General features: G+C 68.4%; 103 protein-coding genes and 4 pseudogenes (1 of these 107 only partly in view). 52 read left to right on the forward strand and 55 right to left on the reverse strand.

The window, feature by feature from the left end; genetic code table 11:
• The first annotated feature begins 57 nt into the window (after positions 1-57).
• From Q2K19_RS31175 to Q2K19_RS31200, 6 genes are all read left to right on the forward strand, one after another.
• Positions 58-816, forward strand: a complete 759-nt coding sequence (locus Q2K19_RS31175; protein WP_302765859.1) for a DUF899 family protein — start codon at positions 58-60, stop codon at positions 814-816.
• Positions 817-1,026: 210 nt separating this feature from the next.
• Positions 1,027-1,458: a DUF5134 domain-containing protein gene (locus Q2K19_RS31180; RefSeq protein ID WP_302765861.1), complete on the forward strand. Its 432-nt coding sequence runs from the start codon at positions 1,027-1,029 to the stop codon at positions 1,456-1,458.
• 68 nt (positions 1,459-1,526) lie between these two features.
• A complete protein-coding gene (locus Q2K19_RS31185) occupies positions 1,527-2,030 on the forward strand; it encodes a DinB family protein (protein WP_302765862.1) in 504 nt (167 codons plus the stop codon).
• Between the two features lie 407 nt (positions 2,031-2,437).
• A complete protein-coding gene (locus Q2K19_RS31190; protein WP_302765874.1) occupies positions 2,438-2,839 on the forward strand; it encodes a hypothetical protein in 402 nt (133 codons plus the stop codon).
• 165 nt (positions 2,840-3,004) lie between these two features.
• The gene (locus tag Q2K19_RS31195; protein WP_302765876.1) at positions 3,005-3,907 is read left to right on the forward strand and encodes a hypothetical protein; all 903 of its coding nucleotides are present in this window, start codon (positions 3,005-3,007) and stop codon (positions 3,905-3,907) included.
• A gap of 145 nt (positions 3,908-4,052) precedes the next feature.
• Positions 4,053-4,436: a hypothetical protein gene (locus Q2K19_RS31200; RefSeq protein WP_302765877.1), complete on the forward strand. Its 384-nt coding sequence runs from the start codon at positions 4,053-4,055 to the stop codon at positions 4,434-4,436.
• A gap of 151 nt (positions 4,437-4,587) precedes the next feature.
• Here Q2K19_RS31200 and Q2K19_RS31205 read toward each other — a convergent pair whose 3' ends face one another.
• The 7 genes and pseudogenes from Q2K19_RS31205 to Q2K19_RS33590 form a co-directional block, all read right to left on the reverse strand.
• Complete coding sequence (locus Q2K19_RS31205; protein ID WP_302765878.1) at positions 4,588-5,115, reverse strand: hypothetical protein; 528 nt, start codon at positions 5,113-5,115, stop codon at positions 4,588-4,590.
• A gap of 321 nt (positions 5,116-5,436) precedes the next feature.
• Positions 5,437-5,946 carry a hypothetical protein gene (locus Q2K19_RS31210; protein ID WP_302765880.1) on the reverse strand — a complete coding sequence of 170 codons (510 nt, stop codon included), beginning with the start codon at positions 5,944-5,946 and terminating at the stop codon, positions 5,437-5,439.
• 472 nt (positions 5,947-6,418) lie between these two features.
• On the reverse strand, positions 6,419-6,766 hold the full coding sequence (locus tag Q2K19_RS31215) for a hypothetical protein (RefSeq protein WP_302765882.1): 348 nt from the start codon (positions 6,764-6,766) through the stop codon (positions 6,419-6,421).
• Between the two features lie 70 nt (positions 6,767-6,836).
• A pseudogene (locus Q2K19_RS31220) lies at positions 6,837-7,208 on the reverse strand (maleylpyruvate isomerase N-terminal domain-containing protein); the annotation flags it as partial.
• Positions 7,209-7,257: 49 nt separating this feature from the next.
• Positions 7,258-8,541, reverse strand: a complete 1,284-nt coding sequence (locus tag Q2K19_RS31225) for an IS4 family transposase (RefSeq protein ID WP_302765883.1) — start codon at positions 8,539-8,541, stop codon at positions 7,258-7,260.
• Between the two features lie 555 nt (positions 8,542-9,096).
• On the reverse strand, positions 9,097-9,489 hold the full coding sequence (locus Q2K19_RS31230; protein ID WP_302765884.1) for a hypothetical protein: 393 nt from the start codon (positions 9,487-9,489) through the stop codon (positions 9,097-9,099).
• Positions 9,490-9,641: 152 nt separating this feature from the next.
• Positions 9,642-9,998, reverse strand: a pseudogene (locus tag Q2K19_RS33590) (IS481 family transposase); the annotation flags it as partial.
• Between the two features lie 36 nt (positions 9,999-10,034).
• On the opposite strand from Q2K19_RS33590, the gene Q2K19_RS31235 reads away from it, so the two are divergent.
• Positions 10,035-10,820: an IS110 family transposase gene (locus tag Q2K19_RS31235; RefSeq protein ID WP_302765885.1), complete on the forward strand. Its 786-nt coding sequence runs from the start codon at positions 10,035-10,037 to the stop codon at positions 10,818-10,820.
• Here Q2K19_RS31235 and Q2K19_RS31240 read toward each other — a convergent pair.
• The 10 genes from Q2K19_RS31240 to Q2K19_RS31285 all read right to left on the reverse strand — a co-directional run bounded on the left by Q2K19_RS31240 (position 10,797) and on the right by Q2K19_RS31285 (position 22,462).
• On the reverse strand, positions 10,797-11,768 hold the full coding sequence (locus Q2K19_RS31240) for a phosphotransferase enzyme family protein (RefSeq protein WP_302765886.1): 972 nt from the start codon (positions 11,766-11,768) through the stop codon (positions 10,797-10,799). The two genes, Q2K19_RS31235 and Q2K19_RS31240, sit on opposite strands and share 24 nt — an antisense overlap.
• A gap of 92 nt (positions 11,769-11,860) precedes the next feature.
• On the reverse strand, positions 11,861-12,091 hold the full coding sequence (locus tag Q2K19_RS31245) for an IS3 family transposase (protein ID WP_446839734.1): 231 nt from the start codon (positions 12,089-12,091) through the stop codon (positions 11,861-11,863).
• Between the two features lie 131 nt (positions 12,092-12,222).
• A complete protein-coding gene (locus tag Q2K19_RS31250) occupies positions 12,223-13,218 on the reverse strand; it encodes an LLM class flavin-dependent oxidoreductase (protein WP_302765887.1) in 996 nt (331 codons plus the stop codon).
• The gene (locus tag Q2K19_RS31255) at positions 13,218-15,650 is read right to left on the reverse strand and encodes a DUF885 family protein (protein ID WP_302765888.1); all 2,433 of its coding nucleotides are present in this window, start codon (positions 15,648-15,650) and stop codon (positions 13,218-13,220) included. The genes Q2K19_RS31250 and Q2K19_RS31255 overlap by 1 nt, the downstream gene beginning before the upstream one ends.
• Positions 15,651-15,678: 28 nt before the next feature.
• The gene (locus Q2K19_RS31260) at positions 15,679-16,680 is read right to left on the reverse strand and encodes an oligopeptide/dipeptide ABC transporter ATP-binding protein (RefSeq protein WP_302765889.1); all 1,002 of its coding nucleotides are present in this window, start codon (positions 16,678-16,680) and stop codon (positions 15,679-15,681) included.
• Positions 16,677-17,651 (reverse strand): ABC transporter ATP-binding protein, encoded by a 975-nt coding sequence (locus Q2K19_RS31265; protein ID WP_302765890.1) that lies wholly within the window; start codon positions 17,649-17,651, stop codon positions 16,677-16,679. The genes Q2K19_RS31260 and Q2K19_RS31265 overlap by 4 nt, the downstream gene beginning before the upstream one ends.
• Position 17,652: 1 nt before the next feature.
• Positions 17,653-18,540, reverse strand: a complete 888-nt coding sequence (locus tag Q2K19_RS31270; RefSeq protein WP_302765891.1) for an ABC transporter permease — start codon at positions 18,538-18,540, stop codon at positions 17,653-17,655.
• Positions 18,537-19,622: an ABC transporter permease gene (locus Q2K19_RS31275; RefSeq protein ID WP_446839733.1), complete on the reverse strand. Its 1,086-nt coding sequence runs from the start codon at positions 19,620-19,622 to the stop codon at positions 18,537-18,539. Before Q2K19_RS31275 ends, Q2K19_RS31270 begins: the two co-directional genes overlap by 4 nt.
• On the reverse strand, positions 19,609-21,189 hold the full coding sequence (locus Q2K19_RS31280; RefSeq protein ID WP_302765893.1) for an ABC transporter substrate-binding protein: 1,581 nt from the start codon (positions 21,187-21,189) through the stop codon (positions 19,609-19,611). Before Q2K19_RS31280 ends, Q2K19_RS31275 begins: the two co-directional genes overlap by 14 nt.
• Positions 21,190-21,316: 127 nt before the next feature.
• A complete protein-coding gene (locus tag Q2K19_RS31285; RefSeq protein ID WP_302772856.1) occupies positions 21,317-22,462 on the reverse strand; it encodes a LacI family DNA-binding transcriptional regulator in 1,146 nt (381 codons plus the stop codon).
• Between the two features lie 54 nt (positions 22,463-22,516).
• Here Q2K19_RS31285 and Q2K19_RS31290 point away from each other — a divergent pair, with 54 nt between their 5' ends.
• On the forward strand, positions 22,517-23,776 hold the full coding sequence (locus Q2K19_RS31290; protein ID WP_302765895.1) for an amidohydrolase family protein: 1,260 nt from the start codon (positions 22,517-22,519) through the stop codon (positions 23,774-23,776).
• 208 nt (positions 23,777-23,984) lie between these two features.
• Here Q2K19_RS31290 and Q2K19_RS31295 read toward each other — a convergent pair whose 3' ends face one another.
• From Q2K19_RS31295 to Q2K19_RS31305, 3 genes are read right to left on the reverse strand one after another with little or no spacing between them, the layout of a single operon-like run.
• Positions 23,985-24,986 carry an LLM class flavin-dependent oxidoreductase gene (locus tag Q2K19_RS31295; RefSeq protein WP_302765896.1) on the reverse strand — a complete coding sequence of 334 codons (1,002 nt, stop codon included), beginning with the start codon at positions 24,984-24,986 and terminating at the stop codon, positions 23,985-23,987.
• 19 nt (positions 24,987-25,005) lie between these two features.
• Positions 25,006-25,350, reverse strand: a complete 345-nt coding sequence (locus Q2K19_RS31300) for a TIGR04076 family protein (RefSeq protein ID WP_302765898.1) — start codon at positions 25,348-25,350, stop codon at positions 25,006-25,008.
• 28 nt (positions 25,351-25,378) lie between these two features.
• On the reverse strand, positions 25,379-25,915 hold the full coding sequence (locus tag Q2K19_RS31305; protein WP_302765899.1) for a cupin domain-containing protein: 537 nt from the start codon (positions 25,913-25,915) through the stop codon (positions 25,379-25,381).
• A gap of 330 nt (positions 25,916-26,245) precedes the next feature.
• Between Q2K19_RS31305 and Q2K19_RS33455 the strand changes: the two are divergent.
• A pseudogene (locus Q2K19_RS33455) lies at positions 26,246-26,593 on the forward strand (enolase C-terminal domain-like protein); the annotation flags it as partial.
• An 87-nt stretch (positions 26,594-26,680) separates the two neighbouring features.
• On the opposite strand, the gene Q2K19_RS31315 reads toward Q2K19_RS33455, so the two are convergent.
• Positions 26,681-27,961, reverse strand: a complete 1,281-nt coding sequence (locus Q2K19_RS31315) for an MFS transporter (protein ID WP_302765902.1) — start codon at positions 27,959-27,961, stop codon at positions 26,681-26,683.
• A gap of 126 nt (positions 27,962-28,087) precedes the next feature.
• Between Q2K19_RS31315 and Q2K19_RS33460 the strand changes: the two genes are divergently transcribed.
• The gene (locus tag Q2K19_RS33460) at positions 28,088-28,318 is read left to right on the forward strand and encodes a tyrosine-type recombinase/integrase (RefSeq protein WP_368046119.1); all 231 of its coding nucleotides are present in this window, start codon (positions 28,088-28,090) and stop codon (positions 28,316-28,318) included.
• Positions 28,319-28,495: 177 nt separating this feature from the next.
• On the opposite strand, the gene Q2K19_RS31320 is transcribed toward Q2K19_RS33460, so the two are convergent.
• Together Q2K19_RS31320 and Q2K19_RS31325 are read right to left on the reverse strand one after the other, a co-directional pair.
• Positions 28,496-29,359: an ABC transporter ATP-binding protein gene (locus Q2K19_RS31320; RefSeq protein ID WP_302765904.1), complete on the reverse strand. Its 864-nt coding sequence runs from the start codon at positions 29,357-29,359 to the stop codon at positions 28,496-28,498.
• 143 nt (positions 29,360-29,502) lie between these two features.
• Positions 29,503-31,020, reverse strand: a complete 1,518-nt coding sequence (locus tag Q2K19_RS31325) for an MFS transporter (RefSeq protein WP_302765905.1) — start codon at positions 31,018-31,020, stop codon at positions 29,503-29,505.
• Positions 31,021-31,238: 218 nt separating this feature from the next.
• Between Q2K19_RS31325 and Q2K19_RS31330 the strand changes: the two genes are divergently transcribed.
• Both Q2K19_RS31330 and Q2K19_RS31335 read left to right on the forward strand, forming a co-directional pair.
• Positions 31,239-31,436 carry a heavy-metal-associated domain-containing protein gene (locus Q2K19_RS31330; RefSeq protein ID WP_302765906.1) on the forward strand — a complete coding sequence of 66 codons (198 nt, stop codon included), beginning with the start codon at positions 31,239-31,241 and terminating at the stop codon, positions 31,434-31,436.
• Between the two features lie 32 nt (positions 31,437-31,468).
• Positions 31,469-31,636, forward strand: coding sequence for an FAD-dependent oxidoreductase (locus tag Q2K19_RS31335; RefSeq protein ID WP_302765908.1), 168 nt, complete (start codon positions 31,469-31,471; stop codon positions 31,634-31,636).
• Positions 31,637-31,865: 229 nt separating this feature from the next.
• Here Q2K19_RS31335 and Q2K19_RS31340 read toward each other — a convergent pair whose 3' ends face one another.
• Positions 31,866-32,840 carry a GlxA family transcriptional regulator gene (locus tag Q2K19_RS31340; protein WP_302765909.1) on the reverse strand — a complete coding sequence of 325 codons (975 nt, stop codon included), beginning with the start codon at positions 32,838-32,840 and terminating at the stop codon, positions 31,866-31,868.
• Positions 32,841-33,152: 312 nt separating this feature from the next.
• Here Q2K19_RS31340 and Q2K19_RS31345 point away from each other — a divergent pair, with 312 nt between their 5' ends.
• Both Q2K19_RS31345 and Q2K19_RS31350 read left to right on the forward strand, forming a co-directional pair.
• On the forward strand, positions 33,153-33,791 hold the full coding sequence (locus Q2K19_RS31345; protein WP_302765910.1) for an HD domain-containing protein: 639 nt from the start codon (positions 33,153-33,155) through the stop codon (positions 33,789-33,791).
• Between the two features lie 69 nt (positions 33,792-33,860).
• The gene (locus Q2K19_RS31350; protein ID WP_302765911.1) at positions 33,861-34,799 is read left to right on the forward strand and encodes an NADP-dependent oxidoreductase; all 939 of its coding nucleotides are present in this window, start codon (positions 33,861-33,863) and stop codon (positions 34,797-34,799) included.
• A 255-nt stretch (positions 34,800-35,054) separates the two neighbouring features.
• Here Q2K19_RS31350 and Q2K19_RS31355 read toward each other — a convergent pair whose 3' ends face one another.
• Complete coding sequence (locus tag Q2K19_RS31355; protein WP_302765912.1) at positions 35,055-35,342, reverse strand: hypothetical protein; 288 nt, start codon at positions 35,340-35,342, stop codon at positions 35,055-35,057.
• A gap of 705 nt (positions 35,343-36,047) precedes the next feature.
• Between Q2K19_RS31355 and Q2K19_RS31360 the strand changes: the two genes are divergently transcribed.
• Both Q2K19_RS31360 and Q2K19_RS31365 read left to right on the forward strand, forming a co-directional pair.
• Complete coding sequence (locus Q2K19_RS31360; protein ID WP_302765913.1) at positions 36,048-36,551, forward strand: RNA polymerase sigma factor; 504 nt, start codon at positions 36,048-36,050, stop codon at positions 36,549-36,551.
• Between the two features lie 14 nt (positions 36,552-36,565).
• A complete protein-coding gene (locus tag Q2K19_RS31365) occupies positions 36,566-37,324 on the forward strand; it encodes a hypothetical protein (RefSeq protein ID WP_302765914.1) in 759 nt (252 codons plus the stop codon).
• Positions 37,325-37,522: 198 nt separating this feature from the next.
• On the opposite strand, the gene Q2K19_RS31370 is transcribed toward Q2K19_RS31365, so the two are convergent.
• Positions 37,523-38,431 carry a septum formation family protein gene (locus Q2K19_RS31370; protein WP_302765915.1) on the reverse strand — a complete coding sequence of 303 codons (909 nt, stop codon included), beginning with the start codon at positions 38,429-38,431 and terminating at the stop codon, positions 37,523-37,525.
• Between the two features lie 757 nt (positions 38,432-39,188).
• On the opposite strand from Q2K19_RS31370, the gene Q2K19_RS31375 reads away from it, so the two are divergent.
• Positions 39,189-39,908, forward strand: a complete 720-nt coding sequence (locus Q2K19_RS31375) for a DUF6745 domain-containing protein (RefSeq protein WP_302765916.1) — start codon at positions 39,189-39,191, stop codon at positions 39,906-39,908.
• A 228-nt stretch (positions 39,909-40,136) separates the two neighbouring features.
• Here the strand turns inward: Q2K19_RS31375 and Q2K19_RS31380 are convergent, their stop codons facing one another.
• A complete protein-coding gene (locus Q2K19_RS31380) occupies positions 40,137-40,811 on the reverse strand; it encodes an HNH endonuclease family protein (RefSeq protein WP_302765917.1) in 675 nt (224 codons plus the stop codon).
• 265 nt (positions 40,812-41,076) lie between these two features.
• On the opposite strand from Q2K19_RS31380, the gene Q2K19_RS31385 reads away from it, so the two are divergent.
• From Q2K19_RS31385 to Q2K19_RS31395, 3 genes are all read left to right on the forward strand, one after another.
• Positions 41,077-42,024, forward strand: a complete 948-nt coding sequence (locus Q2K19_RS31385) for an endonuclease/exonuclease/phosphatase family protein (RefSeq protein WP_302765918.1) — start codon at positions 41,077-41,079, stop codon at positions 42,022-42,024.
• 729 nt (positions 42,025-42,753) lie between these two features.
• Positions 42,754-43,623 carry a hypothetical protein gene (locus tag Q2K19_RS31390; RefSeq protein ID WP_302765919.1) on the forward strand — a complete coding sequence of 290 codons (870 nt, stop codon included), beginning with the start codon at positions 42,754-42,756 and terminating at the stop codon, positions 43,621-43,623.
• Between the two features lie 119 nt (positions 43,624-43,742).
• Positions 43,743-44,534, forward strand: a complete 792-nt coding sequence (locus Q2K19_RS31395) for a hypothetical protein (RefSeq protein ID WP_302765920.1) — start codon at positions 43,743-43,745, stop codon at positions 44,532-44,534.
• 35 nt (positions 44,535-44,569) lie between these two features.
• Here the strand turns inward: Q2K19_RS31395 and Q2K19_RS31400 are convergent, their stop codons facing one another.
• Positions 44,570-45,349: a transposase family protein gene (locus tag Q2K19_RS31400; protein WP_302765922.1), complete on the reverse strand. Its 780-nt coding sequence runs from the start codon at positions 45,347-45,349 to the stop codon at positions 44,570-44,572.
• Positions 45,350-45,668: 319 nt separating this feature from the next.
• Positions 45,669-46,739, reverse strand: a complete 1,071-nt coding sequence (locus Q2K19_RS31405; RefSeq protein WP_302765923.1) for an ATP-dependent DNA ligase — start codon at positions 46,737-46,739, stop codon at positions 45,669-45,671.
• A 528-nt stretch (positions 46,740-47,267) separates the two neighbouring features.
• Between Q2K19_RS31405 and Q2K19_RS31410 the strand changes: the two genes are divergently transcribed.
• The 3 genes from Q2K19_RS31410 (at position 47,268) to Q2K19_RS31420 (ending at position 49,965) form a co-directional block, all read left to right on the forward strand.
• On the forward strand, positions 47,268-47,465 hold the full coding sequence (locus Q2K19_RS31410; RefSeq protein ID WP_302765924.1) for a hypothetical protein: 198 nt from the start codon (positions 47,268-47,270) through the stop codon (positions 47,463-47,465).
• Positions 47,466-48,184: 719 nt separating this feature from the next.
• Positions 48,185-49,633 carry a group II intron reverse transcriptase/maturase gene (ltrA, locus tag Q2K19_RS31415; protein ID WP_302765925.1) on the forward strand — a complete coding sequence of 483 codons (1,449 nt, stop codon included), beginning with the start codon at positions 48,185-48,187 and terminating at the stop codon, positions 49,631-49,633.
• 131 nt (positions 49,634-49,764) lie between these two features.
• Positions 49,765-49,965, forward strand: a complete 201-nt coding sequence (locus Q2K19_RS31420; protein ID WP_302765926.1) for a hypothetical protein — start codon at positions 49,765-49,767, stop codon at positions 49,963-49,965.
• A gap of 152 nt (positions 49,966-50,117) precedes the next feature.
• Here the strand turns inward: Q2K19_RS31420 and Q2K19_RS31425 are convergent, their stop codons facing one another.
• The 8 genes from Q2K19_RS31425 to Q2K19_RS31460 form a co-directional block, all read right to left on the reverse strand.
• Positions 50,118-51,383 (reverse strand): NAD(P)/FAD-dependent oxidoreductase, encoded by a 1,266-nt coding sequence (locus Q2K19_RS31425; protein ID WP_302765928.1) that lies wholly within the window; start codon positions 51,381-51,383, stop codon positions 50,118-50,120.
• On the reverse strand, positions 51,380-52,840 hold the full coding sequence (locus tag Q2K19_RS31430; RefSeq protein ID WP_302765930.1) for an NAD(P)/FAD-dependent oxidoreductase: 1,461 nt from the start codon (positions 52,838-52,840) through the stop codon (positions 51,380-51,382). Before Q2K19_RS31430 ends, Q2K19_RS31425 begins: the two co-directional genes overlap by 4 nt.
• Positions 52,837-54,258 (reverse strand): FGGY family carbohydrate kinase, encoded by a 1,422-nt coding sequence (locus tag Q2K19_RS31435; RefSeq protein WP_302765931.1) that lies wholly within the window; start codon positions 54,256-54,258, stop codon positions 52,837-52,839. The genes Q2K19_RS31430 and Q2K19_RS31435 overlap by 4 nt, the downstream gene beginning before the upstream one ends.
• Positions 54,255-55,097 carry a DeoR/GlpR family DNA-binding transcription regulator gene (locus Q2K19_RS31440; protein WP_302765933.1) on the reverse strand — a complete coding sequence of 281 codons (843 nt, stop codon included), beginning with the start codon at positions 55,095-55,097 and terminating at the stop codon, positions 54,255-54,257. The genes Q2K19_RS31435 and Q2K19_RS31440 overlap by 4 nt, the downstream gene beginning before the upstream one ends.
• A 65-nt stretch (positions 55,098-55,162) precedes the next feature.
• Positions 55,163-56,191, reverse strand: a complete 1,029-nt coding sequence (locus Q2K19_RS31445) for an ABC transporter permease (RefSeq protein WP_302765935.1) — start codon at positions 56,189-56,191, stop codon at positions 55,163-55,165.
• Positions 56,192-56,226: 35 nt separating this feature from the next.
• Positions 56,227-57,720 (reverse strand): sugar ABC transporter ATP-binding protein, encoded by a 1,494-nt coding sequence (locus Q2K19_RS31450; RefSeq protein WP_302765937.1) that lies wholly within the window; start codon positions 57,718-57,720, stop codon positions 56,227-56,229.
• A gap of 55 nt (positions 57,721-57,775) precedes the next feature.
• Positions 57,776-58,792 (reverse strand): sugar ABC transporter substrate-binding protein, encoded by a 1,017-nt coding sequence (locus Q2K19_RS31455; protein ID WP_302765938.1) that lies wholly within the window; start codon positions 58,790-58,792, stop codon positions 57,776-57,778.
• Positions 58,793-58,842: 50 nt separating this feature from the next.
• Positions 58,843-60,675 (reverse strand): N,N-dimethylformamidase beta subunit family domain-containing protein, encoded by a 1,833-nt coding sequence (locus Q2K19_RS31460; protein WP_302765939.1) that lies wholly within the window; start codon positions 60,673-60,675, stop codon positions 58,843-58,845.
• 1,091 nt (positions 60,676-61,766) lie between these two features.
• Between Q2K19_RS31460 and Q2K19_RS31465 the strand changes: the two genes are divergently transcribed.
• The gene (locus Q2K19_RS31465; RefSeq protein WP_302765941.1) at positions 61,767-62,819 is read left to right on the forward strand and encodes a hypothetical protein; all 1,053 of its coding nucleotides are present in this window, start codon (positions 61,767-61,769) and stop codon (positions 62,817-62,819) included.
• A 444-nt stretch (positions 62,820-63,263) separates the two neighbouring features.
• Here the strand turns inward: Q2K19_RS31465 and Q2K19_RS31470 are convergent, their stop codons facing one another.
• Complete coding sequence (locus tag Q2K19_RS31470) at positions 63,264-63,836, reverse strand: ImmA/IrrE family metallo-endopeptidase (protein ID WP_302765942.1); 573 nt, start codon at positions 63,834-63,836, stop codon at positions 63,264-63,266.
• A 21-nt stretch (positions 63,837-63,857) separates the two neighbouring features.
• On the reverse strand, positions 63,858-64,328 hold the full coding sequence (locus Q2K19_RS31475; protein WP_302765943.1) for a RodZ family helix-turn-helix domain-containing protein: 471 nt from the start codon (positions 64,326-64,328) through the stop codon (positions 63,858-63,860).
• A gap of 246 nt (positions 64,329-64,574) precedes the next feature.
• Here Q2K19_RS31475 and Q2K19_RS31480 point away from each other — a divergent pair, with 246 nt between their 5' ends.
• From Q2K19_RS31480 to Q2K19_RS31500, 5 genes are read left to right on the forward strand one after another with little or no spacing between them, the layout of a single operon-like run.
• Entirely contained in the window at positions 64,575-65,486 is a 912-nt protein-coding gene (locus Q2K19_RS31480; RefSeq protein ID WP_302765944.1) for an AAA family ATPase, read from the forward strand.
• A complete protein-coding gene (locus Q2K19_RS31485) occupies positions 65,486-65,956 on the forward strand; it encodes a hypothetical protein (RefSeq protein WP_302765945.1) in 471 nt (156 codons plus the stop codon). Before Q2K19_RS31480 ends, Q2K19_RS31485 begins: the two co-directional genes overlap by 1 nt.
• Entirely contained in the window at positions 65,953-66,474 is a 522-nt protein-coding gene (locus Q2K19_RS31490; RefSeq protein WP_302765947.1) for a hypothetical protein, read from the forward strand. Before Q2K19_RS31485 ends, Q2K19_RS31490 begins: the two co-directional genes overlap by 4 nt.
• Positions 66,471-67,367: a CBASS oligonucleotide cyclase gene (locus tag Q2K19_RS31495; RefSeq protein WP_302765949.1), complete on the forward strand. Its 897-nt coding sequence runs from the start codon at positions 66,471-66,473 to the stop codon at positions 67,365-67,367. The genes Q2K19_RS31490 and Q2K19_RS31495 overlap by 4 nt, the downstream gene beginning before the upstream one ends.
• A 23-nt stretch (positions 67,368-67,390) precedes the next feature.
• Positions 67,391-68,302, forward strand: a complete 912-nt coding sequence (locus Q2K19_RS31500; protein ID WP_302765950.1) for an S-4TM family putative pore-forming effector — start codon at positions 67,391-67,393, stop codon at positions 68,300-68,302.
• A 282-nt stretch (positions 68,303-68,584) separates the two neighbouring features.
• Here Q2K19_RS31500 and Q2K19_RS31505 read toward each other — a convergent pair whose 3' ends face one another.
• Complete coding sequence (locus Q2K19_RS31505) at positions 68,585-68,821, reverse strand: hypothetical protein (RefSeq protein WP_302765952.1); 237 nt, start codon at positions 68,819-68,821, stop codon at positions 68,585-68,587.
• Between the two features lie 500 nt (positions 68,822-69,321).
• Here Q2K19_RS31505 and Q2K19_RS31510 point away from each other — a divergent pair, with 500 nt between their 5' ends.
• The 3 genes from Q2K19_RS31510 (at position 69,322) to Q2K19_RS31520 (ending at position 71,367) form a co-directional block, all read left to right on the forward strand.
• Positions 69,322-70,164, forward strand: a complete 843-nt coding sequence (locus tag Q2K19_RS31510) for a helix-turn-helix domain-containing protein (protein WP_302772858.1) — start codon at positions 69,322-69,324, stop codon at positions 70,162-70,164.
• 43 nt (positions 70,165-70,207) lie between these two features.
• Positions 70,208-70,987 (forward strand): transposase family protein, encoded by a 780-nt coding sequence (locus Q2K19_RS31515; RefSeq protein ID WP_302765922.1) that lies wholly within the window; start codon positions 70,208-70,210, stop codon positions 70,985-70,987.
• A gap of 185 nt (positions 70,988-71,172) precedes the next feature.
• Entirely contained in the window at positions 71,173-71,367 is a 195-nt protein-coding gene (locus Q2K19_RS31520) for a DUF397 domain-containing protein (RefSeq protein ID WP_302765953.1), read from the forward strand.
• 155 nt (positions 71,368-71,522) lie between these two features.
• Here the strand turns inward: Q2K19_RS31520 and Q2K19_RS31525 are convergent, their stop codons facing one another.
• The 14 genes from Q2K19_RS31525 to Q2K19_RS31590 form a co-directional block, all read right to left on the reverse strand.
• Positions 71,523-74,375: a class I SAM-dependent DNA methyltransferase gene (locus Q2K19_RS31525; protein WP_302765954.1), complete on the reverse strand. Its 2,853-nt coding sequence runs from the start codon at positions 74,373-74,375 to the stop codon at positions 71,523-71,525.
• Entirely contained in the window at positions 74,372-77,683 is a 3,312-nt protein-coding gene (locus tag Q2K19_RS31530; protein ID WP_302765956.1) for a helicase-related protein, read from the reverse strand. The genes Q2K19_RS31525 and Q2K19_RS31530 overlap by 4 nt, the downstream gene beginning before the upstream one ends.
• Before the next feature lie 262 nt (positions 77,684-77,945).
• A complete protein-coding gene (locus Q2K19_RS31535) occupies positions 77,946-78,908 on the reverse strand; it encodes a restriction endonuclease (RefSeq protein ID WP_302765958.1) in 963 nt (320 codons plus the stop codon).
• Between the two features lie 242 nt (positions 78,909-79,150).
• Positions 79,151-79,609: a hypothetical protein gene (locus Q2K19_RS31540; protein WP_302765960.1), complete on the reverse strand. Its 459-nt coding sequence runs from the start codon at positions 79,607-79,609 to the stop codon at positions 79,151-79,153.
• 280 nt (positions 79,610-79,889) lie between these two features.
• A complete protein-coding gene (locus tag Q2K19_RS31545; RefSeq protein ID WP_302765962.1) occupies positions 79,890-80,354 on the reverse strand; it encodes a hypothetical protein in 465 nt (154 codons plus the stop codon).
• Positions 80,355-80,381: 27 nt separating this feature from the next.
• Positions 80,382-81,449: an IS110 family RNA-guided transposase gene (locus Q2K19_RS31550; RefSeq protein ID WP_446839779.1), complete on the reverse strand. Its 1,068-nt coding sequence runs from the start codon at positions 81,447-81,449 to the stop codon at positions 80,382-80,384.
• Between the two features lie 1,251 nt (positions 81,450-82,700).
• Entirely contained in the window at positions 82,701-83,996 is a 1,296-nt protein-coding gene (locus Q2K19_RS31555; protein WP_302765964.1) for a hypothetical protein, read from the reverse strand.
• Complete coding sequence (locus tag Q2K19_RS31560; protein WP_302765967.1) at positions 83,993-84,685, reverse strand: GGDEF domain-containing protein; 693 nt, start codon at positions 84,683-84,685, stop codon at positions 83,993-83,995. The genes Q2K19_RS31555 and Q2K19_RS31560 overlap by 4 nt, the downstream gene beginning before the upstream one ends.
• A gap of 695 nt (positions 84,686-85,380) precedes the next feature.
• Complete coding sequence (locus Q2K19_RS31565) at positions 85,381-85,833, reverse strand: hypothetical protein (RefSeq protein ID WP_302765969.1); 453 nt, start codon at positions 85,831-85,833, stop codon at positions 85,381-85,383.
• A gap of 31 nt (positions 85,834-85,864) precedes the next feature.
• Positions 85,865-86,941 carry a DUF4192 domain-containing protein gene (locus tag Q2K19_RS31570; RefSeq protein WP_302765971.1) on the reverse strand — a complete coding sequence of 359 codons (1,077 nt, stop codon included), beginning with the start codon at positions 86,939-86,941 and terminating at the stop codon, positions 85,865-85,867.
• Positions 86,942-87,015: 74 nt separating this feature from the next.
• Positions 87,016-87,186: a hypothetical protein gene (locus Q2K19_RS31575; protein ID WP_302765973.1), complete on the reverse strand. Its 171-nt coding sequence runs from the start codon at positions 87,184-87,186 to the stop codon at positions 87,016-87,018.
• Positions 87,187-87,201: 15 nt separating this feature from the next.
• Positions 87,202-88,203 (reverse strand): hypothetical protein, encoded by a 1,002-nt coding sequence (locus Q2K19_RS31580; RefSeq protein ID WP_302765974.1) that lies wholly within the window; start codon positions 88,201-88,203, stop codon positions 87,202-87,204.
• Between the two features lie 507 nt (positions 88,204-88,710).
• A complete protein-coding gene (locus tag Q2K19_RS31585) occupies positions 88,711-89,586 on the reverse strand; it encodes a TRM11 family SAM-dependent methyltransferase (protein WP_302765976.1) in 876 nt (291 codons plus the stop codon).
• A complete protein-coding gene (locus Q2K19_RS31590) occupies positions 89,579-90,307 on the reverse strand; it encodes a hypothetical protein (protein WP_302765977.1) in 729 nt (242 codons plus the stop codon). The genes Q2K19_RS31585 and Q2K19_RS31590 overlap by 8 nt, the downstream gene beginning before the upstream one ends.
• Positions 90,308-90,437: 130 nt before the next feature.
• Here Q2K19_RS31590 and Q2K19_RS31595 point away from each other — a divergent pair, with 130 nt between their 5' ends.
• The 9 genes from Q2K19_RS31595 (at position 90,438) to Q2K19_RS31635 (ending at position 101,161) form a co-directional block, all read left to right on the forward strand.
• Positions 90,438-91,214, forward strand: a complete 777-nt coding sequence (locus Q2K19_RS31595; RefSeq protein WP_302765979.1) for a hypothetical protein — start codon at positions 90,438-90,440, stop codon at positions 91,212-91,214.
• Positions 91,215-91,571: 357 nt separating this feature from the next.
• Complete coding sequence (shbA, locus tag Q2K19_RS31600) at positions 91,572-92,150, forward strand: RNA polymerase sigma factor ShbA (RefSeq protein ID WP_302765980.1); 579 nt, start codon at positions 91,572-91,574, stop codon at positions 92,148-92,150.
• 425 nt (positions 92,151-92,575) lie between these two features.
• Positions 92,576-92,731 carry a hypothetical protein gene (locus Q2K19_RS31605; RefSeq protein ID WP_302765982.1) on the forward strand — a complete coding sequence of 52 codons (156 nt, stop codon included), beginning with the start codon at positions 92,576-92,578 and terminating at the stop codon, positions 92,729-92,731.
• 616 nt (positions 92,732-93,347) lie between these two features.
• Entirely contained in the window at positions 93,348-95,114 is a 1,767-nt protein-coding gene (locus Q2K19_RS31610) for a sialidase family protein (RefSeq protein ID WP_302765984.1), read from the forward strand.
• On the forward strand, positions 95,111-95,581 hold the full coding sequence (locus Q2K19_RS31615; protein ID WP_302765986.1) for a hypothetical protein: 471 nt from the start codon (positions 95,111-95,113) through the stop codon (positions 95,579-95,581). The genes Q2K19_RS31610 and Q2K19_RS31615 overlap by 4 nt, the downstream gene beginning before the upstream one ends.
• Positions 95,582-95,803: 222 nt before the next feature.
• Complete coding sequence (locus Q2K19_RS31620) at positions 95,804-95,926, forward strand: hypothetical protein (RefSeq protein WP_302765988.1); 123 nt, start codon at positions 95,804-95,806, stop codon at positions 95,924-95,926.
• A 281-nt stretch (positions 95,927-96,207) separates the two neighbouring features.
• Entirely contained in the window at positions 96,208-96,717 is a 510-nt protein-coding gene (locus Q2K19_RS31625) for a hypothetical protein (RefSeq protein ID WP_302765990.1), read from the forward strand.
• A gap of 1 nt (position 96,718) precedes the next feature.
• Positions 96,719-97,420 (forward strand): peptidoglycan-binding domain-containing protein, encoded by a 702-nt coding sequence (locus Q2K19_RS31630; RefSeq protein ID WP_302765991.1) that lies wholly within the window; start codon positions 96,719-96,721, stop codon positions 97,418-97,420.
• 678 nt (positions 97,421-98,098) lie between these two features.
• Positions 98,099-101,161 (forward strand): glycosyltransferase family protein, encoded by a 3,063-nt coding sequence (locus Q2K19_RS31635; RefSeq protein ID WP_302765992.1) that lies wholly within the window; start codon positions 98,099-98,101, stop codon positions 101,159-101,161.
• 158 nt (positions 101,162-101,319) lie between these two features.
• Here the strand turns inward: Q2K19_RS31635 and Q2K19_RS31640 are convergent, their stop codons facing one another.
• Positions 101,320-102,960, reverse strand: coding sequence for a RecQ family ATP-dependent DNA helicase (locus Q2K19_RS31640; RefSeq protein WP_302765994.1), 1,641 nt, complete (start codon positions 102,958-102,960; stop codon positions 101,320-101,322).
• 517 nt (positions 102,961-103,477) lie between these two features.
• On the opposite strand from Q2K19_RS31640, the pseudogene Q2K19_RS31645 reads away from it, so the two are divergent.
• The 11 genes and pseudogenes from Q2K19_RS31645 to Q2K19_RS31695 all read left to right on the forward strand — a co-directional run.
• Positions 103,478-103,618: pseudogene (locus Q2K19_RS31645) on the forward strand (IS701 family transposase); the annotation flags it as partial.
• A 307-nt stretch (positions 103,619-103,925) separates the two neighbouring features.
• Complete coding sequence (locus Q2K19_RS31650) at positions 103,926-104,222, forward strand: pilin (protein ID WP_302765997.1); 297 nt, start codon at positions 103,926-103,928, stop codon at positions 104,220-104,222.
• A gap of 10 nt (positions 104,223-104,232) precedes the next feature.
• Complete coding sequence (locus Q2K19_RS31655; protein WP_302765999.1) at positions 104,233-105,150, forward strand: conjugal transfer protein TrbL family protein; 918 nt, start codon at positions 104,233-104,235, stop codon at positions 105,148-105,150.
• Positions 105,147-106,040, forward strand: coding sequence for a PrgI family protein (locus tag Q2K19_RS31660; RefSeq protein WP_302766001.1), 894 nt, complete (start codon positions 105,147-105,149; stop codon positions 106,038-106,040). Before Q2K19_RS31655 ends, Q2K19_RS31660 begins: the two co-directional genes overlap by 4 nt.
• A 44-nt stretch (positions 106,041-106,084) precedes the next feature.
• A complete protein-coding gene (locus Q2K19_RS31665) occupies positions 106,085-107,788 on the forward strand; it encodes a VirB4 family type IV secretion system protein (protein ID WP_302772860.1) in 1,704 nt (567 codons plus the stop codon).
• A complete protein-coding gene (locus Q2K19_RS31670; RefSeq protein WP_302766002.1) occupies positions 107,788-110,253 on the forward strand; it encodes a type IV secretory system conjugative DNA transfer family protein in 2,466 nt (821 codons plus the stop codon). The genes Q2K19_RS31665 and Q2K19_RS31670 overlap by 1 nt, the downstream gene beginning before the upstream one ends.
• A gap of 204 nt (positions 110,254-110,457) precedes the next feature.
• Positions 110,458-111,309 (forward strand): replication-relaxation family protein, encoded by an 852-nt coding sequence (locus Q2K19_RS31675; RefSeq protein WP_302766004.1) that lies wholly within the window; start codon positions 110,458-110,460, stop codon positions 111,307-111,309.
• 308 nt (positions 111,310-111,617) lie between these two features.
• Positions 111,618-112,307 (forward strand): hypothetical protein, encoded by a 690-nt coding sequence (locus Q2K19_RS31680; protein ID WP_302766005.1) that lies wholly within the window; start codon positions 111,618-111,620, stop codon positions 112,305-112,307.
• A 95-nt stretch (positions 112,308-112,402) separates the two neighbouring features.
• On the forward strand, positions 112,403-113,134 hold the full coding sequence (locus Q2K19_RS31685; RefSeq protein ID WP_302766006.1) for a hypothetical protein: 732 nt from the start codon (positions 112,403-112,405) through the stop codon (positions 113,132-113,134).
• 223 nt (positions 113,135-113,357) lie between these two features.
• Positions 113,358-114,572 carry a helix-turn-helix domain-containing protein gene (locus Q2K19_RS31690; protein ID WP_302766008.1) on the forward strand — a complete coding sequence of 405 codons (1,215 nt, stop codon included), beginning with the start codon at positions 113,358-113,360 and terminating at the stop codon, positions 114,570-114,572.
• A 73-nt stretch (positions 114,573-114,645) separates the two neighbouring features.
• Positions 114,646-115,343 carry the 5' portion of a DUF932 domain-containing protein gene (locus Q2K19_RS31695; protein ID WP_302766009.1) on the forward strand. It continues 292 nt past the right edge of the window, so only the first 698 of its 990 coding nucleotides appear in the window; the start codon lies at positions 114,646-114,648; the stop codon falls past the right edge of the window.

The following is a 115,343-nucleotide window of genomic DNA, read 5'->3' on the forward strand; positions in this document are numbered from 1 at the left end:
TTGCTCAATCCTAGCAGCTACTATTACGCTCATAGCGACCACCTTGGGGAGGAAGCCATGACCACGCCACCGGCGCCCACACTCACCGACCGCGAGACCTGGCAGAAGCAGCTCGACGAGCTCCGGCTCCGCGAGAAGGCACACACCCGTGAGGGCGACGCCATCGCCGCGGCCCGCCGGCGGCTGCCGATGGTCGAGGTCGACCCGACCACCCGTCTGGTCGGCGCCGACGGCCCGGTGCCCCTGCTCGACGCCTTCGAGGGCAGGACCCAGCTGTTCGCGTCGTACCACATGTGGCACACGGGCAGGCCGGCCGCCGACCAGTGCGAGGGCTGCACGTTCTTCACCGGCCAGGTGCTCGAGCTGTCCTACCTGCACTCGCGCGACGTCACGTTTGCGGTCTTCTGCCAGGGGCCGTTCGAGGAGAGCTCGCGCTACCGCGACTTCATGGGCTGGCAGGCCCCCTGGTATTCGGTGCCCGCGGAGTCGCTCGACTCCCTCGTCGCCGGGCGGGCGTTCGGGATGAAGGCGTGCTACCTGCGCCAGGGCGACCGGGTGTTCGAGACCTACTGGACCACCGGGCGGGGCGTCGAGGCGATGGCGCCGTCATACGGCCTGCTCGACATGACCGTCCACGGCCGCCAGGAGGACTGGGAGGACTCGCCGGAAGGCTGGCCGCAGCGCTTCCGGACCGACGGCGACCAGTTCCGGCTCGACGGCCGGCCCACCTCACAGTGGTCGCGCCTCGCCGCCGGCCGTGACGACAACCTGGGCGCCACCGGTCCCGCCGGCAGCGCGCACCATTGCTGCCACTGAAGTTTGGCGCCTGCCGGATGCTCCGCCACCGTTCGTGGGGCCGATGATCGACATTGCCCCCCTCCGATGGCTGCTGACAGTGGCGTTCGGAGGGGCAGCCGCCTTTCACCTGCTCCGGTGCCTGCGCCCACCCGCCGCGTGGCCCTCTCCGGTGGCGGAGCATCGACTCTCCGAGATGTCACACCTGGTCATGGGCCTATCGATGTCGCGATGATCTGGCCGTGGGGCGCGGCGGTCCCGGCAGCAGCCTGGATTGTCATTTTCATGATGTCGACGGGGTGGTTCCTGGTGCGGGCGGTGCGGACGCCGCGACGTCGTACGGTCCCGGTGTTCTTCGCCACCGCGACAGGGACGATGGTGTGGATGGGTGCCTCGACATTGGGGCACGCCTCCGCCGGCGGTCACGGCGGCATGGACATGGCCGGGATGGGTCATGCGCCGGCCGGGAGTGCCGGATGGGTCGGTGCGCTGCTCGGGGGCTACCTGGTACTAGCCGCACTCTGGTGGGTCGGCCGCGGAATGCGCATCAGTGGACTGTCCCCGGCGACGACGGACGCGGTGGCCTGTCCGCTGGACTGGTCGGCACTGTGCCATGGCGTGATGAGCGCGGGTATGGGCATCGCCCTGCTCGCGATGGCGTAACGATGGGCGCCAGGCGGGATGCTCGTCGCCGGGTGAACTTCGGTTGAGATCAACAGGACGGTTTAGAGATGACGGTGGCAGTCGACGTCGAGATCACCGCGTTGATGCAGTGCCTCCAGAGGCAGCGAAACCACGTGCTGGGTGCCGTGGAAGGGCTGAGCGATGAGGCGCTGCGGCGCCCCGTGCTGCCCTCGGGGTGGAGCTGCCTGGGGATGGTGCAGCACCTCGCGCTGTCGGTGGAGCGTTTGTGGTTCCGCGCTGTTGTGGCCGGCGACCCGGAGGTCATCGACCTGGTCGGCAGCCAAGATAGCCCATGGCAGGTAGCTCCGGGACTACCCGCCGGCGATGTCCTTGACTGCTATCGCCATGAGGCTTCCTTGGCGGATGCCGTCATCGCCGCCTCATCTGCCGATGCCGACTTGGCCTGGTGGCCCTTTCCCGAGGGTGAATGGCGCCTGCACAATCTTCGGGATGTCCTGCTCCATGTGATCACTGAGACCGCCTGCCACGCCGGACACCTCGACGCGGTTCGCGAGCTCATCGACGGGCAACAGTGGCTGGTGAACACCTAACCAGTAGCCCTGGCTCCGTGCGTCGACTCCCGTGCGGCCACCCTGGTTGCGCCAATCCGATCCCCCATGTCAGACCTGGCGACCACTGTGACGGCCAACCGGATCTGCCGCGATCAGCGCGCGGAGGTGTCGCAGATCAGTTGGCGGACGAGTGGCGGGCATCAGTCGACGGAGGACACACCGGCTGCCGGCGATGCCGGGCTCCACTTGATCCGTTACACATCGACTTCACTTGAAGGGTGACAGTTGGCCGGCTCTCTCCGGGCTCGGCTGTCACGGTACGTAACTGGCGTGTCGCCTATCGCTGGGGCATGCCGATCCTCGACGCCGGTCAAGACGCGCGATCAGCGGCAGATCCGGATGCCGGCTCGGTCCATTGACTGGTCACCGATGGGAGGATCGGCGGTGTGATTGAACTGCCTAAGGGATCTTGGTGGGACTGGGACGTGCTGCACTTCGACGGCTCCCAGCTTTGTTTGGCCGCAGGAAACGACCTGACCTACCACCACGGTCTCGAGGTGGTCTTCACCGACGTCGCATACCTGGCTTGCCCGACCCGGTTCTGGGATCCTCGGTTCCGAGAACCCACCCTCGACGAGCGCGCGCTGGTGCGCCGGCATGTCGGTGAAGAATCACCAGTGGTCGTTGCCTTCGACGTCGATGCACCTACCGGGGGTGATCTTCCTTCCTGTCTGGTCGCAGCAGAGTCGGTTGAGGTGGTACACGGCCTGGTCTACCGCTACTGGCGTGACGACCTTGCTGCTGGAGAACGAATGGCTCCGCACGTGCGGCCGCCGGAGCCATCGTGAGGTCCGCACTTTGCCGGAGCCGCGGCTGCTACTGACAGCGACAGCCAGCGCGAGGAAGAGCGCGCACGATCGGCGGCATGTGCGTGCGCCGTCGTCGCAAGACACACGCCCCCGGGGCGGAGGCTCCGCTGCCCAGATCGGGAAGCCGCTCCCTAAGCTTGATCGGTGCACCGGGTCAATCTGTACGCCGCCGTGGGAGGCCTTGGACTGGTCGTCACCGGCCGCACCATGCCTGATCTCCGGCTTGAGGTTGCATCTGGCGGGCGCATGTTACTGCGCCAACAGAGCCGCCTGGTCCTTCTCGGGAAGGTGCAGCGCTCGAACTATGGCGTGCATGTGTTCCGGACCGGGGATTACCTCTCGCCGCTTCCCCCACTGCGCGCCGACCATGCGCGCCAGGTCACTCCGCCCGGCGGCGCGGCCTGGTTCGACCGATGGGCACATCAATTCGCCTCCTGGCTGGATGACGCCGACGCCGGGCCGTTGCACAACGGGTTCTGGATCCTCCGGCCCCGCAGACTGCCGTCGTACTGCCTGCGAGGCGACCTCACCACTGACTATCCCGACTCTTACCTCGACTGGTTCGAGGGGTGGAACGGCGTGCTGCCCCTGCGTCAGCTACCCGATGCCGATGCGGCCCGCGTTAAGGCCTACCGCCGACAGGCCCGCGAGCAAGTGCTTCCGCCGATCCTGCTGTGGTCCGTGACTGGCTTCGACGGCTACGTGCTGATTGACGGACACTGCCGTCTGGCCGCAGCCCTCGCCGAAGGTATCGAACCATCCGTCCTGGTCCTGGCCATCGGCACGGACCCCGAGATCGGCCACGATTTGCTCCGGCAAGCCGCTGCCCACGTCGAGCAGCTGAACCGAGTGAACGAGCAGGCTGCGCGGGGCCGCGCCGACGCGCTACGGGCGGCAGACGCCCTCACACGCCGGTTTGCCAACGCGTGCGCTGACCTTCCTCAAGAGGGAAGGACGCGGGCATGGCCCATCCGAGGCGGCGTGCGCACCTGGGAACAGCAGGCCGCAAACGTGGCGCACGCGTGGGTGGCGAAGTTGAAGGAGTAGCGCCGCTCGGCGCTCGCTCTGCGGCAGAAGAGGATGCGCGACGAGTACGGGGCTAGCGTGATTGAATCGTGCGCTGTATCGGCGGGAGTAAAAGGAAACTCGGTGGCTCATGATGGACGAGTTGGATGAGACGTGGAGGTGGGCCGTGTTGGAAGATCTCGCCGTCATCTGGAACCGTGCCGCCGACTACGGGACTGACGGTGAAGCGCCTGAAGGAACTCCGCTAGGGATTGCGCACCTTTCCTTCCTGCTACGTGTCTACAACTCGGCCATGGGCGGCGGCTTGGGCTTCGCCGTGGAGGTCAACGAACCTTTCCGCCTGAGACGAGCGATCGACGCGATGCGCTACTTCCGCCTGTCCGAGCTTGCTGACCTCCTGGCTGACGTCTTGAACCATGAGTCGGATGTCGAATACGCCGGATCGCGGGAACGTCAGTTCTATGACCTTCTCGGCTCGGCGGATGAGAATCTGGATAAGGCGTTCAGAGCCAAAGCGGCCGAGGCTCCAAGCGACTTCGGTCTTCGATAAAGCTCGCCGGGCTCAGGCCGAGTGTTATGTGATCTGTGCACTCATCTCGGCACGACAGGGCGACGCCGATCGGCCGCTCGGCGGACTGAGAGTGCACGTTGTGGCCGGGCTTCGTTGTCGAGCGGTCGCGATAGGAAGGTGGCGTGAGGTATCAGTCGCCAGAGTACCCACAGAAGTGGATGTGGTCGGGCTGACCGTCACGGTAGCTGATCACATACGTGCCGAACCAGCGCTCCCGCAAACCCCCACCGGCCTTTATCCACTCCTGGACGGGGTCTGACTGTGGCGTCGTGCTACCGAAGGCCTCGATCAGCTCTTCACTCGTCAGCGGGGACACCGTCGCGAAGTCGGGGCGATCAGACACTCCGTTGATCATGTCAATGATCGAATGTGTCCCGGAGTGCGGTTGCGCGGCAAAGAGGGTGTCCGGGTCGACGGGCACCGGCCGGCGTTTGCGTTCCCGCCAGTCCTCGACGATCGCGTCGTTGAAGCCGTCGTCGTCGTTGCGCGGATCCAACCGCGCCCGAAACTCCTCCTCCGTCAACTCCAGGTCGGAGTCGCCCTCGGCAGACTCCCGGTAGTACTCGCCGCGGTCGTATACCTCTTGGCGCAGCTGTCGGAGCGCAGCGCCCACGTCCTGCTGGTAGTCCGCTGTGTAGCGCCACGCCGAAGCGCCCATTGATGTTCCCTTCCTCAACCGATCCGTCGGACGGCATCATGGCATGGGCAAGCGGCACTTCGCGGGTCCGGGCATCGGCGCCGGCTGGCTGTAGTCATCCACTGATTCTGATGAAATCCTTCCAGCGGCAACCTCATGCACTCATCTCGGCAGATCCGGTCGTCTCGGACGCGCTGTCAGGGGCAGATCAGTGCGCCGTGGCGGGACATGAGCCGCCGATCGAGTGGATGGTTGCTCAACGGTGGTCGATGCTGACCTCTCGGAGAGGAGCGCAGATCAATCCCTTACGCCGACCGTCGAGGTCCGATATCGGCCGGCTGGTCAGGCTGGCGGATCGTCTCGAAAGAGATGCTCTTTCACACCTCGGCCGCCCCAGCGGGTCGCAACGAGTTCGGGACGAGGGCGGGTCGGCTTGGGCACCCAGCCGTGTTGTCTAGTGTCGGGTGCAGGGCTGTCCCAGTCGGCGATCAGCGCAAAAGGATCCGCGGCGCGATCAGGCTCATCGTCACACGGCTCCCGGACGACCATCGCTGGGTAAAAGCGCGTCTCCTGAGCCACCCTGCAGTCATCCGTCCGGGAGGCGACCAAGGCGCCGCAGCCTTCGCAGGCCACACACGGGTTCCACCCCACCACGGACCAGCAGCCCGTGTGAACAAGGTTGTGGACGAAGCGTGTCCCGCGTACGTCGCCGGGTGAGAGGACGAAGGTGCCGATGACCTGATCACGGCCATACGCGGCCTCGTCGATCGCATAGGTGCCGGGGTCGAGAAGCGGCGGGTTCACGTGATGGCAATCCAGGAGCGACCAGTGCAGCCCCTCCGGCAGCTCCACCAACCGGACCGGGACGCTCAGCGTGTTCCCGCAGCTCGCACACCGAAAGCCCTCCACTGCGGCATTGTGACATTCGGGCCAGGCGAAAGCATCCGAGAATATGAGGGGGCAGGCGTTGCGTGACAGGCCATCTCGAAGTGCTCGCCTTCCTGAATGCACTCATCTCGGCAAAGTCGGACCTCCACAGATGCGTTACGGATTGCGTTCAGTTGATCCGTTACGCCTCCGGCTAGACGATCACGGCACCGTGCGCACGATCGTCCTGTGAGTTCAGGCTTGGATGCGGCTGCGGATGTCCCGGGCGAGGGCTGCGTGGCTGTCGTCGTCGACCCGTAGGACGCCGTTCTCAGCCATCACCGCGTGGAACTGCTGCGACTTCACGCCTGCCCCGGCCGCTCTGGCGCGTGTGCGCGGGGATGGGCAGGACAGCGTCGCTGTGAACCTGCACGGGAGCGTGCCAGCTGGGATGCCGTTACACGGACGGGTCCCAGGCTACGAGCTGATCGAAGATACGACGGTCGCCTTCGAAATTCAGGGAATCCAACGGTATGCGGCCGTAGAAGAACAGGACCAGGTCACTGGCCGTGCCCCGGGCGGAGGCGTCGGCCGTGTTCGAGTCCTCGCCGGCAGCGGGAGCGCCGAGGCGGGCGGCCTGTGCGCCGTCGTGGGACAGCCGAAGGCGCCAGGAGTGGCCCTCGGTGGCGTGGTAATCGACGACGGCGGGTTCGTGTGGCCAGGCGACCGCCGTCGCGCAGAGGGTGAACTGGCAGTCGTCGAAACCGTCGAGGGCGATCTCCTCCGGTATTCGGCTGCGGGGCACCCCCGGTGAGCTGGACGTCGTAGGTGTGCACCGCGATCTCGTGGAGCTGGCGCCGCGCCCAGGCTCCGGAGGTCTGCGGTGACGGCGAGTCCCACCACCATGTCCAGCAACCGCGACCCGGGCCGGCCTCGCGCAGCGCGCTCGCTAGTTGCTCGATGGACTCGGTGCACCAGGCCAGTAGAGCCTCGCGCTCCCGAGGTGCACCCGTGGCGCCTCCCCATGCGGACTCCTCCGGCGGAGCGTCCGCGGGCCCTGCGGTGACGATGGCGGCTGCTTTGCGGCGGCCCATGCCCACGTGTTGCACGTGATCGAACAGCGTCCGCTCGGGATGGGTCGGCATCTGAACGTCGAGGCTGGGTGCTGCGGCGACCGCGGCGCGAAAGGCGGTCGACCGTTCGTCAATGAGCCGCAGCTGATCAGGGAACGTCAAAATCTTTTGCACTCCGGCGTTCTAGCACCAACGCCGTTCAGTTAGGGCGGTGGTTGGTTGGTCAAGGTTCGTTGGTGATGACGTCGATGCTGGTGGTGGCCTTGTAGGTGCGGCGATCGATGTTCGGTCCGCGGGCCTGGTACTTGGAGTTCGAGCGTTTGATCATGCGGGTCTTGGTGCGGATGCGACGTTCGGGCAGCAGGTCGGCCAGGACACGTTCGCCGATGACACCGACCAGGTCGATGACGGTATCGGCGATGACGCCGGCGGCGTGGACGACCTGGTCGCGGGCGGCGTTGAGGGCGGTGGTGAAACTGGCCCGGTCCGGGTCGAGGCCGGGCCGGCTGTCGGTGGCGTCGACCATGGCGGTCCGCAGCACCTGGTAGACGATTAGCAGGGCGTGGATCTCCTGGTCGACGCCGTCGGGGGTGCGGGCACGCAGGACCCGGCCGCCGAGGATGGTGGACTTGAGTTCCAGGTAGGCGGTCTCGATCTCCCATCGCTGGTGGTAGAGGGCGACGAGGTCGGCGGCTGGGTAGCGACGCGGGTCGAGCAGAGTGGTGATGAGCCGGTAGTCGCCGGTGTGGTGGCCGGCGGTGGTGGTGATGCTGATCCGGGCCTCGATCACGCGGACGTGCTGGCCGCCGATGACCGACAGCCAGGAACCGTCGCGGTAGCGGCGGATCAGCGGGAGCCCGCGGCCGGTCTTGCAGCGGATCAGCAGGTCCGCTCCGGTCGCGGTGAATGTGGCGATCAGGTCGGCGGCGGCGTAGTTGCGGTCGGCCAGTAGCAGCATCCCGGCGCGTAGGCTGCGGGCGAGCTGCCGTGCCTGGACCGTCTCGCCGGTGGTGCTCGGGTCGAACACGGCGTCGATGACCGATCGGGTGCCGCAGGCCAACAGGGCGCTCAGCCGCAGTGTCGGGTAGCCGGAGCCGCCGTTGTTACACCGGTGTTTGACGTAGCGGCGCAGGTTGGCCGTCGAGTCCGCTACGGCGATCACGGTGCCGTCGATGACGACCGGCAGCAGGCCCCGCCACCACACGGTGGCGACGGCACCGGTGGCCGCTGGGCCTCGTAGCAGGTCGAACAAGGCCCGCAGTGGTGCTGAGCCGAGTCGTTGCCGGGCCTGGCGTAACGCGCTGCCGCTGGGGTCCGGTATCGGCAGCCCGCGCAGGCCGGCGACGAGTTTCGCCCACACCTGCCGGTAGCCGAGGTCGGCGAACAGACAGCCGGCCAGCAGCAGGTACACCACCACCCGGGCCGGCAACAGACGGACCCGTCGCTGCGTACGCCGGGTGGTGGCCAGCACCTCATCGACCATCTCGAACGGCACGAGGCGGGTCAACTCACCGAGATGACCCGCCGCGAACGGTCCGGCAGCTACCGTGACCGTCCGTGTTATGGCAATCTGATCCACCGAGCGGGGTTCCTGGTTCGGGTTGTCTTGGAGTGACAAACCTTGATACCGGAACCCCGCCTCTCACTTCCTGATCAACACACCCCTTGACCAGCCCCGCCCACGCCTAACTGAACGGCGTTGGTTCTAGCACTGTGCTCCGACAATCGGACAGCGGTTTCCACAGCCGACGCGGCGGGCGCAAACGCGCAGACGAAGCAAGGCCCTCCGCTCACCCGACGCGCCTACTGCTCAAAGTCGAACGCGACCTTCGCTGGCTGGTTCCCCATGCGAGGAGAGTGTCGCGCATCAAGTGAAGCCACGACGCAACCCATCAAGCGGAGTACGACAGCCGGCTGCCTGCGATGTCGGGTCTCAGGACCTCCGTGACAGATCAGTCTCTGGACGTGGGTGACACGTCCGGCTAGACGATCATCAGTTGGGCAGTGGACAACGGGGTTTGCTGTAGCGGCCGGTCGGTTCAGGCTCTGCCTCGTACGGGCATTAGCAGGTCGATCCGGTCGTGGCGGCGGTAGTACTCGATGCTGGGGCGAGTGTCGTCTCGGTCTCCCGAGCGCCGCAAGGTTCAAAGGTCGGGGTGAGCAGGGCATAAGCGGCGGGTTGGGGACCACGCACGGTTGCGCTCAAGTATTGGCCTCCTGGAACGACGCCTGATTGCAGGCCAAGTTGGTCAGGGTCGTCGCCAACTCGGACCTGCACGCAGCAGCGGTAGATGCCGGAGTCGTCGAACACGCCGAGGAATTTGCGCCCCCGCAGCGACCCGAGCACGGTCTCCAGGTGGTCCCAGGCTCGCCCGATATCGTCGGACCCGTCTTTGGTGGCGACGAACATGACCGGCGTCTCGGTGCGCTCGACTCGCCTGAGCGGTAGTTCCATCTGCGGCCTTCCTCCGGCGTGCGGTCCGTATTGCATAGAAGCTACTCAAGGCCTCTGACACGGCGTGTCCCGCGAATCAGATTCCTGTGGTCCGGCCGCCGCTTCCACGCCGTGGAGGTTCCGGCTTGCGGACCTTGAACCTGGCGATGGCCTTGGATGCGTTGACCGGCGATCACGAGGGCTCCTCGGCAGCTGACGCGGCGTTCCACCCGCAGAGGCTCGGACGCCGGGGTGGGTGGTGGTCCGGCGGGGCGGGCGTCGCGGATGCCGACGATCTCGGCTGGTGACAGGGGGTTGGGCAGGCTGCGGAGCAGGACGCCGTCAGCGGTGATCTGCATGAGGCCGCGGTCGAGTCGGACCGTGACGCGTCTGCCGGCGAAGTGGTAGCCGACGGGGTGTTGTCGGCCGGCGAGGCTAACCAGGCCGGTGGCGTTGACGAGCCGGTCGACCTCGATCGGGGCACCGGGTTGGATGACACCGGTGGTGATCGGTGGTAGTCCGGCGGCGCGGGCCGCTTCGACACGGGCCGGGACGGCTACGCGGCAATGAGAAAGTACGCCAAGCGGTGGCCGCACCGGGTCTGGGCGATCGAGGGCTGCCAGGGCATCGGCCGGCACATCGCCAACCGGTTGCTGACCGATGGCGAGCAGGTCGTGGATGTGCCGCCGAAGTTGTCCGTCCGGGCGCGGGTGTTCGCCGCCGGGCAGGGCCGCAAGACCGACGCCACCGACGCGCACTCCGTCGCGCTGGTCGGCACCCGGATGCCGGGGCTGCGCCCGGTGGTCAACGACGAACAGCTCGCCCTGTTGCGGATTCTGGTCGACCGGCGCCGCTCTTTGGGCGAGGACCACACCCGCATAGTCTCCCAGCTGCACCAGTTGCTGCTGGAACTGATCCCCGGTGGAGCGAAGAAGAGCCTGTCCGCCGCCCAGGCCAAGGCACTGCTGGCCACGGTCAGACCCCGTGACGCGGTCGGCAAGGCTCGACGCCGGGTCGCCGCCGAGCTCATCAGTGACCTCGAACGGGTCTACCAACGCACCAAGCAAGCCGACAAGGAACTGACCGAACTGATCGCGGCGACCGGCACCACACTGATGGACCTGCACGGCATCGGACCGTTCGGCGCCGCCCGGCTGCTGGTCGAGGTCGGTGACATCACCCGGTTCCCCAACCGGGCCTACTTCGCCTCCTGGAACGGCACCGCGCCCATCGACGCTCATCCGGCGAACAGGTACGCCACCGGCTCTCCCGCGCTGGCAACCGGCAGATCAACCGCCGCGGCCGACGCGGACCCTTGCGCGGACAGTTCAGATCTCCGGCGGCTGCCCTGACGGCGTGGCGCCTCCGCACACCGCAGCCAAGAGGGTTTCGAGCAGCTCGCGGGTGTGCGGCTCGTCAAGAACCTCACTGATCCAGGCGGCGGAATCGGCGCGCTCCGGAGAGCGCACGTTTGGCATCAGCCAGTCGGTGGCGGCGACCTCGGTGATGTGCCCGAGTTGCGCGATGAGCATCGAGAATTGGCCGCGCCGATTCACCGCCGCCGGTCCCGCGGCCTCCCGGTAGGCGTCGATCAGGGCGCGGGCACGGCCCGGATCGGCGCGGGCAAACTCGAAGAGGACACACCCCAGCTCCTGGCTCGGATCAGCCGGCCCGCTGTTCTCCCAGTCGATGACGCACACTCCGCCGTCCGCGGTCGGCAGGACGTTGTCGGCCCACAGGTCGCGGTGGCAGGTCCGCAGCATCTCGGGCGGCTCGATCCAGGACTCCAATGCGACCAGCTCATCACGCAGATCGGCCAACTGGCCAGCGAACGGCGCCCCCGCTTCCACAAGCTGCGGGACCAGTTGGTCCCAGCGATCGGCGCCGACCGGTTCGTGATACCACGGGTCCAACGGCCCGGGCTCAGTGACCGGTACGCGGTGAATGGCGGCCACGACCGCGCCCACCAGCCCCGGGTCGAGACAGAGGTCGGGGGCCTTCACGTCGACCCACTCGTACATCCTGACCTGTCTGCCTCCAACGGTGGCGAACACGCCTCCCTCCGTAGTGCGCCGCACCTGCGGCGTCGGTACGCCGGCGGTGTAGGCCGCTTCCTGGAACGCCGTCGCCAACCGCACCTCGCCCTCACCGGACTGGTGGAACGGCACCTTCACCGCCCAGCTGCCATCTGCCGTCTCCAGCCGCCACACGACGCCTTGCCTGCCCCGCGCGACCGGCCCGTCCGACAGCCTCGCGGCCCCGCCAAGAGCGAAGCGTCGCGCGAGGTCCACGGCATCCACCAGACCACTCCAGCACACCTACGCGCAGCAGGACCAGCAGGCAGATACGGATTGAGCTTCCCCCGGTTTCCCGGACTGCTCTTGTGTGTTGATCAGGCCGCGGCTGCGGCCGGGGTGTGTTGTCGTTCGTAGTCGATCGGGGACAGGTTGCCAAGGCTTGAGTGGCGTCGGCGCGAGGTGTACCACGCCTCGATCCACTCGAAGATGGCGTTGGCCAACTCCTGGCGGGTTGCCCAGGGCTGACGGTCGAGCAGTTCGAGCTGCATCGAGCCGAAGAACGACTCGACCAGCGAATTGTCGTAGCAGTCGCCGATGGAGCCCATGGAGCCGAGCAGCCCTGCCGACCGTAGCCGCTGCCCGAAGGCCCAAGACGTGCTTGCGCCGATCCCCTGAAGCCGCCCGTAGTCTAAACCGCAGTCTGCAAGATCGTGGGCAGCGGCCAGAGACGGACACCTCAGGTACCTGATGCCAGGGTCGGCAACACCTGAGTCCCCAGCACGTCCACTGCTTCCCGCACGTCTGGGCCCAGCGGGGGCCCGAACGACAGGTGCGTGGCGCCCAACGCCCGCACGGACTGGCAGCGCTGAATGACTGTCGCCACGCTGCCCGTGATGCCCAGTGCCAGCATCCTCTCGTCGACGAGCCGTGCGGCGGCGTCGAGGCCTTCACGCTCAAGGGCGCTCGTGACCGGGCCGAAGTCCTCGACCGCGAGGCCGGCCCGGGCGAGCAGGTACGGCGCGAAGGACGGTCCGTAATAGGCGATCTTGGCAGCCAGCGCGAGCCGCGCCGCGTCGGCGTTGTCCGCGACCGACACCCAGAAACACGCCGGAATGTCGATGTCGGACGGTGCCCGACCGGACTCCTGCACCCCACACATCACCTGAGCGCGCGCCTCGGTGAAATGCTCCGGCGGGTACAGCAGCGGTAGCACCCCGTCGGCCAGCCGGCCCGCCATCTGCAGCATCTTCGGGCTCATCCCGCCGACGTAGACCGGCACCCGGTCGGCCAGCGGAAAGCGCAGTTGCGACAGTGGGCCGAACCAGTCCGGCAGCTTGCCGTCCACGTCGCCGGCGCCGAGCAGGGCTCGGGCGACTCGGACGGTTTCCGCCGTCTTCGCCAGCGGCCTCGGTCGTTCGAGCCCTGCCCAGGCGAGGAACTCGGCCGACCCGGCCGCGACGCCGAGCAGGAACCGGCCGCCCGTGGCCTCCTGCATGGTCGCCGCCATCATGACGATCTCGGAGACATGCGCGGAGTACGGATTCATGATCCCCACTCCGAGCTTGAGTCGTTCCGTCTTCGCGGCGAGTACCCCGAGCAGCACCGGCGCGGAGCGAAGGAACAGGTCGTTGGACACCCACAGCTGGTCGAAGCCGTACCGCTCGGCACGCTGCGCGAGGTCCACGAGGGTGGCGACGTCGAGGTCGTTGTTCACCCGGAGCGAGTACTTCATCAGGCCGCAGCCTCCGCGTCGACCTCGACCTCGACGAGGAAGTCCGGCCCGATCAGTGAGCCCACGACGTACGTGCTGTTCGCCGGTGCCACGTCTCCCAGCACCTCCGCGTGGGCACGGGCCGCCGCCCGCCAGTCAGCGCCGGGCGCGAGCAGCAGGCGCGTGCGCAGCACTGAGGTCCGCGCGCCGCCGAGCTTCTCCACCGCTGCCACTGCCCGGTGCAGGCACTCAACGGTCTGGGCATACGTGTCGCCGGGGTGCAGCGCCGACCCGTCCGGGCCGTGCGCGGTGGTACCGCTGACCGCGATGCTGTTTCCCTGCCGGGCGGCGCGGGAGTATCCGGCGGATTCCTCCCAGCCCGTGCCGTCGCGGAACCGGGGGCCGGGCACGGGTGCGCCGGTTGCGGCTGGGGATGCCGTGCCCGGCTCGGGCGTGGTGCCCTGAGCGGGATCGGTGTACTCCTCGATCCGGACCACGCGACCGTTCCGCACGCCGACGCGCATCATGGCGTCGACGGCCAGCTCGGCGCCGGTGCTCCGCTCGCGGCCACGGAACACGCAGCGCTGGACGTATCCGTCCGGCACAACGTCGATGCGCACGTCGACGGCGTGGAAGCCCTCGTAGTGTTCCGCGATCCGGCGAACGGCGTCCAGGCTCTCCGCCTTGTCACGCCCGACGCCGTCGTAGTTGTGCCACACCCGCACGTCGTCGGCGTAGAACTCGTCGACCCGGTCCACGTCACCGGTGGTGATGGCGGCGAGAAGGTCTTCCGCGAGGCGCTGCGTGTCGACGCTGGCTTCCGCCAGCGCGTCGGCCCGGGCGAGATCCCCGGCGTCGTTCAACATCTGCAGCCGCTGGACCGCGATCGGCAGGTTGCCGTCGGCCCACAGGGCGTCGTGGAACGCCCGCAGGTCGAACGCCTCTCGCCCCCGCCGCGCCGCGTCCGCCAGCAGACGCAGCACCTGCGCCTTGCCGACCTGGTACGACAGGCCCTGCCCGGGCGTGGCCGCGAAGAAGGCGGCCTCCTGCCGGGCGGTGTCGAGATCCACGGGCACGAGGTCCCGAAGCATCGCGGCGGCCCCGTCGATGTCGATCTCCCCGAGCGCCAGCTTGGCGTCCACCTGCACCCGGATCGCCCGCAGTCGCATGAAGTTGTAGAGGATGGCGCGGGTCAGCGGTGCGTCCTCGAACAGGCCGGCCTGCAGCACCATCTCCTCGTTGTAATACGCGATCCCCTCGTTGGGCACCGAGTCGTAGAACTGCCGGTGGGCCGGGTCGGGGTGCCGCCACGTCAGCGTGAGCTGCTGGTAGTGCACGCCCTCGTGGACGATCCCGGCTCTGGGGTCGGCCGCGTTCGCGCGGTAGAAGTACGGCAGGTCGGGTCCCGGCTGCGGCACGTAGTGGACGCCGTCGCGGTCGAGCCGGTGCTCGTCGGTGAGGTCATTGGCCATGCCGAGCCAGTGCAGCGGCGCCAGGTACTCGGGCAACGGCAGGTTGCGGTAGTGCCCCAAGGTGGCCGGCTGCGAGAGCAGGTTGCGGTCCTCGTAGAAGGCACGTACCTGCAGCTCGGCTGCCCGTTGCGACTCGGACTGCTCCTGGGCGCTCGTAGGCGGGGCCGGCCACTGCGGCGCACCGGAGCGGGCCCGTTCGAACAGCTCGAACGCCTCGGCCCGTTCCCGCTCCTGCGCCGCCAGCGCGAGGATCTCCTCGGTCGTGTACGGCAGCAGGGCGACGCGGTGGAGGAAGAATCCGAAGCCCTCCCGACCGACCGGCTGGTGCGGGGAGAGCGTTGGCAGCTGGTCCGTCAGCCAGGACCGCCACGCCGCGAGCGCCTGCGCCGCCTCGGCGGCAGCCGACACGGCGGCCTCGCGCCATTCCGCGCTCAGCAGCGGCGCCAGCCGGTCGATGGCGGTACGAAGCTGGTGCGGCGCATCGGCGCTGTCCCCGAGCGCGAGTTCGGCGAACTCGCGGACGCCGGTGTCGGTCAGGTTGTCCCGCGCGGTGTCCAGGGTGGCGGGGATCCGCCGGAGCCGCTCGACCACGTCGGCGCTGCGCGCGACGTCGAACGGGTCCGGCGGCAGCAGCGCGTCGAAGATGTGGCCGATGGTCTGGTCGAGGTAGAACCAGGGGTCGCGCTGCCAGCTGCGGAGGATCTCCAGCTCCCAGCGCACCCGGGCCGTCGCCGATGCGAGCAGCCGCCGCGGCACCTCCACCCGCGGATCGTCTGAGGGCGCGATGGCGCTGCGCCGACGCTCGATGTCGGCCACGAACCGGAGGTCATCGGCCACCGTCGCGGCGTCCCACGCCGGGTGCCACCCGGTGGGCCGGACGACCCGCGGGATGTCGTCGCGGGTACGTGGTGCGCGAGCCAGCCGCCAGGTCCAGAACTGCTCCGTCAGACCGGCCAGAACCGATGTCGCGTCCGTGCTCACGCCCTGTCCTCCCCTACCCGGGTCACCGTTACTTCTGCCCCGGCGACGCCGCCGGCTCCAGGTCATCGAGCGGGCGCGCCAGTTGACCGGCCTGCTGCAGCACGCACGCCACCGCCCGATCCCCCTGCAGGACCGCGAGCGGCGGGTCGTGCCGCACGCACTCCGGTCGGGCGAGGGGGCAGCGCGGGTGGAATCGGCAGCCGGCCGGCGGACGCGCCGGGTCGGGCACGTCGCCCGGCAGCTCGACCGGCAGCACGCCGGCGCCGTCCGCGCGCGGGACGGCGGAGATCAGCGCCCGGGTGTACGGGTGCGCCGGCGCGGACCAGATCTGCTGGGTGGGCCCGATCTCGACCACGCGGCCGAGATACATGACCGCGGTGCGGTCGGCGATCTGCCGCACCACGGACAGGTCATGCGAGATGAACACCATGCCCATGTCGAGTTCGCGAACGAGCGCGACCAACAGGTTGGCCACAGAGGCCTGGGCAGATGCGTCCAGCGCGCTGATCGGCTCGTCGGCGATGATGCAGCTCGGGTCTGTGGCCAGCGCCCGGGCGATGGCGATGCGCTGGCGCTGGCCGCCGCTGAATTCGTGCGGGTAGCGGCCGGCCGCGTCCGCCGCCAGCCCGACGCGCTCCAGGAGCTCGCCGGCCCGGCGTATCGTCTCGGCGCGGGCGACGCCGCCGAGGATGTACCCGTCGGCGATCTGCTCGCCGACCCGCCGTCGCGGGTTCAGCGACGCATAGGGGTCCTGGAACACCATCTGCAGCCCGCGCAGGTGCCGGGGGCGCCGGCGCCGCCCGAGTGGGGCGACCGCGTGCCCGCTGAAGCGGATGTCCCCGGCGGCGGCGGGCAGCAGTCCCACGACCGCGCGACCGAGCGTGGACTTGCCGCACCCGGACTCACCGACCAGGCCGAGGATTTCGCCGCGGTCCAGACGCAGGTCGACCCCGTCGACGGCCCGTACCGTCGGACCGCCGCGCCGGTGGTACTCGACCGCGAGTCCGGTCGCTTCCAGCAGCGCGCTCACGCGGCACCTCCGAACGGATCGGGTGGGCAAGCCGACGCGTGTGCCTCGCCGACGAGGACCGGCACCGGGCGGTCGGTCCGGCAACTCGGGAGCGCGAACGCGCAGCGGGGATGGAACGGGCAGCCCTCGGGTACCCGGCCCAGCGGCGGGGGGCTGCCCGGGATGGGTCGCAGCGCCGCCGCCCCGCCCTCCGGATGCGGAAGCGCGTCGAGCAGCCCTCGCGTGTACGGATGCCGGGGTTGGTTCAGCACGTCCTGCCGCAGGCCGACCTCGGCCAGCCGGCCGCCGTACATGACGCAGATCCGGTCGGTGACGGCGGACATCACGCCGAGGTCGTGGGTGATCACCATGACGGCGAGGTCCTGCTCCCGGCGGAGCCGGTCGAGCAGTCGCAGGATGCCTGCCTGCACGGTGACGTCGAGCGCGGTGGTGGGCTCGTCGGCCAGCAGCAGGCGTGGCTGGCAGGCCAGCGCCACCGCGATGGCGATGCGCTGGCGCATGCCGCCGGAGAACTGGGCGGGATGGGCCGACAACGCCCGCTCCGGATCGGGGATCCGTACCGTGGTGAGCAGATCGACGGCCCGGGTGCGCGCTTCGGATCTGCCGCTTCCGAGATGGTGGCGCATGTGTTCGGTCAGCTGCGTCTCGACGGTGAGCATCGGATGCAAGCTGGTCGACGGGTCCTGCGACACCATGGCGATGTGCCGCCCGCGCACAGCGCGGAGCTGTCTGGCGGACATCGACAGCAGGTCCCGCCCGTCGAACACGGCGCGGCCGCTGGTGCGGGCGGCGTGCGGAAGCAGGCCGAGCAGCGCCATGGCGGTCATGGTCTTACCACTGCCGCTCTCGCCTGCGAGGCCGAAGATCTCGCCGGCGTCGACGTGGAACGAGACGCTGTCGACGGCTTTCTGCGGCCCGCGGCGGGTGGCGAGCCAGACGGTGAGGTTCTCGATCTCGAGGAGTGCGCCCATGTCAGTCCCTGATGGCGCGCGCGGTGCGCGGGTCAAGGGCGTCACGCAGGGTGTCGCCGACGAAGTTGAACGCGAGGACGACGGTGAGGATGGCGAGGCCGGGGAACAGCCCGATCCACCACCGGTCGAAGTTGGTGGCGCCGGCGGCGACCATGGCGCCCCACTCGGCCGCGGGCGGCTGGGCGCCGAGGCCGAGGAAGGACAGGCCGGACAGCAGCAGGACGGCGTTGCCGACGTCGAGCGCGGCCATCACGAGCACCGGCCCGGCGATGTTGGGTCGCAGGTCGACGAGCATGGTCCGCAGCGCGGACGAGCCGAGCAGCCGGCTGGCGGCCACGTACTCCGAGTTGCGGGCGGACAGCACGAGGCCCCGCACCAGGCGGGCGTACGAGGGCCAGGACACCACGACGACCGCGAGGACGGCGTTGCGCAGCTGCGGCCCGAGCGCCGCGGCCACCGCCATCGCCAGGATGATGCCGGGGAAGGCGAAGACCAGGTCGGTCAGGCGCATCAGGGCGCTGTCGACCCACCCACCGAAGAAGCCGGCGATCGTACCGACGATGGCCCCGAGCACCATGGCGAGCACGACCAGCAGGCAGGCCAGGGGCAGCGAGATGCGCGAGCCGTAGATGACCCGGCTGAACACGTCGCGACCGAGTTCGTCGGTGCCGAAGAGGTGCTGTCCGGAGGGGGCCTGCAGCTTCGGGGCGAGTTGCTCGAGGGGTCCGTGGGGCGCCAGCAGCGGGGCGAACACGGCGATGAGCACCCACAGCACGACGAGCGCGGCGCCGACGAGCGCGAGCGGCTGGCGCCATGGCGATCGGACGGCGGCACGGTCACGGCGCTTGCTGACGGGCAGATCCACCAGTGCGGGGTCGGTGACGGTCATGTCAGCCGGATCCTCGGGTCGATGACCCCGTAGAGGAGGTCGACGAGCAGGTTCATGACGATGTAGACGGCCGCGACGACGACGCTGACGCCCATGATGGCCGGCAGGTCGAGGTTGACGGCGCTGCGGTACGCGTACTGGCCCAGGCCGGGCCAGGAGAAGATGTTCTCCACCAGCACGGCCCCGGACAGCAGGCTGCCGAACGCGACCCCGGCCACGGTGATGATGGCGACCAGCGCAGGGCGCAGTACGTGGCGCAGGATGACCATCCGCTCGGGCAGGCCCTTGGCCCGGGCCGCGCGCACGTAGTCGTTGCCGAGGATCTCCAGCATCGACGCGCGGGTGAAGCGCATGAGCATGCCGACCGTGTACACCGCGAGCACGAGCGACGGAAGCACGAGATGGCGTACCGCCGATGACCACACGTCCCACTGGCCGGCGAGGGCTGCGTCGAGGGTGTAGAAGCCACTGACGTGGGGTGGCGCGGCCATGCCGGGGTCGAGCCGTCCGCCGCCGGGCAGCAGGCCGAACTTGAAGAAGAGCAGATAGAACGCCACGAGCGCGACCCAGAAGGTCGGCATCGACACGCCGCCGAGGCTCACCACCCGGAGCACCTGATCGGGCCAGCGGTCGCGGGTGACCGCCGCGACGATGCCGAACGCGACGCCGACCAGCAGCGACAGCACGATCGCGAAGAGTGCGAGTTCGATGGTCGCGGGCACGTACTCGGCGAGGTCCTGGGCCACCGCCCGGTGGCTCTGCTGGGATTCGCCGAGGTTTCCGTGCAGCACGTTGTTGAGGTAGGTCAGGTACTGCACCGGCAGGGGCTTGTCCAAGCCGTACTTGGTGCGGAACGCCTCGACAGCGGCGGGGTCGCCGATGGCGCGCTGGCCGAGGTTCGCCGTCGCCGGATCGCCGGGCACCAGCTGGGTCAGGATGAACGAGACCAGCGTGATGCCGACGCACAGCAGCGCGGCGGCGCCGATCCGACGGGCGAGGAACCGCAGCAGGCCCCGTCCGGAGCGGGCCGGCCGTTGCCGGCCCGCTCCGGCGGGCGCCGCGCTCTGCTCAGTCAAGCTCACGGATGTTGACCAGCCAGACGGCGTTGGACTGAAGGTTCTTTACCGACTTTGCGCCGACGAGGATCTGCGCCGACTGAATCAGCGGCATGATCGGCCCCGACTTGTTCATCGACTGCTGTATCTGCACGTACAGCGGTGCGCGCTGGTCGTCCTGGACGGTCGTCGCGGCCTGCTGACCCAGCGCCTCCAGCTGCGGGTCAGCGCCCTTGGCCCAGCCGGCGCGCAGGCCGACGAGCTGACCGGGCAGGAAGTTGAGGTAGTCGCTCGGGTCGGGGTAGTCCGGACCCCACTGCCACAGCCCCATCTCCTCCTTGCCGCCGCGGTAGGTGTCCAGAGCGGCCTGCACCGAGGCCGGCGCCAAGTTCACCGTGATGCCGACCTCCTTGAGGTTGGCCTGCACCCGGGCGGCGAGGTCGCCGAAGTTGAGTCCGTTCACCTGGACGTCACTCGGGTAGCTGAGCTTCACGGTGGGGTTCGACAGACCGGACGCGGCGAGCGCCGCCTTGGCCCGGTCCACGTCGCGGGTGACCGCGTCGCCACTCGACAGGGACCCGAGGAACATCGACGGCACGACACCCGGCGCCTGGACGGCCCCCTCACCGGCGAGGTCGATCAGGCCCTTGTAGTCGATGCCGTACCGGACGGCCTCCTGGAACTTCGGGTTGCTCGTGGTCTTGGAAATCGCGGGGTTGTTGTTGGTGAACGTGAAGAACACGTTGGGCGAGGCGCCGCTGACGACCTGTAGCTGGTCGAGGCCCTTCGCCTGGTCCGGCGAGAGGTCGACCGCAACCTGCGACTCACCCTTGACGACGTTGAGCCGCTGCACGTTGGCCTGCACGTTGCGGATGACGACCTTGGCGTACTTCGGCTTCTGGCCCCAGTACTTCTCGTTCGCGGTCAGCACCACCTGCGTGGTGGTGCTGTAGCTGTCCAGGACGTACGGCCCGCTGCCCTGCGACTTGGAGTTGAGGAAGGCCTCCGCGGTGTCGGACTTGTCCGCGCCGGCAGCGTCGCTACCGCCGTTCTGCTTGACCACCTTGGAGTTGAGGATCCCCAGCGCCGGGTTCGGCACGATGAACGGCACCGCCGCGTTGGGCTTGTCGCTGGTGATCACCACGGTTGTCGCGTCCGGGGCGGTGACCGTGAGGCCGTCCATGAGGAACGACGGGTTGCCCTTGAGGTTCTTCACTCGGTTGAGGGAGAAGACGACGTCGGCCGAGGTGACCGGGGAGCCGTCGGAGAACTTCGCGTCGGTGCGGAGCTTGAACGTGTACGTCTTGCCGTCCGTGGACGGGCTGTAGGACTGGGCGAGGGCCGGGACCGGCTTCTTCACATCGCTGCCCTTGAAGGTCAGCAGCGTGTCGTAGATTGCCTGGTGGATCAGCAAGCCGGTCGGCTCGAACGTGCGGCCGGGGTCGGCGGTCTTGAGTTGGAACGCGTTGTCGATGACGAGCGTGCCGCCACCCTGCTGGCTGCTCGACGAGGACGTCGAGCCGCCGCCGCAGGCCGCGAGCGAGCCCACCAGCGCCAGGGCGGCCACGAGCGCCCCGGCAGACCGGATCTTCATGCGGGCCTCCAAAGGGCCGGAAACAGAAGGATTGCCGGGCGGACGTCCGGACCGCCGTGAGCAAACGTTTCCACAACTTGCGCCATGGCGAGAGTCGATGTCAAGAGCCCTCTCGCCAACCGGGAGGTCACGATTCGGCGACAGCGCACGAGTCGCGGACGACCAACTGGGCGCCGACGCGGTACTCAGTCCACATGGCCCCATCGGCGCCGGGTTTCGCGGCGATCCGTTCGAGCAGGATGTTCACCGCGAGCTCACCCATCCGGGCGGCGTTGTTGTTCATCACCGTGATCGCCGGGTCCCACCACCGCAGCAGATCGGCGTCCTCGTAGCAGAGCACGCTCAGGTCGTCGGGAATCCGTACCCTGCGCTCACGCAGCGTCGGCAGCAGCCCGAAGGCCGATTCGTGATTGGTCACCAGCACGGCGGTCGGCCGCCGTCGCGCGGGAAGGGCGATCAGCCGCGCGACCGCCTGGACACCCGAGGCCGGCTCCAGCGGCCCCTGAAAGATCAGCTCGTCGCGGCAGGGCACGCCGGCCTCGTCCATGGCGAGCCGGTAACCGGCGAGTCGCTCGTAGCCCGACGTCACGGCCGACGGGCCAGCCACCAGGGCGATTCGGCGATGGGACAGGCCCAGTAGGTACCGGGTGGCCTCCCGGGCACCCTCGAGGTCGGCTCCCAGCACGCAGTCGCCGGCGGGCTGCCGGGGCTGCCGGGCGAGGTGGACCGTGGGGATGCCGGTGGCCCGTAACTGCTCGACGGCGGTGGCATCAGATCCCACGACGATGACGCCGTCGACGTTGTGGTCGCGCAGCGTCTCCACGTACGCCCGTTCCTCCTCGACGTCGCCTCCCGTGATGCACAGGACCAGGTGGTACCCGGACAGCTTGAGCCGGTTGTGCACGACCTCGGCGATGGCATGGAACGACGCGTTCACGAGGTTCGTGACGACCAACCCGATCAGCCGGGAGTGACTCGTGCGCAGACCGCGGGCGAGCGCGTTGGGACGGTAGCCGAGGTCCTCCGCCACCCGGCGGACCCGCTGCCGGGTGGCGTCGCTGACCCGCCCTGACCCGGACAGCGCCCGGGAGGCCGTGCTGAGGGAGACCCCACTCACCGCCGCGACCTGGCGAAGGTCCACCACCACGCCGTCCTCTCCCGGCACCACACCATGATCCCACGGCTGTGGCGCGCCTCGATGGCGCTGGCTATGCTGCTTCCGCGCCCGCTGCGCAAACGTTGCCACAATTTGCGCCGCAAGGCGAATGTGCACGGGGTTCAAGCGCTCACACGAGGTGGACGGCGCCGAGGGGCGGAGGGTCAGGGCATGAATCGCGGATCGTCGGGCTCCGTCGTACTCGTGAACTGCACGGTGGTCGATGGTCGGGTGGCCGACGGGACAGCGCCGCTGAGCGACGCGGCAGTCTGGATCGAGGGCGAGCGCATCGCCGCAGTGGGCCCGGCCTCGGACGTGGTCCCGATGGCGCGGAGCGCTGGTGACGTGGAACAGATCGACCTGGCGGGCGGGTACCTCACCCCCGGGTTGGTGAACATGCACACCCACCTGTCGCTGTCCCTGCCTGGCAGCGGCGGCGGCGAGGTGAAGAGCATGAACGCCCACGAGCTGGCCCTGTACATGGCCGATGGAGCCCGGCGAACCCTGCTCAGCGGGGTGACGACGGTCCGCTGCGTCGCCGAGAAGGACCATGCGGACTTCGCGCTACGCAGCGCGATCCGGGCGGGGCGGGTGGCCGGACCACGCATCTTCACCGCCGGCCGAGCCCTCGTCTGCACCGGCGGTCACGGCCACGAGTGCGGTGATACGCTCGAATGCGACGGTGCGGACGAGTTCCGCCGTGGGGTGCGCAGCCAGATCAAGGCCGGAGCCGACCTGATCAAAGTGATGATCTCCGGGGGCATCGCCGGCGAGCACGAGGCAATCCACACGCCACAGCTGTTCGCCGACGAGATGGCTGCTGTGATCGAGACGGCGCACGCCTGGGGGCGGCGGGTCACCGCGCACGCCGGACCGGCATCGGTCATCGCCGAAGCGGTCCGGCTCGGCTTGGACTGTGTGGAACACGGTTACCAACTGACCCCCGAGGTGGCCGCCGACATGGCGGAGCGGGGCACCGCCCTGGTGCCCACGCTGCTGGTCACCCGGTGCAAGGAGTTCTTCGACGACCTGGGCGTCCCGGACTGGATGCAGCGCCGGTCCCTCGATGCCGGCCCGCGCCACCTGGAGAGCTACGCCACCGCGGTGAAGGCCGGGGTGGAGGTGCTACTCGGCAGCGACATGCCTCCGTTCTGGAACTTCGAGGGCACCAGCGCCTCAGTCCGGGAGCTCGAGTACATGTCCGAGGGCGGCATCGGCCCGGCCCGCGCCCTCTACGCCGGCACCCTCGGTCCGGCCCGCTGGCTGGGCGCCGAGGCCGACCTCGGCGCCGTCGAGCCCGGTCGGTTCGCCGACCTGATCGCCATGGACGCCGACCCGTCGCAAGACACCTCGGCATTCCGTGGAGTGCGCTGGATCATGAAGGGCGGCCGGGTCGTTCGCGACGACCTCGCCGGATGGAGCGCATGGTGACCGCGGACTGGTTTGGGCAGCTAGGCTCGGTCGGGGCGGGGCTGACACGCCGACCCAAGTCCGCCTCTTCGAATCGATGGCCGCAATGCAGCGGCATCCGACAACATGCGATCACCATGCCGCGATCGATCGGTGAGCCATAGGCAGACGTCGAGAACCCGGTGTTCGCGTCAGGATGTGATGCCGCCGCGAACTGCGGTGGCGGCAGCTACCGGCGGAGCATAGGCAGCACCGCACCACCGAGCAGGTCCACTCCACGTTGGTCCTCGAGTCCGTGCGGGGTGCCGAACTCGACCCTGCGCACCCCGGCGTCGATGAGAGCCTGCGCCTGGGCGGCCACCTGCTCCGGCGTACCGGAGACGGCGAACAGGTCGAGCACATCGTCCGGCACAAGGCGACCAGCCGCCTCGTGCTGACCGGCGTCGACGAGGGCTCTGACCCGGTCCAACAGGTCGCTCGGGAGCTCCACCGTGGGGTCCAGGTCGGCGACGACGGCAAGGTACATCGCGACCTCGGTGCGCGCCCTGGCTCGGGCGGCCGGGCCGTCACTGTCGACGACGGTGACCGCGCCGAACACGATCCCGACATCGTCGACGCGGCGGCCGGCCCGCTCGGTGCCGACTCGCACCCGGTCGCGGATGACGGAGACCATGGCGGGGTTGGCGCTCCCACCGACCTTGATCTCGTCGGCGATCCGGCCGGCGAGCGCGGCACCCTTCGGGCCCCAGGCACCGATCAGCAACGGCGGATCAGGGCGGTGCACCAGGTAGCGCAGGGCGGTGTCCGGGGCGAGCCGGAACACCTGGCCGTCGAAGCCGCTGGTGTCACCGCGCAGCAGCCGGTAGACGACCTGCGCCGCCTCATGCAGCACCGTCAGCGGCCGGGGCTGCTCCAGGCCGACGGCACCCAGCCAGGTGCCCCGGGCCAGCCCGAGGTACGCACGGCCGTGCGACGCCAGGTCGAGCGCGGCCACCTGGCCGGCGATCTCGTACGGAGCCATCGAGTACGGGTTCAGGCAGGCCGCGCCGAGCCGCACGCGCTCGGTGGCGGCGGCCATCTCCAGCAGGGGGAAGATGGGCGGTTGATACATCAGGTCACTGAACACGGTCAGCACGTCGAAGCCGGCCTGCTCCGCATTACGCGCCAACCGCCCATAGTCCCCCGCCCGCTTGTCGCTCTGCAGGCCCAGACCGAACTCCACCGCGCTCACATGTCTCCTAGCTTCGCTCTCAGGTCAGGTCAGCCGAGTTCATCCGGCGTCGGCAGGTGCGCTCCACCCGCATGATCAACCGCTCCTCCGGATCGGGGCAGGCGAACAGCGAGTCCTGGGCCAGCCAGTCCCCGGCCGCCAGGTCCCGCTGTTTCGCCGCAAGAAACGGCAGCACCGACGCCAGTGCGTACACGCAGAAGTGCCGGCCCTCGGGCAGCCGGAGGTGGGCGCTGTTGGCGAGCTCGAACCAGTCGCCGACCTGCATCCCGCACACCGAGCGGCCCTCGATCCGCTCCACAAGGACTCGCAGGTCGTAGAGCTCCATGTCGCCGCCGGCCCCGGTGTCCGGCTGGTTCTCGGTCATGCCGCTTCCCTTTCCGCAGCGCCGACGGTCACGGCGTCGGCGGGTTGATGGCCAGCACGATCTCGGTGGACGTGTCCGACGTGTTGCGGTACCGGTGTGGCTGGTTGGAGTCGAGGGTGACGCTCTCGCCGGCGACGACGGTGTACGTCGCCCGGTCGACCTCGACGGTCAGCGTGCCCGAGACCACGTACGCGCACTCCACGGACGGATGGCTCCACAGCTCCTGGCTGGAAACCTCCCCGGGGGCGAGGATCGCGTGCAGCACCTCGAGCTGGCCGTTACCCGGGGTGAGCCGCTCGTACCGGATCTGCCCGTTGGGTGCGCCGAGGCTCATCCGCTCCCCCGGCCGGCTGATCCAGACCGACGGCGCGGCGGGGTCCGCGAACAGCGACGCGACCGACTCGCCGAAAACCGTGGCGAGCCGGCGCAGGGTCGCCAAGCTCGGCTCGGTGACGCCACGCTCGATCTGGCTGAGCAGCGTCGGCGACACTCCCGCCTCGCCGGCCAGGGTGCGCAGGCTCAGGCCACGGGCGGTGCGCAACTCGTGCAGTCGGTCCCCGATCACCTGGCACCCCCTCCCCCGTCTCGCAGCCGATACATGCAGCCTCACTGCATAGCTGGCACTGGACGATAGGGACGTGCGACGTGGACGTCAACCAGTCACGGCTCGGGACTCACGGGTCTTGACGGGCGACACCAGTAGGCCTAGCGTCGCGACTCATCGTGCAGTAACGCTGCACAGGCGGGTGACGGCGGCCGTACCGCCGCTCGGACTTGCAGGAGAGCCATGGCATCGCTCGATCCCCCCGAGCAGGCCCCGGCGCCTCGATCCATGGTCCACCGGTAGGGATGGCCCGGCGGGTGATCCGCGACCTGGAGCCATATCGGCCGATGTTTGTCGAGGAGCCGGTCCTCCCCGAGTACCTGCACGGCTCCGCGACGTTGTCGAGTCGACCACGGTTCCCATCGCTGCGGCGAGCGGCTGCACAGCCGAGCCGACTTCCTGCCCGCGCTCCAGAGCGGAATCGCAGTCGCGCAGCCCGACCTGGCCCACTGCGGCGGCATCTCGGAAGGCCGGCGGATCGCGTCCCTCGCCGAGGTGTAAGACGTGCTGATGGCCCCACACTGCCCCCTCGGGCCAATCGCGCTCGCCGCATCGCGCCAGGTGGCCTTCGCGGCCCCGAACCTGCTCATCCACGAACAGAGCCTGGACATGCACTACAACACGAACGCCGACCTGCTCGACTACCTGGTAGACCCCAACGTCTTCCGCTTCCCCGACGGCCACTGCCTGCGTCCGACCCAGACGGCGGCGTCGCTGGGAGACGGTTCACCGAGCGGGGACGCTGTCCCGTACGGCGGAGTGCGGGTGCGGGTCCGGTGCTGCTGGCTCCGTGCGCAGCCACAATCTCGCTGCGCACGCCGCTACCACGATCATGGCGATACCTGTGCCGGTCAGTGTCTGGCGGGCTCCCAGGGCTGCGGTGAGAGGGCCGCCCAGCGCCGCCCCGATAGGCGCGGCTGTTAGGAGAATGGCTGCGCGTAGGGCGAGGACGGTGGTCAGCAGGGCCGCAGGAGTGACGTTCTGGAACAGGCTAAAGCTCAGGGCGCTGTACGGGCCGTAGATCACACCGCCTACGGCGAAACCAACCAGGGAGAACGCGGCGGGTGCGTGAAATGCGAAGGGCAGCATGGCAAGACCGTGGCCAGCGATGACGCACAGCAGGACCGGCCACAATGGCAATTCCCGCACGGCGCCGACGGCCATTGCACCGACGGCCGCACCTACGCCGAAGGCTGCCCAGTACAGTCCGAGCACATCCGCTCCGGCGTGGAGAGTCTCGCTGATAAACAGCGGCAATGCGACCTCGATCGGTCCGTAGGCCAGGTTGAAAAGCCAGGTCATCGTGAGAAGGCCGAGCAGTTCGGGACGGGCGCGTAGAACGCCTAGCCCATCACCGAGCCGGACCTCGGCAGCCGGGATAACTGGGTTCTGCTCGTTCGGCTCAGCCAAGCGCCCGGCCTGTACCGCTAGCCAGGCGAAGGACAAAGCATCCAGACCTATTATCCAGGCCGGGGCGACCGCTACGGTCAGGATTCCGGCGAGCGCTGGGCCAACGATCGTGGAAACCCAGGCGCTCGTGCTGAGCAGAGCGTTGGCGGCGAGCCGCCGGTCGCCGGGGAGAAGCTGGGCAACCAAGGCGTACTTCGCGCTGCCGCCCCAAGCGTGCAGCAGGGACGATCCCGCGAGAAGGGCGATGTACAGGGCGGGGTGCAGTCTGCCGATCGCCCAGGTGACGGGAATGCAGCCCAGGAATGCCGCGCGTGTCCAGGCGTCCGTCTGGATCAAGCGCTGTGTGGGGAGCCGACGCAGCCATCGGCCCAGTAGCAATGCACCGGCGGCCCCCGGCAGGATGTAGGCGGCGACCGCGGCTCCGATGAGCGGGCCCGACGCGCCGGGCGGGGCGATCTGCAACGCCAGCCATGCCACTGCTACAACGCTCATCCCATCTCCGAGGTCCGACACCGCGAGCGCGGGCAGTAGTCGCCGGAACGGGCGGCAGGCGAAGAGAGACCTGTAGCCGCGAGGCTGCGGGCGTGCTGAAATCATGCGGTGACCCAAGCAGTTCAACTGGGCTTGAAGTCAATGAGGTGTTGGACTCCCGGCGCCGTGCCTGGCCGCGCTCCGACAGCACAAGCTCATGCAAGAGGCGGAGCGGAAGACCATGGGCGACAGATGGCAAGACTTCGGCCTGGTCTTCACCACCAGCCTCGGTACACCGATCGAGCCCGCATCCTCAACAGGCACTTCGTCCGGCTCCTGGACCATGCCGGGCTCCGCCGAGTCCGGTTCCATGATCTACGCCACTCGTGCGCGACGTTGCTCTACGAGCAGGGCGAACCGATCGAGAAGATCCAGGACGTGCTGGGGCAGCTCCCCGACCATCACGAAGCTGATCTACGTTGAGGTGACCCGGCAGGCCCAGCGGCCGACCACAGACAAGCTGGGTTATCTGTTCGAGGGCCTGACAGTGAGGATGTAGGGGTGGGGTCACAGAAAGGGGGTCAGGGCCGGTCTGAACGACCGGCCCTGAAGGTGTTACTCCTGGTGCGCCGCCAGGGACTCGAACCCCGAACCCGCGGATTAAGAGAAGAGCGTGGATGCCGGGTCAGAGGACCGGGTGCCTGGTCGCACCGTCGGGGCGTGTCGGCTGCTGTCGTTCGTGGCGGACCCGCTTGGCTGTACCGCTGGCCGTACAGCCAAGCACCGTCGACCTTCTGATCCGTAGATTCCCAAGACCATGTCTAGGCCGTCCGGTCCCGTCCGCCTGGTCCTGGTCCTCGGCCGCTCGACAACTCGATCGGTTCCGGTCCGTCCGGTCCAGTCCGCCCCACTGGCTCCCACGGGTGGCTCCCACACTGTCAGCTTGGGAATCGCACAAGATCGGACCGACCTGCGGGGTGGCCGCTGTTCGGTTCGGTCCTGGATGGCCTGACCTGGCCCCCGGTGACACCCGCTTGTGGCCCGTCGGCGGCCCGGCAGCTTCGACTGTCGGTGGAGGCAGCGACTCAGCATCGCGACGAGCTCGGCCAGCCAGGCTGGATCAGGTCGCTTACCGGTAAGGGTGAACGGCAGCGCGATGTTCTCTGCGGCGGTCAGCGACGGGATGAGGTTGAACGCCTGGAACACGAAGCCGAGCCGCGCGCGGCGCAGCAGCGTGCGGTCGCGCTCGGACAGTCCGGTGAGGTCGGTGTCTCCGACGAACACCCGGCCGGAGTCGATCGTGTCCAGGCCGGCGAGGGCGTGCACCAGCGTCGACTTACCGGATCCGCTGGGTCCCATGACGGCGGTGAATTGGCCGGCCGGGATGGTGACGCTCGCCCCGTCGAGGGCGCGGACGGCGGCGTCGCCGCTGCCGTAGGTCTTCATGACATCGATCGCGCGCGCCGCGATCCGCGGCGTGGCCTCGGGGGCCGGACTGAGTAGTGCTTGGTCGAGTGTGGGCACGGGTTCTCCTCGGGACGGTTGCCGCGTCGGCGGCGAGGCGGGGATGGAAGGCGGCGGGCGGGCAGACGGCGCCCGGGGTCGCTGTGGCGGTGGGGTGGTCGGCCGGCGATTTCGTCAGGTTGTGTGCCGAAGTGGCGACGGGGTCAGTGGTGGCCGCCCTGGCCGTGGCCGTGTCCGTGACCGGCGGTGCCGGCCTGGGCGTTGCCGCCGGGCACCGCGAGCAGGGTCAGCACGAACAGGGCGGCGAGGATGCCGGCGGTGGCATGGAAGGCGCGGGCGTAGCCGGTGATGAGCCCGGCGTGGGTGGTCAGGTCGCCGGCGACGGCGGTGAGCGCGGCGACGCCGAGCGCGGCGCCGATCTCGTGGCCGGTCATCATCAGTCCGGAGGCGAGCCCCGAGCGGTCGGCGGGCACGTCGCTCATCGCGGCGATGGAGATGGCCACGAACATCGGGCCGACCCCGGCGCCGACGAGCAGGAAGCCGGGCAGCACGTCGGCGGCGTAGGAGGTGCCACCGGCGTTGGCGGCCAGCAGCAGCACGCCGCCGGTCATCACGACCAGGCCGCCGAGGATCAGGAGGCGGGCGCCGAGCCGGCCGATGAGCTTGGACGCCGCGGTGGCGGCGACGGTGATCGCGGCGGCCAGCGGCAGGAACTCCAGCCCTGCGATGACCGGGGAGGCGTCGATGATGGACTGCAGGTACAGCGAGGACAGGAAGATCGCGCCGACGACGACGCCGGTGACGCCGGCCATCACGGCCGAGGCGGAGACCAGCGACCGGATCCGCCAGGTCGACGGCGGCACCAGCGGGTTGCCGCTGCGGTACTCGAGGCGGGTGAAGGCGGCCAGCAACGCCGCGGCGGCGACGAGCGCGATCCAAGTGCGCGGCGCTGTCCAGCCGGCCGAGCGGGTGGCTTCGATGCCGAACACCAGCGACAGCAGCCCGCCCACCAGGGTCAGGGCGCCGGGCAGGTCGAGCCGGCGCAGCGCTCGCTGCTGCTGCACGCCGCGGGCGACCGTCCGGATGGTGGCGACCAGGACCGCAATGCCGATCGGCACATTGATGAAGAACACCGCGCGCCAGTCCAGGGCGCTGGTCAGCGCGCCGCCGAAGAGGACGCCGGCGGCGATGCCGGTGCTGCCGATCGCGCCCCAGACGCCGAGCGCGGTCTGCCGCTGTCGTCCGGCGTAGGTGGTCATGATGATCGACAGCGCGGCGGGGGTGAGCAGCGCGGCGCCGGCGCCCTGCGCGGCGCGGGCCGCGATGAGCGTCAGCGCCGTCTGGGCGAACCCGCTGACCAGGGAGGCGACGGTGAACAGGCCCACGCCGGCGAGGAACGCCCGCCGCCGGTCCAGCAGGTCGGCGATGCGCCCGCCGAGCAGCAGCAGGCCGCCGCTGAACAGCACGTAGGCGCTGATGGCCCACTGGTAGTCGGCGGCCGTCAGGTGCAGCCCGCGGCTGATGCTCGGTAGCGCGACGTTCACCACTGAGACGTCGAGGATGACCATGAACTGGGCGGCGATCATCAGCGCGAAGATGGTCCACGGCCGGCGCGGCTCGTCCCCGGCCGGGGCCGGCGGCTGGTGGCCGTGTGGGTGCGGCGGGTGGTGCGGGTGGGCCTGCGCCGCCGGGTGGGCGGCAGGGGCGGGATGGGCGGACATGTCTCCTCCTCAAGGCGGTCCCGCCGGTGCGGGCCGTTGACGACAAGGTCCCAACCGCCGCTGTCGGGCCGCTGGCTGTTCACTGTCGGGCTGTCGCCAGCGCCGACAGTGCCGTCGAAGCACCGGGGACAGGCTGCGGACAGCGGGACCGCGCAGGCTGCTGTCATCCCGGCGGGCCGCACGTGGAGCGGCCCGCCCTCACCGACGAGAAGCATTCCGTGAACCAGCTCGTGCTGTCCGTGCCCGACATCAGCTGCGACCACTGCGCGAAGGCCATCGCAGGCGAGGTCGGCGAGGTCGCCGGCGTAAGCGCCGTGGAGGTCGACGTCGCGGCCAAGAGCGTCACCGTGACCGGCGCCGCCGACCCCGTCGCCGTCCGGTCGGCCATCGCCGAGGCCGGCTACCGGGCCGCCTGACCGCGTACCGAGGGAGGAGCCAGGCGTTGAACATGGCACTCGACACACTGATCATCGGGGGCGGCCAGGCCGGGCTCGCGCTTGGCTACCACCTGCGGCGCGCAGGTCAGCGCTTCGCCCTCGTCGACGCCCACTCCGGGGTGGGCGACGCGTGGCGGCAGCGCTGGGACTCGCTGCGGCTGTTCATCCCGCGCCGCTAGTCCGCGCTGCCCGGCCTTCCGTTTCCCGGCGACCCGGACGGCTACCCGGACAAGGACGAGGCCGCCGACTGTCTGGAGGCACCCGCAGCTTGAATCTCAAGCTCTTCGTCCCCGCCACATCGCTGCCGCCAGCGCACACGCGGCACCGGTTGCTCGGGCGACGAACATCCCAAGCCCGAGCCCGCGGATCCCCAGTGCCAGCGCAGACAGGCCGAATGATGGTGGAGTACTAACCCGCGACGGTACGGCGCGTCGTGCCGAACCGGCGCTGGTAGGCGGCGGGACTGATCGACAGTTTCCGTGCGAAGACCCGTCGCATGCTCTCGTAGCTGGGGAACCCGGCGAGGGTCGCGGCCCGCGTCGCGCTGTGCCCCTGGTCGAGCAGTGCCCTGGCCATGTCGAACCGGATGTTCTCCACGTAGCGGGCCGGTGTCGTCGACAGCTCGTCGTGGAAGAGCCGGGTGAGGTGCCGGGTACTCACGTTGAGGTGTCGCGCGAGTTCGCCGAGCGAATGGTCCCCGCTGGGGTTCGCCGTCACCAGGTCGGTGATCGTGCGGAGAGCCGGCGATCGGGGCGGCGCTCCCTGCAGCGGTGCAGAGAACTGCGACTGGCCGCCCGCACGCTGCATGTACACCACGAGGGCACGGGCGACGTCGCGCGCCACGTCCGGCCCGTGATCCTCTTCGACGAGGGCGAGCGCCAGATCGATTCCGGCCGTGACCCCTGCCGAGGTGTACGTCGTGCCGTCCCGGACGTAGATCGCGTCGGGCTCGACGCGGGACGTCGGATGCCGGGCGGCCAGTTCGTGCGCGACCTTCCAGTGCGTGGTCGCGCGCTTGCCGTCGAGGAGTCCGGCGGCGGCGAGGACGAAAGCCCCGGTGCAGATCGACGCGACCCGACCGGCCGCGGCCGCCGGCGTCCGTACGGCGTCCACGAGTTCGGCGGGGACCCGAGCGCGCGGAAACCGGTCGGACCCGGCAACCAGCAACGTGTCGACGGCCGGCGCCTGCGAGAGGGCTCCGTCGGCCGCGATCCGGACTCCGAGGTTCGTCGTGACGCCCGCCCCGGTGGGCGACAGCAGCATGATGCCGTAGTCGGCGCCGAACCGGTTCGCCTCCTTGAACACCTCCGCGGGACCAGCGACGTCCAGCAACGTCACCCCGTCGTAGACGAGGATCGCCACGCGGTGGGTGCCGGCGGTCACCACAGCGGTCCCTTCGGAGCCGGATCCGCTTCGTGGCGGCCGGACGCCCGCGGCGTTGACCGCCGCCGGGTCGGCGCGACGGGAGGCTCGGACACCGCTCATTGGTAGCACGCGCCACCATCAGAGACCGCGGAATCCTCGAGGCGGAGTCGTTCCCCGGTGACCGAGCTCTCCGTGACCGCAGGCGGGTCACGACCTGTCCGGATATGAGGGATTCCTGGCCAGACGAGGGCGGCGCCGCACGAGGATCGGCGGGCAGCATGGAGCCCGGACAACAGCGGGGACGAACAGTTCCGGGAAAGGTCAGAGATCATGCCAGAGGTCATCGCGGGGTGGGAGATTCCTGAGACAGCGGCCGTCGCCGAGGCGACCAGGCACATCCAGGAGACGACCAGCCCTCTCATCTACCACCATTCGCGACGGGTCTTCCTCTTCGGCCTCGTCCACGCACACCGGCTCGGCGTGGCACCGGACCCGGAGCTGCTCTACCTGGCGGCCATGTTCCACGACACCGGCCTCCTGACGCCCTTCTCCAACGTCGAGCAGCGCTTCGAAGTCGACGGGGCCGACCACGCGCGCACGTTCCTCCTGGACCGGGGATTCTCGACGGCCGCCGCGAACACCGTCTGGACAGCGATCGCGCTGCACACCACACCGGGCATCCCCGACCGGATGGCCCCAGAGATCGCGACCACGTACCTCGGTGTCCTGACCGACGTGCTCGGTCTCGGCCTGGACGAACTGGAACGCGATCAGCTGGAGGAGATCCTCGCCGTCCATCCCCGCGGCGACTTCAAGAACGAGTTCCTGCGCACCTACGTCGAGGGCCTGAAGAACCGCCCCGAGACCACCAACGGCACCGTGAACTCCGACGTGTTGGAACACTTTATCCCCGGCTTCCAGCGGGTGATGACGGTCCAGCGCATCGTCGGCTCGCCCTGGCCGAGCTGACCGAACGGGCACCCGTGCCAGACCCCAAATACCACGCACACTTCAGCGACCGTCCGGAGAGGACCCAGCATGCGAGCAATCACCGTACGCGACCGTGCGACGGGTGCCGGCAGGCTCACCCTGACCGACCTGCCCTACCCGCACGCCGCGGAGAACGACGTCATCGTGCGCGTACACGCCGCGGGCTTCACCCCGGGCGAGCTCGACTGGCCGGCGACCTGGACCGACCGCGCCGGTCGCGACCGGACACCCAGCGTCCCCGGGCACGAGCTGTCCGGGGTCGTGGTTGACCTCGGCTACGGCACCACCGGCCTCACCGTCGGCCAGCGGGTGTTCGGATTGACCGACTGGGCCCGCAACGGCTCCCTGGCCGAGTACACCGCGGTGGAGGCGCGCAACCTCGCGCCTCTCCCGGCCGACATCGACCACACCGTGGCCGCCGCGTTGCCCATCTCCGGACTGACCGCGTGGCAGGGGCTCTTCAATCACGGCCACCTCACGACCGGCCAGACTGTCCTCATCCACGGCGCGGCGGGCGGGGTCGGCTCGCTCGCCGTCCAGCTCGCGCGCGAGGTGGGCGCCCACGTGGTCGGCACCGGCCGGGCCGGCGACCGTGACGTCACGCTCGACCTCGGCGCGCACACCTTCCTCGACCTGGACGCCGACGAGCTGCGGCACGCCGGCGAGGTGGACCTCGTACTCGACGTCATCGGCGGCGACATCCTCGCGCGATCGACCGAACTGGTACGGCAGGGCGGCACCGTCGTCACCATCGCCGCTCCGCCCACCGTACAGCCGACGGGCGGGCGAGCCGTCTTCTTCGTCGTCGAGCCCGATCGCGTCCGGCTGGCCGACCTCGCCCAGCGGGTGCGGACCGGACGGCTCAAGCCCATCGTCCGTGCGGTGCGCCCGTTGTCCGAAGCGACCTCCGTGTTCGCCCGCGGCCGCCGCACGCCGGGCAAGACGATCATTCAGGTCGCGGACGAGCAGGGCACGCCGCAGTCGTGATCAGACCGCGGACGCCGGCCGCCTGCCGATCGCTGGCATCTCCCCGTGTCCGGTACCGGACCAAGCCGGTCGGGGGCCGTGGTGCTGTGCTGCCCGCCGTCTGAGGTTCCCCGGGTTCCCGGACACCACTGTCGCTGGGTGCACCGCCAGCGACGAAAATGCCCAAGCCGGTAGCACACCTGTCTCCGTACCGACGGCAAGCCCAGCGCCGGATGGCCCATATCATGCCCCGCCAAATCTCTGTGACATCGTCGATCAGTCACCGTTGAAGTCCACCAACGCGCCGCTGGAGACCACCGGCACGCACAGCGAATCCGCTGGCGCGGGCCAGGCCAGCCGTAGTTGCACCATTCGGCTCGCCGGCGGTCGACTTGACGTCGTCGCGGTCTTCCACAATCCCACTGCCGACGCCACCAGTGCCTTCACCTCTGCGTCCAGCAGCAAGATGTGGGAGTACCGGCTCACTCGATCCGGGTCGGTCTCCGGTGTTGGGCAGGAAGCCTTCGCGCGCTTCGGTAAGTACGACTCCACCAGCGTCGTCACCGAGCTCACCACCCGAGACGCCAACATTGTGTTGACAGTTAATGCCCCTCGTAAGGCTGCTCAACGCCGACGCCGCGGGCAAGCTCGACGCAGCCGTAAAAGAAGTCAGCCGTACAACACTGGGCGCGCTCGCAAACTAGGCCTGTTCCACGCCATGCGCGACACGACACCTGACCGGCTTCAGGGACTCACCGTCCGTCAGCCCACTGCGTCAAGGCGTCACCGAGCGGGTCGGGGCGCATAGAGTCGATACCTTCGGATCCGCCAAAGAGGTCACCAAGCAAGAAGCCCTGGCCAGGAGGTTGCTGGTGGGATTCGAGTCTCAGCCCCCGGGATCTATACCGCCAGCAACACGGCTGGCCTCAGAGCCGTACGCCGATGCGGCAGACTCTCTTGAGTGGCGTCAGCGGGCTCCACGACGACAGCCGGCACCGGCCAGGCGGGGAGCGGCGAAGGCCGACCTCTTCGGTCTTCCCGAAGAGGTCAGTCAAGCGCCATCAACAACGATCATGATGATGGCCTGCCCGAAGAGCAGGGCCGGGTGGCCATGCCTCGGTCGACCCACGCTCCCATCTACTCCCAGCGTGCTCCCCCGTCCAGCACCGGCGACCATGACCTTCGGCCCACGAGCAAGATCGCGATCTGCAGATCGGGACCGCAGATTCCACGTGCGGCGCGCTGACGCCCGTGGAGTCGGAGCCAGACGTGCCCGCCGCCCGGCAGCGGGTCGTCCAAGAGTTCAGCGAGTTCTTCCGCGGGTTCGCCGGCCGGCTCGCCACCTGGCTCGAGTACCTCGATGTCCCGCGCGCCGGGGCCAAGAAGATCACTCAGGAAACGATGACCAAGCCCTACCGCCGGTGGGCCGAAATCGAAAGCCCGGAGGCCTGGACACGGGTGGTCGCCTCCAGGGCTTGGGCCGCCCGCCTCGCGACGGTCGACGCCATCCCGGTGGAGGACGTCGAGGAGCACGCCCCGCACCACGCCGGCGGATGCGAGATGGCCGCACCTGAGGCAAGGCTCGACGTCTGCGAGGCGATCCGGAAGTTGCCGGCCCGGCAGCGGCAGGTGCTCGCCTGGTCATTCGAGGGATACACGCCGACCGAGATGGCGGAGCACCTGCGCAAGACCCCGGACGCGGTGCGAGCCAGCCTCTACAAGGGGCGCCAGAAGCTAGAGGATTTGCTGCGGCCGCAGGACTCGGACCAGTGAACGAGGAGGGCGGGATGAACGACCGGACCAGGCAGATGCAGGACGAGATCCCGGCGGCCGCTCACGCCCGGCACGACGCCCTGCAGGCTCAGATCGAGGGCGGCTGGGACCTTGAGGCGAGCCTGCGCGAGATCCTCTTGGAGGAGCAGTACCACACGTTCGTCGACGAGCGGGCCCGTAGTTTCGACGCCGACGGCGCCCTCGCCGACATCCTGGCCAGCGAAGTCGAAGAGACCGGTCCCGGCAGCTACCAGGTAGTGATTCCGCAGGGCCCGGAAGGAGACGTCCTGGCAGTGGAGGCAACCTGGGCACTGATGGAACGACTCGCCCTGCACTACGAGCCGGATTCAGCGACAGACCCGGTCGACTGGGCGCGGCAACTGGCCGTGGAGATGCGCGACACGCTCTGGGATGTCCGGCGGGCCGCGACCGGAGTATGGCGTGCGGCCCACTGCGTCTGGGCGGTGAAGTGTGCGGAGCTGCAAGCCGACGAGCTAGGCGCTCTCGCGTCGGAGCTCGACGCAAAGGTGGTCACCAAGGAGCAAGCTCTTGTGGTGGTGGGCGAGACCAGGCAGGCCCTCATGCGTCTCTACGAAGTCCTCGAGGACCTGAACAAGCATTCGTTCGAGGACCGGACTCCGCCTGCCTCTGGCGGGTTTCGGCGGCGGCTCAAGGACGAGGTGTTCAGGTTGGCCAGCGAGACTTTTGGCCTTCAGCAGGCAATCCGGCGTCTGTTCGAGCCGGCTGACCACACGGCCGACGCGCTGCCCTGACCTCAGCTAAAGCAGCATCTGCGGCAAGGGGTCCGTGCAGGCTCAGGTGCCGTTGCTGAGGATTCGAGCGCGAAACCCCCACGCCGGACGGCAGGCCGCTGCGACCGAGCGCGATGATGGGGCACCGGTCGATGGTGGACGGCCAGACCGGCCCGGCTCACCCGATTGCCCCCGCCTCCCTCGGCCGGCGCACTGCGTTCAGCGGACTGGCAGCGCCTTCGTGCCACCGCCCTTGATCGAGTGGGTCACCTTCGGACCCCCCGACCAGTAGAAGCAGCGGATTCCCCGGTCACCGCGCGCCCACGCCTCCGCGGCCGGCACCAGGTACGAGGTGCCCGTCCGGTAGCGCAGCACGCCGTCGACCGGAACCTTCGCGTACCGGGCCACGAGGGCCCGGCACTTCGCGTGCACGCCGTCCTCGTCGCGGCCCGCGTCCGCGTACGGGGTGTCCGGCGCCGTCCACGAGCCGACGTACTCGAACGTGTGCGGCCGGGCGCAGCCGGTCTGCTCGAAGGCGCCGTACCGGTCCTCGTTCAGGCACCCGAGGGCCAGCGGTGACGGGCCCTTCAGCGCGTCCCGCAGGCTGCCGGTGTGCTGCACGGGGTGGTCGTCCGGATGCCGTTGCGCGGAGCCGCCGTCGGCCGTGTCCAGCTCGAAAATGTCGCACCGGAACCAGCGACTGCCACCCTGCCACCCGCCCGGGGACGGGGGCGCGACCTGCACCGTCAGGCGAGCGCCCCGCCAGTCGCCACCGACGAACGTGGTCGCCTTCGCGTCGCATTCGGCGAACGCTGGTCGCAGCACCGCCGAACCCACCGGCGGCGGGGTTTCCCGTTCGGCTACCGCGCCGGTGAAGGTGCCCAGGTAGAAGGTCTCCAGCAGGTGCTGCCGCGTGCAGTCGACCGGCTGGTAGCTGGTCAGGTAACTCGACGGGTTGGCGATCACGTGGCAGTCGCCCACCTTCGGGGTGAACTGCACGGCCGCCGCGGCGGGCCGCCAGTCGTCGGTCAGGTCGCCGTCCAATCCCGCCGGTGCCCCGCAGCCCGCCATCGCCGTCACCGTCCCGGCCAGGGCGGCCACCGCCACCCGTACCCGCCACCGTCGCATGTCACCCTCCCCGTCGTGCCGGCGCAGCATATGCCACCCGGAGGCATCGCCAGGGTCCCCGTCCGTCGTGTGATATCGCCCGACTAGGGACGTGCCTGCCCGCCGCCCGACGCAGGCAGACCGCGCCGCTGGTGTGAGTCCTACGGTCGGGAGGCCAGGGATCGCTACGAGTGACTTTCTTCCCGCCCCATCTAGTCGCCTTCGAACAGGCGTACGATTCGCCCCCGTCGGCGGTCGCCGGCAGACGGCAAGTTGATCATGACAGGCCCGGCGCGCCGGGTGAACCTCACGTCGCCGAACGGACGAGCTTCGCGTGGACCGAGGAGCAGCTGCGCCCAGCATGGCGGCGCCTGAGCAGGTGTGCGCCTGCTGTGGATGGTCGGACGGATCAGGCGACTGGGCGCAGTCGGCGGACGGTCGGGTCGAGCCTGGCTTGATCGTCGCCGGCTGACGGGCGGCGGCTTGACCCGCTACCGCATCGTCGATGCCCCACCCTGTCACCGACGTTCCCCTTAGGAGGAATCCATGAAGCCACCGACCACCCCGATGTCAGCGCAAGCACAAGTTGTGGCGCGCAGATGGACCGGGGCCGCGTTGTCCTGCGGGCCCGCCGACCATGCGCGGGCCGAGGCCGGGGCCCGGCTCGCCTACCAGGCGGCAGGGCATCCCGAGCCGTCCCGTTTCCTCTGGTGTCCCTCTCCCCCCGGCGGCTGTCGACCAACTGCGAGCGCTCATCGACGACGGACGCACGTCGCTGGTGGGGTCGGTCCGGCGCGGCGTTCTGAACCGGTCCCTGGCGGCAGCGCGGGCGCCGATCTGGGAGCAGACCAGCGACCTCGACCGGTTCAGGGCCTTCGGGGACTTCCACCAGTTCATGGAGTGGGAGGGGTACTACGGTGAACAGCGCTACGACGGCGTCGAAGCCCGCTACGACCTGATGGAGTACCCGTACCGGTGCAACCCCGTCACGAAGCCCGAGTGCATGACCCTCGCCCCGGTGCTGCAGGCGGTTCGGCGGGTGTACGACTCGGTGCATTGCCCGATCTGGGCGACCATGGACCGCAGCCTCACCTCCCGCTACACCATGCAGCCCGCCTGGTTCTGGGACGCCGAGCGCAGCTTCGTGGATCAGGACGACGAGGGACATGCCGCCGTCCGTTACTGCCTGGACCACGACGACCGGTTCTTCGAGCCGGCCTGGTGCTACCACCCCGACTGGGTCCTGCTCGCCGCCATCGACACGTACCGAGAGGTGCTCGCAACCACGCCTGGTCCCGGCCGGGAGGGGTGCCGGGATGTGGCGTTGGCGGCGGGGCCGTGGTGGCCGTTCGCAAACGTCGCCGTCATGAGCGAACGACCCAGCCTCCTGCGGGTCAACGGGCACGGCCAGCTTCACGCCGACGAGGAGCCAGCCGTCGTTTGGCCGGACGGCAGCCAGATGTGGGCGCGCGACGGCGTGGCCCGCGCGCCACAGTGACCATCCCCGGCAGTGCAGTACGGGTCCATATGGGATCGGTCCGGGGTGCTCGGTGGCAGTAGGTGTGGAAGGGGCGGCGGCCCGCTGTGGGAGCCTGCTGCCCCTTCACCACGTCGATCACAGCCCTTGAAACAGCTGCGCAGGTCGAGCTGCCCCGTTTGCTGATCGCCCCTGCTAGGACGGAATGTGGCAACCCCGGACTGGGGCCCCACAAAGCTCTGTGGGACGTCAGGAGCTGCAGGTGTTCAGCATGGTTTGCAGGGCGGACTTCTCCGACGACTGCAGGCTCAGCCCCCAGGTGTACTTCACGGTGATCCACATCTTGCTGTAGGTGCACCGGTACGACGACAGCGGCGGCTGCCAGGTGGACGGGTCCTGGTCGCCCTTGGACTGGTTGACGTTGTCGGTGACCGCGATCAGCTGGGGGTGGCTGAGGTCGTTGGCGAAGCTCTGCCGCCGGCTGGTGGTCCAGCTGTTTGCACCCGACCGCCAGGCCTCCGCGAGGGGAACGACGTGGTCGATGTCGACGTCGGAGGCGGCGTACCAGGTCGCGCCGTCGTAGGGGCTGTACCACCGTCCCGACACGGCCGCGCAACTGCTGTCGGTGACGACGGACGTGCCGTCGCGCTTGAGGACGGTCTCCCGGGTGTTGCAGGTGCCGCTGATGGTGATCCAGTGCGGGAACAGGTCGCGGGAGTACCCGGTCAACGAGCCCTCGGACTTGACGGTGAGGACGTTGAGCTGCGACTGAGCGGTCGCCCTGGAGGGGATTCCCGGAGGCGTGGCCAGGGCTGCCTGAGCGTCGACGGCGAGCAGGCAGGCGCCGGTGACGGCCACCGCGGCTGCGGCGATGATAGCTCGCCGCCACGGTGAGGGTCGGGTGGACTGTCGGGTGACTCGCATGAGGGCCTCCTCGGCAACCGGGGGTGGACAGCGACCATCTCGCCCGATCATGTCCATCGAAGGTCGCCTTTGTGAAGAGGGAAAGAGCCTTCTGCGAATACTGGCCCGAGCCACACTCGCCGCCCGCCGGCCGGGCTTGCAGACCTGCTTCCTGCTTGGCTTGCTCGTGCCTGTCGACATGGCGACGTAGTGGCAGTCCGAGCTTCAGCGGCGTCCTAGAGTGCGACTCTCAGGCTGGTAGCACACCTGGATGCAGGGGGCGACGGTGGCCAACGACCTGATCGTCATGACCTGGAACATGGAAAACCTGTTCCGACCCGACGACACCGACACCTCGGCGGCAGAGACCTACGCCGCGAAGCTCACCTATCTTGCCGGGCTCGTCTCCGGCACCGGCGCCGACATCGTCGCTCTCCAGGAGATCGGCACGCCGGCAGCCGCTGAGGACCTGCGTGCAGCCCTGGGCGAGCCCTGGCAAGCTGTCGTGTCCTCTCACCCGGACAGCCGCGGCATCCGTGTGGCTGTCCTCGCTCGGCATCCCCTCACCGAGGAAGTACAGATCGTCGCGCTGCCCCGGGCCGGGCTGCCGGCTGTCCCCGACGTTGACGGCGAGACCCTCACCCATCTGGGTCGCGGGGCGGTCCAGGTACATGTCGACTGCGGCGGCCCAGGGTTGCGGCTGCTCACCGCCCACCTCAAGAGCAAGCTGCTCACCTACCCGGGCGGGCGGCGCTACCCCCGCAACGAAGATGAACGAGCCCGCGGCGCCGGTTACGCGCTGCTGCGCCGCACCGCCGAGGCCGTTGCGCTCCGCGTCCACCTCAACGACGTGCTCGCCGCGGCCGCCGTGGACGGACAGCCGGGCATGCCGACGATCCTGTGCGGCGATCTCAACGACGGACCGGACGCCGTCACCACCGTCCTGCCGGAAGGCCCCTCCGACGGGGACGTTCACCGGCCGGACAAGGGTGACGCGGTCCGGCTGTACAACCTCGGACGACGCCTGCCCCCAGCCCGCGCCTACTCCCGCATCTACCAAGGCCGCGGAGAGCTCATCGACCACATCCTGGCCACCCGCGACCTGCAACTGCGGCTGGTGAGCATCGACTCGCTCGTCGACGACATCACCTCCATCGGCGCCTCCACCCGCAGCCGGGAAACGGCCATCATTCCTGACCACGCCCCGGTCGTCGCTCGGTTCACCAGCCCGTAGCGCCAGAGAGCAAGGTGGCCGCTTCCGCCGGTCAGCCAGTCGGCATCCCGAACGGGTCTTCGCCCTCGCCGAGGAGCAGCGGCACGCCGTAGGCCCGACATGTCGGTCCGCGCCCTGACGTAGCGCACCCGATGGCACCACCGCTGGTGCTCGAACGCCACATCAGCGTCGATCTCCGCCACCACGGTCGGCTCCACCTGCACATACGGCGGCGGCCCTGGCCGGTCCAGGTGCCCGAACCGCGATGCGGGCAGCGAGGTCAGCGGGTTGGAGACCGATAGCGCCAGGGCCATCCCACACTGCCAAAGAGCAGGTGACGGCTGGTCAAGCCAGTCGGATGAGATTCAACGGCGCTAACCACCATCCGGCATGCCGCGGGACCCATCGCCTTGCTCGCGTGGCTACCTGTCCGCCAGGCCCAGGAACCTCACGCCACCTCGCTTGCCAACCTGCGGCCTGACGTTCGTCGGCGGCGCTCGGCCGCCCTGCTCGATACAAGCCGACTAAACGACGACAAGGCACTCCCGTTCGACATGCGGCTAGAACTACCGGTCTATCACGAGGTAGTCCTACGTCCTATACATCGACGCTGATGCGTCAATTCTCGTAGCTATGGCTATGCCACCCACGCGGTAGTCGCTAATCTTTACCCACTGCGCGCCTCTCGCCTCGCTCGGCTTTCAACCTTCCGTCACCCGGTCCAGAAACCACGACTCGAAGGGTTGCGGCATGGTCTCGCTCACGCTCGCAAGTTCAGGGCCACCCAATCTCCCACAGCTCGCAGGCTACTACTCACAGCTCGCAGGGGTATTGGCCGGTTTCTCGTTCGCCGGCCTCGTGGCGTTGGCGACCGTCCGGCTTGGACCGGAGAATGAGGACGAGGACATCTCAGTTAGGCACAGCGTGGCGCCTTTGACTAGTGCCTTCATCGCGCTCGTTGCCTCAAGCCTCGATTATGCGATCGTGACAGGAGAGGTGGCGGGAACACCACGCGTCGCGGCACTTCAGACGATCGCTGGCATGGGTTTCAGCATCGCTGGAATCACTCTGGTCTTTTCCACTTTGGTGCTCCTGTCAGACCTACGCCATCACGTTGGATCTCCAGCCATTCGCCTACTCACCAACACGTCCGTCCTGATCTTGCCGCCTGTGCTCGTGCTCCTCATGTGGGGCGGGCTACGGGATCATCTGGGCCAGAAGTACGGGGCGCAAAGCAACTTCGTGCGAGCCGACTGGATAGCATTGTGTGCGCTCGCGGTCACCTTGCTTGCGGTGATTGGTTTCAGGGTAACGTCGTTCCGAGTGCCGATAGCCTTGGGCAGGCAGGTGGCCGCACTTGCGAACACTGCAGCTCTACTGGCGTTCCTGTCGCTAGTAGGATCGACTGTCCTAATAACTTTCACTACGGCCGAAAGCACGATCTCTGACATCGTGCCGATTTCGTCTCTGTTACTCGTCACTGCCTTCTGCATCGCAACGGCATATTCCGCAGATCAATTCCGGGCCTCGCTCCAAGGGCTCCCACAACCGATGCCCCACGACTCTCGGCGCGCCCAAGCCCCAGCACCCGGTTTCCCGGGCCGTGTTACTAAGGCGTAGCGAGGGGTTGAGTGACGACTGCCAGGGCTTCCCCCAGGCCGCCTTCAGAAGGGATGCAGTTGAAGCCGAGGAAAGGACTAAGCAATACAATCAAGAGCAACTGAGAGGAATGGGCGCAGATGGACTGCACCAAGTTGGAGTGGAATCCGCTGAGCTCCGCGTCGCCTCACTCGCAATTGGCCGGCGTCCTGGCTGGCCTGGTGTTCGCGGGCATCGTCGTCTTGCTTAGTGACCGAAATCCAAGCCGGCAGAAGACGCGCGCCCTGGTCCTATTCACCGGTGCGCTACTTGCGCTCGCCCTGGACAGCTTTATCTTCGGCGTGATAGCTGGGGAGCAGGTGTGTGCAAAGGCTTGGAGTGAGACAATGCCTGCGGCCGGCTTGCTGGGACTTGGCGCCGTCGGAATCTTTGGCGGCATCAGCTGGCTTTTTAACGCACACGACGACCAGAACGCTCACGTGACGCGGTTGGCAAACTTCATTACCTATGTCGTGGCGCTCGTCGTCGCGTATCACCTGCAGGTAACCGCGGGAAGCTACCTTGTCGATATGCGCGCCTTCGGCTTGAACAGCCCACCCAGTTGGCTCGTCCGGGTAGTCGACCTATACGCGTGGCTGATCGTCTTGATCATCTTGCTATTTCCACTCTTCAGACGGCTAACCGAGAAGGCGTCATTAAGGCGTACGCCTGGAGACACGACGAAAGAGGCAGACGACAGGAGGCTCGACAGTTGGGCCATCCGTGCGGCTTACTTATCTGTTGGGTGGGTAATTATCGTTGCCGCAATGTCGGGGATCTTGCTGAGTCGCACAATTGACGGATGGGAGCCGACCACTCCTACGACAATTGTCGCGTCGTCGACCTTGGCGTCCTTGACGATCCCCACGATTGCCCTAAGGGACGTCTCGTAACTCGGTGAAGGCGTTGCCCGTGACCGGGTTGGCGCTCACCCGGCGAGGACGATGTTGTGGAGACGGGCGATGCCGGAAGCGGTATCGATCAAGGTGTGGGCGGCTCGGCGGTAGTCCCGCAGGATGTTCCAGCACTTCATCCTGGCCAGGGCGTGTTCGACCCCGGCGCGGACGGTGCGGTGCTGGGTGTTGAGCTCTTCCTTCCAGGCCGGCAGTTCGCTGCCGTCGGAGGGCTTGCGGTACGGGATGATCACTTCCGGGTTGCCGCGGTAGGCGCCGTCGGCCATCACAGGCCGGCCCGCGAGCTTCTGGTCGATGCCTGAGGTGCGGTAGACGATGGTGTCGTTGCGGTTTCCCGGCTGCGGGTCGCCTACGGCGATGACGAGACGTGTGCTGGCGTCGATGGCGACCTGCAGGTTGGTCGAGTAGCGGTAGTTCTTGCTCCGGGCGGCAAGGCGGTGGTCCCGGGTGGGGATCAGGCTGCCGTCGACGATGGCGATCTGGTCGACCGGACGCCGACGCACGGGGGCGAGGGCCAGCAGCGGGCCGAGGGAGTCGATGACCCGGTGCGCGGCGGAGTGCGAGACCCCGAACAGCGGGCCGATCTGGCGCATGGTCAGGTTCGTGCGCCAGTACACGGCCACCAACAGCACGCGGTCCGGCAGGTCGAGGGCCCACTGCCGGCCCGGCCGACCGTCAGCGATCGTGTCCCCGCCTCGCTCGGCGACCAGGCGGACCAGCCTGCGGAACTGAGCCGGCTGCAGCCCGGTGAACGGGAAGATCCACTCGGCGCGCGCTGCGGAGATCACCTGCACCCAGGCATCATCGATGATCGTCCTCAACAGACAGACATCGGGGTTACGAGACGTCCCTTAGTTGCACAGCTTATGGCGCTTCCGCCTAGTCGTTCGGCCAGGCTCCCCAACGATGATGGCGATGAGGGTCGAGTGCCAGTGCAGCGTCCCCTGCCGGTCCAACCCGACGGGCAGACGTGACCGATCGATGGATTGGCCAGGCACGCGCGCCCTTCTGGTGACCGCCTGGTCCGGATCTGCCGTTCCGGTGCCGCAGATAGCCGAGGTAGCTCCGCACCGTCGCCAGGGCCGGGGCGGCGATATGTGCGTCCGATTTCCATCAGCCGGCCGGCGCCCCGAGCGGGTCTTCGCCTTGACCGAGGAGCAGCGGCACGTCGTAGACCGACATGTCGGTCCGGGCCCTGGCGTAGCGCACGCGGTGGCGCCACCGCTGGTGCTCGAACGCCACGTCAGCGTCGATCTCCGCCACCACGGTCGGCTCGACCTGCACGTACCGCAGCGGCTCGGGCCGGTCCAGTTGCCCGGACCACGACGCGGGCAGCGGCTGCGACCACGGATGGGCCACCGTGCCGGGGCGCGGCATCCGCGGCAGTAAGAGCAGCGACGCCAGATCCACGGACTGGTTGGTGGTCAGCGGGTGGGAGCGGCCGGTGTACCGCAGCTGCCCCCGCCGGTCGAACCGACCCAACAGCACTGTCTCCGGACTGCGGATGCTGCCGGTCACGCCACCGACGACGGCCTCCGTGACGATCCGGGTCCTGAACTTCGACCAGCCTCGCCGGCCCGGCTCGTAACGACCGCCCAGGCGCTTGCTCACCACACCCTCGATGCCCGCCGCCACGGTCCAGTTCACCAGCCAGTCCGACACCTGCCGCATGTCCGCCGTCTGCGGAGTCAGGGTCAGCTGCGCCGGTGCGTCAGCAAGCAGCTGCTCCAGCCGGGCCCGACGCTCCGACAGCGGCAAGTCCAGGATCACCATCCCTCCGACATCGGAGAGCAAGTCGAACAGGACGTAGTGGGCGGGACACTCGCGGGCCAGGCGCAGCAGGGCCCGGCCGGCAGTGACGCGTCGCTGCAGCTGCGCGAAGTTCGTCCGACCCCGCTCCCACACGATCAGCTCCCCGTCGAGCACCACGCCCGGCGGGATCGCCGCCCGGATCGCCCGGGTGATGTCCGGAAAGTAGGTGGTCAGATTCCGGCCGGCCCGCGACTGCAGGTACACCCCGTCGGTCTCGCGGAAGGCGATCGCCCGCCACCCGTCCCACTTCGGCTCATGCACCAGGCCGGGGCCCTCGGGCACCACGTCGACCGGCGCCGCGAGCATCGGCGCGACCGGCCGGCGCAGCACCGGGTCCGCCGCCGCGCCCGCCCGAGACCGGGCGGAAGTCATCTCCAGCCCAACCCACACCAGCCGTGAACGACCCTCATCTCGCCCCCCAGGTCATCGTGAGAAAGATGCAGGCCACCTCGGGCGAAGATCCGCGACAACGAATGCATCGCTCGCAGCGACCTAGGCTGGGGGCCAGCCGCGCCTCGGCTCGCCGGAGCGTCCGGGTGCCGGCTTGTGGAACCTGGTCCGCAAACCGGGACGGACCGCGCTGGTCACAGGGGTGCTAGCACATTTGGTCATGATCAGGGCGATTTCCACAACCGCCGACGCTCTCCACAGCACCGGCTCCCGGGCTGGCGAGCGGCAGAGCCGGCGGCGAGCCTGAACGGGTCGGCGAGGTCACCGCTCGGCTGCTGGCCACGGCCACGTGCAGGGGGAGCAGCCGCGGCCGCAGGCCACCGACGGCCGGTCCCCGCGGCAGCGCGCGGTTGCGGGGACCGGCCCTCCCCCCGCGCCAGCTCGAGCCCCGCGATGACGAGAGGCTGCGACGCCAAGTCCGACCCTCCCTTGATTGCGTACCGTCGGAGCGTGGACGTGCTGCTACGCGGCGGACCGGGTGACGGCCAGGTGGTGTCGGGCGGCGGGGAAACCGTCGTGTGGCAGGCCTGGCTGTACGAGATCACGCCGGAGCACGGCCGCCGGGGCGGGCGGGATCTTCGGGTGTATCGGCACCGCCCGGACTGCTGCGAGCCCTTCGGTCGGGGCGCGGAGGACCGCTGCGAATGACCCTTCGCTAGGGGCGCGCGAGAAACGCTCGCCATCCGAGCCGCCCGCCTTATCGAACGTATGTACGATCGCGGGGTGCAGGAAGTGGTACGGCGGTGGTGGAACGGTGCCGTGCGCCACGAGGCGCTATCGGTCGAGTGGAGGTGGGAGACCTTCACCCGTTCGCTGTCGTAGCAGTGGGCGTGAAGCTGGAGGCAGCCTGATCGCGGGAACGCGCGGGAGGGTGGGAAGCGGCCTCGACAACGCCGGGATGGGTTGGTACTGCCAGACGGCCCAGGTTCGGCAAGCGAGACGGAAAGGTGTACGTGAGGAACCGGCGTGTAACGCCTCTTAATTCCACCACCGGCTCAAATCTGGTGGATAGGGGCCGGGATCGCGGACGAACCATCCGGGCTAGCGCCGTCGGGGTGGACACCACGGCGGGGTTGACTGCGTCGTCGTGGTGGTTGCGGGGAAGGTCTACGGCGTACCCGCAACGGGCCGCAGGGGCAAAGTCGGGCACCTCCTCCGTCGATCGATCGGTGGTGAACGTGGGAACCGTCCGGGTGCGGACCCGCCGCGACGCGGCCAGCGTGGCGGAGATGGGAGGGCACGTTGTCCTGCCGGGGCACCCGGACGGGGCGGAGTCCGCGTAGTAGTCCGAGGACGGGAAAGCCGTCCGCATGGCGAAGGCGGGCAGCGGGCTCGCGGGGAGGGATTGTCATGCCAGGAGGTCGCTGGTGAATACCGGCGCGCCGTGGCCGAGCCTCGACGAGGCATGGCGGCGGGTACTGGAGATTCAAACCAAGCTGCATCGATGGGCAGGCGAGGACGGTTCTCGCCGGTTTGATGATCTGTTCAACCTTGTCACCGATCCCGCGTTCCTGATGGTGGCGTGGGATCGGGTGCGGAGCAACACCGGCTCGCGCAGCGCTGGTGTGGACGGCTTGACCGCCCACCACCTTCAGGCGCTGGTCGGTGCGGAACCCTTCATGGGCATGATCCGGGAGGCGGTGCGGTCAGGCGAGTTTCGGCCGCTTCCGGTGCGGGAGCGGCTGATCCCGAAGCCGGGCAGCCTCAAGAAGCGTCGGCTGGGTATCCCCACTGTCGCTGACCGGGTCGTGCAGGCGTCGCTGAAGCTGGTGTTGGAGCCGATCTTCGAGGCGGACTTCCATCCGTGCTCGTTCGGTTTCCGGCCACGCCGACGCGCTCAGGACGCGATCGCCGACATCCATCTTCTGACGTCCAAATCGTATGAGTGGATCTTGGAAGCGGACATCGAGGCGTGCTTCGACTCGATCGACCACGCCGCGCTGATGGCGCGGATGCGTCGACGCGTCGGGGACAAGCGCGTGTTGAGCCTGGTGAAAGCCTTCCTCAAGGCCGGAATCCTCACCGAGACCGGCTCCCGCGAGGAGACACACACCGGGACGCCGCAAGGGGGCATCCTGTCTCCGCTGTTGGCCAACATCGCCCTGTCCGTGCTGGACGACTTCGCCCAGCACACCTGGCAGGCGGTGATGTCGACGAGAGTCCTGCGCGCGAAACGCCGCCGGCACGGCCAGCCGAACTGGCGGCTCGTCCGCTACGCAGACGACTTCGTCATCCTCGTGCACGGCGACCGGCGTGACGCCGAACAGTTGCGCGACGAGGTGGCCGTGGTGCTCGCCGGGATGGGCCTGCGCCTGTCTGCGCCGAAGACCATGGTGGTCCACATCGACGAGGGCTTCGACTTCCTCGGTTTCCGCATCCAGCGGCACCGGAAGCGAGGCACGGGTAGGCGCTTCGTATACACGTACCCGTCCAAGAAAGCGGTCACCGCGATCAAGGACAAGGTCCGCGCGCTCACCCACAGTTCAGCGCAAGCCGACTTGACCGCCCTGCTGGAACGCGTCAACGGCGCGCTGCGGGGGTGGAGCAACTACTTCAAGCACGGCGTGTCGAAACGGACCTTCAGCTACCTCGGCGCCTTCACCTGGCGCCGGACAGCTATCTGGATCCGTAAACGGCACAAGGGCCTGACGTGGAAGCAACTCCGACGGCGCTTCATGGCCGGCGGATGGACGATCACCGACGGACAGCTCACCCTGTTCAACCCGGCCTCGGTCACCGTGTCCCGATACCGACGCCGCAGCGTGATCCCCAACCCCTGGACACCCCTGACGCGTCGCCTGACCCAGCCGACGTGAGTCCGTGGAGAGCCGGATGCAGCGAGAGTTGCACGTCCGGTTCGGGAGGGCGGGCCGAAGAAACGGACCGGACGAAAGCCCGGCACCGCGCTTCGGCCCGACCCCACTGGGGACGCCTGACCCGCCGCGACGTGTGGCTGGTCCGCGAGACGCGCTGGACGGTGATCGCCCGCGCCGGCGACACCGAGACGGGCAAGGTCCTGTGCTGGGAGTTCGACACGGAACCGGACGCCGTGCAGATGGTTGATCGTCTGCTGCGCGCCGACACCGCCGGCCAGTGGCGGGCGCAGGACGGTGGTACTCCCCCGCCGACCGCTGGCCGAGGTGACTGAAGCGCGGAATGCGGATTATGTGAACCGAGGCTGGTGCCACGCCCCCAGCGGTCGCGGCTGCGCGGGTAGGTGTTCTTGGCGTCGATCGTGCCGTCGGCCTTCTTGATCACGTACTCGACACCTCGGTCGGCCGCCATCTGACACCAAGGCGATCACTCATGTGCGCTGGGCGCCGACTCGATACGAATGGGTGTTCCCGCTGGATCAACCCGGGCCAGCCATCCGGTCGGGATTAAGGCCGGCCGGGTTGGCACGAGATGTCTTACTCGGCCCGACCATAGGCACCGGTCTTCCTGCATCACCCGGATCGACGACGCGGTCGCGAAGACTCGGGGACGTAGAATGATCTTGTTTCGTGGCAGGTCGACGAGTGTGCTCGCCCGCTGTGGATGTACCCACTCGAAGCTCTCGTCGATCTCGATGGGTACGCCCGCCTGCCGCGCCACGCGATGACGGTCAGCAAGCCACCGAGCGATGCTGTGGCCGGCCGCCCGACCGCTGAGTGCTGCCACGTCGGCGGTCTCGACCGGATGGCACAGGTTGCCCGTTGCGAACAAGCCGTCTATCTCGGTGGCGGCGCCGGCGTCCACGGCGGGACCGCGCGTACCCGGATTCATGGTCAGTCCACGGGCCCTCGCGAGCTCGTGGTCGGGAATCCAGTCCCCGGTGAATACGACGGTGTCACATGCGATGGTGCTGCGGTGCCCGGTCGCGGTGTCCTCGACGACGACACCGGTCACGCGCGGACGGCCCTGGACCTCGACCACCCTCGTACCCGTTCGCAGGGGCACCCGCAGCGCGATCCGGGTGGCCAGTGCGAACGCCGCGTAGCTGTGGTGGTGCGGGCGATCGGTGAGCATGCCGATGACGTCCACACCGGCGTGGCGCAAAGTCATCACAGCCGAGTAGCTGACATGTTCCGCGCCAACGACGAGCGCCCGCGTACCGACGGACTGACCGAACAAGTACACGGCCTGCTGGAGCTGGCCGGTAGTGAACACCCCGGCCCCCCGGTCTCCCGGGATCCTTCGGGCGGTACGCGGCCGCTCCCGGGCGCCGGTGGCCAGCAGGACAGCCGACGCGTGGAGGTCGCGCCGTCCGGCCGGCGACGTCAGCTGCATGCCGCCGTCCGCCGCCCACCCGGTGACCATGGTCGAGGTCAGCACCTGCGCGCCGGCTGCAGTAGCGCGGGCGAGGTAGCTCTGCGCGTACCGGGGCCCGGTCATGAAACGGTGCAGGTCGCGGATGCCGTACCCGGTGTGGTTGCAGTGCCTGGGGATGCCGCCGGCGACGGTTTCGCGTTCGAGCACCGTGACCCTGGCGACCCCGGCCTGCCGCAGGGCGATGGCCGCCGCGAGCCCGGCCGGACCGGCGCCGATGATCGCTACGTCGGTGTCTACTGCTCCGGTCGAGGTCACTTGGCCCCCTCGTTGTGGCGGGTGGTGGGCACCGCCGCGGTGGACGGATCCGGCGCGTTGAGCATCTGACGGATCGTGGCGCCGCAGAAAAAGCCCTGGCAGCGCCCCATCGTGGCCCGGGTTCGTCGCCGTAGCCCTTCAACCGTGCGGGGCGGTATGTCGCTGCGCATCGCGTCGCGTATCTCGCCGAGCGTCGTGCGCTCGCAGAAGCACACGATCTCGCCGTACTCCGGGTTCGCCGCGATCCGCGCGGCGTCTGCATAGGGACGCACTGTCGCTTCACCGATGTTCGGCATGTGCGGCGGTTGCGGATCGGCTTCGGGATGCGCCATGGGCTTGAGCGAGAGCCCGAGCACGTCCGTCATCGCTTCGGCGAGGTACTCGGCGATCGCCAGGGACGAGGTGAGGCCGGTCGACCGGATGCCGCCCGCGCAGGCGTAGCGCAGCTGCGGATGGACGCTGATCTGGTAGTCGTCGTGTTCGGACGCGGCCCGCAGCCCCGCATAGATCGTCGTCGCCTCTTCGGTGAGCAGGTCGGGCATGATCCTCCTGCCGTGATTCTGCAGGAATGCCAGCCCGTCCTCGCTCGACCCGGTGGCGGTGCGGTCGTCGAGGTTTTCTGAGGTGGGGCCGAGCATGACGTTGCCGTAGACCGTCGGCGCAACAAGGACGCCCTTGCCCATCTTCGTAGGCACCGGTAGCAGCACATGGTTGACCAGCGGCCGGGCGAGCTTATCGAAGACGATGAGTTCGCCGCGGCGTGGCGTGATGGTGAACCCGTCCAGGCCGAGCATCGCGTGCACCAGGTCGCTGCCCAGGCCGGCGGCGTTGACGACGATGCGGGTGGCGACCGGGCCGGTCGCGGTCTCGACCACGGTGACGTTGTCGCCGACGGTGACAGCGGTGACCGGCGAATCGAGCCGCGGCACGGCGCCGTGGCGGACGGCCTCGGTGGCGAACGCCAGCGAGGTGGTCCACGGGCAGATGATGCCCTCGTCCGGCACTTCGAGTGCGCCGAGCGCGCCGGGCCCTAGGTGAGGCTCGCGGGCGTAGAGTTCGTCGGCTCCGATCTGCCTGGTCCGGTGGTAGCCGTTGGCCTCTGCGCGCGCGGCGAGCACCGGTAGCTCGTCGAGCTGCTCCTGGTCCCAGGCGATGAGTAGCGCACCGGGGACCTCGACCGGGATGCCGGCGCGTGCGGCGTACGCCGAAAGCAGCGTGTACCCACGGGCGACGAGTCGGGACTCCAGGGTGCCCGGCTTGGCGTCGAAGCCGGTGTGCAGGATCGCCGTGTTCGCCTTGCTGGTCGCGTCGCCGACGTCATTGCGGGCCTCGATGAGCACCGTGCGGGCGCCGCGGATGCTTAACTCGCGCGCGACGGCGCATCCGACGACTCCGGCGCCGATGACGGCGACGTCATAGGGTTCGGCGTCGTTGGCGGGCGAATCAGCAAAGGTCACAAGGTGCTCCAGTTCGAGGTGAGGGCGACCGCGGTCCGCCAGCGCTCGATCAGCTCGGTGGCCCACCCGGCGCGGGCGTGTGGCTCGACCGTGGGCGCCGACGGAATCTGCGCGATGCCGTGGCCGTACGCGGTACGGGCGGCGAGGTCGGCGACGCCGAGGGCGGTCGCGTGTGGTGAGTGGCATGGCACGATCGGGACGCCGGTGACATCGGCCTGCAGTTGCAGGAACGTGGGTGAGCGGGTCAGCCCACCGTCGACTCGCAGCGCGGTCAGCGGCTGGCGCAGCTCGGTGGCTACGGTGCCGGCCAGCTCCGCGACGTGCGCGGCGATGCTCTCACAGACGGCACGAACCAGGTGTTCACGCGTGGTCGACAGGGACATGCCGAGAAACGCGGCGCGCGCGCCGGGCTGCCAGTGCGGGGCGCCGAGGCCGGCGAGCGCCGGTACGAATACGACGTCGCCGGAGTGTGGTGTGGTGGTCAGGATGGTCTCGATCTCCTGTGCGCCGCCCAGCAGGCCGAGCCGGTTGAGCCAGGCGAAGGCGGCTCCGACCGCGTAGAGCTGCCCGTCGAGGCAGTAGCGAGCCTGATCGGCCAGGCGCCAGGCGACCGAGGTGGCCAGCCCGGCCGGGCTGCGAGTCGCCGTGTCGCCGGTGTTGGCGAGCAGGAATGCGCCAGTCCCGTAGGTGCATTTGCTCTGCCCGCGTTCACGCGCCCCTTGTGCCCATAACGCGGCCTGCTGGTCGACGATGATCCCGCCGACCGGGACGGTCGCACCGAAGACGTTGGTGGTACCGATCGTCTCGTCACTACGCGCCAACCGGGGTCGTGACTCGTCGAGGCCGAACAGGTCCCACGCTTCGTCGGACCATTCGAGCGTGTTCATATCGAGCAGCATCGACCGGGAGGCGGTGGACACGTCGGTGACGAACTCGCCGGTGAGCCGGTGCAGCAGCCAGGTGTCGGTGGTGGTCACCACGCCGCGCTCGGTCATCTTTTCGCGGATCCAGCGCATCTTCGGTGCCGAGAAGTACGGGTCCAGCCGTAGCCCGCTGATGGCGGTCAGTCGGTCACCGGCGGGACGCAGCTCCTCGCAGATCTGGGCGGACCGCCGGTCCTGCCAGACCAGGCACGGGGTCAGCGCCTCGCCGTTGGTGTGGTCCCAGGCGAGCACGGACTCCCCTTGGTTGGCCAGCCCGACCGCCCGGATGGGCACGCCGGCTTGGCCGATCGCGGCCCGCCCGGCGGCGACCACGGACTCCCACAGGTCCTGGGCAATGATCTCGACCGCTCCGTCACCGGCAGCGCGCACCGGTACGGCTTGCTCGGCGTCGGCCAGGACGGTGCCGTCGACCGCGACGACGAGCGCCTTGGTGGCGGTGGTGCCTTGGTCGATGGCCAGAACCGCGTCGCTCATCGTGAACCGCCGCCGTCGTCGTCGTACCGGGCCGATGACGGCAGCGAAGGCGCAGCACGCGGCGCATCGCCCGCGGTCGGCGCGTCGGCGTAGTCGGACCGGCCCTGCAGGACCTCCACGCCAGCCTCCCGCAGCCTGGTCACCTGCTCCGCATCGGCGGCCGAGTCCGTGATGACAGCAGTGATCCGGTCCCAGTCACAGACCTTGCGAAGCGCGACATGTCCGATCTTGATGGCGTCCGCGACGACGTAGACCTGCTGCGCCGCGTCGATCATCGCCAGCCGTACCGCGATCTCGTCAAGGTCGTAGTCGGTGAGGCCAGCCTGGGGGTGGACGCCGCCCGATCCGAGGATCGCCTTGTCGGCGTGGAACTGGTTGACCAGCGCGACGGTGTCCGGCCCCGAACAGCTCAACTCGTCGGGGCGGACGTGACCGCCGAGCAGGTGGATGTCCAGCCCGGGCCGGGTGACCAGCCGGGTCACGATCGGCACGTTGTTGGTGATGACCCGGCCGTGGAAGCTGGTGGCCAGGGCTTGCGCGCACATCTCGACCGTGGTCCCCACGTCGAAGATGACGGTTTCGCCGTCGTCGATGAGCCCGCTGACGAGCGCGGCGATCTCCGCCTTGGCGCCTCCCTGCAGGGCGAGCCGCTCGGCACGGGACGGTTCGCTGCCGTGGGACAGTCGGGCACGGGCTACCCCGCCGTACACGCGGTGCACCGCGCCCTCGTGCTCGAGCGAGACCAGGTCCCGGCGGATGGTCTCCACTGATACCCCGGCCTGCTCAGCGAGGAAGGCAGGCCTGGCGACCTCGCGTTCATCGAGCAGACGCAAAATCATCTCACGGCGCTTGTCGGGGAGCATATGCCGGCCTCCGGCCTTGTATGGAGAGGATGGACTCGGGTTCAGCGTCGACGACCGATAGCTCGGATCAGCTGCGAATGCTGACTGAGCTCGTCCAGTCCAGCCCCGATGATGAGCGCGGCGCCGGTGGCCATCGCCTGAGCGTAGTAAGGAACATTCATCAGCGTCATACCATTGTTGAGCACTCCCAGGAACGCGACGCCGAGCAGGACGCCGAACATCGTCCCGCGACCGCCGCTGAAGGCGATCCCGCCGAGCAGCACGGCGGTCAGTACGTTGAGCTCGAACCCGACCCCGAGGGTGCCGGGCGGCGCGGAGTCGAGCTGGGCGGAGAGCAGGACCCCACCGATCCCCGCGGCGGCACCCGTGGCGGCGTACGCCACGAGCGGCAGCGCGCGGGTGGCCACACCGGACAGGAATGCGGCCTCCTTGTTGACGCCGATGGCGTACACGTACCGGCCGTACGGGGTGGCGTACAGCACGACGGCGCCAATGACGAAGACGACGGCCGCGATCCACACGGGCACCGGGATTCCGAGGTAGAGGCCCCGACCCAGCAAATTCATTCCCTTGCCGAAGTTCGCCGGCGGGTTGCTACGGAGAAACTGCGAGACACCCCGGTACAGCTGGAGCGTGCCCAGCGTGACGATGATCGGGCTGAGCCGGGTGAAAGAGACCAGCAGCCCATTGCCGAAACCGGCCAGCGCGCCGAGGGCGATGCCGATGAGCGCCGCCACCTGCCAGGCCATCCCGTGGTCGACGATCAGCAGGCCGGCGACCACTCCGGACAGGCCGATCACCGATCCGACGGACAGGTCGACGACGCCCATGATGACCAGCAGCGCCTGGGGAACGGCGACTACCAGCAGCACCGCGCCGGACAGCGCGATGTTCTTGAGGTTGCCTGCCGTCAGGAACAGGCTGTTCTGCACCGTGAAGAAGACGGTCAGGGCGATGAGCCCGATGAGCAGCGCCGAGCGCAGCGTCACCGCGATGGGATCGCGCTTGGCGCCGACCGCAGGCGCCGAAGCCGGTGCGGCGCTCGTCGTGGTGGAGGTCGTTGTGGTCATCGGATCAAGGCTCCAAACATCAAGGTGCGGGAAGCTCAGGTGGTGACGCCGGTGAACTGGTGCGCGTGGTCCAGCAGCGACTTCTCGGTGATCTGGTCGCCGGCGAGGTCGGCGATGATGCGCCCGCCGTCGATCACCAGCGCGCGGTCGGCCAGGGCCGCCACCTCGTCGGCGTCGGTCGAGGCGAAGACGACGGCCACTCCACGCTCGGTCAGCTCGCGGCAGACGTCGTAGATTTTTCTGCGGGCGCCGACGTCGACGCCCTGGGTCGGCTCGTCGAGCAGGAGCACCGAGAGCTCGTCGATGCGGGCGAGCCATCGGCCCAGGACCAGCTTCTGCTGGTTACCGCCGGAGAAGGCACCGCCGGCTCGGCGCGCGTCCGGCGGCTGAAGGTCCAGCGCCGCGGCAGTGCGCTGGAAGAGGCCACGCTCCCTGCGCGGACGCCGGAGCAGTCCGGCCGCCAGGCGGCCGAAGGACGGCAGGAGCAGGTTGTCGGAGGCTGATCGGGTGGCCCAAAGCGCCTGCCGCTGGCGGTCCGACGGAACGAGCGCGACGCCGGCGCGTTGCACGCGCGCCGGGGACGTCATCGCCATCCGCGCTCCGTTGACGGTCGCCCGGCCAGCGGTTGGGCAGAAGCGTCCGGACAGGGTCTCCAGCAGGGAGGTGCGCCCGCTGCCCAGGACGCCGTATAGCCCGAGGATCTCGCCCCGGCGGGCCTGCAGGGATACCGGACCGAACCGTGGACCGGCGAGCTGGTCGATGTCGAGCACCACGTCGCCGGCGGTGGCCGTGCGCGCGCGTGCCGCCTCGGCGGTGCCGCCGGAGATCGCGGCCACCAGCCGCTGCGGCTCCAGCGTCGCCACCTGCTCCTGCAGCGTCACCAGGCCGTCGCGCAGGACGGTCACCTTGTCGGCGATCCGGAACACCTCACCGAGCCGGTGCGTGGTGTAGATGATGCGGGCGCCACGCTGCTTCATCCGGGCCACCTCTGCGAACAGCCGCTGCGTCTCGCTCTCGGACAGCGACGCGGTCGGCTCGTCGAGCACCATCACCTTCACGTCGGTGCGGTGCCAAGCCTTGGCGATCTCGAGGAGTTGCTTGGTGCCGATGGGTAGGGTGCCCACCTTGGCGTCCAAGGGGACGTCGATGCCGAACTGGTCGAGCAGTTCGCGCGCGATCCGCCGCTGGCCGCGCCGGTTGATTACTGGCCCGCGCCGCAGCTCGTGCCCCAGGAAGAGGTTGTCGGTCACGGAGAGTACGTCGACCAGGCTGAGGTGCTGGTGGATCACGGCGATGCCGAGCTCGAAAGCGCGGGTGGGCGTCAGATCTTCGACCGGCGCGTCGTCGAGGTGGATCGAACCGGCCTCCGGATTGATCGCTCCGGCAACGCACTTGATCAACGTTGACTTGCCGGCGCCGTTCGGTCCGAGCAGTGCGTGCACTTCACCCGGGGCGACGTTCAGGTCGACTCCGCGCAGCACCCGGAAGCCACTGTAGGACTTCGTGATGCCGACCATCTGCAGGGTCATAGCTCTCCTCTGGGGTGGCCCGGCACGGACCGCGGGTCCGCGCCGGGCCGGCCGGTCAGCTGTAGTCGCTGAGGTAGTCCTTCAGCTGCGGGTTGTCGGCGGTCAGCGGGACGGGCGGCACGTTGACGCCCGTGTTCGCCTTGCCCTCGAGCAGGTCGGCGGCGACATCGGTCACGGCGAAGCCGATGTCACGGATGCGCACTGCGACGGAGACGCGGTAGATGCCGCCCTTCGCCACCGCTTGCAGGCCCTCCTTGGACCCGTCCTGGCCGCCGATGAAGATGTTCGGATCGTCGGCGGCCTTGCCGGCGTTGAGGAAGGCCTGTTGCGCGCCGATGGCGACGTCGTCGTCATACCCGAGAACCATGTTGAGGTCCGGGTGGGCCTGCAGCACCGTCCGCGTGATCTGCTCGCCGTCAGCCCGGGTGCCGGCCTTCTGGGCCGAGACGATCTCGATGTTCTTGGCGTCTCCGGGGAAGGTCGCCTTCAGTCCGTCGTCGCGCTGCGCGCCGACCGCGAGGTCGCGGTTGTTGAGCACGAGCACCTTGACCGGGCCGGTGTGCTTGGCCGCCCAGTCGGCGGCGGTATCGCCCAGCGCCTTGCCACTCTCCAGCCCGCTGAACAGGATGTTAGCGTCCTGGTTCTTCAGCGGAGTTGCGTAGGAGACGAAAACGGTGCAGTTGCCGCGTGCCTGCTTGGCCAGCGGCTCCATCGCTGCTGGCTCCAGTGGGTAGGAGACGATCGCCGGCAGCTGCTGGGTCACCCACGTCTGCATGTTCTGGTTCTGCTTCTGCAGATTCTCGTCGTCGGCGGTGTAGCGCAGCTCGTAGCCCCGCTCCTTGGCGCGCTGCTCAGCGAAGCGCTTCAGGTCGCCGTAGACCGCCAGCGACGTCAACGGGTAGTCGAACCCGATGACCTTGTCCTTCTTGCGTTCACAACTGCCCGATTTCGCGGCGCTGCCAGTGTCTTCCTTGACGCCGCCGCAGGCGGCCAGCGGCAGGGCGACGGCGACAGCGATGAACGCCGCGGATAACCGCCAGCCGGCGGCGCGACGCGTGGTGCGGTGAGACATTCGATCTCCTAGCACTGGTGGATCGGCGCGGACAAAGCGCCGGAGGCGGATCAGAACTTTTTGCTGTTCCGGTTACGGAAGTTGGTCAGGACGTTTTGCACGAGCCGGGACACGTTGTTGTCGAACCCATTCCAGGGCAGGCAGCCGGTGAAGCAGATGGACCCGACCGAGAAGACCGCACCACCGGCGGCGTGCTCGACGAGCACCATGTCGGAGCGCACTTCGGCACAGTCCGCGCCGCCGAGCCCGGGAGCGAGCATGAGGACGTCTTCCACGGCGAGCTGGTAGTAGTTGCTGTGCCGGCCGGAGGTGGCGAGGACCGCCGTGTTAGGCGGGCTGCCCAGCGCCGGATCGTAGCGGTCCAGTTCGTCGCCGCAGGCGCCGTTCATGATCAGTCCGAAGTCGCCTATCTCATGGTCATCGATGCCCTCGAACGCCCACGAGTACTCCGGCCGGTAAGACAGCTCGCTGCGGATGAACGGGGGTGCCTTCTCGTCCCAGCCCTGGCTGCACATGCCGACACCGACGAGCTTGTTCGGCGACCGGTCGCGCCAGCGCCACAGGCCACCGCGCTCCCCCGTCGAGCTGAGGTGGTGCTCGCCCGGGGCCGCCTCCCAGGTACGGATGCCGGCCGAGCGCCGCACCTCGAGGACCTCGGGACGGCGCGGGTCGGCCGAGGTGACCCAGTAGAAGCCGTTGCCGCCCAGGTACATCAGGCATCCGCCGGCGTCGACGTGCGCCTGTACCGCGTCGAGCATCGTCCCGCTGTAGTACTCGGGGTGCGAGCCGGTGACCACCACCTGATACCCGTCGAGGGCGGCCGCGCCGTCGGCGTCGATGTCGTGGTCGGTGAGCACGTCGTACTCGATGCCGGCGTGGTCGAAGAACGCCACCGTGTACAGGTCGGCGCCGAGGTGACGCGGGGCATTCTGCAGCCACATTCGGTAGTCCGGCCGCAGGTTCGGGATCGGGCGCAGGAAGCTGGAGTAGCAGACCCCGGAACCGTCGCTGTGGTGGTCGTACAGGCTGGAGCCGAACTCAGGGTGCTCGGCCAGTAGCCGATCGTGGAATCCCGGCACGATCGGGTGGTCGGTGATCCCTGCGGCCTCGTAGTCCAAGCGGTGCATGAGCCGTTCGTTCGCATAGGCGACATACGTGAACGTCGGCAGCACGAAGGCGACGTTCTTGCGTGTCGCGCCGACGGCCGGAAGCACCGCGAACGGGATGTGGTCGACGTCAGGTGACGGCAGCTCGGCTGGAACGGTGTCCACCGACCGCAACCGGATCGCGTACACCCCGCTCGGAAGGTCCGCGGGGAGGGTCACGGTGGCGTCGATCTCCCACCCGGCATCGATGAGGTCGTCGTCGTGGAAATGGATCGCACCGTACTGCTCGGGCGCCTGGCGGAAGTCGTCGACGTCGCCAGTCCAGTTGGACCCGGTCATCGCCCGGGCCGGTCCGTTGTGGAGCTCGCCGTGGTGACCATTGCCCGTGATGTCGACGGCGACGGCCAGGTCGGTCATGTCCTCGAACGCCCAGCGTGCGGCGACCGTACCGTCAACGCGAACCTGCGGAGCTTCGATCTTGCCGTTGTAGAGGCCGGCTGGGACGGGGGGCCCGGAGTGCGTCACCACGTCAAGCGCGGCTGCGACTACTTCGGAGGCCCGGTCCACAGACACGCCGGCGCCGGACTGCGGGGTCCCGTCGTGGTCGGCCGGAAGTGGATTCAGCGCGGTGACCGCGAGCTGACACCGGTCCGCCGTCACGGTGGCGGTCAGCCGGTACCAGCGGCGCTCCAGCAGCGGCCCGCTGGCGCGGACCACCACGCCGTCCGGCGTGGTCAACACCGGGGCGCCGGTCTCGTCGAGTGCCAGTGCGACCACGTGCCGACCCGACTCGTCGGTCAGCGACAGTACCCCCTGGACTCGGCCCGCCCGGGGGGTAGTCGGCCACACGGTTGCGTCGAGCCCGATTTCGCGTGCTCTGGTGACGGCTCCGGCGGCCCGCAGGTAGGAACCGGGATGAATTGGCTGCAGGCGTCCAGGGACCCGCTGGGCGGTGACCGCCGGGACGTCGTCCGTGCGGAACCCGGGCCCGGCGGGGTTGACGTCGCCGTGACGCAGTCGGACCAGGTCGAGGGTCACCCAGTCGGCATCGGTGCTGACTCGTACGTCGACTGCATCCCCAGGCCGGCAGCTGAGGCGGTTGAGATAGCCCGTCAGGAGCACGTCTACATCACCGAACCATTCCTGGAGTCATGCCTGTTCTTCCACACTTCGCGAGGAGGAACGGGCGTAGCGATGGCGTGAAACTAGCAGCATGTGGGTTCCACCACAAGAGTCACGGATTTTTGCCCGTTTTCCCTCCGGCTGAGGATTCCTCGTGGCTGTCCGACTTGGCTCCGAGCTACTCCGCCAACGTCCGCCGCCTGCGGGCCACAGGCAGGAACGACAGGCACCAATCGGGTCATAACGGCCCGAGCCGACGGCTCTCACACCGTGATCGCGAGGCAGATGTTCCCCGTGAGCCAGCCGCGCTCGCCTCGGAGCCACCACTGTGGGTCAGTAATGGGAGCGGACTGGGAGCACCCGGCGGTGTGAACCGGACTGAACTGCTCTAGACGGACGGGGGCCGCTAGCTCTGCGAGCTCTGGTAGCGGGCTGCCGGTTCAGCAGCTGCCTGGCCCGACCGGGCTGCCATAAGAGACATTACGGTCACAGCTTCACGGATCATGACGTGCGCTTGACACTACAGCGACAACCCTCTTGTTGGACGGCGGCATCGCTGGACGGGTCGGCAACGACCAGTGATCATGTGGCGCACTCCCCGTATCATCCCGGCCATGGTCGACGGAGGGTACGACGACGGCGCACGGCGGGGGCGGGAGCCTCGGGCACGGGTCGATCGCAACGTGCGCGAGCACCTGCGGGCGTGGCGACTGCGTCAAGCTGGAACCTGGTCGGGGGCGTGGGTCGTGCTCAGCACTCTCCTGCTGCTGGGAGGGATTCTCGGCTTCCTCGTTCCCAAGAAGCTGGAGATTGCTGACCAGTACGCAAGCGTCTTCGCCATGATTATTGGCGTACTAAGCCTGGCGGTTAGTGTTCACCAGGTTATCTCGGCGCGGCGCACCCGAGACAGGCAGAGCGACGGGGGGATCAGCACACCTCCGCCACTAAAGGTCCGCAAATTCGGCCTCGTCATGACAGGGGTTATAGGAGGGACGGCAGCAACATGTGGTGTTGGCGGCTTCCTTTCGAGCGGGCCAAGTGGCCCGCCGTCGGAGCCGGCACTGTTAGTTACAGCGACTCCGCTCATAAGGCCTGCGGCGTGTGGCACGGGCGTCAGACCAGATCGCACCGGCCCTGGCGACCCGTCCTCGACGCCGCCACTGCCGGCCACTTTCCAGCCAGGTCACGCGGATAACCAGACCACCACCTCGAAAGAGGAGGTCGAAAGACGTTTCATCGCCTGGGTTGGACTACTGGATGCCGTTCCTGTTGGGTCGGCGACTGTGGCGTTGAGCTTGTTTACCAGTGATGAACAGCCGGTCCAAATCGGAACGGTCAGGGCCGTGGCGATCACTAAGAGGCCTGCAGCAAGGAATGGTAGGACACTCAAGATGGACTGTATGACGAATGATGCCGTGCCATCGGATGGAGACCCACTGACGGTTGATCTCGCCAGCCCGGATCCTGTCGTCAAGGGCTTCAATAACCGCCTGATCCCTCCCACAGGAAGTGGGTCCTTGGTCGATGTAGTGGCGTCAACCGCTAGCGACCTAGACATCGAATGGATGTTCGAGGTCGAGTGGAGGACAATCGGCGGAAGTTGGCGGGTGAGCCGCTCTCAAGAACTCAAGCTGGGGGCACAGCAGCAGCTGAAGAGTGCCGATGGACTGCCGAGGGAAGGCCAGTTGCGAGGCAACCAGCGGCTTGCCCAACGTTCCGACCTTGAGCGGTCTCGGCTCCGCCTGAAGATTGCTCTGGCACACATACTGACAATTATTGGTCCACGAGCATCCCGGTAGCGGACACCCAGGTCGAACGCACAGCGCATCCGGTCGCCTAGCGCAGCGACGACCAGACGACCATGCGCGGATGCTCGGCGTGCAGGATCTCGGCGATTGCCCGTCTTCGAATAGTCGCAGCCAGGGACGCGCCGGGTCGCGAGCGGGCTCGGTGAGCGCCTCGAAGACGATGGCCGGTGGGGGTGGTTGGCCGCGCGTGCGGACGCCGCCTGCGCCGGCGAACCGGATGTGACACCACCCGAAAGATGTTCCCGCAGCTCAGGAACTTGTCGTAGTGGCCCCGGCTGTTCGTAGGCGATCGGCATGACAACCACGCCGTCCACACCTCTGCCCGGACCTACGTAGAGGGTCTTTGGCCAACGGGAACCAGGGCCTCCCTCCCAATAAAAGGCCGGATTCGGCAGGAAGCGGTGGCGCTGCGCCTGCGGTGTTCCGCCCCAGGAGCTACGAGCGTGCGTTTCGCCCGGCGCGGGAACGTTGGACCTGTAGGAGCACGCCGCTGGCATTCAGGCGGTATCTGGCCATGGGCACGCTGACGTGGTGTTTTTCCGCGATCAGGTCGGGGGTTGAGGCAGCGTACGCCTCCCGGAGCAACAGCGGCCTGGGCAGAAGCAGGCAGCCGGCGAGCCAGTTCGCCTCTTCTTCCTGTTCGGGGTTGCAGGTGAAGAAGGTGTGGCCGGCGAGTTGCTGGATCTCTCGGATTTCATGGTTAAGAAGGACGTGGGCGATCTCGTGCGCGATGTCGCTGTTGGTCCGCCCGATCTCGCTAAGCGGGTTGCAGACGATGGCGGTCCGGCCGCCTGGCAGGTGGAAGGTCGCCGCTGAGAACACGCCCGGTTGCAGCTCGTCGAGTTCTTCAAGTTCTGCGCGGTCGACGAGTTGGTCGGCGGGATGGATCTCGATGTCGAGGTGCGCGGCGAGGTTTCGGATCGGCATGTGGGCATGCGGTTGGAGCCCGAGTTCGGCTCGGGTGCGGTCGGCAAGTCGTTCGGCCTCGGTCTTGAAGCCTCGTCGCATCGGGGTCTCTGCCTCGTCCGCTTAGTGTTCTGCTCGCGGCATGGACTCCAGCTTCTGCTGCATCTGTTCAAGCAGGCTGGAGAGCTTGCGCGAGGCTTCTGGCTTGAACGTTGCTGAGGCGCGAAGGTGCACGCGTATCGGCCGTTGGATGCTGGCGAGGCTGGTGTACAGCTCGCGGACAAGCCCGGCGATCTTCTCGGCGGCCGCGTCGGTCAGGTTCGGGTCGCGGGCGAGATGGTGGGCGATGACCTCGGGGGTGTTCTCGGTCCTGATCCGGGGCGGCTGGAAGAACCGCTCGGGCGGCAGGCCGAGCCAGTGCACGATGCGCCGGAAGTTCGCGAGATCGGGAAGGTCACCCTTCTCGACTCGCGCCAGCGTGTTGAACGGCACTTCGGCCTGTTCGGCCGCTGCGCGGAGGCTGAGCCGCCCGCGCTTGAGGCGCTCGGCGCGCACAAGCCGCCCCAACAGCTCGATGTCGATCGGGTCGCTCACCTACACCTCCATCACCGATACCGGACTGACCGTTGAGATTAAAAATATCCCTACCGCCAGTTGGACCATCGCCGAGGGCGACACGACACGACGTGGGCCCCCTCCGCCAGCTTGTACCTTGATCGGTACATGTCGTAGAGTCCTCAACGTCAAGAGTAGCTCGGCGTCTACTTGTCGGGCTGGGTTCGTGCGCGAGCCGACGCGGGAGGGGCGTCAGCTGGCGCTCGTGATGGTTTGGGGGGAACTATGACGCGCGGTCTTCGCGGGTCTGAAGTCCGGCGGCTGCCGGATGATGCGGCACCGGGGGTGGCCGATGCGCGGTTGTTGCCGAACGATGAGTTCGCTGCCGCGTGGTCGGCGATCGTGTTGCCGGACGGGATGAAGCAGCGGTTGCTGCGGACGGCGGTCGCCGAAGCGCATCTGCGCGCGGCGGTGCCGTTCGACGCGCTGCCGTTGCACGGGGTCGTTCTGCTCACGGGCAAGCCCGGCGTCGGCAAGACCACCGTCGCGCGGGGTCTGGCGGACCGGGTGGCCCGTACCGTACCGAGCGCTGCCGGGTGGTTGTTCGTGGAGGTCGATCCGCACAGCCTGGCCAGTTCGTCGTTGGGGCGCAGCCAGCGCGCGGTGGAGCAGTTGTTCGGGACCCTGCTGAATGAGCATGCCGCCGCGGGTCCGATGGTCGTGTTGCTCGATGAGGTGGAGACGCTGTTCACCGACCGGGCGGCGCTGTCGATGGAGGCCAACCCGGTTGACGTGCATCGGGCGGTGGATGCGGCCCTTGTCGGGCTCGACCGGCTCGCGCGTCGCCACCCGCAGATGCTGATCGTGGCGACGACCAACTTCAGTGACGCGCTCGATCCGGCGTTAGCCTCGCGCGCGGATTGGATCGTCGAGGTGCCGCTGCCGGACCGCGCCGCGCGTCGTCAGATCCTCGAGCACGCCGCTGCGGCGGTCGCCGCCGCCTTCCCCGGAGCGCGTCAGCTGCTGGAACCCCCGCTGCTGGACGCGGCGGCCGAGGAGTCCGACGGTCTGGATGGGCGCCGGCTGCGCAAAGCCGTCGCTGCCGCCTGCGCGTACCGACAGGAGGCGCAGGGCAATCCCGACCGGGTCACCGGTCAAGATCTCCTGGCGGTGCTGCGCGAGGAAGGCGGCCACTGATGAGCGTCGCATCACGGCAGGTGCCGTCCGTGCCCGTCCGCACCTCGGTCGCGACCTGGAACTCGATCATCGACCTGCTCACTCCACCGGGTGCCAGCGCTCGCGCTGACTTGACGGCGGTCACGAGCACGGTCGCCATGCTGATCGCCGAGGAGTACACCGGCGAGGCTCCCATCGTGGTCATGCCGGTGGCGGGAGATCGGGTGCGGATCTACACGCTGCACGGCGCGGCCGCAGTCGAGGGCGAGGAGCCGGCGGCTCTGGCGACCTGGCCGTTGGCCGAGTCCGGCTGGCGGATCTCGCTGCCGTGCGGCGTGACCGACCTGGACGAGGTGCGTAGCGCGTTGCAGCCCTATCCGCATTTCGAGGTCCGGGATGTCACCGAGGGCATCGCCACGGCCAGTGCGATGCCGCAGCAGGGCGTCAGCGATCGTGTCGTGATCGACTACGCGGAACTGGAGCGATCGTGACCACTGCCGTCCGCGTCAACACCCACGCTCACGCGACCACCCACGTCGCGACGAACATGCTGCGCGGGATGAAGCAGATCATCCGGGAGAGCGGCCTGAGCACCAGCAAGATCACGGGCGAGTGGGCGGTGCTGGAGGCGGGCATCGCCGCGTGGCTCAACTCCGGGCATCTCAAGGGCCTGGTGCTGGAGATCTACGACCCGGGCAAGCGCGCTGGCGACGGTCTGGTGGGACGTTTCGACTTCACCATCGACTACAGCTATTACGGCGACGGTGACGGCGAGTTGTGGCTGGACCCGGATACGGTCTCCTACACGGTGCTCAAGAACGGCTCGTACCCGTCGCGCTGCAACTACCGGCTGATCGCCGACACCGCCCCCGGCTACCCGTCGGTGGACGGCTGGTCCACCACCACGTTCCGCTCGACCGCCGGGTTTACTCGGCACTCCGTCGGCACCGCCATCGGCGGCGGCAGCCTCGGCGCTGGCCTGCACTACTACACCAGGAGCAACGGATGATCAGCGTCAACGAGGCGTTCTACAAGTTCCGCACCAACCTGGAGACCACCGCCACCGAGGACGCGTCCGCGAGTGCCCGGCAGAAGCGAATCCGGGAGCAGCTCGACGCCGACCACACCCTCGACATCGTCAGGGACTTCCTCACCGGCGCCTACCGGCGGCACACGAAGACCAAACCGCTGCGCGACGTCGACATCATGATCGTGCTGGGTAACACCGAGTACCTCGACCGGCACCCGCACGACATCCTCGAAGTCGTACGGGCTGCCCTGGTCCCCTACTACGGCGAAGACCGCGTCTGCTGCGACCGACGCGCCGTCCGGGTGGACTTCGGGATCCGCATCGTCGACGACGTCAGTGACGCCGAGGAGGTCGTGTCCTTCGACGTCGTACCCGCCTTCGTCAACGACGACCACTACCTGATCCCCGACGACGTCACCGGCGAGTGGGTACACACCAACCCCGAACTGCACTACGACGCGGCACGGGAGGCCAACAAGGGCTTCGCGGAGCAGTGGAAACCACTGGTCAAGATGATCAAAAAGTGGAACCAGGTCGCCGGGCACCCGGTCGAGCCGTCCTTCCTCATCGAGGTGATGGCTCTGGAACTGATCACCGGCCGGTGGACCGGCAGCCACCCCCGAGAGCTACGACAGTTCTTCGCCAGCGCCGCCAACCGCATCGATGAGGGCTGGACGGACCCCGCCCACATCGGACCCGACGTCTCCGATGTGGTGGACAACGACCCGGCGAAGATGGACGCCGCCCGCAAGGCGCTCCGCGCGGCCGAGGCCGCCTGCACCAACGCGATCAACCTCGACCGAACCGGACGCACCGGCGAAGCCCTGACCGCGTGGCGCGCCCTGTTCGGCCCGCTGTTCCCGCTCTCGTGACGAGCACACCCACGGACCGGCCCGTGCCCGAAGGAGACTCGGCCCGCATCACCCAGCGCCAGGACGAACCACAGCACCTCAACCGGCTACTCGCCTACAGCCACGACTACCAGATCGCCCACCGCTGGCGGCGCGCCCGCGCCCTCGGCACGTTCGCTCTCGCCGCGGTCGGACCGTTCATCTCCTTGTTCATCCCGGCCACCACGGACCTGGTCGCCGCCATCAGCGCCGGATGGCTCGTCCTCGGCCGCACCCTGCTAACCGGGATGGAACAACGAGCCACCCAGCACGCCGCCCGAGTCCAGGAACTCTACGACACCGACCTCTTCCATCTACCGTGGAACACCGCCCTCGCCGGCCGCAAACCTGCCCCCGAAGACGTGGCCGCCTCCGCCCGCCACGTCTCCGACGACAGCAAATACCGCAACTGGTACAGCGTCGACCTCGGCACCACACCCTGGCCGGCCGACGTACTGCTCTGCCAACGCCAAAGCATGGTGTGGAGCCGCCAGGAACACCGCGCCTACAGCGCCACTATCCTGACCACCGGCGTTATCTGGTTCATCATCGGACTCGTCATCGCGCTGGTGCGAGACCTGAGCCTCGCCGACTATCTGATCAAGATCTTTCTCCCCAGCGCTCCGGCGTTCCTCGACACCATCGAACTCGCCCGACAGCACTGGCAACACGCCAACGCACGGCAACAAGCCGAGCACAAGATTGACGACCTCTGGCACGCATACACCACCCAGCCCGGTACGCTCGCGATCAGCAACTGCCGAGAGGTCCAGGACGCTGCCTTCCTCCTTCGCCGCGACGGACCCCGCGTACCGAACCTGTTCTACAAACTCCGCAGAGCGAGTTCAGAAGCCAATACGAAAGCTGGGACCGCAGCCCTGTTGGCCGGGAACAATCGTATGGATGCGCCTAACTGATTGAGGAGCGGTGCCAGCTAAATCAGGTGCCCGCCAAGCACCGTTGAGCCTTCCGCCGGCATCAGTGCAGTACCAGGCGCCGCGACCAGAGACTGCATGAACGGAAGAGTTGAACCCACCCCCAACCGTAGCCTCGGCCGTCACCGCGCGTGCGCGTCCGCGCTCGCCGGGTATGTGCGTTTCCCCAGGTCGCGGAGAGTGGTCGAACCTAGTTCGCGGACTATGGTGTTTCCTTCGACCTCAAGCCCTGGTCGTTCCCTCACCCGCTGTCGCCCTAGGACGTCACTGCTTCACCGGCGCTCGGATTTCACCGGATTGCAGTCCGGCCTGCTGCACGAAGATGGTCCGTCGAGCGGTGGCATCGCCCTTGTTGTTGAGTTGGTAGCCCTCGAGCCAGAGCCACCCGTCGTACGTCCGCCAGCCGAGCACCCGGATCACCCTGAAGACGATCGGGTTGGTGAACTGCACGCTGGCCGACCGGGTCACGTAGAGAAGATCACCGGAGCGGGGTGCGGTCACCGCACCCACCCGAGGAACCGGCGATGGAGAAGCCCGGCCGGCGCCCAACCCATGTCCTGGCTCGCGGCCACCAGGCACGACCCCATGTATAGCGCTAGGGATATGGGCGCTTCTTCGTACTCGGCCTGCAGCTCCTGCCTCCGAGTGCGGCACGGCCAAGGGGCACCGCACCCGCCGCAACTCCAAATAGGCAGAACAGGCGCGTGAGATGTCATCCCGCCTCCCCTGGCCAATGCCAGCGGCTGATGGGGATGCGGTGTCTCGATCGGCACGGCAGCTCGCCCCCGCAGCGACAAATCCTCCGGGCTCTCCTCCATGACGACACCGGCCGATGTCGACGCGCCAAGGTCAGGGCCACTGCGATCAAATACTGGTCGTAGGAGACCTTCCTGCCCACCGAGACCCCTCTCGCATATGGGGGCATGGCAGCCGGGCCACGCTCGGTCATCCGACCACCACGCCCGGCAAACACGTTGCCACGCATGACAGCGATCCGCAATATGCGGATTGCCGTCGTGCGTTCCGCGTGTCTGCGAACGGAAGTCAGGTGTCCCGCATGGCAAGATGACCACGTGCCTCAACGCCAAAGCCCTACCGTCAGACGCCGACGACTGGCGCTGACCCTGCGGCAGCTCCGTGACAGGGCTGGCATCACCTCGGCCGAAGCAGCCAGGCGGGTGGACCACGATGCGAGCTGGCTCAGTCGTATCGAGACGGCAGAGGTACGGCCCCATCCCAACGACGTGCGGGCGCTACTGGCTCTGTACGGGGTGGAAGGTGACCAAGCGGAAGCCGTTATCGCGGTAGCGCGCCAGGCGAAGCAGCGCGGTTGGTGGCAGCGGTATAGCGACGTCTTGCCGGACTGGTTCGCCGCCTACGTCGGCATGGAGTCCGAGGCGTCGGTCATCCGCACCTACGAATGCCAGATGGTGCCCGGTCTGCTGCAGACCGAGGAGTACGCACGGGCCGCGTTCGAAGGCGCGCCGGTCCCGATGCGCGACGACGAGGTAGAGCGCCAAGTCGCGCTGCGGATGGAGCGGCAGGCCATCCTGTCAGGTGACGATCCGCCGCTGCTGCGCGTGGTCATCGACGAGGGAGCAGCCCGGCGGATGGTCGGCGGACCCGAGGTGCTGCACAGGCAACTCAACCGGTTGATCGAGGACTCGACCAAGAGCAACGTCCAGATCCAGCTCCTTCCCTACTCCGCCGGCGTCGGCTTCGACGGGAGCTTCGTGATCCTCGACTTCCCGCCGATTCCCGAGCCCTACCCCGACGCCGCCGAGGAGCGGATGGTCTACGTCGACACGCTGACCGGCGCGCTGTACCTAAGGGACGTCTCGTAACCCCGATGTCTGTCTGTTGAGGACGATCATCGATGATGCCTGGGTGCAGGTGATCTCCGCAGCGCGCGCCGAGTGGATCTTCCCGTTCACCGGGCTGCAGCCGGCTCAGTTCCGCAGGCTGGTCCGCCTGGTCGCCGAGCGAGGCGGGGACACGATCGCTGACGGTCGGCCGGGCCGGCAGTGGGCCCTCGACCTGCCGGACCGCGTGCTGTTGGTGGCCGTGTACTGGCGCACGAACCTGACCATGCGCCAGATCGGCCCGCTGTTCGGGGTCTCGCACTCCGCCGCGCACCGGGTCATCGACTCCCTCGGCCCGCTGCTGGCCCTCGCCCCCGTGCGTCGGCGTCCGGTCGACCAGATCGCCATCGTCGACGGCAGCCTGATCCCCACCCGGGACCACCGCCTTGCCGCCCGGAGCAAGAACTACCGCTACTCGACCAACCTGCAGGTCGCCATCGACGCCAGCACACGTCTCGTCATCGCCGTAGGCGACCCGCAGCCGGGAAACCGCAACGACACCATCGTCTACCGCACCTCAGGCATCGACCAGAAGCTCGCGGGCCGGCCTGTGATGGCCGACGGCGCCTACCGCGGCAACCCGGAAGTGATCATCCCGTACCGCAAGCCCTCCGACGGCAGCGAACTGCCGGCCTGGAAGGAAGAGCTCAACACCCAGCACCGCACCGTCCGCGCCGGGGTCGAACACGCCCTGGCCAGGATGAAGTGCTGGAACATCCTGCGGGACTACCGCCGAGCCGCCCACACCTTGATCGATACCGCTTCCGGCATCGCCCGTCTCCACAACATCGTCCTCGCCGGGTGAGCGCCAACCCGGTCACGGGCAACGCCTTCACCGAGTTACGAGACGTCCCTTAGACCGGCCGTCGGAAATCGCGGCATACGCCGCAGCGCATGAGCAACTCCAAGCCCAGGCACTGGCGCCGAAGCCCACGCGAGATACGCTGCGTGCGATTGCTGCTGAGCTAGTTACGTAGGAGGACGGAAGCCATGGACCTGTCTCGCGCTGTCTGGCGCACGAGCACCAGGTCCGGCTCAAGCGGCAACTGCGTCGAGGTCGCCGCGCCTGCAAAGCTCGTCATGGTCCGCGACAGCAAGCAACGGCAGGGACCTACGCTGTCCTTTTCGCACAACGATTGGACAACCTTCATCCAGAGCATTAAGGCCGGCAGCTTCGACGTGTAGTTCTCTGCGCAGAGGCCGACGCCGGAGAAGACGAGGCTTGGCTACGGGGCCGCCCACCTCGACGTGGCGTGGTTGCGGTAGGCCATCCCGCCTGCCCTCAACCAGGGCAGGCCGAGCAGACTACCGCCGCCTAACCCGCAAGCGTCCAACGTGCGTCAAGGCCGCCTTGACGCCGCGGGCCGGGCGGCGGCCCGCTCCCCAGAGGGGCGGGTCGACGGCACACGGGATGGCGGCCGGATTGCTCGGGTGGCTTTGGCGGTCGCCCCGAGGTAGCACTCAAAGAGGATGTCCTGGCGGTCGAGCTCCGTAAGAGTCCGGCGCGAAGGAACGCCGAAAGCCGTGTCGACGGCGAGGTCCAGGGCGTCGTGAGCGGCTTGCAGATCCGGTGCCAGGCCCGTCGGCGGATACATGTTGGCCAGCGGCGTGCCACCTTGCTTCTCGCGCGCCGCGAGCACTGCAGCACCTCCATCTGCGATGGCGGCCTTGCTGGCTGGCGAGAGATCGGGCAACGGGAAGGTGTTCCACGAGAGGAGCTTGTTGAAGCGCAAGTCCGACTTAATGCGTCCGCCTACGGTCCGTTGCCACGTCATAAACATTGACGACGAGATCACGGCGAATACCAGCCCGTCTGAGTCCTCGCTTAGGAAGTTCGCGTTGCTTGTAATGACGTCCGGCGAGTACCGGGCTGCCAGGAAGTAGGGCCGGTTCTCTGACACGTGGGCTGGGATGCAGAGGTAGGCGGTGTCGGGTTGCGCCAGCTGCCTGAACAGGTGAGGCGTGTTGGCGGCCTGTCGCGTAGATTCCGCCTTGCTCTCGCTTCGGAATCGGCGAACAGCTGCGACCCGAGTGCGGAGCACGGGACTCTTCCGAAGGTCCGCAGGGTCTACATCAACGAGCCACAGGCAGTAGCGTTCACCGCCGTGCAGCAGCTCGCGGGCGCCAATATACGGCCGCAGGTACTTTGCGGCTATGGGATCCAGGAGGACCTCGTCGCGATCCTCGGGCTCTACGACCAGCCATCCCCCGTCAGTAGGCTTGTTTCCATAGGCGACCTCTCCCATCTGAGGGCTGAGAGGCCGGGCGGCAGGGTCAACGATCACTGAGGGACCGGCCGTGAGGTAGGGGCTGATGTTCTTGACGCCTAGCACCTCGACTGGCGCACTGTCAACGCTTGCGTAGTCGAAGAGCCGCTTCACAGCTGGCTGTCGCTGGTAACCGACAATGACGCAGTGAACTACGGCTTGCCCTGAAGCCTCCGAGGTCCATTTGAAGGTGCGGTGCGCGAACTTGATCTGCCACCCCTGATTAAGGATAGGGCGGAACAGCGGGGCAACCGCTTCCCCCTGGGTAATCGAGTTAGTCGTCACGAACGCCCAACGGCCATCGACCTCACCGAAGTAGCGGAGCGCACAGGCGTGCCAGCCGGTGACGTAGTCGAGTGTGCCGTGGTAGTTCCCGCCCCACGCCGCCTGCAGCTCCGCGGTTTGTGCGGCTGAGCGCAACGCGATTCCCAGGAACGGTGGGTTACCTGCGATGATCACGTTCTCGGTCGGCGGTAGTATCTCGCGCCAATCGAGCTTGAGCGCGCTTCCCACCATGATGTGGGCCTGGCGCCGGATGGGTAGCCGGTCCGGCGCCACACCGAATCGCTCCTGCATGCGCAGGTCGCACTGGCGGTCCACCAGGAACATCGCTGTCTCCGCGATACGGGCTGGCCACTCGTCGATCTCGATGCCATAGAAGTGGTCGAGGGTGACCCGCAAAAGGCTAGTCCAGTCGACCTCAAGCGCCTGGCTTCCCTCGCCATGCTGGAGGTCGGCGAGCGCCTCCATGATCTGCAGCTCGATTTCGCGGAGCTCCCGGTAGGCCACAATGATGAAGTTGCCGCAGCCGCACGCCGGGTCCATATACCGGATATCACCCAGACGCCTCCACAGGGCATGGAGCCGCTGCACGCGACCCCGCCGGAGCGTCTGGATGTGTGCGAACTCGCTGCGCAACTCGTCGAGGAAGAGTGGATTAAGCGTCTTGAGGATGTTCTCCTCCGACGTGTAATGCTCGCCGAGTTCACGGCGGGTTTGGGCGTCGCGGACAGACTGAAACATAGACCCGAGGATTGCCGGGCTGATGGTCGTCCAGTCCACCACGGCTGCGTCGAGCACCGCTGCACGGAACTCGTGATCCAGCGCAGGCAGCGCGATCTCCTCCTTAAAGATGCTGCCGTTGACATATGGGTACGTCGCCAGGTCCGCAGGCATCCCTGCTCGGCTGCTGCCGATAGGGGTGTCGAGATTCCGAAACAAGTCGTTGAGCCGCTGAGCGATGTCAGAACCGTCTCGGGCGGTGTGGTCCTTGATGAAATCCTGGAACAGGTCTGATGCCCACATCTGCGTGTCGTCACCGAAGAGTAGGAACAGCACCCGCGCCAGAGTCACGGAGATCTCGTGGTCCCGCTTTTTGGGCTCGTAGCTGGCAGGGTAAGCCTTTTCCAACGCTGCGTACATCCGCGCCATAAGCTTGGAGGCCCGCTTTGTCTCGTTTGTGCTCTCTACGTCGAACGCACCGCGGACTTTCGCCAATACGGCGTTCACATCGAGCAACGCGTCATGGGGAAGGCGGATAGCCTCGAGTTTGGCCGCGAATGCCGGGTCGTTGGTTCCCGTTCGGTGCAAGTGGCGGGCGGGTCGGGAGACGACACCAGAACCCTTATTGCTGCGGGACGGCCATCGCCATGCCTGCCGGTCGGGTTCATGAAAAATAACCAGCCGATTAGTCGTGGTTTTCGCGATGAGCTGGTCCATCCGCGCCTCGAGAGCCGAGCCGGGAATGGTCGGAACCTCAAATACCCGCAGGCCCCTGTAAGAAGAAACGTTGGTCGCGGTGATTGTTGAACCGTCTTCGAGTTTGAGCTCGATCGGCGGATGGTCAGGGGCACCCCAGTTCAGATCAAACCGGAACATCTCACCGTAGTCGCGCCTCTCGGACCGAGCAACGAGGCCGTCAATCATCGATCCGTCACCCCAATGGAGCACACGATGTTGATCTCGTCCCTTTCGCTCGTGCCGATCACCAGGCGATCTTCCTCGTGCAACTGCTTGACAAGGTCGGCGAGGTCTTGGTCGCCGTACTTGGTGCGCCGCGCCTGCCTCAGCCGGCTGCTTGCATGCTGTGTGAGCGGCCGATCCATCATCACGGCCAGCGCATCGCTCGCGTCCGCCCCGTAGATCGTTCCACCGAGCCGCTCGACCGCCCACTTGCGGATGCCTTTGAGATTGCCGGCGGCGATCACCTCGTTGGTCAGCTTGTCCCGCACTAGGCGCGCCTCTCGCTCGAAGTGATCCGCCCGCAGCTCCAAGGTAGGCGTGGACTCCTGGGCACGGAAGATGTGCAGCGCCTCTAGTGGTGTAAGGAGCCGCTCAACGAGGTTCCCGTACCGATCGTGGTAGGAAGTCGCGAAGGCGTCAACGCCCGAAGTCGTGCTGGCATAGCAGGTGACGCCGCTGCGGGTCTCATGATCATAGGGGCCTCTCGTGCTGTGGACCATGTCCTGCATGCGGGCGATCTTGCGTGCCAGCTCAGGCTTGTCGTCCTTGATGCGCGACCAGACCAGCCACGCCTCGCTCGCCGCATCGGCCTCGCCCTCGGTAGCGTCGATCTCGTCTTCGCCGGGAACGTTACCCTTGTAGAGGTCATCGAGGATGTTGATCTCGTCCTCGCCTCCGAAGAACCGCTCGTCGGAGCCGAAGGCGGCAGCATTGTCGACCAAACGCTGCCGGATCCGTTGCCGCAGCCGGATAGCCTGCTCGACCTTCTCGTGGGTGATCAGGTAGATGAAGACCTCTTTGGCCTTCTGCCCAACCCGATCGACACGGCCGGCGCGCTGGATGATCCTGATGATCGCCCACGGCAGGTCGTAGTTCACGACGATGTGCGAGTCCTGCAGATTCTGACCCTCAGAGAGGACGTCGGTGGCCACCAGCACGTCGATGGGGTTCTGGATCTCGGCGTGCGCCTCGGCCTCGCCGGGGAGGCGGTTGCTATCCGGGGAGAACCGGCGGGCGACTCCGGCGGCATCGCCGGTCTCACCCGACGCGAGCCCGACATTGTCGACGCCTGCCTCGCGCAGGGCTTTGGCGACGTACTCGGCGGTGTCGACGTACTCGGTAAAAACCAGGACCTTCTCACCGGGGTGGTGGGCTCGGAGCAGGTCGACCAAGGCGTTGACCTTGGAGTCCTTGCTCGAGTCCCACGTCCCAAACTTTTCTAGTAGCCGGGTAAGGATTCGGTTGTCCCGCTCAAGATCCTTGCGCAGCTTCTGCTTGAAGATCGTCGTGCTCAGCCACTTCGTCGAAGCAGGCAGCTTGCGCTGGAGCTCGTTGTAGCGGGTCTCCATGCTGCCATGCAGGTCGGTTTCGTCATCGAGCGCGCGGTCGCTGACCATGAACTGATGGTCACTAAAGCTGCCCAGCGGCACGTCGAGGCCTTGGTCAATGGCGTAGACGAAGAGCTCGTTGCGGGCCCGCTGCCGCTGCAGACTGAGAATGAACGAGTGCCCCGACGACGACAGGCGCTTGAATAGGCCGACGCGGACAAACCCACTGACATTGCCGCGGCCCGATCGGATGTCGGTTAGGATCTTAACGTCCTGATCCGAATGCGGCGCACGCGGGTCGTCGTAGTCGGCGAGCCGGTATCGCGGAAGCGTAAGATCCCGGAGCGCATCCAGGGTGTCATCTTCCTCCATCAGCCGCGCCGGGTCGTCAGCCGAAAACGCGTGGCTCAGCGGTTTGGCGATTCGATTGGGGAAGTGGAACCGCTGCCCGTTGGCAAACTGCAGGTACTCCAACTCCGCCACTGCGCCGTCGGGAAGGATAACCCGCTCCTTCTTCGCGGTCCGTTTCACGAAGGACCGGGTGCGGCGTACCAGGTGATCGGACATGAGCCGTTTCCAGTCCTCGGGCTCCTCCGATCGCCGGAACGCCGCCAATGTGGTGACCTTGCCGTCGACCCTGTCGGCCAAGGCGGGATCCTTGTCCATCGCGACCGTGGGCTGAATCCCAAGATCTTCATCGTCGTCGATGTACAGGCCGAGCTGGTTAGCCACGTCGGCGAAAGCAAGGTTATATGGCGTCGCCGTCAGCAGCAGCACCTTCGAGCCGTTGCGCCGCACATACTCCCTGATGGCCTCCGAGGCCTTCGTAGTGTTGTTGCGCAGGTTGTGCGACTCATCGCAGATGACCAGATGGAACCTCTTGAGTTCGGGGAGCTTCTTGTCGGCCACCGAATAGGGGATCACCCGGGCGCCAGTGAGTTCGTACCGCTCGATGTGCTCCTCCCACATCCGCTCGAGGTTCTTCGGGCACAGCACGAGGGTGCTGTAGTCCTCGGCCGCCTCGAGCATCAGCGCGGTCGCGATCGCAGTAAGCGTCTTGCCAAGACCTACCACGTCGCCGAGCATTGTCCCGCCCCGGCGCACGATGCGTCGAGCGAGCGTACGGACCGCAGTCTCCTGGTAGTCCAGGAGCAGGTTCTGCATCGAGGGCGGCAGCACATAGCCCATGCCCTCGCGAGCGTCCTCTGAGAGGCTATGGCACACCTTCAGATAGACCTCGTAGGGTGTCGGCTGCTGCTCTGATGCCCATGAGTCCTCGATGAGGTCAATGATCTCGGCAGTGATCTTCAGCGAGAACCGGGCGTTCCACCGGCCGTCGAACCAGGTGGCCAGCAGCTCGGTGGCTTGTTGGTCAACGACGTCAATGTTCAGCTCAAGATTCTTGTAGAACCCAGCGGCGGTAAGGTTCGAGGAACCGACATATCCGCGCCTGGAAAGGAACGGGTTCCCGGGCGCGTGGAAGATGTAGGTCTTCCCGTGGAGCGGAGCGTCGGTGAAGACCTTCATTTCGACAGCCCCAGACGCTAGTTGCGAGCGCAGTTGTTGCAGCGTGCGCTGCTGCGTTCTGTTCGGAACACCACGCATCAGCTGCGTGCACAGGTGTCGCACCAGCTGGTCCCTCGCCGCCAGTGCCTTCTCGAGACTGTTGATGTTCGCCCCGTAGGCCGGCGGCTGCACTTCCTCCTGTAGGACGTTGAGCATCGCCGCCGCGTCGGAGGGCATCACCATCCCGACGAGCACCCGAACGATCGGTGCCTCGCGGCCCACTTGGGACTTGGCGTCAACGATGTCGGCGAACCCTGTCCAGCCGCGTAGATCGAGGTAACCGGTCGCGACATCGACAGAATCGAAGTTGCTGAGATCGCCCTGTAGTGCGGGACCAAGTCGACTCTCATCGGTGATGTTGTCGAAGATGTTCGGCACTCAAGCTCTCCCGTGTTTTGCTGGGACTGCCGACGATATCCACCGCTGCCGAAGGCGCTGATGCGAGCCGCCCGAGAACCTTCTGGTCGAAGGAGCGTAAGTAGGTACGGGACGGGGATGTCGAGGGGCGTTGGCACGAGTATGCCAATTCGGAGTCCTGCGCGGTGGTCCAAGATCCGACACTTCGCCCTCGCCATGCCCGCGGTCGCCAGGCCGGTCACACGCCGGCTGCTGGCTACGCGACGTAGAGCTCAAGGCACCCCTAGTCCTCGCCCGCTTGTTCAACAAGGACCCACGTCTGCTTGAGAGGGATCTCGCTATGGATCTCCTCGGGAAGGTGTGCGTACACCCGCAGCATCGCCGACAGCAGGGCCTCTGCGTCCCAGACGCGGAGTATGAATCGCTGACTTTCGGCTTGAGCTCGGGCGGGCTTAGTGATCCCGCCCCAGGCGACGAGCAGCGCCTGGTCCGCGTGCAGCCGGGCGCGTCCTCCGAGCAACTGGTTTACCACCTCGACGCCGACCTGTGTTGTCTGCGACTTGACCTGTACGACGATTTTCGGGGGATCGAGCCCTAAGGCCCCTCGGCCGGCCACGATGTCCACACCGCCATCGGGGCCTTCCGATGCCACCTCGCACATGTACCCCTCCGCTGTCAGGATCGCGGCGACCAGGCGGGCTAGGGCATGGCCTGCGTACTTCTCCCCGACAAACGTCCTGATTCGATCCCACGCAGCCTGAGCGAGATCGATCGCCTCGGCGGTCTGGTCCGACGGGTCCTGCTCCCTCAGCGTGGTGGGGCTAGTGCCGGGACCGGGGCGCGCGCCAGGATCGATGCCCGTCTTGAGTACCTGTGCCAGCCGCCACCCCCCGTCGTTGCGCGATATCTCGCAGATCGTCAGGAAGGCCCCGAGGGAGTAGAGCAGGTCTTGACGTATGGCGTTGCGAGGGACATCGGTGCGCTTCCAGTCCACGCGCACGACGTGCCGCCGGGTAGGGTCCGCTTCACCGGCAAGGTACTCGTAGCCACCGGCCACACAACCCAAGGCGATCTGGCCCGTCGTCTTGAGGGGCAGTGCAACAACGTCTCCGATCGCGATTCGGTTTCGCAGGGCATGGAGCTGTCCGGTGAAGTTGATCTGCCTCGCTGGCTTGGCACTGGGGAAACCCCGCTCGACCTCGGTACGAACAGCCTCGCGGGTCGTCGTGGAGGTAAGGTCCGCCACCTCGTGAAAGCCGCCGCCAGCATAGCCGTTGGCCAGGCACCAACGATCGCGCTCACCAGCACGTCCGGCACGGATTATCCACGCTGGCAAGTGATCCCCTCCAGTGCGCTAAGAGGCGGCCGTCGTGCGGAGGCCGTGATGACCAGGAAGCCTACGGCCCTGACACCCTTCATAGGAGAGAGACCCCTGGCAGCGCGGGTCAGGCCGGGCCACTGGCGAGACGGCTGCCGACAGCGCGGAAGTCAAGCAACCCCGGCTTCGATGACGGTCCGCTCGAAGCATCGGACGAGGAGAACTGTCGCCTGCACGGCGGCGAAGGCATCGGCTCGATTGATGCTGCTCGAATGTGTGATCGTGCTGGCCAAGTCCCATGCCGCACGAATAAATGTCCGCCATCGTTCGTGGCTGCTGCCTGGCATGAGGGTACGCGCCGCAAACGAGAGACGAGCCTTCGCGTCCGCGCCCTTCCGCTGCTCCGGCTCGTTCTGTGGGAGCAGATCGTCCTTATATACGAGTGTTGCAAGGTCGATCAGTAGCTCCCGAGCACGACGTCCGACGTCCTGTAGGTCGTCTAGCGCCGTCGCTGCCGCCAACTCGGCCTGTAGCCCGGCGAGGCGTTGCTCCAAGTCCGGCCAGCTCGGGGCTGGCGGCCCAAGGGTCTGATGCTGCGCGGCCGGCTGCCAGCCGCTCCAGTTGCTCATGAACCGGCGCTGCGAGATCGCTACTTGCGCCGGCCCGCGTAGGTTCCGCTGACCTCCTTCCACGCTCCGTGCCAGCCCTACAAGTCCTGCCAAGGAAACGGCAGCGCGATACCGAGGCGCCTGAGGCCGGCGTTGAGGACTGTTCGGCTCGTCGGTACTCGTTGTTTACGGTCGTGACCGTCGGACCGCCTGTCGCAACACTGCGGAGGAGGTCCGCCTGCACGTTCAGGAGCTGAATGAGCTCCGAAGGGCTGTCGCGGCCGGGACGCTCCTATTTCCGTCAAGCGGTCAGGGTGATCCGATCGTCCGTGGGTGAGTAGATGATCAAGGGGTGCTGTGGGTTGTCCTCCGGTGTGAGGCGCACTGGCTTTCCGAGGTGGCGTCCGAGGCTGCGCATGAAGCAGCGCAGGAGGTCCAGTTGGTGCTGGCCCTGTAGATCTTCGCGGTCGAAGTGGAACACGACCTCGTCTTCGCTGAAGAAGTGGGTGTTGGCCTGCAGGTTGGGCGCTGGCCAGATGCGCATGGTGACGGTCGCCTCGAAGGTGCGGGCGAAGATCTCAGCGACCTGCTGCGGTAGTGGCACGGAGTGGTCTTCGACCGTGTAGTCGAACCGCCATCCCTGGGCTCTCACGAGGTCGATCATCCGTTGCCAGTCGGTCTCGTTGGCGTCGAGGACGTATGCCTCGAGTGCCGAGCAGTCGCCCACGAACCATTTGGCGACATCGTTCCAGGTCAGGTAGTTCACTCGGACATGATCGTCCTTGCGGAGGCTTCAGGCACGCTCGACTCGGTGGTCAGCTGTGAGCAGTCGGTAGGCGTCTCGGGCGATGTAGCGCTTGAGGCAGCGCATGATCTCGGTCTTGGTCTTGCCCTCTGCGGTGCGGCGGGTGACGTAGTCCTTGGTGGGCTGGTGGCAGCGCATGCGGACGAGGGTGATGCGCCAGAGGGCGCGGTTGGCTTCGCGGTCGCCGCCACGGTGTAGGCGGTGGCGGTCGGTGCGTCCGGAGCTGGCCGGGATGGGGGCGACGCCGCAGAGCCGGGCGAAAGCCGCTTCGGAGTGCAAGCGGTGAGGGTTGTCGCCGGCGGTGACGAGGAGTTGCCCGGCGGTGTCGACGCCGACGCCGGGCAGCGCGACCAGGTCCGGGGCGGCGGCGGTGACGAGGGCGGCCAGGTGACTGTCGAGGTCGTCGATCTCGGCCTGCAGGGCGAGCCAGCGTCGGGCGAGGCTGCGCAGCGCGAGCTTGGTGGCGGTCGCCGGATCAGACACCGTGCCAGGCCTCAGAGCGGCGCAGACGCGGATGCGTTTCTTGCCGGCCAGCCCGCGCACCAGTTGTCTCACGGGTTCGGGAGCCGAGACGATGAGCGCCTCGACCTGGCCTCCGGCTTGAATGCGAGCCTTCATCGCTCCGCGGCGGGCGACGCGCAGAGCCCGGATCATCTCGACCTGGGCGTGACGGGTCTTCGGGGTGCCGCTGGCTCGGCCGGAGATGACCGCCCGGGCGGCGGACTCGGCGTCGATGGTGTCGGTCTTGCCGATGCGGCGGCGGGTGGAGCGGTCCGGACGGTCGACCTCGACCACGGTCAGCCCGTAGTCAGTCAGGAACCGCAGCAACCCGGCGCCGTAACTGCCGCTGCCTTCCAGACCGACCTTGGCAACCGTGCCGAAGGACTCAGCCCATGTGGCGAGCTGCGCGTAGCCGCGCATCGTCGTGGGAAAGCTTCTGGTGGCCAACACCCGACCGGTTTGGTCCAACACCGCCGCGACGTGCACGTCCTTGTGCGTGTCGACCCCGACGGTCACGTCCTGGTCCTCGCTCACGCTGCCTCCTACCTGCTGCATTGACGGCAAGGCTCGACCACCCGAGCACGAGGAGAACGCTGGACAGAACGGGGATGAGGGACGAACCCGAGCTCCTAATCAGGTCACCACGCCAGCCCGTGCAAGTGCCGAGAGGTGCCCCCGCCAACCAGGCCGACGGGTCCACATGAGGGCACGGAGCCAGTTCAAAGTCGGGTCAGGCCCGGCCGGCGGGGACACCCTCCCAGACACCCTCCCAGAATCCCCGTCAGTGCATGCCTCGTCGTCCCACGACGGAAAGAGGTTGGACGCCATGGGAACAGTCTGGTGTGGGCGCTGCCTCCGGGGCACCCCGATCTTGCTGGGCGGCAGGGGTGGTGGGTCAGTTACAGTCCGCGACGGGCCGCGGCCGATGCCGGAACCTGAACAACGAGCAATGGACGGGGAGATCGTCGGGCACAAGCTGGGCACACTGACATGCAATAGAGCTGGCAACCGCTGTAAGACAGCGAGAGATCGCGCGCAGGTCAGGACGGCGACGCCGGCGCGGCCGGCGTGCGTGCGTGAACGGTCACAGTCACAACAGTGGATATCGACCGGATGAGGGTCTGAGTGCGGGTCGCTTTCCGCAGGTCCACTGCTCGTGGCAACTCAGTGCTCACCAGCTTGGTCAGGCGCCCAGCAGCGCAGACTCCGCCACTCCGATCGTGGCAGCAGGTCTCGGAGGTTGCGTCCCCACAGCGGCCGTGGAGCAAGCTCCCCCCGTAGCCGGAGGACCAGCCCTTCTCCGTTGGCGTGAGTCACCCGCCCAAGGTGCCTAATCATCGCCCAACCTGAACAGGATCGGCCGTCGGAGGAGACGGTGGACGGCCGGTTGGACATCGACACCCGGAGAACTCGCGTCCGCGCGGCTCGCGGACCATGTCGCTCCTCTCGTAGTCGACCGGTTGCGCCACCATGACGTTGACGACGGGATCGACGGGCATGTTGGTAGGCCGTGGAGTAGCGTCGCGTTTCCCCAGTTCAGGATCGCGAGCCAGTTTCCATTGCTCCCAATCTGCTCCCAATCTAAGGGGTGAGACGGCAGAAGCCCGTTACCGGCGGTTCCGGCGACGGGCTTCTGACCTGCAAATATCTGCGGTGGGCGATACTGGGATCGAACCAGTGACCTCTTCGGTGTGAAGAAAGAGGTCTGCTTGACCCGGTGTTGGCACATCGACCAGCTACAAGCGGGACTCGTGATATCGGTCGTGACAGGGGACGAAGCCCCTGCCACGACCTGATCCCCGCAATCTAGTCATGATCCTCGGACTTCGGCTTGTGGCTGCTGAGCATGCGCACGGTTGTACTGAGTTTGATCGGCGCGCCGTCGGGGCCTCTGAGGAAGGGGTTGATGTAGACGGGGCGGCGCAGCGCTCTGCCTGGTCCGTATGGTTGGTTGCGCCAGTGGCCGGACACCCAGAACCGGCTGGTCTGGGAGGGTCCTGGGTCGCCCGACGCCGATCGCGCACTGGGCGGTGTGGTGCCGCCGTTGGCACCGATGCGCGCGATCCGAACCTCGGGCGCAGCTCGGTTAGTGCGGGCGTAGGACTTGCGGATGACTTTGTCGACTTCTGCTGTTGTGACCTCGGCGGCTTGCTGTGTGATCAGCAGCCAGGTTGCGACCAGCGCTGCCGCTGGATGGTCGCCGGGCAGCACATGCTGGTCGTGTACCTGGACGGTGCTCATCGAGGCGAGCCAACCTACCTGTTCGCGCAGTCGCTGGAGCGGTGTGCCGTCCAGGCCCCTGCCGAGGGTGCGGTAGTTGACCAGTTGCCAGCCGTCGCTGGTGCTGGTCCAGGACGCGGCGGCGATCTGCCGACGAGTCACCGGCCGCGACCAGACGAGCAGTCCGTCCGTGGAGGGCATGAGGTCGCGGCTGATGGTGACGTCGGGAAGTTTCTCTACGGCGTATTCGGCCAGGTCGGTGAAGTCGCCGTCGATCCAGAACAAGCCTGCTCGGTCCAGGCCGGCGGCGATCTGTTGACGTACGTCGGTGGCTGCCAGCGCGAATGGGAGCTCATCGCTGCCTCGGTAGAAACCGCCGAGTCGGTCGCGCACCTTCGGCAGCTCTCGCGCGCCGATGGCGGTGGTGGGCCAGGCGGTCGTTGTGATGAGTGTTCGTCCCGGGACCCGGGTGTTCAGGAACGCTCGGTGCAGTTGCTCGATGCGCTCTCGCGCCTGCGGATGGTGGCCGAAGCCGAGCGCCCGCACCGCCCGGTCGACGACCTTGTCGTTCCTGCCGTCGTCGATGTAGGTCTGGCACACCGCGCATGCCGCCCATGCCTCGCCGAAGTTTTGCACCAGTCCCGCGGTTGCGCCGACTGCGACAGCGTGGACTTCGCCGCCGAGGAGCGTCCATGTCGGGTACGGGTCCCCGCAGAAGTCGCAGGTGAGACGGACGGTGTCGAGCTGGCTGACCGGGACGGGCACTGGTTCGTGTCCATCGGTCGCGAGTTGGATCGGGTGCACATAGGTGGGCGGTGTACCGAGGGTATTCAGTGGGGAGAGGCAGATCTGGCAGGCCATCTCCTCGGGCGCGGCGGTCATGCCGTCGCCTCGTCGCTTATGCGGCGGTCGCGGAGGCGCGGTCCTCGACGGTCCCCGGCGGCGGGCATCGCCATCCCCGGCTCGTACACGGCGTGCCGGTTACGGCCCTGGTGTTTGGCGTGGTACATCGCGATGTCGGCGCGGCGTAGGGCCACCTCTTCGAACGGGTCCGTGCCCTCTGCCAGGGCGATGCCGACGCTGGCGGTGACGGTCAACAAGCCGGGTGCGCCGTCGGTAGTGAGTTCGACGGGCTGGGCGATGAGGGCGACGAAGGTGTCGGCGAGGCGGGCCAGGTCGGCGGTGCGGACGGGCAGCAGTGCGGCGAACTCGTCACCGGAAAGCCGGGCGGCGGTGCCGCCGTGGAGTGCGGCGATGTCGGCGATGCGGCCACCGATGGCCGCCAGGACGTCGTCTCCGCGGTCGTGGCCGTGGGTGTCATTGACCGGCTTGAAGTCGTCGAGGTCGATCAGGACGACGACGACCGGCTGAGAGGCAGCGGCCTTGGCGAGGATGGAGTGCACGGCGAGCAGGCCAGCTCGGTTGAGCATGCCGGTGACCGGGTCATGTTCCAGCTGCCAGATGGCGTCGGTGAGCCGGCTGCGGAGCCGGCGGGCGAATGGCCACATGGTGAGGCCACCGAGGGTGAATGCCACCAACGCGGTGGCGATCATGATCAGTGGTAGGGACACTGGAGTCCTCCATTTGGTTGGAGAACCCGGGACGCATGCGTTTCCTAGGCGAGGCGTCCCGGGTCCAGATACGACGACGGCCCGCCATGTGGCGGGCCGTTCTGCTGCTTGTGCCGCTCGTTGGCGGCACGGAAATGGCTGCACCGGTGGAGGCGGTGCCGGCGTGCTGACTCAGGCGACATGGCGAGCGGCAGGAAGCCTTCACGACACGACCTGGCCACGACCGGCGGATCAGAGGGTGCTGTCGCGAACGCGATGTTGGCCGGGTGGCGTCGAGGTGCGCCGGCTGGCCGCGGGTGTTCGCGCTAGCGGCGCACCGGGTGCGCGGCCTGCTCGGTGCGCAGTGTGCCGGCCAGGTCCGCCGGGATGTCGGCGTAGGGTTCGACGGCCAGGAGCACTTCGGTCGGGTCGAGAATCGTCTCGAGCAGACCGATCCGGACTGTGTCGGGTTGATTGTTGGGGTCGGTGACCGGATCCCAGGCGAAGTCGACGACGGTCGCGAAGTAGGTGCGGTGTGGGTTTCCAACCGACCTGGATGGTGTAGCGGTCGAAGCCAGCTTTCGGTGTGAGGGTGTAGAGGCTCATCTGGTTCCTCTCGCGGCTGGGCGGCCGAAGCCCGTCCGGTGCAGGAGTTGCGCGGGTTGCGCCGCAGCGGGCGGCAGATGGCGGCCGGTGGGGTCGCCGGACGCTCGGGCTCATTCCTCGGGGTGGCGGGCGCGTTCCTCGGCAAGTTCGACGATCTTGTCGCGGCGGGCGGCGGGCAGGCCGGCGAGCAGGTCGATGTACTGCTGTTCCTGTGCGGTGACGGGTTCGGCGAAGGCCGCCTTGTAGGCCAGCCGTGCGGGTTCGTGTGCGGCCTCGATCGGGCCGCTGTAGTCGTAGGCAGTGGCGACCTGACGCAGCTGCTCGGCTGCCGCGAGGGCGTCGCGGGACAGGGTGATGTCGTAGATGCGGAAGTCCGGCGGCAGGTCCGCGGCGCCGATTGCGGCGATCAGGCACAGGTTGGCCTGGACGTGGTAGGCGTATGCCTCGCTGCGGGTCGGCGTCTCGCCGCGAGCCCGCACGGCGGCGCGTTCGGCGTGCCAGCGCAGCCGGGCTTCTTCGGCGTGTCTGGCGAGGGCGAGCAGCATGCTGCGGCTGGGATCCATCGGAGTCCTCCGTTGTTGAGGGCGTCCCCGGCTACTGGGCCGAGGGGTTGGTTCGGGCGTTGGCGATGGCCTGCTCGAACACCGTTGGCGGAAGTCCGGCGTGCAGCGTCTGCAGCAGCAGGTCGGCGAGCCGGTAGTCGGGGTCGGCCTGCAGGGCACGGTCTGCTGCCATGCCCGCCAAGGTGCCGTCACCGCAGCGCCATGCAGTGATGGCGAGGAGGGTGGCCGGTGCCGGCACGAGCGCCTCTTCCGCGCGGCGGGTGATGTCGGCCCAGAACGTGACGTGCCGGTCGTGCGGCTGGGTGAGGTCTACGGCAAGGTCCCGCACCGATGGGCGTCTCAGGAGCAGGGTGAGCCAGGCGACCTCGTCGTCGGTGAGGCGCTTGCCGTCGTCGTGCGTGCGCAGCGCGTCGCGGATCGCCCGGGCGCCGGCCTCGTCTGCGGCGGCCTCGCCGGCGGCGCTCACCGCTGTCAGGCGGGTGATCGCCGCGGTGGTGGCCCGGCGCATGCGGTCGCGGGCGGTGCCGTCGACGGGTGCGAACCGGCCGGCCACGGCTGCCCGGTTCGGTAGTGCGACCTGCCCGGCGGCGGTTGCCTGCACCGCGATGAGCGAGGCGGTGGGATCGAATGGGGTTCCCTGCGATGGGCAGCAGTCGGGGTTGTCGCAGGTGAGGTTGAAGATCCGCCTACCGGTGACCCGCAGCAACTCCAGAAGGGGCATGCCGCTGGCGGCGAGTGCCTCGCTGACACTGTCCAGTGCTGGATCGATGTGCTCGTCTCCGTATCCGACGATCATGAGGTCGGTGATCGGCTGCTGCCGCCGCAGGACCGGGACCAGGCTGGCGGCTACCGCGTGGATCTGGCTTGCGGGGGCGCCGGGGGCGGGCAGGTCACCCCGGGCGGCGAAGACGACCCGCCGGTCCCTGCTCGCGATGACGACGATGCTGCCGTCGCTGGGACGGAAACCGAGGAGGTAAGGCACCGCGGCCACCAGGTCGGCCGGGGATCGCACGGTCAACTTGTTGTCGGGGAACGACATGACGATCTCCAATAAGATTGGTATCGGGCAAAATCCGGAGGTCGGCAAGCGGATCAGCCGCGTGTGCACGTCGACTGGGCACACCGCACCGCGGCTCTCCGGAGGTGGGCACGCGCCGATCAGCCGCGCGGCGCGCTCGCGGTTCAGTCGCGGTCGGGGTCCAGGTACAGGTCGACACCGACGCCCTCGACGCTGGCGGTCACCGCCATCAAGGTGTGGTCGACGCCGGCCAGCGCGCGCGTCAGGTCCACGCGGACGAGGGGCTCGGCGGCTGCGGTCGCATCGGCGGAGGTGGCGTGGCCGCGGAGCCACATCTCGTACTCGTGCCGCTAGGGCACACGCCAGCCGTCCTGGTCGACTGTGGCGTACTCGGGGACGGTCCAGCCGTACGCGGTCCACGGCCGGGCCTCGTCCGGGCTGTCGGTCGTGACCGTCCGCATCGTGTCCCGCGCCGTGTCGCACGCGCCCAAGGCGGTGCTGGCGGGGAGCCGCAGTGTCACATAGGCGACGACCGTGACGTGGTGTGCCCGCGGTAGGCCGGCGAGCCCTAGATCGGCCAGGAACTGGCTGACCCGCTCAGCGGTTCGCTGATAGCAGCCACCGATCTCGTCGTCGACCAGTGCGCGGATGGCGCGGGCGCGGATGCTGCGCCGCAGCGCGGCGAGGGCTTGCACTGCCGCGTCCCGTGCCGCCGTCGCGGCGGAGAGGTCACCGACGTCGGTCAGCTGCGCAGTGCTGGCCACCGGCTTCACCTCGGTGTCCATGTCGTCTAACGGGACGTCGTCCGGGCCGTCGGCGCCCTGCCACATGAGCTCGGTCAGAGTGATGCCGGCGTCAGCCAGCGCAGGCAGGTGGCACTGAATGATCGCGCTAGCGGCGCCGAGTGCCTCCGCCTCGCGGGTCGCCGTGACCCATGTCTGGACAGTGATCTGCACCGTGATGCGGTACCGCTGCGGATCGGGCTGGCCGTTTTCTGGCGGTGCGGGTGTCACGTCGATGACGTGTCTCGGGTAGACCGCCATCGCCGGCTCCAGGAGGCGCATTTCGTCTGGTACGCCGAAGCGTGCCTGCTCGCGGGCCTCGCCCAGGCCACTGTGGGGTCGTGTGTGCGACAGCTGCGCATCAGCGGAGACGGTCCATCGGTGCGGCAGCGGTTCCAAGCCCCACGTGGCGAGGGCGTCCTCGCAGCCGAGCCGGCAGATCAGCCCCGCCCGCAAGGCAGCGATGAGAGCGGAACGGGCCTCGACGGCCAGAGCCCGCCACTGTTCGATGGCGGCGACCGTTTCAGTGTGCAGAGTATGGATCTGCTCCGCCAGGTTGACGTCGGTCATCGCTGCGCCGCTCGATCGCCAGCGACGGTCGAGCGGATCCTGGTGATCCGCGCGGCGCACGAGGCCAACCGGACGGTGGCCGTGTCGTTTGCTCGGCACGATCCTTGGTCTCGGCCAACGGACGCGGTGACAGCGGTAACGCAATCGGGCGGGCCTGCGCGGTGGGGCTTGGCGCGGAGATTGCCGTCTGTTAGGTGCCGGGCGGTACGAGGCATGTGCCCTCCTGAGTCATGAAGGAAGGCGGCCACCTGGTGGTGGCCGCCTGCAGGGATACAGATGCTGTGCCCCGGTCGCAGCTGAGGCGAGGGGCGGTCAGGTGTGCTGGGGTCTGTGCCCGGGTGGTCGGCGGCCGACCGGGAAGGGTGGGCGCGATGCCGTCGCGGACGCAGCAGATCAGCAGCAGGATTAAAGAGAAGAGGCTTCAAGCTAACCGCAGTCCTGCTGGTGTGGCCGGGGCTGTCAGGTCCTGCCGTCTGGCAGGACCTGACAGCCCCGGCACACCCGATGTCAGCCCGTGGCGGGCGTGACGCGGGAATTCGGATGGCCTCGCCGCAGGACCAGCACGTCCTCATGTGCGATAAGGTGGACCGGCAGGCCCTCGGCCCTGGACTTGCGTACTGCCATGAGCCCGAACATCGAGGCGCGGTGCACGATCTGCCCGTCGCGGACGGCGGCGAGCATCGCCGCGCACCGCTGCACCGGAATCAGCCCCACCGACTGGGCGACGGCCAGGAACTCGCCGGGCAAGTCGATGAAGTCGTCCGGGCGGCACCGGACCGGTCGGCACGTGATGACCACCGTGCCGCCGGGGCGCAGCAGCTGGTAGCTGGCGGCAAGGATCGCGGCGAACCCGTCGAGCAGACCCGACCATCCGACGTAGGCAAGGTTGCCCCGCTGGCGGTCGCCGTACAGATGAGCCCGCTTCCTGACCCCGGTTCCGGTCGCGCGGACAAGTCCGTGGGTGGACCGCCCGTACGGCGGAGAGGTGAGCACCAGCCCGACCTCACCGACCGCCGACGCGGGAGCGAGCTCCAGCAGGCCGGTCGCGTCGCCGGTGATCACCTTCGCCATGCCGGCGGCGCCCTGGGACGCGGCGAGGGCAACGTTGGCCGCCGCCAAGGCGGTGAACCGCGGTTCGATGTCCACGCCGAGCGCATGCCGCCCGAGGTGCATGGCCTCCACCAGAGTGGTGCCCGACCCGCACATCGGGTCGAGCACCAAGTCCCCAGGGGCGGTGTAGGCGGCGATGGCATGCGCGGCCAGGTGGGGCAGCATCTTCCCCGGGTGCGTGGACGACTCCGGCACGTACCGGCCCCGCCGCTGGTCACGGGAGGGCTGCTGGCAGGTCAGCCACACCGATGTGATCGGCAGAAGCTCAGGCATCGCCGCCTCCTGCCTGTTGCTGGTGTGCGCTACGGGTCAGGATCAGCACGTCGGTGTGGATGTCCAACTGCGCGTGCTGGCCACGCCGGCGCGGCCGGTCGGCCGCCACGATGTGCTGCAGGTACGCCAGCCCCGCCCGCTTCGCGGCGATGACCACGTCGACCGGCAGAATGACGTCGCCGTGCGGCAGCAGCACCGCCACGCAGCCGCCCGGCACGAGGCTCCCGTGGCAGCAGCCGAAGAACTCGCCCGGCGAAGCGATGTTGTCGACCGGCCAGCCGGTGACGATCAGTCTCGCCGCCTCGCGGCCCCAGCCGCCTTGGCGAGCTGCTTGCAGGTGGCTGCGGCGGTGTGCGGCGATGATGGCGCGGGCCAGCTGCGGCCCGTCGGCCAAGTCGATGATCAGATCGGATGGGTGGGTGAGGTTGTGGACCAGCCGGACGCCCATCTCGTTGGACATGGTCTCGCCGGGCTGCGGGGCGGCGACCGGCCAGACGGTGATCGGCACGGGCAGGTCACCGGGCACCACGTCCCCCACCGGGAGCGGCGCGCTGTGACGGTTGGTATCGGTCATGGGCACGGTGGCCCCCGGACCGGCGGGCGTACTGACGGTCCCCAGTGCGCCGCTGACAGGCCGATCGAACCCGCCCCCGACCTGACAGCACCAGTCACCACGTCCCGCCTGACAGCCGCGCCACCAGAGCGTGCGGGCGGTCGCCACACCGCGAACCTGACACCACCGGGCACAACCTGTCCCGGTCGGACAATCGCTCGTGGTGTCAGGTCGGGCTGTCCCAATCGAGGCCTCGGCCTTCGCACAGGGCGAAGCGCTCCGTCGAGGGGACATCACCATGGCAACGACCACCCGAACGAGGACGGCCGGCACGGCGCTGACCACCGCCGCAAAGGCGTTCGAGCTGCTGACGTGCGAACCCGCGCCGCTAGCGTTCGACGCCCGCCCAGTGCCAGGTCTGCCGGACACGACGATGCCGCTGGACGAGCTACGCAAGCTGCTGGTGAACGAGCGCTACGACAGCGACACCACCGACGAGCTGTGGCGGCAGCTGGCCCACCACGCCCGGGAATGGGGACCAGCCTGGGTCGTCGGCGCGATCGGCATGGCTCTGCCCGCACTGACCCACCTCGCGGCGAAGATCAGCCGCGGACACTTCAGGCACGCCGACGACGTGGACTCCGAAGTCCTGGCCGGCTTCCTTCAAGCGCTGCGCACGGCGGACCTCGCCCCGCCCCGGCTGTGGCTGCGGCTGTGCTGGGCGGCATGGCGCGCAGGCGCTGCAGTCGTCAAGACCGATAACGGCGAGGAGCTGCCGCTGGACTTGCCCAGTGGCTCACGGTCGCCGAGGATGCCCTACGGTCACCCGGACCTGCTGCTCGGCCGAGCAGCCGCCGCCGGCCTGATCACCGTCGAAGCCGCGGAGCTCATCAGCGCGACCCGGTTCGGCCACGTGCTGATTGAGCAACTGGCCGCCGAGAGGGGCGTGACCGCACCGGTCCTGCGGATGCGCCGCCGCCGCGCCGAACGCATCGTGGCCGCCGCCGTCACGCGAGGCGACCTATCCTGCCCGACCCGCTACTCCGACCGCCGCGAACCCGCCAGCGCGGCCTGACAACCCCCGTCCTGGTCGGCCTACGGGCCGGGACGCCCGGATCGCGGCTACCTGTTTCATTTGACCGGCGCGCCTCGCCGACAGACCCAGCAGCACGGGAACATCACCAGCCGGCAGGGCAGGGTTGCCGTCCGCCCCAACCGGTTGGCCATCGAGGGGACTTAGGCAGCCCCTGCACGGCGACTTCGACAGCCACCGACCCTCACTCACCTGATGGGTACCTGACCTCGCGGCGGAACGCTCTGAGGCAACGACTTCTTTGGCTCTCTGTTGGGTAACCCCACTTGGGCTAGGCAAATCGGCATACGTCTCGATAGCGTGCGGCTAACCGCCGGTAACAAAGGTGGCTCACAATCCATGACCACAGCGACCGAGCCAGAGTTGGTCCGCCGGGCCGCCGCCGGCGACCGGGCCGCGGCGGCCGCCCTGCTCGCCGACCTGCGGCCACGGCTCGTCCGCTACTGCCGGGTCCGGCTGGGCCGCATCGGCGGGGCGCACACCACGGCCGACGACGTCGCGCAAGAGGTGTGCCTGGCGGTGCTGAGAGCCCTTCCCCGCTACCGGGAGCAGGGAAGGCCGTTCTCCGCGTTCGTCTTCGCTGTCGCCGCGCACAAGGTCGCCGACGCCCAACGGGCGGCGGTGCGGGACTCCGCCGTCGCCGTCACCGATACCCCGCTTGAGCGATCGGACGCCACACCGGGGCCGGAGGAACAGGCCGTCGCGACAGATCTGGCCCATCGACTCTTTGTGCTGCTGCGCCGCCTCCCCAACGTGCAACGGGAGATCATCACGCTGCGGGTGGCGGTCGGTCTCACGGCTGAAGAGGTCGGCACGATCCTCGGCATGTCGGCACCGGCCGTACGCGTGGCCCAGTCCCGAGCCCTCGCCCGACTCCGTGCCCTTGCCGGCGACGGACTCGACGAGGTGGCGGCATGAGTCTGCACTGGCCCGCCGGTGGCGAGGAGCCGGACCTCACCACCGCCGCCTACCACGACCTGCTCCTTGACGTGCTCGGAGGAGGCGGCGCATGGGAGGCCGACGCCGACAGCCTGACCGCGATGCTGGCCCCCTGGCGCGCCGACCCCACCGCCGACGAGTCCCTCAGGTTCCCTCTCGCTAGACCACAAATCGGGCGGTGCTCAGGGAGATCAACGGCTACGAGGTGGCCACGGGCCGTCCGCTCGGCGGATTCCCGGAGGCCCGGGACGACGGCTCCACCTCGGTCGGCTGCTGGATCTACCCGACGGGGCGGTGACGATCACCAATGGCACGAAGGAGCCGTTCGACCTGGCGCTGGTGACCGCCACTGCGGCGTTCGGTGCGGCGGGGACGCAGGCCGAGCGGGTCTGCGACTCGGAGAAGTGAGTCACCGACTTCGCGAAGGCAGCCTGGGTCCGGGGCAGAAGCGCAGCGCCAAGCTCGCGTTCTCCGCCCCGACCAAGGACACCTCGAAGATCGCGCTGACGGTCAAGCCCAGCTTCGACGACGCGACCGCACTGTTCGAGGGCAGCCTGTAGGACCTCTGCCGGGGGGAGCCAAGCCCCAGCAGATGACGCAGCGGCCCCGCTGTCCCCCGCCTCGCCCTCCTCCGGGACTGGCGGCGGTCGGGGCCGCTGCCCCCGCACCAATCGCCTGCACCCCCATGTCGGACCCAGACGTGACTGGTACCTGGGGGACCTGGCTGGACAGACCAACATTGTCGCCCTCGCGAGCGTCACCGAGGCCGAGTTGTACGACCTCGCTACCGGCGCTGGCGTGGAAGCGCGGGAGCCGACATCCGGGAGCGAGTGTCCGACCTGCTCGGCCTGTTCGCCACCAGCGCCGACCGGATCCGCTACAAGCGGGGACGCGGGTGACGGTTTGCACGTCTTCCACACCAGCCTCACCGTCTGGATCACCCCCGCCGGCGATGCGCCCGTCTCCGCGTTCATCGCCCGGCTGAAGGCGGAGCTGCGGCGACTGGAGGCCCGGGGTTTAATCGCCGCGCCATTCGTCGCTTGGAACCCCGCCACTCCCTCGACTGTCGCTGTTACGTCTGGCGCGCCGCGAACGATGACAGTTATATCGGCGCGCGCGGATGTCGTGGCCGGGGAAGGCAGGGATGCTATGGAGATACGTGCCAGGACGGCATCGGTGCCGCGCCCGGTGGTGCTCGCCGCGGCGACGCTGCTCGTCGTGGCGGTCGGCGGCGTGACCGCCGCCGAAGCGGCCACTCCGGGCGCCGGGACGGTGTCGTCGACCACCCCGACCGCCAGCTGGACCGGGGGTCCCTTCGCCGTGCCCAACACGACGGCGACGACAGGCGCGCTGGCGTGCAATGCCGCGGCGCCGTGCGACGACTACGCCCTCACCGTCGACGTCCCGTCGGGGTACGACGCCAACAACGACCTGAAGATCAAGGTCAGCTGGCCCAACTCCGCCGCTGACTTCGATGTCTACCTGTACAACAGCAGCGGCGCGGAGGTTGGCCAGGCCGCCTCGACCGCCAACCCCGAGACCCTGGTCGTGCCGCCGGTGGCTGGTCAGTACACGGTGCGGGTCGTGCCGTTCACCCCGCTGGGCGAAAGCTACTCGGCGACTGCCGAGCTCACGGCGAAGCCGGCCGCTCCGGCGCCCGGGCCGGTGGGGGCCGCCTCCTTCACCAACTATCCGGCCCCTGGGACGCTGCCGCGCGCCCATGACGCCGGAGAGCCGTCGATCGGCGTCAACTGGAAGACCGGCAAGGTCATGTACCAGGCGTACACCGACACCTACCGGGTCTCCTTCGACGACAGCAAGTCCCCGGCCACGGCGGTCTGGGAGGACAAGAGCGCGCACCTGCCCAAATGCACGGCCAATGCCTCGCTGGACCCGATCCTGTTCACTGACCATGACACGGGCCGCACGTTCGAGTCGCAACTGGCCGGCAAGACCTCGCTGATGTGCTACACGGACGACGACGGCGAGACCTGGACCCCGTCGCAGGGTGGGGGCATCAACTCCGGCGTCGACCACCAGACCGTCGGCGGCGGCCGCTGGTCACCCAACGGCGTCGGCGGGACCCCGCTGTACCCGAACGCCGTCTACTACTGCTCGCAGGACATCGCCGACGCGCTCTGCGCGACCAGTCGCGACGGCGGCCTGACCTTCGGGCCGGCCGTGCCGATGTACACCCTGCTGGACTGCGGCGGCCTGCACGGGCACGTCAAGGTCTCGCCGAAGGACGGCACGGTCTACGTACCCAACAAGGGCTGCGGCGGCAACCAGGCCGTCGCGGTCTCCGAGGACAACGGCCTGACCTGGCAGGTCCGCAAGGTGCCGACCAGCCTGCCGGCGGACAGCGACCCATCGGTGGGCATCGGCTCCGACGGCACGGTGTACTTCGGCTACCAGAACGCCGACGGTCACGCCCACGTCGCGGTCTCGCACGACAAGGGCCGCACCTGGGAGAGCGACCAGGACGTCGGCGCCGCGCTCGGCGTGCAGAACGTGGTGTTCCCGGCCGTCGTCGCCGGCGACCCCGACCGGGCCGCCTTCGCCTTCCTCGGTACGACCACCGGTGGCAACTACCAGGACGCCCAGAACTTCACCGGCGAGTGGCACCTGTACGTCACCGTCACCTACGACGGCGGGCGTACCTGGTCGCTGACCGATGCGACGCCGAACGACGCGGTACAGAAGGGCTCGATCTGCACCGGCGGCACGACCTGCGGCACCGATCGGAACCTGCTCGACTTCATGGACATCCAGGTCGACAAGCAGGGCCGCGTCCTTGTGGGATACGCCGACGGGTGCGGTGCCTGTGCCACCGGCGGCGCCCAGAACTTCGACGCGCTGGCCACCATCGCCCGGCAGAGCGGTGGGAAGTCGCTGTTCGCCGCGTACGACGCGGTGGCGACGTCGACGAGGACGAAGAAATGATCCGCGTACGAGCCGGTGCCCTCATGCTCGCCGCCGCCGCAGCCCTCGTCGGCTGCGGCGGCGGGACGAACCCCGACGATCCGGACGATCCCGCTGCGGCGGCGTCCCGAGAAGGACCCTCGGCGTCCGCTGTCGTCTGCGCGGACGCGGCGACGCCCGCGCCACGACCTACCGCGCTCCCCAATGAGGTGCCACTGCCGGCCGACGCCGTCCTCACCGGGGCCGAGGAGCGATCTGGTGGGCGGCTGGTCGTCACGGCCGTGACGCGGGGTGCGTTCCGTGAGACGCTCGCGTTCATGCAGCGGGCGTACCCGGCGGCCGGACTGACCCTCAAGGAAGGCGAGGTCGAGGACCGCGACGCCGAGTCGAACTTCACAGGCAACGGCCTGGTCGGCCGCTGGACGCTACGCGAAATTCCGGACTGCCACGGCGACATCCTCGTCACCGTCCTCGTGGCCAAGCCCTGACGGCGGCAACGGGGCCGAGCAGCCCCGGCTCGGCCCCGCCTAGAACCTGCCGGCGTTCGTCGGGGCAACGTGGGCGCCGCGGTCCCGACCCTGGTTCTGGGCGGTCTCACCCAATGGCGGTGTCGCCGACGACCTGACGACCTCGACCGTAGGCGCTGTCGCCGCCGCGGCCACCCGCGGCCGGTCGAGGTTGACGCTGGCCCTGTGCGCCAACCACAGTCGGTGGGCGAACAGGACTCCGTAGCCGGCGAGGACCGCACCGAGCACGGCAATCGCGCCCGGGTGGGCGGAGCGCCGTGCCGCATCCAGGATCACGCCGAGCATTGCCGCCGCGACGATCAGTGATACGTGGTTGGATGCCCAGAACACTGCCTAGCAGCCAGCAAGATCGGGGTTGCTTGGCCGCCGTGTCGGTGCTCGGTGGGACCCCGTGCCGGTACAGCTCAAGGTGGTCATTGAGCCGCGCGTTCTCCGCTTGCAGGTTTGCCATCTCCATGGCGAGGTGGTCGAGCTCGTCGGCTACCTGGATTCGGAACCGGTCGAGATCCGTCGGCTCGTATCCGCGGATCTTCGCCGAGGTCTGCTCCGCGGATCGCCGCACAAGGTCCAGCGCCACGATCCGCGCCATGCCGGCGATCAAGTATCGAGTGATCGAAAGAGACGTCTTCGATGACCAGAGTATGCGGATCCACCAACGGCGATACGACGCCGGAATCGTGACGCCCGGGGAACAGTCGAATGCCCAAGGCCCGGTGGCGTACCTCGAGCCGGCCGTCCGGCTGCAGAACGCGGGAGGCGGTCGCACGGGTTCCCCGCGATCTGCGGCCCGACCGGCGGAACCGATCCGTCACCGCGATCCCGCCGACCGTACTGAGGAGGCGCAACGTTCTGTCGGCTACCCGGCTGCCAGCGCGGGCCGCCGACGAAACCCTCGTAGGTACGGAAACCAGGGGGTGATAGGCATGCCCGGTGACGAGGCGGCGCAGGCCTCGGAGGTCAGCCTGTTCGACAACGAGGACGTCGATGTCGGCGAAGAGGCGCCCGACGACGACGATTTCACCGACGAGGAACTCGCGGCGATCCTGGCCAGCCAGGCCGAGTCCGATACCGCAGACCCGGACGCCGAGGTGAGCTGACATGGCAAAGCTCCTGCAGATCGGAATCGTCTATCCGAACGAGATGCGCTCCGGCATCGGGCACGTGGCGTGCACCCTCGGAGGGGTGAACTACGAGAGCCGGGGCGGGCGTGGCTGCCTGAGAGGCTCAGCGGCGCGCGGGGCAGCCCACCCGCTGTTCAAGCATCGGTTCCACCGGGTGCTGACCGACGATCAGGCCAAGGCCGCCAAAGAGTGGGCCGACCGGTGCGTCGGGCTGCCCTACGTGTGGGGGGCGGTCCCGGTGCTCGCTCCGCCTCCAAAGAAAGGTGGTGACTGCTCCGGCTTGGTGTCCGGAATCTTGTGCGCCGCCGAGGGCAAGCGGGCCGTCCGTCGATTCTCGACGGGAATCTGGAAGGCACACTTCAAGGACCTCGGGTTCGTCGAAGGTCTCGGTAGCGGCATCCTGGACGCAGCGGCGATCGGCGTCGCGGACCGGCCCTACCCGGGTACGCCGGTCGGGCTGAACAGCCCGAAGAAAGATCACGTGAAGTGGATCCAGGCCCGGCTGAACTTCGCCGCGGGCAACAAGCATGCCGTCTTGGGTGGCAAGCCGTTGGCGGTCGACGGCGACTATGGCCCTAAGACGCAGAAGGTGGTTATCGCGTTCCAGAAGCGCCACGGCCTGCAGGGCCAGGGCATGTGCGGGCCGAAAACCTGGCCGCTGCTAAACGCCATCCGGTAGCCACACCAATCCTGCGCGTCGCGCAGGAACAGGCGGCGTTGTCATCCCGGCGCGCGCATCGGTGCCGCGACGTGAGAGTCGAATGCCATTGGCAATGTCCGCACCGCCGCCTCCCACTCGAGCCCGAAGAGGTTAGGGTGCGGGTCCGCATCGACGAGCTGGCCTCCGTCCGGTGGACGATCACTGAGGTAGCGGCCTTGGGCATCGACTTGCGCGCGCATCATGGCAGACACGTTCCAGCACACAAATCCTGTCCGGGAGTCGACAGTCAGACACCCGCCGGCGAATCGCCGTTTCATCATGTCCTTCAATGCCGTTCGACGGCGTGGGGGCAGGCGCGTCTCGTGGGAGCTGCGCCTGGGCCCGGTCCTACATCGGGGTTCGTCGCGAAGGGACCTCTCGGCTGGAAGTGAGGCACTCAATGCAATACCGGTTGGTTGTCGTGGCACGGGCGTCGTGGCGGCGGTCCCCAACGGTTGCGGGCCAGTGATGGCTCGGGGCGACTACGAGCTTGTTATCGAAACGCCGTTCCAGTCCGTGGGGTCCCACCCGCGGCGGTATGGGGTGATGTTCAGCCCGTCATCGTCTCGGTCGCGGCTGCGTATCGTCGATTCTGGCCGCCGCTACTCTGTACGGCTGCAACCGAATGGGACGGTCCAGTACAGCGTCGACGGCGACGTGAGCTGGCATCCGATTCGGCCGCTGCCCGAGCCGTGCACCGGCGAGATCCTGCCTGCGTTTGTGTCTCATGACGAGTGGCGAGCCGGACGCCCGCTCGAAACGGTCCGCTTCGACATGCTTGCCGTGGGACGCGGTCGCATCATCGCGAAGGAGGCCGGGACCGACCGGCTGTTCCACTGCGTGATCGACGAACTCTTCCGCGGCCGTCGTGTCTCGGGTGCGGACTGCGACGTCGATGTGAACGTCGGATGCCGCAGCGAGGATCCGCCCATTCCCGGCTTCTACATGAAGCTCGACCCTGAGTACTACGTGACGGGACCGCCGAGCCTTGTCGTTCCGCCGGCCGCCCAGCGCGACTACGCGGGCCACCCGGCCAGCGCCCGCCTGCCCGCCTTCGCCGAACTCCTCGAGTTGGGCGCGGCGGACGTAATGATCGTGCTGCAGCGTGCGCGCACGTGGTACCTGGTCGATGCGCGCTCGCCGCGCTCGATCGTCGGGCCGGAAGATCTCCAGTTCACGGAGGCCGACTTCAGGTCGGTGTTCACCGAGCAGGTCATCCGCGACATCCTGAACGCAGCGCTGTCGGCAGCCGAGCAGATGCTCGACGGTGGCGTTGGCCGCGGCATCGAGCAACTGGTTGAGGGCCAGCTGCGCCAGTTCCTGCCGAACGTTCCGATCGAAGGCCTTCGTGAAAGCTTCGCGGCGCTCGGTCCACTCGGCGATTTTCTCGACGGCCTGGTCAAGGCGGTTGTCGACTGGTTGGCGGGGGGCGTCGCCCCATGGCTCGCCGAGTTGATCGCAAACGCGGTGCCCAACACGTTGATCGACACGCTCGCCGAGACGGTGGCCAGGAGCATCCAGGACGAAGGCTATGGAGCCCTCGTGCTGCCCGCGTACGTGGCGTTGGGATTCCTCCTCTATGGGGCGAGGGTCTCAAAGGCGATCAAGACCGAGGCTGGTGTGTTCCTGCTGGACCCGCGCGTGCTGGCCAGCACTTTCCCCGAAAACCGGCCGCTCAGTGACGCCATCGCCAAGCTCATGCTCTTGTCCCGGCGACGCGAGGCCACGCCCCCACCCGGCCGGTCGGAGTGGCCGGACGGAATGCCGACGCCGAACCAGCCGCCCGGATGGATGCCGACCTACCTGCACACCCGATACGTGCCGCGTGACCGGGAGCCGGGCACCCTAGGCCACCTCGCCGTCGCCACGTCGCCCGAGGAACGCTTCGCGATCCAGTTCTCAAAGGTGCTCGACCTCGGAGTCGGCTACAGCCACTGGACCGAGCAGTGGCAGCGGCACTTCGGTGGCGAAATCCATTCGCTGCTCGCGACGAGGCCGATCTTCCAGCAGGAGCAGTACAACCTGATGCAGTACCGGCTACTCAACGGCCCCGTGATCGACGGGGACGGGTTCAACGATGGCACCACAAACTTCTACATGCTGGTCAAGCTCGGCGTGGCCGGCTCCGACGACACAGCGCTGCCGCAGCGCTACGCCATCCTGTGGATCGACGAGCAGACGTACTTCACACAACGTTGGCGGCTCCTCGACCCCACCGAGGATGTCCTCGGCGACCTGTTCTCGCTGGCACACTCGCTGAAGCGGAACCCCGAATGGTTCCACTTCTCCCGCGAACGGTTCTGGTCGCCCTTCACGGACGACCTGGTCAACGACAACAGCCGCATGGCCGTACGGCGCCAGATCGTCGCGGTCACCGGCTACAACCGCGCCGATCAGCGGCACGAGATCTACACGATCTGCTTCAACTATGGCGTAAGTGACCACACGTGGCGTTGGCGACGCTACCCAGCCGCCGAGCAGGTCATCGTCGAAGCCGCGACAGCGCAGGACGCCGACCAAGATTTTCCCACCATCATGAAGAGCGGGCCAGCCAACGCGTACGTCGCCGTCAACACCCTGGACCTACGCGATGACACGACGCTGCACGTGCGCGGCACGAAACGCGCGCGCGCCGACGCGCCGCTGCGCGCAGGCCGCTGGGTGCAACGCTATCTGCCCGCCGACTGCCGGCACGTGCCGGCACCGCACCAGTTGACGGGCGGGAAGCCGAAGGCCGGCTTCGGTCACGCGTGGGACTTCGTATCCGAGACCGCGTACCGCCGGGCCGACCAGTTTTACCAGTTCGGGGTCTACGAACCAAACATCGATTCGCGCTGCCAGTACTACGAAGTGGAGCTGCTGCCCGGCGAGGACGGGCTGGTGCCCAACGTCGAGGACGTCGTCGGCAGCGTTTGGCGCAACGACGGGGAAAGCAGCCCAGTTGAGCGGCTGCACCACAACACGACGAACTTTGTATGGACGCCGACCAAGAACGACAGCGGCATGATAGAGCTGTCCGGCCGTGCGCTCCTGCGCGACCGGCGCACCCTGCCCACGATGTCGATGTACGAATCGACGACACGCTTCCGCATCCTCGAACGCAAGCCACACGGGCTGATCGCCGTCTTCTACGACAAGCGTGACGACGAGCTCCAGCCCGCCAGCGACCTGCCGCACGAAACCGTCTTCCGCGAGGACTTCGAAGACGCCGCCATCCCCACCGAGTGGGAGAACGAGACAGGTGGTCAGGCGTGCGCGCCGACACCCATCCCACGTCCGCCCAGGACCATCCGCTGCCTCGTGAAACGCAACAAGCGGGTGCTCCACCCGCCGATCGTGCGCAAGGCGCAGGTCGTCGTCCGCGGCGTAAATTTGTCCATCTCCTTCTGGACGCCGCAGACCGAAGACGACGTTAATGAGAACGTCTGGAAGGTCAGTCTTGCCGCCATCGACGAGACCGGCGTCGTACCGATCTGCAGCCTCACACGACACCCAAACTTCATCCGACGCGGTCGTCCCGACGCCCCCCTGCCCTTCGATCACGCCGGGGAACTCGGCGACGAATGGCGATACGACGGCCTGTACAAGGTTGACCCGAAGATGATCGAGCGCGTGAACCGCTTCTGCACACCGGCCGGGCACGTCGACTACGCCACCAGCCTCTGGTTTGAGGACATCGTCGGGCACCGCAGCGTCGCACAGGAGACGCTATTCGGCTGACTGGGCGCTGTCGGACGGGTCTGAGTCGAAAATGAACCTCTACTCCGGCCTGCAGGGCATCTACCGGCGCCGGCGACTACTTTCTGCCTGCGGACAGGCGGCCTTCGAAGGCGATATCCAAGGCGCTCAACGCGGGTTTCCAGCGCGGGAAGGTGTCCTCATCGGGGATTAGCCTCCAGCGCCAGCAGGCCCTGCGCGTGCACGACAGAGACCGACAGGGTCTTGTAGCCGACCTCGTCGAAGAGCACCGTCATGCGGTCCTTTTCGTACCCGAGGACCATGCCTGATCCCCATTTGGGGTGCCGCACGATGCTGTGGAGTGGGTATGGGCCGTCGTCGGGGAGCGCTTCGGAGGTGCCGCCGTGGCAGTTGTCGCAGTGGCCGCAGGGTCGGCTCAGCTGCTCTCCGAAGTAGCCGAGCAGCGACTGCATCCGGCAGCCACGGCTTTCGGCGAAGCGGCGCATCATGTCGGTGCGGGAGCGCTGCCCGGCCTGGTAGCGGCCGTACTCGGCCAGCGCCTCCCGTGCCGCCTGGTCTGGAAGCGGGGAATACGGGCCGGCCCTCAGTTCGCCTCTCGGCCCCGTCGTGATCGCCCCCACCTGCTCGAGCAGGCTGATGTGGCTGGCGATCTTGCGGGGGCTCAGGCCGGTGGCCTTGGCCAGCGCGGTGCGCGTCAGCGGGCCGGCATGCAGGAGGGCGGCGATCGCCCGCAGCTCGTCCCGGTCAGGTGCGCCGCCGGTGAAGAAGCGTTGCAGGGCAGTGTCCTCGGCTCGGTAGAGCAGCAACGCCCGGGCCGGTTCACCGTCGCGTCCTGCCCGCCCGATCTCCTGTAGATAGCTGTCCGGTGAATCGGGCAGGGCCACGTGTGCCACCCAGCGGATGTTCGGCTTGTCGATGCCCATGCCGAACGCCGAGGTGGCGACCATGATCGGCACCCGGTCGGCGAGGAAGTCTTCGTGGCGGCTGCGACGTAGCCCGGCCGTCATGCCACCGTGGTAGGCCTGTGCGGGATAACCCGCGTCGGACAGCCGTTGCGCGAGGTCCTCGGCGGCACGCCGGGTCGGCACGTACACGATGCCGGGAGGGTCGGCTTCCTTGAGCAGCGTGAGCAACCTGCGCCAGCGGTAGTCCTCGCTGGGGCAGTGCGCGGCCGCCACGAAGAGGTTCGGGCGATCCAGCCCGGACAAGACCAGCCGCGGCTTACGCATACCGAGCCGCGTGGTGATGTCATCGCGCACCGGCGGCGACGCCGTGGCGGTCAGTGCCACGACGGGCGGTCTGCCCAGGCCGCGGATGAGGTGGCCGATGGCCAGGTAGTCGGGGCGGAAGTCGTGGCCCCACGACGAGATGCAATGCGCTTCGTCAACCGCCACCAGCGCCGGGCGCAGCGCGTGGACCTGGGCCAGCCGTTCCGGCGAGCTGAGCTGCTCCGGGGTGATGAACAGGAATCTCGCCGTACCCGAGCGCAGCTCGGCCAGCGCGGCCTCCTGCTTGCTCTGGCTCTCCGCGGAACTGATCCGGACCGCCCGCAACGCGGGATCGTCACGCTCGTTGAGGTTGCTCATCTGGTCTTGCTGTAGTGCCAGTAGCGGTGAGATCACCACCGTCGGGCCGCGCAGCAGCGTGGCGGGAACCTGGTACACCGCGGACTTCCCGCCCCCGGTCGGCAGGACGACCAGCGCGTCACGGCCCGCGAGCAGGGCCCGCATGGCGCGCATCTGCGTGTCGCGCAGCCTCTGCCAGCCGAAGTGCCGACGGGCGGCGCGGCGTAACCGCCAGGAGCGGAAGATCGTCATCATCGCCGGGCATGCTAGCGAACCGCACCGACGGACCCAAGATCCTCCCAAGGTCCTTCGTACGCCTCGTCGGCGGTGACACGCCCACCGGATGAGACGAGGCCCTCCCGGACGTCGGCCAGCACCGGAGCGGCCAGAAGGCAGTCAGAGCGGTCCTTGGTGAGCGCGGCGTGGGTCCGGTCTGTGTGCCGGAAGGGTGACAAGTCTTGGCTTCACCGACGCAGATCTGCCGCCCGCCTGCACGGCGTTCCCCGAGTTGGCCGCGCCCCGCTGGCATCGGCCCCGGCGGAAGTCGGGGCGGATCTCGACGGCGCAGGCCGGGGATCGGCACCGGGCTGCGGGTCGTTGCCGACGCCGCAGGGTCAGCCTGCTCCGCGACAGGGCCCGGCGCGTCTCGGACGTCGCCTAGCTGATCTTTCGCAAGCGACCACAGCAGCACCCCGCTGCGACCGGCACATAAGAGACTGAAACAGAGAAACCGCAGGTCATCGGCCTGCGGTTGCGGATAACGCACCGTCTTAGGAACCGCGGGACCTTGGCCGAGCGCGCCGGCGAGGTGTCGCCGGACGGGATGCAGCGGTTGCAGCGGTGGGCGGACTGGCACGTCGAGGCGGTCCGTGATGCGGTGCGAGACCACTTGATCGAGCACGTTGACGACCCGCGTTGTGCTGATCGTCGCACCAACCTCGTCCGGCAACCATGAGTCGCTGACCGGTCTTGTCAGGCTGTGACAGGCGGGCGGGAAGTTCATCGGACCTGACAGCCGAGTTCTGGGCGGTGCATGTCATCCACGGCATGCCCGCCGGGTGGGGACCCTTCTTCGGCGAGGCCATCGGTCCGGCATGGCTGGCGCGGCGTACTGGCACCGCAGCCCTTCGCTACGCGCAAAGGGAGGAGCGCCCCCACCGGACCCGATCCTTCGTCTGGTCCCCACCGCGGCGGCCCACACATCCCTGTGGAGCGCCGCAATGCACATGATCTCTGTTCTCAACGATCTGGTTTTGGCCGCTGCTCCCCCTGATGGTGGAGGCCCGAAGTCCATTGCCCAGGTCATTTCCAACATCACTGGCTGGGTCATGGGCATCATCGCGTTGGTCGCGACGATGTTCCTGGTCATCGGTGGCCTGCGCTACATGGCCGCCGGCGGTGACCCGGCGCAGGTTGAGCAGGCGAAGGGCAACGTCAAGTCCGCGCTGATCGGCTACGCCCTGGCGGTGCTGGCCCCGGTGATCCTGCAGGTGCTGCAGGGCATCCTCGGCGGATGAGGCGGCGGTCATGGTCGACTGGATGATGAACGGCCTGGTCAGCTGGCTCGCCGAGAAGGTCGTCGACCTTCTCGGCGGCCTGCTGGCCTTCCTCGCCTCGTCAATGTTCGTATCGCCGGACGTCACCGTCCTGCCGCAGGTGCAGTCGATCGCCGACAAGAGCGCCCTGGTCGTCGGCGCCTGCTTCGTCCTCGCGATCATCGCCGTGGGCGTCGCTGCGATGGTCGGCGACTCGGTCGAGGTGCGCTACGGAATCAAGGAGCTGCTCCCCCGGCTTGTCGTCGGGTTCGTGCTGTCCGCGTTCGCGGTCCCGCTGACCGGTGTGCTCATCGGCATCGCCAACGCCCTGACGGTGTCGATCGCCGGCACGTCCGCGCCGACCAGCGAGGCGGTAGCCTTCGTCCGGGCTCGGATCGCCTCGGCGATGACCGACGAGGGCTCCGCCCTGCTGATGGCGGTGATCGGGCTGCTCATCGTCGTGTTGATGTTCATGCTCGTCGGCACCTGGCTGGTGCGGATCGGTGTGCTGGTCGTCCTGGCCGGGGTCGCGCCGGTGGCCCTCGCGTGCTACGCCACGCCGTGGACGCAGGGTGCCGCCGAGTTGTGGTGGCGCAGCCTGCTGGGGTGCCTGGCCACACCCACGCTGCAGGCGGTCGCTTTTACGGCGGGCATCGACCTGCTGGTCGACCCGGAGGCGAACCTGCCGATCCTGCTCGGCCTACCTGGCTCGGACGCGGTGAACCTCATGCTCGTCATCGTCGTTCTATGGGTCACGATCAAGATCCCCGGGATGATGCGCCGGTATGCGACCCGCTCGGGGTCGCGGAACGGCGGCGGGGTTCTGCTGCGCGCGGTGTTCGTCCAGGGCTTCACCCGTCACTTGCCGCTCGGCCGATTTGGCCCTAGCGCCGTGCGAGGTGTCCGATGAGCACCAACGAGGACACTCCCCCACGGGCCGTCGTTCCGGCCAACGTCAACGAGCCTGATCGGATCACGTTCGGGCTGACGTTCCGGCAGCTGAGCATCATCGGCGGCGCCGGCCTCGGCGGGTTCGGTCTCTACCGCACGTTCGGGCATCTGCTCCCGCCGGCGGCGTGGATCGTCGCCGGGCTCGTCGTATTCGCCGTCGCGGTCGTGGTGGCGCTCGGCCGCCGTGATGGCCTGCCATTGGACGTATGGCTGCGGCACGGGTTCACGCTGGGCCGTAGCCCGCGCACGCTCGCCCCGGGTGAGGCTCGGGCCAGCTCGGTCGCCGTCGTCGCGGGCAAGCCGAGTGTTCCGGCGCCGCTGCGCTCGCCGGTCACGGCGGTCAGCCCGACCGGCGTGCTCACCAGCGAGGGCAGCGACAAGGTGTTGATCGCCTGCGGCATCACGAACATCCACCTGCGCACAGGTAGCGAGCAGGGTGCGCTGCTGGGTGGGTTCGGCCGGTTCCTCAACAGCCTGGCTGGACCGGCGCAGATCGTCGTGACCGCGCAGCGGCACGACCTGACCGCCTACGCGCAGGCGACCGTCGACCACGCGCCGCGCCTGCCGCATCCGGCGTTGCAGGCCGCCGCCGACGACTACGCCGAGTTCCTGCTCGACCTCGACAGCCAGCGGGATCCGTTGCGCCGTCAGGTCCTCGCCGTCGTCACCGGCGTGCACGCGGCCGACCCGGCGGCGCGAGCCCTGTCCGGGCTCGGTGTCGAAGCCGCTGCCATGGATGGACCTGCGGTCGCCTCAGCCCTCGCGGCCGCGGTCGATCCGTTCTCCCCACCGGTGCCGGGCCCCCGAGCGGTGCCTGGCGCCCCGATCACCCTGCGGAGCACATCGTGAACCTGTTGAAGACCAAGAAGAAGAGCGCCGCGGCCGTGGAGGGCATGCCCTCCCCGGCTGCCGTGCAAGTCACCCCTTCGCACGTGCAGGTCGGCGACGGCTACGCCGCCACCTACGCCGTCTGCGGCTACCCGGCCGAGGTCGGCCCCGCCTGGTTGGATCCGCTGCTGTCCTACCCCGGTCGCGTCGACGTCGCCGTGCACCTGGAGCCCGTTGCGGCTCAGCTTGCCGCGCCGATGCTCAACCGCCAACGCGCCCGCCTCGAATCCTCGCGCCGCCTCGACGCTGACCAGGGACGGCTGGGTGATCCGATGGTGGAGGCGGCAGCGGCCGACGCCGCGGACCTGGCCGAGCGGGTCGCCCGCGGGGCGGCGAAGCTGTTCGAGGTCGGCATCTACGTCACCATCCACGCCCGCACCCTCGACGAACTTGCCACGGTTACCGCGGGCGTGAAGTCCGCCGCCGCCGGCGTGCTCCTGGACTTGCAGCCGGCGACGTTCCGGCACCAGCAGGGCTGGGTCTCCACGTTGCCGGTCGGCGTGGATCCGCTGCGGATGCGCCGGATCCTCGACACCACCGCCCTCGCGGCGGCGTTCCCCCTCGCGTCGGCGGACCTCGCCGCCCCGGCCCCCGGCGTCGTCGCCCCGCCCGAGGGCGTGCTGTATGGGCTCAACACCACCAGTAATGGGGTGCTGGTCTGGAACCGGTGGGCGCAGGACAACCACAACAGCGTCGTGCTGGCCCGCTCCGGCGCCGGGAAGTCGTACTTCGTCAAGCTGGAAGTGCTGCGCAACCTGTACCAGGGCACTGCGGTGTCGGTCATCGACCCCGAGGACGAGTACGCGCCATTGGCCGAGCACGTCGGGGGCACTGTCGTGCAGCTCGGCCAGCCAGGCGTCCGCATCAACCCCCTCGATCTGCCCGCCGACAATCGGCCCGACACCCTCACCCGCCGCGGCCTGTTCCTGCACACGCTGATCTCGGTCATGCTCGGGGTGGCACCGCCGCCGGCCGAACGAGCCGCCCTCGATCGGGCCATCACCGCCACCTACCACCAGGCGGGGATCAACGGCGACCCCGCAACCTGGACCAAACCCGCACCGCTGCTGCGCGACCTGGCCGAGGTGCTGGCCGCCGACAGTGACCCGGCCGCCGGGCAGCTCGCCGCGCGGCTCGCCCCGTGGACGGTGGGGAACTTCGCCAGCCTGTTCGACGGGCCGACCACCACCACCCCTGAGGGGCACCTGGTGGTGTGGTCGCTGCGGCACCTGCCCGACGAGCTGCGCACCGTGGGCACGTTGCTGGCCCTCGACTCGATCTGGTCGAGCATCGACACACTAGCCGCGGGCGGGCGCCGGCGGCGGCAGCTGGTCGTGGTGGACGAGGCGTGGCTGCTGATGCGCGACGGCGAAGGCAGCCGGTTCCTGTTTCGGATGGCGAAGGCTGCCCGCAAGCGGGCGGCGGGTCTGTGTGTGGTCACCCAGGACGCGGCCGACGTGCTGTCGACCGACCTGGGCCTGGCTGTGGTGTCCAACGCCGCGACCCAGGTGCTGATGCGGCAGAGCACGCAGTCCATCGACGCGGTGTCGGAGGCGTTCAGCCTGACCGCCGGGGAGTCGCGGCTGCTGCTGTCGGCGCCGCGCGGTGAGGGCCTGCTGGTTGCCGGCCGGAGCCGGATTCCGTTCCGCGCTGTCGGGTCGGCCGCCGAGCACACGATCGCCGTGACCGGGATCGGGGAGGCCGAGTGATGACCCACCCGACCTGGCCCGAAGGTGTCTGGCACTGGATCGTTGGCCGGCCATGGCTCGGCGTCCTCGCCGCCACAGGCCTCGTCGGCGCGGTGTTCGCCCACCACCAGCTACTCGCCTGGCGGCACAAGCGACTCATGACCGACGCACGGTGGCTGACCATCGCCGCCCCGCCGGAGGTCACCAAGGAAGCAGCCGCCGCGTTCTGGACCACGCTCGTCGGCGTGCTAACTCCGCCGGGGTGGCGGCTCCAGCTCTACGGCTACCCGCACGTCGCGTGGGAGTACACCTGGACCGGCCGCGCCCTCACCATCCGGATGTGCGTGCCCGGCATAGTGCCGGCCGGCGCGGTCGAAGCTGCCGTCCACGCCGCCTGGCCCGCCGCGACCATGACAATCGTCGAAGCCGCCGCCCCGATCCCACTGACTGTGGGTGAGGAGGTGGGTGGGGCGCACTGGCCGCAGCACACCGACGGGCTGCCGCTGCGCAGCGAGCACGACGCCGATCCGCTGCGGGCGCTGCTCGCCGCCGGCGCCGAGGTACGCGACCGCGAACACGCGTGCGTGCAGATCCTCGCCCGCCCGGCCTCCGCCCGCCGGGTCCGGGCGGCCAGACGGGCGGCGGCCACCAGTACGCATCCGCACGGGCGGCCCGATGTGGCCGCCCGCGCCGTCTCCGGCGCGGCGCGGCTAGCCATCGAACCCCTCCTGTGGCTGCTCGACGTGTTCACGCCCGGCCCGTCTCCCCGGCCGCGCAGCTCGGCACAAGGCACGTCGGTGCGGGCGGCCGAGCGGGACCCGGTGGCCCGCGCCGACGCGCGCACGGTCGTGGACAAGGCCGTGCGGGTGCCGCACTTCGAGATCGCGCTCCGGTTCGCGGTGGCCGCCGACGCGGACAAGACACCACCGGACCCGCAGCGGGCCGGACAGGTCCGCTCACGCCTGCTCGGGATGCGGCACACCATCGCTGCGGCCGCCGCGATGTACACCGGTCCGAACCGGCTGCGGGGCATGAAAATGCCGCATCCGGTCGCCACGCTCGCTGGGCGACGGCTGCGGCGCGGGTTCCTGGCCACCGTGCCGGAACTCGCCGCGCTAGCGGCGCTGCCGCAAGACCTCGCCGTGCCGGGCCTGGACCGGGCGCGGGCCAAGGCCGTGCCAGCACCGGTGCAGGTACCCTCCGGCGGGCGAGGCGTGAAGGTGCTGGGCCGGTCGCAGATCGGCCGCCACAGCGTCGGCCTGAACGTGACCGATGCCCGGCAGCACGTGCACGTGGTCGGCAAGACCGGCGTCGGCAAGAGCACACTGCTGCTGAACATGATCCTCGGCGACATCAAAGCCGGCCGCGGGACGGTGGTCATCGACCCGCGCGGGGACCTGATCACCGACATCCTCGACCGCCTCCCCGCCTCCCACGCCAACAAGATCGTGATCATCGACCCGGACCAGGACAACCCGGGCCGCTTCAACCCCCTCGACGACCAGGGCGACCCCCACCTGGCAGTGGACAACCTGGTCGGGATCTTCGCGAAGATCTTCCAAGGGCAGTGGGGGCCCCGCATGGACGACACCATGCGGGTGGCGTGTCTGACGCTGATGCGGCACGCCAAACCCACCCTGAGCCTGGTCCCGTCGCTGCTGCAGGACCGGGAGTTCCGGGCCAGGTTCACCCACGGCCTAGACGACCCGGACGGGCTCGGCGGGTTCTGGCTCTGGTACGACGGCATCAACGAGCAGTTCCGCGGCCAAGTCATCGCCCCGGTCCTCGCACGGTTGCGGGCGTTCCTGCTGCGCGACTTCGTCAAGAGCGTGATCGGCAACGCCCACTCGTCGTTCGACATGGGCACCGTGCTCGACGGCGGAGTCCTACTCTGCCGGCTACCCAAGGGCATCCTCGGGGAGGAGACCAGCCGGATTCTCGGCTCGCTGATCGTCGCCCGGGTGTGGCAGGCCGCCATCGCCCGCGCCACCATCCCCGAACACCAGCGAAAAGACGCCTGCCTATACGTCGACGAGTGCCAGAACTTCCTCACCTTGCCGGGCAGCGTCGGGGACATGCTGGCCGAGGCCCGCGGGTTCCGCCTCGGGCTGGTCCTCGCGCACCAGGACCTCGCTCAGCTGCCCAGGGACGTCGCCGCGGCGGTGTCGGCTAACGCCCGGTCGAAGCTGTTCTTCACCGTCGACCCGGCCGACGCGCGGGAGCTGTCCCGGCACACCAAACCCGAGTTGGACGAGCACGACCTCGCCCACCTCGACGTCTACACCGCCGCCGCCCGGCTGCTGGTCGGCAACCGGGAACTACCGAGCTTCACGTTCGTGACCAACCCGCCGGCGCCGGTCGTGGGTGAGGCGACCGCGATCCGGCAGGCGTGCGCCGCCGCCCACAGCGGCACGAACGGTGAGCCGCCGATGCAGCAGCTCGCCCGCACGGCGATGAAGCGGCGCATGACCGCACCCGACCGCTGAGGGTCGGCTCGTTCGAGGGCTCGGCTGGGTGCGGCACAGGGGGCTCGTTTGGGGGTGTCCGCGAAACGAGGCCCCACACGAGCCCCCTCCATCCGGCCTGTCAGGTGCCTGAGCTGCCCAAACCCGCCAGCCGACAGCACCGAAGCCAAGATCAACCTATCCAGACTCCCTACGGGACTCTCTCTCCACAGGGGTGAACCGCCTATGCCGCAATCACGTACAGCCGGCCTGCTGGCCATCTACCCCCACATCACCAGCCGCGACCGCCTGCTGCTCCAACTCCTGGACGACCACCACGTTTTCACCACCGACCAGATCCACCGCATGCTGTTCCACGCCCGCCGGACCTGTCAGATCCGGCTCGGCGAGCTGGCCGCCCTGGGCCTGCTGGACCGGTTCCGGTTCGCCCGCGACGGCGGCGGCAGCCAACCGTGGCACTGGACGCTCGGCCACAACGGGCACCGATTCCAAGCCGCGGCCCACAACCGGCCCGAACCCACCGCACGGGCGAGCCGCCAGACCGTGCAGCGGCTGTCGGCCAACCCGCACCTGACCCACCTGCTCACCGTCAACGAGTTCTTCGTCCGGCTCACCGCCCACGCCCGCCAGCACCCCGAGGCGCGGCTGGACCGGTGGTGGTCCGAGTCGCTGACCACCAAGCAGTACCGGACCGTCACCGCCGACGGGCACGGCCTGTGGAGCGTCGCCGACACCACGGTCGGGTTCTTCCTCGAAGCCGACACCGGCACCGAACCCCTCAGCCGGGTGGTGGCCAAGCCCGACCGGTACACGCAGGTGATCCGACGCGGCGGCCCCCGATACCCGGTGCTGTTCTGGCTCCACAGCGAGCAACGCGAAGAACACCTCCACCGGCTCCTACGCGGCCGGCCCGGCGACGTCCCGGCCGCGACCGCCACCCACCACAACGACCCCGCCGACGCAGTCTGGCTCCCGGCCGGCGCCACCGGCCGGGTCCGGCTGGCCGAGCTGCCCAGCGACCACGGCCAGCCGGTAGCGGACAACCCCAACTACGACGACGGCGTCTTCGTGCTCTGACAGCGCCTGACAGCCGCACAGGCGATCGGATCGGCGCAGGTCAGAGACGTGATCCTTGTTCCTGACAGGGGCGGTGCTGTCAGGTCACGAAGCTACGGTGCAGCTTCTTCTATCTGCTCGCACCGCCACCCGTCTGCCGCTCCCGGGTCTGCCCGCGCCAGCGGGATCACCCACAGCCCACCCCTTCGGTCGGCTCGTGATCCACGCCGCGCGCCCTTCGAGGCAGGTAGCCGGCTCAGACGCCGCGCTTCGGTGACACCACCGCGCATCCACCCGTGCCCACCCATTCAGGAAGGGAGCACCCTGCCATGTTCAAGCCCAGGCAGCTCACCATCCGCGTTGTCACCGTCTGCTTCGCCCCCAGCGATGACATGGACTGGTTCGCCGCCTCCGAGAAGGTCAACGACTTGCTGCACGTCAACGGCACCCCGACCCGCCGCTACCACGTCCGCCACCGCCCCCTGATCGGCTGGCTGACCCGCTACTTCCGCTACCACCTGCTCCACACTGCCCGCCGGTTCGGCGCGATCACCATGGCCGCCGGAGGCCGCAAAGGTCGCCTCGACCTGACCGGCACCGCCGCCAATGCCGCCGAACGTGCCGCCCGGCGCTGGCACGCGTGGAACACCCACATTGCTGCGACAACCCGCCCGGCCCGCATGTGGGAGGACTACCTCGCCCAGCACCACGCCGACCCCAACAAGGTCAGCCTCGCCGAGGCCCGCCGCCGCTTCGAACAGCAACCCCGCGTCCTGGCGATGCTCGCCCACTCCTTCGACCCCTACGAACTGTCCGTCTACCAGGCGGGCGAAGCCACCTACACGGGGCTGTACTGGCGCATCGCCCTGATCGGCGATGCGCTGATCACCACCGACGGCCGCCTCCTCCTCTCGGCCAGCGACTCCGTGGCTGACCGGTTCCGCTTCCTCAACGAGGCATGCGCCTACCTGCGCAACCTGCACCGCAGCACACGACTGTGCGCCGTCGCCATCGCCTAACCCCCATCGCCTGAACACCGAAGGCCGGTCGCAGCCCCGCTGCGACCGGTCCTTCGGCATGCCCACAACCCCGCCCGCCCGCAAAGGAGATCCCGATGTTCCTGACAGATCCCGCCCTACGGCGCATCGCCGCCGATACCAACGACGTCCTGCCCGAGCACCTGTGGCGCCACGACACCGCCACCCTCGACGCCCTCGGCGACCTCGCCCGCGTCCTGCACAAGACCGCCCTCGGGTTCAACGACAGCACGGCCACCCTCGACAAGTCCCTCACCCGGCTGAGTGAGCTCGCCGAGGCAGCCCACCAGCAGCTGGCCGCACGCGCCGACCTGCACATGACCGGCTACCACCAAGCCCTCACCGATGCACTCGCCGCCCGCGAGCGGCACATCGTCCTCGGAACCATGCTCATCACGGCCTACCGCGGCTGGCGCAACCACCGACCGCTCGACCCCGGCGACGAGCGGCATCTGCTGCTGCAACCCGGCGACCCCTCGCGCGGCGTTGCCGTCCTACGCCAGCGGGAGCCGCACACCTGGCTGGTCTTCCCCGACACCGAAGCCGCCAGGGCCTTCGACATCCCCTACCCGGGCCGACTCGTCGGCGAGGTCACCCAAACCAACGCCGGCTGGACCCCGACCGCCTACACCAACCTGCAGCATCGCCAGACCCAGCCCGGCCTGACCTACCCGCTGCCGGTCTGTGACGAGCTCGCCTCGGCCTGCCGGTCCCTGCTGCGCTGGTGGCACCTCCGCCACTCCTACGCCTGGCGCAGCCGCACCCCCGGACAGCTCACCCCGGCCGAACTCGCCCACCTCGACGCCTAACTTTCCGCAGTCAGTAGCCGACGATCTCCCACCGCCCCCGGCTACTCACCTTGGCGGCAGCACGCCGCCCCCAGGTCACCGGGCCGCAATCAGCAGCACCCAGCACGGCAGCGCACAGCTCCACGCGTCTGCCGTGCTGACCGCTGCCCGCGACCCGGCGCACCACCGCCCGACAGAACACCGCCGGGCGTTCCAACCCCAGTTCCCAAGGAGGGAATCGCACATGGAGGACCTGTCCCTGACGCCTGCCACGCAGGCCGTCCTCGACGCCCTGACCGAACTCGGCCGAGGAAACGTCCACGAACTGGCCGACAAGTCCGGCAAGGCCCGGTCGACCACCGACAAGGCGATCAAGACCCTCGCCGACGCCGGTGTGATCGTCGCGGTGGACACCGACGCCGACCCGGCCGACGGCACGCCCACCCAGTGGACCCTCGCGGCCCGGGCGGAGGACCCCGCCGCTGCCCCGGACGACGTCGACCTCGGTGACGAGCGCACCTCCAACGCGGACGAAGCCGACCTCGCCGACCAGGACCTGGAGGATGCGGCCGACGAGTCAGGCACCGAGCGAACCGATCAGGCCGACGGCGGCGAGGTCGGGGCCGACCCGGACGAGGCCGGCGACGACGCGGAGGACGAGGCCGGCCAGACCGAAGACGGCGGCGAGGACACCGAGGACGAGGACAGCACGGGGCACGACGGGAGCCCCACCGTCACCGTCGTGCAGGCGACGCGTCCCGGGGACCGCAAGGTCATGGCCATCAAAGGCGTCCTGGCCGACTACGGCGACGACGGCGCGACCCTCGACGTGATCGTGGCGGAAAGCGGCATCGGTCGCCCGACCGCGACCCGCCTGCTCACCGCGATGGAGCAGGCCGACGCCGCCCGCCGCCTACCCGGCCTGCCGCAGCGGTGGATGCCGGGCCCCACCAAGGCCAGCGAGGTCGACCCCAATCCCGAGCCGCCCCGCTGCCCGCTGTGTCACCAGGTCATCCGTGGGCTGGCGAACGCGCCAAGCGCCTCGGCGGCCGTGCTGTCCCTCATCCGGTCTGACGGCACGCTGCACATCGTCGGCCCGGACGGTGAGACCCACGTCGTCACCCTGCCCACGCGCACCCGCGGGACGGGCGTCGCCAGGAGCGAGGGCCGGCGCGGCGACGGGACCGTCAACACCGACGGCAGCCAGCCGTTCGGCCGTGGCGAGCTGGAAAAGCTCACCCTCGACGTCCTGGCCGCCAACCCGGGCCGTGCGATGACCCCGCAGGACATTGCCACCGCGATCGGCGGGCAGCTCGACCGGACGGTCAGCTCCGGGGCGGTGCGCAACAACTGCACCAAGGCCGCCGCCGCCGGCCGCATCCTCCTGGTCTCCGACGCGCCGCTGACCTTCGCCCATCAGACGCCGGGCGACGACAGCCACACCGCCGAGCAGTCCTGACCCCAGCAACCCCACCCCATGCGGGGGCCGAGCCCGTTGGGCTCGGCCCCCGCAGCATCGAGAGGAGCAACCCGTGCCACACGAACTCGAAACGTTCGCGGACGGAACGACCGCCTTCGCCAGCGCCCGCCTGTCGGCCTGGCACCAGCTCGGCACCGTCACCCAGAACACGATGAAGGCCGAGGAGATCATGGCCGCCGCCCGACTCGGCGACTGGGGCGTCCGCACCATCCCCACCGTCGGCCTCGACACCGTGGACGGCGTCGAGGTGCAGATTCCCGCCGACGACAAGCGCATGACTGTGCGCCGCAACCCCGTCACCGGCGACACCGAGTACCTGGGCATCGTCGGCACCGACTACACGGTGGTCCAGAACGAGCAGTGCGCCGAGATGCTCGACCGCCTCGTCGATCAGGTGGGCGGCGCCCACTTCGAGACCGCCGGTAGCCTCCGCCGCGGCAAGAGCGTGTTCGTCACGATGAAGCTGCCCGACGCGATGGAGATCGCCGGGGTGGATCGCCTGGACATCTACCTGATCGGTACCACCTCCCACGACGGCACCGCCGCCCTGCGGGTGGACGCCAGCCCGATCCGAGTCGTGTGCGCCAACACGCAACGCGCCGCCTTCCGGCGTGCGGTCGGCCACTACACGTTCCGGCACACCTCCAACGTCAACTCCCAGATCAGCCAGGCCCGCGAGGCGCTGGGCCTGATGTGGAAGTACGTGGAGACCTTCGAGCAGGCCGCCGAACGGATGCTGCAGACCGCGCT

Source organism: Micromonospora sp. NBRC 110009 (assembly GCF_030518795.1).
In the GTDB taxonomy this organism is placed as follows: Bacteria; Actinomycetota; Actinomycetes; order Mycobacteriales; family Micromonosporaceae; genus Micromonospora.

Bases quoted from the DNA above. Each gene is read 5' to 3' on its own strand.
- Q2K19_RS33460 (WP_368046119.1), top strand. From the start codon at position 28,088: ATGGCAAGACTTCGGCCTGGTCTTCACCACCAGCCTCGGTACACCGAT.
- Q2K19_RS31230 (WP_302765884.1), bottom strand. From the start codon at position 9,489: ATGGAACTACCGCTCAGGCGAGTCGAGCGCACCGAGACGCCGGTCATG.
- Q2K19_RS31670 (WP_302766002.1), top strand. From the start codon at position 107,788: ATGACCCACCCGACCTGGCCCGAAGGTGTCTGGCACTGGATCGTTGGC.
- Q2K19_RS31480 (WP_302765944.1), top strand. From the start codon at position 64,575: ATGACGCGCGGTCTTCGCGGGTCTGAAGTCCGGCGGCTGCCGGATGAT.
- Q2K19_RS31525 (WP_302765954.1), bottom strand. From the start codon at position 74,375: ATGATTGACGGCCTCGTTGCTCGGTCCGAGAGGCGCGACTACGGTGAG.
- Q2K19_RS31675 (WP_302766004.1), top strand. From the start codon at position 110,458: ATGCCGCAATCACGTACAGCCGGCCTGCTGGCCATCTACCCCCACATC.
- Q2K19_RS31270 (WP_302765891.1), bottom strand. From the start codon at position 18,540: ATGACCGTCACCGACCCCGCACTGGTGGATCTGCCCGTCAGCAAGCGC.
- Q2K19_RS31580 (WP_302765974.1), bottom strand. From the start codon at position 88,203: ATGACCGACGTCAACCTGGCGGAGCAGATCCATACTCTGCACACTGAA.
- Q2K19_RS31665 (WP_302772860.1), top strand. From the start codon at position 106,085: ATGCCCTCCCCGGCTGCCGTGCAAGTCACCCCTTCGCACGTGCAGGTC.
- Q2K19_RS31405 (WP_302765923.1), bottom strand. From the start codon at position 46,739: ATGACTTCCGCCCGGTCTCGGGCGGGCGCGGCGGCGGACCCGGTGCTG.
- Q2K19_RS31595 (WP_302765979.1), top strand. From the start codon at position 90,438: ATGGCAACGACCACCCGAACGAGGACGGCCGGCACGGCGCTGACCACC.
- Q2K19_RS31435 (WP_302765931.1), bottom strand. From the start codon at position 54,258: ATGAGCGACGCGGTTCTGGCCATCGACCAAGGCACCACCGCCACCAAG.
- Q2K19_RS31680 (WP_302766005.1), top strand. From the start codon at position 111,618: ATGTTCAAGCCCAGGCAGCTCACCATCCGCGTTGTCACCGTCTGCTTC.
- Q2K19_RS31550 (WP_446839779.1), bottom strand. From the start codon at position 81,449: ATGCAGCAGGTAGGAGGCAGCGTGAGCGAGGACCAGGACGTGACCGTC.
- Q2K19_RS31445 (WP_302765935.1), bottom strand. From the start codon at position 56,191: ATGACCACAACGACCTCCACCACGACGAGCGCCGCACCGGCTTCGGCG.
- Q2K19_RS31180 (WP_302765861.1), top strand. From the start codon at position 1,027: ATGATCTGGCCGTGGGGCGCGGCGGTCCCGGCAGCAGCCTGGATTGTC.
- Q2K19_RS31575 (WP_302765973.1), bottom strand. From the start codon at position 87,186: ATGTGGCTCCGCGGCCACGCCACCTCCGCCGATGCGACCGCAGCCGCC.
- Q2K19_RS31390 (WP_302765919.1), top strand. From the start codon at position 42,754: ATGGTCTCGCTCACGCTCGCAAGTTCAGGGCCACCCAATCTCCCACAG.
- Q2K19_RS31395 (WP_302765920.1), top strand. From the start codon at position 43,743: ATGGACTGCACCAAGTTGGAGTGGAATCCGCTGAGCTCCGCGTCGCCT.
- Q2K19_RS31485 (WP_302765945.1), top strand. From the start codon at position 65,486: ATGAGCGTCGCATCACGGCAGGTGCCGTCCGTGCCCGTCCGCACCTCG.
- Q2K19_RS31440 (WP_302765933.1), bottom strand. From the start codon at position 55,097: ATGATTTTGCGTCTGCTCGATGAACGCGAGGTCGCCAGGCCTGCCTTC.
- Q2K19_RS31265 (WP_302765890.1), bottom strand. From the start codon at position 17,651: ATGGGCGCACTCCTCGAGATCGAGAACCTCACCGTCTGGCTCGCCACC.
- Q2K19_RS31235 (WP_302765885.1), top strand. From the start codon at position 10,035: ATGAGAAAGTACGCCAAGCGGTGGCCGCACCGGGTCTGGGCGATCGAG.
- Q2K19_RS31325 (WP_302765905.1), bottom strand. From the start codon at position 31,020: ATGTCCGCCCATCCCGCCCCTGCCGCCCACCCGGCGGCGCAGGCCCAC.
- Q2K19_RS31380 (WP_302765917.1), bottom strand. From the start codon at position 40,811: ATGCGAGTCACCCGACAGTCCACCCGACCCTCACCGTGGCGGCGAGCT.
- Q2K19_RS31685 (WP_302766006.1), top strand. From the start codon at position 112,403: ATGTTCCTGACAGATCCCGCCCTACGGCGCATCGCCGCCGATACCAAC.
- Q2K19_RS31630 (WP_302765991.1), top strand. From the start codon at position 96,719: ATGGCAAAGCTCCTGCAGATCGGAATCGTCTATCCGAACGAGATGCGC.
- Q2K19_RS31450 (WP_302765937.1), bottom strand. From the start codon at position 57,720: ATGACCCTGCAGATGGTCGGCATCACGAAGTCCTACAGTGGCTTCCGG.
- Q2K19_RS31345 (WP_302765910.1), top strand. From the start codon at position 33,153: ATGCCAGAGGTCATCGCGGGGTGGGAGATTCCTGAGACAGCGGCCGTC.
- Q2K19_RS31615 (WP_302765986.1), top strand. From the start codon at position 95,111: ATGATCCGCGTACGAGCCGGTGCCCTCATGCTCGCCGCCGCCGCAGCC.
- Q2K19_RS31370 (WP_302765915.1), bottom strand. From the start codon at position 38,431: ATGCGACGGTGGCGGGTACGGGTGGCGGTGGCCGCCCTGGCCGGGACG.
- Q2K19_RS31185 (WP_302765862.1), top strand. From the start codon at position 1,527: ATGACGGTGGCAGTCGACGTCGAGATCACCGCGTTGATGCAGTGCCTC.
- Q2K19_RS31510 (WP_302772858.1), top strand. From the start codon at position 69,322: ATGCGGATTGCCGTCGTGCGTTCCGCGTGTCTGCGAACGGAAGTCAGG.
- Q2K19_RS31245 (WP_446839734.1), bottom strand. From the start codon at position 12,091: ATGGGCTCCATCGGCGACTGCTACGACAATTCGCTGGTCGAGTCGTTC.
- Q2K19_RS31470 (WP_302765942.1), bottom strand. From the start codon at position 63,836: ATGCGACGAGGCTTCAAGACCGAGGCCGAACGACTTGCCGACCGCACC.
- Q2K19_RS31315 (WP_302765902.1), bottom strand. From the start codon at position 27,961: ATGATTTCAGCACGCCCGCAGCCTCGCGGCTACAGGTCTCTCTTCGCC.
- Q2K19_RS31175 (WP_302765859.1), top strand. From the start codon at position 58: ATGACCACGCCACCGGCGCCCACACTCACCGACCGCGAGACCTGGCAG.
- Q2K19_RS31555 (WP_302765964.1), bottom strand. From the start codon at position 83,996: ATGACCGCCGCGCCCGAGGAGATGGCCTGCCAGATCTGCCTCTCCCCA.
- Q2K19_RS31655 (WP_302765999.1), top strand. From the start codon at position 104,233: ATGGTCGACTGGATGATGAACGGCCTGGTCAGCTGGCTCGCCGAGAAG.
- Q2K19_RS31280 (WP_302765893.1), bottom strand. From the start codon at position 21,189: ATGAAGATCCGGTCTGCCGGGGCGCTCGTGGCCGCCCTGGCGCTGGTG.
- Q2K19_RS31540 (WP_302765960.1), bottom strand. From the start codon at position 79,609: ATGAGCAACTGGAGCGGCTGGCAGCCGGCCGCGCAGCATCAGACCCTT.
- Q2K19_RS31495 (WP_302765949.1), top strand. From the start codon at position 66,471: ATGATCAGCGTCAACGAGGCGTTCTACAAGTTCCGCACCAACCTGGAG.
- Q2K19_RS31205 (WP_302765878.1), bottom strand. From the start codon at position 5,115: ATGGGCGCTTCGGCGTGGCGCTACACAGCGGACTACCAGCAGGACGTG.
- Q2K19_RS31625 (WP_302765990.1), top strand. From the start codon at position 96,208: ATGCCGGCGATCAAGTATCGAGTGATCGAAAGAGACGTCTTCGATGAC.
- Q2K19_RS31335 (WP_302765908.1), top strand. From the start codon at position 31,469: ATGGCACTCGACACACTGATCATCGGGGGCGGCCAGGCCGGGCTCGCG.
- Q2K19_RS31565 (WP_302765969.1), bottom strand. From the start codon at position 85,833: ATGGATCCCAGCCGCAGCATGCTGCTCGCCCTCGCCAGACACGCCGAA.
- Q2K19_RS31290 (WP_302765895.1), top strand. From the start codon at position 22,517: ATGAATCGCGGATCGTCGGGCTCCGTCGTACTCGTGAACTGCACGGTG.
- Q2K19_RS31585 (WP_302765976.1), bottom strand. From the start codon at position 89,586: ATGCCTGAGCTTCTGCCGATCACATCGGTGTGGCTGACCTGCCAGCAG.
- Q2K19_RS31520 (WP_302765953.1), top strand. From the start codon at position 71,173: ATGGACCTGTCTCGCGCTGTCTGGCGCACGAGCACCAGGTCCGGCTCA.
- Q2K19_RS31350 (WP_302765911.1), top strand. From the start codon at position 33,861: ATGCGAGCAATCACCGTACGCGACCGTGCGACGGGTGCCGGCAGGCTC.
- shbA (WP_302765980.1), top strand. From the start codon at position 91,572: ATGACCACAGCGACCGAGCCAGAGTTGGTCCGCCGGGCCGCCGCCGGC.
- Q2K19_RS31300 (WP_302765898.1), bottom strand. From the start codon at position 25,350: ATGACCGAGAACCAGCCGGACACCGGGGCCGGCGGCGACATGGAGCTC.
- Q2K19_RS31455 (WP_302765938.1), bottom strand. From the start codon at position 58,792: ATGTCTCACCGCACCACGCGTCGCGCCGCCGGCTGGCGGTTATCCGCG.
- Q2K19_RS31640 (WP_302765994.1), bottom strand. From the start codon at position 102,960: ATGATGACGATCTTCCGCTCCTGGCGGTTACGCCGCGCCGCCCGTCGG.
- Q2K19_RS31690 (WP_302766008.1), top strand. From the start codon at position 113,358: ATGGAGGACCTGTCCCTGACGCCTGCCACGCAGGCCGTCCTCGACGCC.
- Q2K19_RS31660 (WP_302766001.1), top strand. From the start codon at position 105,147: ATGAGCACCAACGAGGACACTCCCCCACGGGCCGTCGTTCCGGCCAAC.
- Q2K19_RS31250 (WP_302765887.1), bottom strand. From the start codon at position 13,218: ATGAAGTACTCGCTCCGGGTGAACAACGACCTCGACGTCGCCACCCTC.
- Q2K19_RS31365 (WP_302765914.1), top strand. From the start codon at position 36,566: ATGAACGACCGGACCAGGCAGATGCAGGACGAGATCCCGGCGGCCGCT.
- Q2K19_RS31650 (WP_302765997.1), top strand. From the start codon at position 103,926: ATGCACATGATCTCTGTTCTCAACGATCTGGTTTTGGCCGCTGCTCCC.